This window comes from Chitinophaga polysaccharea (assembly GCF_902150045.1).
Taxonomy (GTDB): domain Bacteria; phylum Bacteroidota; class Bacteroidia; order Chitinophagales; family Chitinophagaceae; genus Chitinophaga; species Chitinophaga polysaccharea_A.
The window spans coordinates 288,358-403,700 of record NZ_CABFVU010000003.1 but is presented as its reverse complement, the minus strand read 5'-3'; the positions used below and the strand labels follow the sequence as shown (position 1 = coordinate 403,700).

Here is a 115,343-nt window from a genome sequence, read left to right as displayed (position 1 = left end):
TAAGATTATATACTACACAGGAAAGAGCGGGCGACAGCTATGCCGGTGGCACACTGGCTTCCGGTATCAATGAGGCCTGGAAAAGCAGCCAGCAATGGTATACAGAATACTTCGGTACTTATGGACTGGCCGCAGGCAATCTCTTTAAAACAACTTTTACCAATAACCTCGGACAAGGCGTTCCTGCTGCATTTGCAGCTGCCCAGGCGGCCGTTCAATCCCAGCAGGCAAACTTTATCAGCGCTGCCCGTGCTAACGCAGACAAGGGCCGCCTCATCCCCGGCACGCCTGAATTTGATGCCGCGGCAGACAAAGTGAAGAATAAACCCATACCCGGCGATGCTTCCGGCGTAGGCGCTAAATTCACTGATAAAACCAACCTGTACCAGGCGGAGTTCATGTATAACTTTCATAACCTGATCCATTTTGCAGAGATCCTGGCGGGCGGTAACTATCGCCGTTATGCGCTCAATTCCGAAAAAACACTGTTTGCAGTAGATGATAACGGCAAGGAGTTCCGCATCAATGAATACGGCGGTTATGTGCAGATCATGAAGAAGATCATAGAGGACCACGTGAAACTGACCGGCTCCCTGCGTTACGATAAGAATATGAACTTCAAAGGTCAGTTCAGCCCGCGCTTATCTGCCGTGTATACTTTCCTTGGTACGCATAATATCCGCGCTTCCTATCAAACCGGTTTCCGTATCCCGCATAACCAGGATCAGTATATCGATCTTGTAACTCCACAGGCGCACCTGATCGGAGGTTTGCCTTTCCTGCGTGAACGTTATGGTTTGGATAAAGGACCGGTATTCTCCCTGCAATCTGTACAGGCAGGAAACCCTACACAGTATGTTTTCCGCGAGTTCCTCCCGGAAAGGATCCAGGCATACGAAATCGGTTATAAAGCCGTGATCGCAAAGCAACTGCTGGTAGATGCCTATATCTATAAGAACGATTTCAAGAATATGAACGGTACGCAGATGCTGGTACAGCCAACTGCCGATCCTGCCAAGAACAATTTATTCTCCGTGCCGGTAAGCGCCACCGAAGTGGTGCACTCATGGGGATGGGCGCTGGGACTGGATTACAGCCTGCCGCTTAATTTCACCGCAGGTGGTAACATTTCCTATAATGAACTGACCAATGAAAAAGATCTTGGTTCATTTATGGCGACGTACAATACACCCAAAGTACGTTACAGCCTGAATTTCGGCAACCGCAACATTGCCAATTCCAATTTTGCCTTTAATATTTTATGGAAATGGCAGCAGTCATTCGTATGGCAATCTACTTTTGTAGGGCCTAATTTAAATGCTGCGGGACTGAGTGAAATTCCTGCCTTTGGCACACTGGATGCCATGGTAAGCAAGTTTTTCCCGAAAGCTAAAACCACGGTTAAACTGGGAGCAGCCAACCTGCTGAACAAAAAGTACATTCAATCATGGGGTAACCCGACTATCGGAACACAAGCCTATATTTCCATAGGTTACAATTTATAAAAGAGAAGCCCCGGGTACTAATAGTGCCCGGGGCTTTTTATGTTTGCCTGCCTGTTACTATACTACATCCCACCAGGGCTTATCTGATGAAGGATTCTGTTTGTTAAGCGGTTCCCGTTTAAAGTCGGCCACTGCTTTTTTAGCGGGACTATCGCCGGTCCATAAAGCCCGTGCTTCCGTTTTTATATCCTCGCGTTGCAACAGGGCGCCCAGTGTAGCTTTCAGCTTTATCCCCAGTTCCGGTTTCACCATATGTACAAAGTTGGCGTATCCTTCCATGCTGCTGATAATATTTTTTCCTTTGCCCCAGCTTTTGTTAGCCAAACCGGTTTTTGACACCTGGTGCAGCAATGCACGGAATTTACGAAGGGTGGTACGGTCCAGGCTCAGCTTTTCATTTACCACGATGCCGGTTACTTCGTGTTTATCGCCCTTGCGCATTACTTTCAACTTGTCGGGATGGATAGTAAATCCTTCTTCCTTTACAAACATTTTCACTGCGCGCAGTAACTGCCCTGCTTTATCAGCAGCAGGTCCTTTTGCAGAAAAGGTCATATCATCAGCATATCTCGTATAGGCGTAGCCGTATTTTGCCGCCAGGCCTGCAAAACGCCTGTCCAGTTTATAACAGATCAGGTTGGTGATAGCCGGGCTGGTCGGGGCTCCCTGCGGGAGATGTCTTGCTGTTTTAGCCACATAGTATTTGCGGCCATCGAGCAATACCTCATCTACTTCGGGTTCTGTACATATCAGCGCCAGTATGGTAGCTACCTGTTCAGCGTATCCGAGTTTACAGAATAATCCTTTTACACGTTTATAGGCGATAGATGGGAAGAAGTCGCGCAGATCAATGTTGATCACGATATCCTGTCCGGTATGCGGCGCGGCGTTGGTAACAATGGATCTACCGGGCACGAAACCATGTGCAGCTTTGTCATTTTTTATTTTATAAAGAATGTTTTCCAGGATCCAGTGCTGCGCAGCTTTCAGCTGTGGCATGGGAGCAGAAATGGTACGTGTGCCACCGGATTTTTTCGGGACCTGGAAACGTTGGTAATGGGTATGATGCCCTACTTTCCGGTTAAAGGACAAATACCTCAGTTTACCGATGGTGATACCCATGGCGTTTGCGAGTGCAGCGGCGTCGGCCCATACAGGTAATCCGAATTTCTGCAGTTGCGCCACATCCGGCACTTTTTTATTTAAGCCTGCAGACACTTCTTCACCGAGGTATACAATTTCCTGTTCACTTGTGACGGCCCACGCAGCGGCTTTTTCCTTCCTGGCGGTTTCACGGCGTTGTTTTGTTTCTTCTCTTTTCAGTTTGGCTTTAGCCATGCGGGCTTTGCGCATGTCTTCCAGCATTGCCCGCTTATTGCGGTAGCGTTGCCGTTCGCTGAGCAGTTCATTCAACTGCCGGCGCACCTCGCTCTCTTTTTGGATAAGGGTGGCTGCCGGTGAAGGCTTTGCAACGTTTTCGGCCCAGAAACCCAGGCGCGTCATTTCCTGTAATATATATTCCTCTTTTGAGGATGCACGTATCTTATCGTACAGTTGCTGACGGGTTAAGAACATGATAAATAGGTTTGTATTTATACTGTTTCATGACTCAGACAATGAAAATGATCCTTTGCCTTCAAATAAATATACCGGGAAGAAGATGGAAAATGGCCGGGAGTATGGCCTTGCTAAAACGGGGAAACAAAATTCTGTAAAGAGGAAAGGGCCTTCGTGCAAACCATTGACTAAATCAATCAACTCCAGGGAGGGGCCTACTGTACGCATATTTCAGCCCCCGGGGCTTCTACTGGAAATATGCGTACAGTAGGCCCCTCCCAAAGTAAAGATTGCATTTAGTGAAGCATGTATAGTCAGAATACCTGAATGACGAAACATCATTCATCCCTTTTCGGGCGCAAGTGCAATCAATTCCTCTTTACAAAGATCTTTGTTATTAACGAGTCAGCAAGGTAGAAAATAATTCCCGGATATAAAACATCTCCCTGTATTATTTTACCGCTTTATTTTCCGAATGCGCTATTCGCAGTGCCAGCATGTGTTCGCAAGGCCCTTTGTATAATTTATTCGTGCTGTAAAAGTTACAGTCGCAGTGCGCATTACTCAATCTTTCATCCGCATCAATGGTAATAACGGGATGGTATATACGTTGTGCGCCTTTTACATTTCCTTTCAGCTGTAATCCTGTGCCCGGGATATCTGTAGCGGTGAATTCCACTTTTCCTGCCTGCACCAGTTTAGTGGCTTCTCCTTCCTGCGGGTTGGCAAAACGCAGCTGGTCCAGGGGCAGTGGCTCACGGCTTAGTTCCCGGAGACGGTAAAATCCAGTATGCAGGTCGTAGATCACTTTGCCCGCCTGGGTATAAATGCCCAGTGCGCCAAGTACAGTAGCCCTATCGAGCCCGGTGGCGGCTGCAATCGTTTCCGGTTTGGCCATCCACCTGGTTTTCAGGTCTTCAAAAACGGTGAGCTTTGCCTGGTCGCTTACCTCTGCACGTGGCGCCATCAGGTCGAACTGCCCGGCTCGCGACCAGTCGTTGGTTGTCCATCCACTGAGCCCCAACGTAAACTGCATATCGCCAAGATCAGCCACATAAAAAGATGGCAGCCCGTTGCCGGTAAGATGCAGGGTGAATTTTTTCGCAATAGGTATCAGCCGTTCCAGGATCAGCAACCGTCTTCTCCCCCATATCCTGATCTCCCTGCGTTGGGGACCGGTGTATAACGATCTCGCACATACGATTTCCTGGTTCCAGGGTTCAAATATGGCGCGTACCGGCTTACCGGGTTCCAGTATAAAACGAATGGAGCGCGGCCCGCGTTTTTCCTTAAAGCGACGCAGCCAGGAGCAGAAATTATATACATCCATCGGATGCAGCTCAAAGGTGGCTGCCGGCAGCGTCATTGCGGAGCTTACCTGCAGAAATCCTCTTACCCAGCTATCTGGCAGGTCTATCTTTACCTCGTGGTATAATTCCTCCTGCGAGGTTTGCACCTGGAATCCTCCCGGGTCAATTTTAAAATCTGTTTCCTTGTAATCACGGATCTTCTGGAATTCGTTATAGAGGGAGGCAGAATAATCAATATTGGTAGTGCCACATTCAAACTCATTCACTTCCCTGAACACATTATAGCTGGCGCTCAGTTTTCCGTAGGTAGATTCATCCTGGCTGAAACATTCGAAGAACAGTTCATCAGGATGCACGCTGATCACGGGATCCAGCACAAACCAGGCATCGCGGTCTTTCTGGTATAAATAATCAAAATAACTCTTCCTGGCTTTATAAAATGGCGCCATTACCCTAGCCTGTTCCTGGTAAATACTGCTAAGCTCTTCTCTCAGGGCGTCTATCCGCTGATCGGAAGCCTTTACATCGTAGCCGTTCATGAATTCGGCCAGCCATACCGTTTCCTGCTGAGCGGCCCATTCCTTGTAGGCGGTTTTGTCTTTCGGTTTAAAGCGGAGGTCAGATACCACTACGTCATGGAGGGCGGAAATGGCTTCGCGGAAAGCTATTTTCTTTTGCAGCTTCCCCACAAAGAACGTGGGATCACGACGGGTATCCGGTGCAAAGGAAATGCCTGCTGAAGTGGCATTGCTGTACACGTTGGAGTTCCCGCTGTATCTGTAGTTGAATAACATAATGGATTACTTTTTAAGATACTCTGATCGTTGTTGGCACTATTTCAATGGGCAGCTCCACGGCATACCGTTCCTGTATACTACGCATAATGCTGATGCAGCGGGCTTTGTCGCTTATGGCTACCGTAGCGGATATATGCGCAATAATATGACCGATGTAAGCAGCTGCCTCTGCTGATTTCATGGCCTCTTTTTCCAGGAACGCAAAGATCCTTTCTTTCGCGGCGCGGGCTTTGTTCACCCTGCTCAGCACCACGCGGAAATAATGCTCCAGCTGTTGCAGGAATGCCAGGTTACCGGCCGCATATTGCTGCAGGTAATTGGTGGCAAATAACTGCATACTTTCACTTGGATGCTGGCTCAGTTTTAACAGGTAGGTTTGCCCGTCCTCCTCATGGAAGAAGCGTAACAGCAGTTCACGGCCAAAAGCCTGTATATCCGGGCGTACGCTATCGGCAACTGCCACCAGGGTTTCGGGCGACCAATCCTTATCCGTGAACTGTGTCCGGAAAAATTCCATGGCCTCCTGGCGGGTGTCGTCCCATTTCGCATCGAGCAGCCCGATGGCCGCATCCCTTTCAAAACGGATACATGCCGCGTTATCATAATAAAAGTGCCAGCTCCACTCCCTTACTTTCAGCAACTCATGGTTACCGGCGGCGATCACCTGTTTCAGTGATAAGGCCGGGGCGGGGATATACCTGTCCAGCACCAGCAGGCCAAACTGCTGCGCCGATCTGTAATTGGCGTACAATAACCGCAGTGCGGTGGCAGTATCTATATCCTGCAGGTAATCCACCAGCTCATTACTGAGCGTGGCTTCAATATCTGCGTGCATACCCTCGGCGGTTTCCCTGCGCATAAGCAGGGGCACCAGTTCATTCACCAGGTAAACAGCCAGGCGTTTATCCTGTTGTACCAGGCGGCTGATGAGCGGGCGCACTGCATTTCGTACATCCGTATACGTACTTAATAATATATGGAGTACCAGCTCCGGTCTTTTCAGCAGTTCATCGGTACCCATTGCCTCCAGCACTTCCACCCCGGCAGTTCTTACCGGCTGGAAGCCGTTGCTGATCAGGCTTTTCACCATTGAATCAGATACTTCGCTGAAGTTGAACTGCCCTTGTTTGAGGAGCAGCAGCCTGGCGGCAAAAGCCTGGCAGGCGGCCACAGGGCTTTGCAGTAATGCTTCTATGTCCGGTATACCCGTTTCCGTTAGTACCGGGCCGCAGCTCCCTTCCAGGATATTGCAGCCATCGTTGAGGTTTTCATTCCCTTCAGGGGTAGATGTTTTCAGCGCCAGCAGCGCCGCCACCGCTTTAACGCAGAGCGTTCTCATTTTATCCGGAGATAAATATCCCGGAGTGAGTTGCTTACGAACGAAGTTCCGTACTTCCCTGTAAGGTGAAAACATCAGCTGCAGGAGAAAGTCCATGTCTGCAAAGCAAACCGCCTCATTGTCGCTGACCCATTGCAGGCCCTGTATACGGGCCAGTTCCAGGGGGCTCATTACCAGCACATACAGTAAGCGCAATGATGGGTTAGCGGGATCGTATCTTTCTTTAGCCAGTTCCAGGCCGAACATCGACGGGATGGAAAAGGCATTGGCGAGGAGACCGGCGATCACGCTTTCATCCATTTTATCTTTCAGGGCGTTGTAATCAGGGTGTGCTTTCAGTTGCTCCATGGCAAAGATGTGCACTGCTTCCATGCGTGCCGATACCAGCAGCTGGATAAAAGCCTGGGGCAGTTGCTGCCAGAGGTGCAGGAACGGCACATCTCCCGCCGGCTTTGCCTGCGGCTCAGCCGCCTTGTATTCAGGCGGTACTGCGGATGCCGGCTGGTTCTTTTCTCCGCCCAGCCAACCAAAGAGTTTCTTCAGCAGGCCGCCTTTGTCTTTCATCGTATCGGGGTTACCGGCAGGTTTCGTTTGTGCCTGTCCGTTAGGTGCGCCCTGGTCCCTGAAAACCCACTCCTTATGATCTGCTGTCAACTTCATGTTGGTCGCGTTCCCGCGGAGGATGTAGTTGAGATACACCAGTTTGGAGTTAGCCGGGAAGTGGCGGTAGTAGGTCACATAGCGGCCATTCACCCAGGTATATTGTTGGGTTTGATACTCTTTGGCAGCATCCCTGCCTTCATCATATTGCAGCAATAATGCGGTGGCGAGGCGAACATAGTGGTCATCGTTCTGTTCACCAAAGCGGCGCAGGTTACGGAATACGCGGTAATGAAGATAGTTGCGGGTCTTATCTGAATAGGCCACTTTACTGGTGGGCCTTTTCAGTTCTTTATCTGCCTGCAATGATTCATTCAGCTCAGGTATAAAGATGCCTGGCACAAAGCGTTTATCATTATAATCCGTCCTGGTACCGGGATTCTTAAACATAGCGGCTTCCCTTTCAAAGCGTGCCGCCAGTATGGCTACCACGCCCTGATCGCCACGCAGTTCCGCCTGTTTCAAGATATGACGGATATGCTGGAACCAGGAAGGTCTGAAAGGCAGGTGCATGAGCAGGTTGCCGATAGCCACTCTCACTGCCGGATGCTCAAAGGCAACGATGTAGAGGTCTTCCAGCAACGGGTAGCTTTGCTCCTGCCGGGTGATCACCTGTTGCTGCAATAGCGCCAGTAACTCCTCTGTACTTCCTTTGGCAATGGTTTGCTGGAAAACTTCGGGCAGGCGTTGCAGGTAGGAACGTACATGCGCTGTACGTTCTTCCGGCGGCAGTACCAGCAGCAGGCCGTTGGCCGCCAGCATCCTGATATTCAGGGGCCGGGAACTGTTGTCGGCATAAGAGCGTAGTACGGGGATGGCAGCGGGGTCGCCGGATCTGCCAAGCGCCCAGAGGGCGGCATAGCGTTGTAATCCATCGCCTTTCTCCACCAGTTTGACCAGGTAGGGAACGGCTGCGGTTATTTTTTCTTCACCGGCTCTCCATATTACGCGGGAGGTGCTCCAGGAGGTTTTAAAGCTGTTCTTTCCTTCCACTGCATCCTGTAAACGTTTGAGAATGGCGCGGTGCTTTAGATTTTCCACGAGGGTAGTATCTACCGGTGTAAATGATAAATCCTGGACAGCTTCCTGTTCTCCAAGGTAACCTTTGCTTCGTTTTTCCTTTTCGAGGGCATCGAATATAGTGGTAGCGGCGGACAATGTAACGGGGCTAACTGTTTTGGTGCCGTCTTTCAGGGTACCAAATCTTTTACCATAGCGGAAGTTAACAATGTACTGTTCCGGGCCAACTTCACAAAGATCAATTTCGTAGGTCTTATCCGAGTTTCCTTCCCGGAAGAAGAGTTTTACGTTCCTGACAATTCGCATGAGCTAACATTAAAAAATAGGTGGCTAAGCTAATAAAAGAATTTTGAATTAACGCGGCGGGGTTACATAATTAATATATGCATGTACGTTAGGGATTATATAGCAACGGGCCGGATGGCCGGCCCGTCATTTTGTTGTAACCTTCATGGAACTTATCCAGAAGTATCATTAAACGTTGAAACGGAAGTGCATTACATCTCCGTCGGCAACGATATACTCTTTACCTTCAATACGCAAGCGTCCATTATCGCGTGCAGCGGATTCTGATCCGTATTTCACGTAGTCATCATAAGCAATTACTTCCGCTTTGATGAAGCCTTTCTCAAAATCAGTGTGGATAACGCTGGCAGCCTGCGGGGCTTTCCATCCTTTGTGGATGGTCCAGGCGCGTACTTCCTGTACACCGGCGGTGAAATAGGTGATCAGGTCCAGCAGGTTATAGGCAGAGCGGATCAGGCGGTTCAGGCCTGGTTCTGCCAAACCATATTCTCCCAGGAACAGTTCTTTATCGGCCGGGTCTTCCATTTCGGAGATCTGGGCTTCAATGGTATTGTTCATTACAATTACCTGTGCGTTTTCCGCTTTCACGGATTCCTGCAGGGCCTGGGAAAATTTGTTGCCGGTATGAAGGGAAGCTTCATCCACGTTGGCAACATATAATACCGGTTTTTCAGTGAGCAGGAACAGGTCGGCAATAGCTACCTTTTCTTCTTTGCTGAGGCCCAGTTCACGGATGTTACGGCCTTTCTCCAGGTGTTCCTGGCATCTTTTCAGTATTTCGAATTCTGCTTTTGCTTTCTGATCGCCACCGGTTTTAGCCATTTTCTCGGTGCGTGCTATTTTGCGTTCCACGCTGTCCAGGTCTTTCAGCTGTAATTCGGTGTCAATGATTTCCTTATCGCTTACCGGGTTGATCTCCCCTTCTTCGCGGAGGATGTTTTCATCTTCAAAGCAGCGGATCACATGCACGATCGCGTCTACCTCGCGGATATTGGCCAGGAACTTGTTTCCCAGGCCTTCCCCTTTGCTGGCGCCTTTTACCAGGCCGGCAATATCTACAAACTCGATGGTAGTAGGCACTACGCGATCGGGCTTTACCAGCTCTGCCAGTTTATGCATACGTTCGTCCGGCACATCTACCTGGCCAACGTTTGGTTCTATAGTACAGAAGCGGTAGTTACTGGCCTGCGCCTTAGCGCTGTTGCTCACCGCATTAAATAAAGTCGATTTTCCTACATTCGGCAATCCTACAATTCCAACTTGCAAAGCCATTTTTTAAAATTTGCGCAAAGATAGGTTTATTTTAGTTTATTTGTTGATGAATAAACCAATAATCTAATGGCATTAAACTACGTATGGCTGGGATTTTTTCTTATTGCATTTGTTGTAGCACTTTTCAAGTCAGTAGTTTTACATGATGCGTCTATTTTCGGGGAGATTATGAACGGCATGTTCGCCAGCGCCAAAACCGGTGCGGAGATCTCGCTGGGACTGGCCGGCATCATGACTTTATGGCTGGGTATCATGCGGATCGGCGAGGTAGCGGGGATGATCAACCGGTTTTCAAGACTGGTAAACCCCTTCTTTTCCAAGTTGTTCCCCGAAGTGCCCAAGGGGCATCCGGCGATGGGGTCTATGATGATGAACTTCTCTGCCACCATGCTGGGGCTCGATAATGCCGCCACCCCTATGGGCCTGAAGGCGATGAAGGAGCTGCAGGAGATCAACCCGAAGCCGGAAGAGGCCAGCAACCCGCAGATCATGTTCCTGGTACTGAATACCGCCGGTGTGGTGCTCATCCCCACTTCCGTGATAGCCATCAGGCTGGCGGCCGGTGCAGCCAACCCGGCCGACATCTTCATCCCCACCCTGATATCCACCTTCATGGCCTTTATAATGGGAATGTTTGTGGTTTCCATCTACCAGAAGATCAATCTTTTTAAATTACCCGTACTGGTATTCCTCGCACTGTTTGCCGGTATCATGGCTGCTTTATGGTTTTGGGTACATAGTTTACCTCCTGCGGAGATAGGCCCTAAAACGGCTTCCCTCGGCGGCGCGATCATTTTCAGCATTGTCATTATTTTCCTGGTAGCCGGGATGGTAAAAAAGATCAATGTATATGACGCCTTTATCGAGGGCGCCAAAGAGGGATTCCAGGTATCTGTGAGGATCATTCCTTACCTGGTGGGCATGCTGGTAGCTATCAGCGTATTCCGGACCACCGGTTGCCTGGATTATATCACCAACGGGATCGGCTTACTGTTTGCCGCCATGGGGCTTAATACGGATTTTGTGCCTGCCCTCCCGGTGGCCTTTATGAAACCGCTGAGCGGTGGCGGCGCCCGCGCCCTGATGGTAGACATCCTGAAAACGCATGGACCGGATTCGTTTGTAGGTAAACTGGCCAGTATTATACAGGGCACCACTGAAACCACCTTTTATGTACTGGCGGTGTACTTCGGCTCTGTAAACATCAAGCTTACACGATATGCCCTGGCCGCCGGCCTGATCGCCGACTTCTTCGGAATGCTCTGCGCCATATTACTGGCGTATCTCTTCTTCCATTAATTATTCCTGTAAATAAGAAAAGGGAAGGTTAGCGCCTTCCCTTTTTTTTATGCCGGTATGTTAATCGATGCATTCACCCGCTTCACAAAATCATCTGCACCGGTAGGGCTGATCAACCACTTCCTGTTGAGCGATTCTATCAGCACCAGATTTTCCCGGTTGGTGCACCAGCGCTGATACTTTCCTATTTCGCTGGAACGGTAGGTGCCCAGGTATCCGAATATACCTCCCAATGCCAGTAAGCGGGAGCTTGTACCCAGGTCTTCTTCCGTAATGCTTCTCAGTCTTACCACATCTTCCAGCTGAATAGTAATACTATGCAGGGGCCGCTTGATAAGTATAGTCGTAGCCGTTAGGATATAATACCGGGGGCTCAGGTACCAGGCTACCAGGATGGCTGGCACCAGGATAAACAACAGCATGGTGGTAACCATTGCATCGTGTGAAACATCCGTGATCTGCCTGAATAAAAATATAAGTGTGACAATGATGACCAGGTTCGTTACTATCTTCGAGTTATCATCCAACGGGGCGGCGTATCGCATATATGGCTCTCCTTTAATTCGGCAGGTAAGATAAAACAAAATGATTATTTACATGCTATCATACTTCCCGGTTTTTTCTTCAATAGTTACATCTCCGTCCTTTCTTATCTGCATTTTTATATACACCAGTAACTGGGAGGCGCCGGCTTTAAAACATACTTCCTGGGTTTTGCGCACCACTTCCATCAGCTCTTCATAGGTTCCTTCCATCACCGTTTCAAAAGGGCATACCCTGTATTTTACCCCGGAATCCCTGATCACTGCAATTGCTTCGTCTACTACCGGGTAAACCTGTTCTGAAGGCACCGAAGGAATGATCTGGAGGGCTAAATTAATCTTGTTACTCATTTTTTACAGCTTTATATTTTTATGGTTATTAAGTTGTTACATTATTTTATTTAGCAGGAAGATTGAAGCAAAACAGTCCCTTTTCGGGTACAATTCTGGTTCCCTTGCCGCAAAAGAGGTGAAATGCCTTATAGTATCAGTTTAATTATACCTTCTAAATATCTAAATATCAATAAATAATACTAATTCTATTTACTTATTTTTCCTTGCAGTGAATGATACTTCGATTCGTTATATATAACAAATAAAAAACATCCATTTACCGGCAAATTCTGACTGCGGGAGTGGTAAAACTACAAAAGGCAATACATAAATGAACATGTATTGCCTTTATAAATATAAAAAGGTTGGTTATTTTTTTGTGGCGAGATAGTTGAACTGATCTATCCGGTCGAAGGTAAAATCAGCCAGTGAGCTCAGCTTATCGTTTACAGTATTGTCACCTTCATAGCGCTCAAAAATAATACGCAGATGAGGTGTTTGACTGATAAAATTCCGGGCGCCTTCCAGTACTTCTGTTTCCATTCCTTCCACATCCAGTTTTACGATGATCTTGCTGTTCAGGTCAAATCCAAGTTCAGGGACCAGGTCATCGAGCCTTTCAATAGGTATATTGCCTTCTTTATTATTTTCCCGGTCGATATAACTGGAACCGGTAACGGTGCTCATAATATTGAAATTCACCTTTTCCTGTTTGCTGCCCAGGCCACAGGCAAAAAGTTTTACTTTATCCCCCACTTTGTTGAGGGTGATGTTCTCCTGTACAGCTTTGTGGTTCACCGGTTCAAACGCCACACAGGGAACGCCTTTCCCGGCCAGCCAAACATCGTACTCACCAATACAGGCGCCAATGTCTATAAAGCCGTCTATGTTATGGCTTTCTACCTGTTGCTTCAGGAAGTCGCGCACCTTTTTTTCATAGGCGTAATTAATAAACTGGAAATCCGTAGTGCCTTTGCGGATCCGGAAATGCCCCATCGCCGACTTTGCATTCCACTCCTCCAGTGAGGGCTTATTTAATAATACCAGTTTAAGGGATGCCTGGAGGGATTTCCAGTCGTTATAGCGGATATATTCACTGAAGTAGGCGAAATATTGCCGGTACTTGGATAAATTCTTCCAGGACGGATAATAGGCTTGATCTTTCATAAATCAGGGAATTTGTAGTGAAATTTAGAACTAAAAAAGGATAACAGCAAGCATCTGCCCGCCATTATCCTATTATTTTCCTTTATTATATTATGTTTATCTATAATTAAAAAACACCGCTCATCTATATCTATTTCTTCTTCTTGTATTTTACCTCGTACAGGTCATTCCGGATATCTTTTTTAGTTTGCACGCTTCCAAAGGCATGTAATTCCTTCAACAATACAAGATCCACATCAGCAATAACCACCATTTCTGTATTAGGGGTTGATTCTGCTTTGATGCCGGTTACGGGGAAAGCAAAATCGGAGGGAGTAAATACGCAGGACTGCGCATACTGCAGGTCCATATTGTTTACCTTGGGCAGGTTCCCGATACAGCCGGCGATGGCCACATAACACTCATTTTCAACAGCCCTTGCCTGCGCGCAGAACCTGACACGGTTATAGGCATGCTGGGTATCGGTCATGAAAGGAACAAACAGGATCTGCATACCTTCTTCCGCCAGGATACGTGAAGGCTCAGGGAATTCCACATCATAGCAGATCTGGATACCGATTTTACCACAGTCGGTGTCAAACACTTTGATATCGCTTCCTCCTTTGATTCCCCAGGCGGCAACTTCACCTGGCGTGGGGTGAATCTTGATATACTGTTCGTAAGTGCCGTCGCGGCGACAGAGATAGGAAATATTATACAGCCCCTCATCTATTACAATGGGCATGCTTCCTGAGATGATATTTACATTATAGGCTACCGCATGCTGCTGGAATATTTCCCTCAGCTGGTTAGTGTACTGGGCTACTCCCCGGATGGCCCCGGCGGGGTCCATCTGGTTAAACTCTCCCATCAGCGGGGAGTTAAACAGTTCAGGGAATACCACGAAGTCGGATCCGTAATCACTAACTGCGTCAATGAAATATTCCACCTGTTGCAGAAAGCCATCCAGGCCGCCATAGTCGCGCATCTGCCATTGTACCAGGCCAATACGCACCGTGGACTTATTATACCGGATAGTGTCGAGGTCCTTTTCATAATAGATATTGAACCACTGTAAGAGGGTGGCAAAACCTTTAGAGGCTTCATCATTAGGTAAATAGTTCCTGAGGATCTTCTTTACGGTAAAGTCGTTTGAAAACTGGAACGTTAGTGTGGGATCGTAAATTTCCCGGTCCTGCACCTTTTCAATATACTCCCTGGGCGACATCCTGTCCGAATACTTTTCAAAATTAGGGATCCGTCCGCCGGCTACAATACCCTGAAGGTTCAACTGCTCGCAAAGGTTTTTACGGGCGTCATATAAGCGGCGGGCCAGTCGCTTTCCGCGATAGTCTGGATGCACAAATACCTCTATGCCATACAGCGTATCCCCCTTGGGGTTATGTGTATTAAAAGTATAGTAACCGGTGATCTGTTCATAGGTGTGGTTATCACCGAATTTCTCATAGTCTACTATGATTGCCAGCGCACATCCTACAACTTTATCATTCACCGTAACCGCTATCTGCCCTTCCGGGAAAAGCTTGATCAGCCGTTGTATGGTAGGCTCCCGCCAGTAACTGCCCGCCATATCGGCATAGGCCGATACCATAGATTCCTTGAGATCAAGGTAATCTTCCACGGTTAAATTCCTTATTTCTACTGTTTCTGACATAGCCTGTTTTTCTGTTTTAAAAGACAATTGTTATCGTAATACTTCAATAATATCGAATTTTTTATTTACTTTGCAGTTAAAGTTAAGAACTTCATATTTAACCATCCCCAACGGCAAACCTGCACATTTAGTTTATAAACCGTATACATCAATTACACCTTTGCTATCGTGCCGTTAATTCAAAACAGAGATATAGTTATAATCGGGCTGCAACAATGGTATACTTCTATTGGAAGTAACTGTAAAAATATTGCGATGGAATTTGCCCGGCACAACAGGGTATTATATATTAACTCACCGCTGGACAGGAATACCGTTATCAACGGGAAAGACGATCCACATGTACAATACCAGCTCGATGCCATCAGCAAGAAAGTGCCGGCTATTGTTCCGATAAGTAATAACCTTTGGAACTACTACCCTTCCGCAGTGCTGGAATCTATCAACTGGCTGCCTTTCACACCGCTGTTTTCCTGGTTTAACAAGCGCAATAACAGAAAGTTTGCGGACAGTATCAGGGAGGCTATCCGGGAAATGAATTTCAAAGACATCATTTTGTTTAATGATAATGACATCTTCCGGGGATTCTATCTCAAGGAGATGTTACAACCATCCAGTTATGTGTACTACAGCAGGGATTACCTGCTTGGCGTTCCTTATTGGAAGAAGCACGGGCTGCGGCTGGAACCGCAGCATATTGCAAAGGCCGATGCCGCAGTGGCCAATTCATTATACCTTAAGGAAATGCTGCAGCAATACAATCCCGCGAGCTATTACGTTGGACAGGGATGTGATCTGCGGTTGTTCAATGCTGCTGCTGAGCATCCGGTGCCCGAAGACGTACCAACAGGCAAAGGCCCGGTAATAGGCTATGTGGGAGCGCTGAAATCGCTGCGGCTGGATATTAATGTGTTAATAAAGATAGCCAGTGAACGGCCCGACTGGAAACTGGTACTTGTTGGCCCGGAAGACGACGACTTTAAGGCTTCCCGGCTTCACCAGCTGCCAAACGTTTATTTTACAGGGCATAAGGATCTGTCGCAGCTCCCTGCTTATGTACAGGCTTTTGATGTATGCCTCAACCCTCAGGTACTGAACGAAGTAACGGCCGGGAACTATCCCCTGAAAATAGATGAGTACCTGGCCATGGGCAAACCGGTAGTGGCCACTGCTACCAAAACCATGGAGCTGTTCAGGCAACATGTATACCAGGCTGCAACGGCGGGCGACTATGTTCCGCTGATTGAAAGAGCCTTATCAGAAAATGCAGATCCTTCACTTGCAAGTGAACGTATCCGCTTTGCCGGCACACATACCTGGGAAAATTCTGTGGCAGCTATTTACCAGGCCATCTTAAACACCAGCGGTAACTGATTATGAGCATCAAAGAAAAACTGAAACAACACCCTGGTCTGAAGAAACTGGCTTTATACCTCCTGATGCCCAGGCACCAGGCTCGCCCCCGGTTATGGGTGCGGTTGTTCGTAAATCCTTTTTTCCATAAAAAAGGGAAGGGCGCACTTATCCGGAGACGGACCCGGATGGATGTACTTCCCTTTAATACCTTTACCCTGGGAAACTACTCCACCATAGAAGATTTTGCTACTGTAAATAATGGTATGGGCGCTGTGATCATCGGCAACCATGTAAGGATAGGAATAGGTAATGTGCTGATTGGCCCCGTACGTATAGGCGATCATGTTATACTGGCGCAGAACATTGTGCTGTCGGGGTTGAATCATGGCTATAAAGATCCTGATATGCCTATTTCGCTGCAGCCGTGTACTACAGGTGAAATTGTTGTAGAAGCGGATTGCTGGATAGGCGCCAACAGCGTTATCACCGCAGGCGTTACTATCGGGCGGCATTCCGTGGTGGCCGGCGGCAGTGTGGTAACCAAAGATGTACCTCCTTATACAATAGTGGCGGGCAATCCTGCCCGCCCTATCCGTCAATATCAACCATCCAGTGGTACCTGGGAAAAGATCTAGTTGCTTATTTTTATAAAACGTCCTTTCTTATTATAGCTGTTGTCCTGCGACTTCACCTCCACTATAAAATGTCCGTTTGATAAATTACTGATGTTTACATCCGACTGGAAGGAATCCGGCGTGGTAAACATTAATTGTTGCTGCATCCGGCCGTTCATGTCAAAAATCCTGACCTGCAAAGGCTGTTCGCTCTTGCGGACAATCTTCAGGCGTATGATGTTTGTTGCAGGATTGGGAGATATGGCCAGCGAATCATCTGCATGAGAAATAATATCGTTGCCCAGTACCGTTAAGTTAAAGGTGGTGGTAGCTGTAGCATTCTTATCATCTGTAACGGTAAGCCTGAACTGGTACTGCCCTGCCTGTAAGCCATTGATTAGGGTTTGTACCTGGTCGGGGCTCTTTAAATTAGCGCTGGTGGGGCCGGTTACCTGCATCCATTCATACTTCACAATAGTACCATCGGGGTCATAAGAGGAACTACCATCTGCAATGAATGAATTCATTGGCTGCTGAATGCTCCTGTCGCCCTGTGTTTGTGCCACCGGCGCTTTGTTCTCCACCGGCAATACCGTGATGTTTACCGTAGCGTTACTTGTCGCCCCGTTATTATCCGTTACCGTAAGACGGAAAGTATATGTTCCTTCCTGCAGGTTGCTTATGTTTGTTTTAGCGGTACCTGCGCTGGCAATATTGCCTCCGGCAGGACCGGCAGTTTTTTCCCATAGCCAGGTTACAATTTGCCCGTCGGCATCCGCGGAGGCGCTGCCATCCAGGGCGGCACTGTTCACCGGCAACTGTATGCTGATGTTGTTGCCGGCATCAGCTACCGGCGATTGATTGGGCGCTGCCGCCAGCACCAATACGGTTACTGTAGCCGTGGCCGTGGCGTTATTATTATCTGTTACGGTTAGCTGATAGGTATACGTACCTGCAGCAAGGTTGTTCACGGCTGTTTGTGCGGCACTGGCTGTTGCAAGGTCGCCACCGGCAGGACCAGCAGTTTTCTGCCATAACCAGCTAACAATTTGTCCATCGGCATCTGCAGAAGCGCTGCCATTAAGCGTAGCTGTGTTTACCGGCAGTTGTATCTGGATGTTCTTCCCTGCATTGGCCACCGGTGGTTTATTGGCGGCAGTCAGCACCGTCACTTTTACAGTAGCGGTATCCTTTGCGCCTGCGTTATCTGTAATGATGAGGCGGAAGGTATACGTGCCGGCCACCAGGTTGCTTACATTTGTTTTAGCGGCGTTTGCGGCGGAAAGATCTCCCCCGGCCGGGCCAGCGGTTTTTGTCCATGCCCATGAAGTAATTTGTCCATCGGCATCAGTAGAAGCGCTGCCGTCCAGCGAGGTAGTATTTACCGGTAACTGCACCTGGATATCACTTCCGGCACTGGCTACCGGTGGTTTATTAGCGGCAGGTTTAACGGTAACGGCTATACTGTCGGCATCCGTGAGCCCGTTCTTATCAGTTACCGTTAATGCATATACGTAGTTTCCCTGGGTAAGACCGGTTACACTTGTTTTCACCATATTGGCGCTCACAATAGTTCCCGCTGCAGGACCTGAGATCTTTTTCCAGGCATAGCTTTGAATGGCACTGCCGGAGGAAGCGGTGGACAAAGCGCCATCAAGCGTTGCATAGTCAACCGGTAAGGTGATGGTTATATCACTGCCTGCATTTGAAACGGGCGGGGAAGTGGTGCCGCCGGACTTAAATTCAAACGCGCCTACATCATATTTACTTTGCTGGGGCCTTGCGGTATTGTCGAAATCAGTTTTTAATGAGAAGTCGGTCATGTCCCTGCCCGTGTTTATCGCGGTGGACGTGGATAGCAACCGGAAATTTCCGGCGGCGCCGTCCACGAAATTAGCGGAGGCTACATCGGTGTAACAGAGGTTGTTTCCTGAAGTAAGCTTTATCGGCTGATCTCCTTTTATATACAATCCCTTTGAGGGGTAATCGAAGGCCGTTCCGGTTTCTACCAGGAGGTTATTATATACCTGGTGACCGATAGGTGTTTGATACGCAAATATTTTGATACCGTTCTTACCAGCATCTGTATTAACGATGGTGTTATTGTAGATGATAGCAGCGGGAGGTGGAAAAAGATCTGCGGTAGTATTTTCTGGTATTTTATCTGCCACGTTGATCCCTTCATAAAAAATATCAGAGATCACGTTATTGTATATCTCGCTTACACCTGAGCCGAAAACGGTTACTCCCGGCATGTAGCCCGTGGTGATGGTATTATTGTATACTTTCAGGCTGGAGCCGGAGCCGATGAGGATACCGTAGCCATGTGCAGAATTTTTTGAAGTGGCATAATTTACCAGGCGGTTATTAAACACGCGGTTGTCGCCGTTCTTAGCCATTGATATCTGTATACCGTCGCTCCCGATATTTTCCAGGTCATTATCATACACCCAAAGGTTTTCGATCCAGTGCGATCTCATATCCACACAGGTTCCTTCTGTCCAGTAGTAGTGCGTGTTACCGATGTAAAAGCCTTCACCGGTGGAGTTACGGCATTTAATATGATGCAGTTTCACATTCTTCATCACGAAGGCGCCTTCCAGGTATTGCGGCTGGGCGCAGGTTTGCAGGGTTTTAGCCTGTAACAGGATATTGCCGTCGTGGATGTAAATATTATGTACGTCAAAGTCTGAAGCGCCTACACCTAAGGTAAGCCCGAATATTTTAAGACCGGAAATGTTGGTACCGTTCAGGTCAAAACCAAATTCATAATTCTTATCCCCGCTCCCGCTGATTTCCACAAACCGGCAGGTGGGCGCATTAAACACCGCGGCAGTGCCCTGGTTCTTTACACCCAGCTTTACCTGTCCACCACAGTTAATAATAACAATAGGTTTATCGGCCGTACCGGTAAGATTTCCCAGGTGCAGGTATTCATATTCCCCTGCGGGTATGCATAAGGTATCGCCCGGGCTTACATTAAATGTTTTCATAGCGTCCGGGTAATATATTTCTGCGCGGCCGTTGGCGCTGTTACTCATGGGCACCACGATGCGCTTCCCGCCGGTGACCGGTGGTGTAACAGGTGGCACTGTAACTGCGCCATCTTTGGTGTATTGCAACATCCACTCATACATGTTCCTGCCATCTTCTCTCGTATTGGGATCGTAGGCTTTGGTCCATGCATCATGCGAAGTGGAATTGTAAATAGTAAGCTTTGCCAGCGGGTTGGGAGCCGGTATGGTGGCGTTGATATACTTTACCCAGTTCTTTGAATAGTCTGAAGGTACGGTACCATCTCCATCATTGTGGAATGCCCATACAGGCGTGTTATTAGACGCCACTACGGCTGCATAGGCAGTGGTGGGCGGATACATCCCGCAAACAACAGCGGCACCCGCAAAAGCTTTTGCCTTTGTTTTATCTTCACAAAGTGCGCCCCATGTTAATCCGCCTCCCATACTTAAACCGGTGATGTAAATGCGGTCGGGATCAATATCATATTTTGTCAGAAGATAGTTCTTAAACAGGGTTACATCGCCGGAACCCGGCCAGGTATTGAACTGGGGGGATATTACTATAAACGAATAGGTTTGATTATTTACTGTAAAGGTGTTGGGAAATCTACCATCAGCAATCACCCGGGGCAACCCGTTTCTAAGAACAGCTGATAAAGGCGAACCATAGCTGGCCAGTTCACCGTTGCCATGAAAGAAAATGATCAAGGGATATTTCTTACCGCTTCCCTGGCTATAACCTGCGGGAAGATATTCATAGAAACCTTTTATGTTAGACATCGTAGGATCGCTAAACGATCGCGCTGTCTGCACCTGGCTGAAAACAGGGACTGATCCAAAACAGGATATTATCAATATAGCGCCTAGCCTATAAATATTGCGGCAAAAAAAATGCCTCAGCAATAGCAGATGGTTTATCATATAAATATATGGCTTGTGCAGTAGTTTTAAAAGTCTATCCTCATACACGATACTTAAAAGTTCCCGGGAAAAGGGTTTTAATTATTGCAAAGAAAGCTTTTTTTTAATTCACATAATGAAAAAAAATAACATATATCATTACAATAAATAAAGTATAAATATTTTATATCTATATTTATTTGTCTATTTTCTATATAACATGTTTGAGAATCTGATTATTATCAATAAAAAAATTACCTTTGCTCTTCCGGATATTTTGATATTCCTCTTTTTTAACCTCATCCTGTAAAAAGCCATTATCATTCATAGTACTTGATGTAATTAATGGTTCATGGCATTTAAACTTTTGGCTATTGTTCGTAACAGGCATTTTCATTCTCTTCTTGGAAATGTTATAATGGCTTTTTTCAATGTACTTTCCTTTGCGTTGCTGGTAAGGATGCTTTCCCTGAGCGCTTTTGGAGAATGGGTATTATTCCTGGCCACCTACAATATCCTTGACCAGATACGCACTGCCATGCTGCAATCGGGCATTATAAAATTCAGCGCTGGCACCGATATTACCACCAGCAGGCAGGTAACAGGAGCCGCCTGGTACATTTCCCTGCTGCTTACCTTATCCTTTATTTTATTTTCCTTCCTGGTATATGCCATTGGCTATCGTTACTTCAGTCCTACCTGGCATTTCTTCCTGGGCTGGCTGGGCATTATGACTTTACTTTCGCTGCCCTTTAACTTTGCCACATGGGTGTTACAGGCAGCGCACCGATTCGATAAAATTGTACAGATCAGAATGCTGCAGAACGGGTCATTCCTGGTGTTGCTGGGTATCTTGTTTTTTATGAGACAGGTAACGCTTCATAATGTGTTGTATACTTATTCATTATCCCTGCTGATCACCAGTATTTATTGCATGATATTCCGCTGGACTGCCTTAACCACCATGGCTGCACGGACAAAAGCACAGGCCATCGAATTATTTCATTACGGGAAACTGATTGTTGGCAGCATGTTTTCTTCCGCCCTGCTGAATTATTCCGATAACCTGGTACTGAGAACAATGCTGAGCCCTACCGCGGTAGCGGTATACAGTATTCCCCAGAAATTTATGGAAGTGATCGAAATTATATTGCGCAGCTTTGTAGCCACTTCACAGCCCACTATTTCCGCAGCCGCCAACAGGGGCGACTGGAAAGAAGTGTCCCGGGCTTTTTGCAGGTACACTGGCACCGTTACTATTCTTATTCTTCCGTTTGTTGTAGGGCTGCTTTTATTCACAAAGCCGCTGATCCTTTTACTGGCAGCCAAAGCCTATCTGCCGGCCACCGATATTGTGAGGATATTCCTCTTTTCGGCCATCCTTTATCCTATCGACCGGTTTATTGGCGTTACATTGGATATGATCAACAAGCCGCTGATCAATTTCTATAAAAATCTTATTAAGCTGATACTGAATATTGTGCTGGATATTGCGCTGGTATTACTCTTTGCAGATATACGCTCAGTGGCCATTGCCTCCAGCCTGAACCTTTTGTTTGCAGTGGTATTCGGATATTTTTTCCTTCGCCGTTACCTTCCTGATGTAAACCTGAGAAGCATTGTTTATTACGGCTGGCTTGAATGTAAAATGTTGTTATCAAAGATTAAACTGTTCCGTTTACAGTATAAATAATTTTCAGTTTATGAAACTAGCTTTTATTATACTGAGTCATAAAAACCCGGCGCAACTGTGCCGGTTGCTGAACAGGCTGCAGCATCCACTCATTGATTGCTATGTACATCTTGATGCCAAATCTGATATCAACGAATGGCAGGCGGCGATGAATTTACCACAGGTATATTTTATAGAGAAACGTGTAAACGTAACCTGGGCGGGATACGGCACCATACAGGCCGCACTGAACGGCATTGAGTTCATTGAGAATTCCGGTAACCAGTACGGTTTTATCCATCTTATCAGTGCGCAGGATTACCCGCTTACAACGATGAATGTGTTTCATGATTTTTTCAATGCCCGCGCGGGGCAACAGTTCCTGGACCTGCTCCCTGCCCGCACGCTGCAACAGATGATGCCCAAAATCACCTCCTATCATTTTGAAGATCTCCGGCTGCCGGGGAAATACCGGATCACTGCATGGATCAAAAAACTGCTTCCGAAAAGAAAACATCCACTGAATATGGAAGTCCATGGAGGATCGCTCTGGTGGAGCCTTACGCAGGAATGCGCAGCATGGTGTTTCCATTTTATAAAAGATCACCCGGAGCTGGAGCGCTTTTACAAATATACCTGGGGAGGAGATGAATTTATTTTCCAGACGGTGATCATGAACGGGCCGTTTAAAAGCACGGTGCAAAATAACTACCAGCGTTATATCGACTGGTCCGAAGGGCATGCGCATCCCAAAACATTTACCATGAGCGATCTGCCTGGTATACTGCAATCAGGTAAACTACTGGCCCGCAAATTCGATATGAGTAAAACGCCTGAACTGCTGGACCGCATAGATGCAGCAGCGGACAAGGGATAAAAAGATAAGGCTGATCATTGCTGACCAGCCCTTCTCTTTTTTGTACCAACATTCAAAAATCAACCGGCGCTTTTTCTCCATAAGGTGTTAAAGCCACCGGTAAAATTGTAAGGCAATATTTCTGCTACCTGGCAATCGAGCGTTTGCAGGAATTTAAGCCGCTTTGTAAGCAGGGAAAAAGGAAACACATCTTCCACGAAATTAGTTTTCGCAAATCTCACGATCTTAAAATCACTCGCCTCCGCCAGTTTCTGGAGGTCTTTCCGGGTGAAGAACTGCACATGATCCAGGTTATCGGCCTGTGATTGAGCCGTAGTGCCTTTAAATCCAAGTGCGCTTTTCACCTTATTGATGCTTTTCCATAAAGCAGGGTTGTTGCGCGCTTTAAGCATGGGTCTTGTTACACACAATTCCCTGGGGCCATTCCCATTGGGAACAGTTACTACCAGCAAGCCATTATCCTTCAGCGATGCATGGATGGTGTTCAGCAGCAACTGCGGCTGATCAAGATGTTCCAGTACCTCGCTGCATATCACTGCATCATACGTTTCCCCCTGGGCAGTAAGCGCTTCCGCGCTGATGGCTGCAAATTTCACATTGGGATAAGTATTGCGCTGCTGTGCTACTGCAATTGTTTTTTCACTGACATCTATCCCCAGCACTTCATAGCCAAACTGCCCGAGATGCCGGCTGATAACGCCATTACCACATCCTACATCCAACACACGGCCTCCGTCGGGAATGTTGCTTTTCAAACTATCCGTTATAAAATTCAGTCGTTTTATATCGGTAATCCGGTCATATTCGTAGGTGATCACGGTTTTTGTCATATTGCAATTGATAAAATGTTATTATTTACAAAGCTGTTGATATACAGCTGCAATTTTTTCTGTCATGCCTACCACGTTAAAATTAGCTGCGATGGCTGCTTTCGCATTACTCTGCAACCTGGCTCTCAGTGCGCCATCACGCGCTACCCTCACCATGGCCGCAGCCAATGCCGCAGGGTTGCCGGACGGCACCAATATCCCGTTCTCTCCATCCTGCACTGCTTCTTTTGTACCATCTACATCACTGGCAATAACGGTTTTCCCCATAGCCATCGCTTCAAGTACGCCAATCGGAAAGCCTTCCCACAGGGAGGGTAGACAATAGATGTCGGCCGCATGCAACACTGCCGGTATATCCTGGCGGAAGCCGGCAAAGGTTACCTGTTTTCCGATACCTGCGGTTGTTGCTGCGCTTACCACATCATTCATCAGCTCTCCATCCCCTATCATCAGCAAATGTAGCTGTGGCGCCTGTTGCAGTGCCGCGGCAAAACCCCTGATCATCCCCACCGGGTTTTTCTGGTAAGTCATGCGTGCAATAAAACAAACCAGCAGTTTACTTTCGGGTATACCATATTCCGCACGCAGATCAGGGTATTGTGCATCAGAATTAAACTTCTGCAGGTTGATCCCATTCCTTACCACGATACCGGAAAATCCTTTTAAGGCTTTGATACCGGTTTGCCGGTTGGACTCAGACACGCAAATGTTCACCTGTGTTTTACGCGTGATAAACTTCTCCGCGGCAATACGTAAACGTTTGGCCAGCGGGTGCAATCCATCGTGAAAAGACCAGCCATGAATGGTGTACACCACCGGTAATCCCAGTTTGCGCGCAGCCCACAACACATTTGTATTGGCGCGGGTACCATGCACATGCACAATATCTATCCGCTGATCTTCCATAAATTTCTTCACCTTCTTCCATACGCTGATATCAAACGCTTTCTCGCTCCCGATAACAAATGCGGGAATATTCATTTTCTGCAAAGCCGTCATCATAGGGCCTTCTGTAAAGGAAAGCACAATGGGATCAAATACTGTTTTATCCAGCGATGCCACCAGGTCAAGCACATGACTTTCTCCCCCGCCGATCTTACCCTGGCGGATGGTTTCAAGTACCCGTGTTTTGCCATTCATCTTTCCCATACTATAATTTTTCTATCCAGCGACTGTACCATAACTGGAAAACCAGCATATTCCATAATTTCTGATGGCTCACTTTACCGCCTGATAAATAATTATTCAGTAACCCTTCTACATGCGGCACATTGAAAAGCCCTGATTTTGCCAGGCGCTCACCGGAGAGATAATATTGCATCTGCTCTTTCAGCTCATCCCTGAACCATTCCTGCAACGGGGCGATGAAAGGCCTTTTGGGACGTTCCATCAATGACTTTGGAATATATTTATGTACAATTGTTTTCAGGATGTATTTATTGATACCGTCTTTTATTTTAAGTCCTGCGGGCACCTTTGCCAGGAATTCCACCAAACGGTGATCCAGCATGGGCTCCCGGCCTTCAATACTAACCGACATGGTGGCCCGGTCTACCTTTACCAGGTTATTATCAACCAGGAAAGTTTTATAATCCACTGCCAGTAAGCGGTTCAGCGGATCGTTCATATTGTCCAGTTCCCCGTTCATGTCGAAGTTGGTTTTATAACCATCTGCCGGCACGGCGGTATAATAATTCACTTCATTTTCCGTAAGATACTGGCTGATATATTTCAGCGCATGCTGTGGCTTACCGCTGGCCCATATCAGTTTCATCTTCTCATAGCGGGAAGCGAAATTATATTGCTTGTTGAAGTAAGGGATCACTTCTGGCGACACCACCGACATGGCAGCGCTGAGCGTGCGTTGCAGGGGTTTGGGAAAACTGCCGGTATAGCGGAGCGACTGGTTAAATTTATTATATCCTGCAAACACTTCATCTCCCCCGTCGGCGGAAAGCACCACCTTTACTTCCTTACTGGCAAACCTGCTCACTAATGTGGTAGGCACAGTAGAGTTATCAGCAAATGGCTCATCGTATATTTCCGGCAGGTGCTCCAATACCTCTTTTGCTTCAGAGGGACCTACTATCCATTCATAATGTTCAGTACCCAGGTGCATGGCAATTTTCTTCGCCTCTTTCGACTCATCCCACTGTGGCTCTTTATACCCAATGGTAAAGGTTTTGATGCGGCTGGAAGTGTCAGACTGCAGCAAAGCCGCTACGCTGGCACTGTCGTACCCACCGCTCAGGAATACACCCACCGGTACATCGGATACCATGCGGTAACTGTATGCACTGTGCATGAGTTGCTCCGTTTGCTTGATCACATCAAACTCAGACAGGCCGGTAAGCGGCTGCCGGTAAGCATCCAGTACATTCCAATACTGCACTTCCTTTACCGAGGCATCGTTAAGCGACAGCTTCAGCAGGTGGCCGGGTTTCAGCTTATGCGTGTTCCTGTAAATAGTGTAAGGGGCGGGAATATAGCTGTACTGGAGGAAGAGAGACAGGCTTTTTTCATCGATCTCTTTCCGGAATTCCGGGTGCTCACAGATGCCTTTCAGTTCGGATGCAAAAAGCAGGGTGCGGTTATGCCAGTAGTAATATAATGGTTTAACACCGGCACGATCCCTGAAGAGCGTCACTTCTTCTGCAGTGCGGTCATAAATCACGAAGGCAAACATGCCGATGCATTTATCGAGGATCTTTTCCTTCCATTGTGCATAGCCTTTCAGCAGTACTTCCGTATCGGCGCCGGAATGAAAGTGGTGGCCCAGCTTTTCCAGCTCTGTACGGATCTCCTTGAAATTATATATCTCTCCATTGAAAATAATGGAATATTGCTCAAAGTGCATGGGCTGATGACCCGACCTGGAGAGATCCAGGATGGATAAACGGCGCTGGCCCAATCCCACGGAAGCCCGGGGATGTTCGTATACCTCATAGCCGGCGTCATTTGGCCCGCGATGCGCCATTACATCTGTCATGCTGCGCAGAATGTCTGCGTCTGATTTTTGGGTAAAATCAATAAACCCTGCTATGCCACACATAAATTATCCGGTTTTGGGTGTTTAAGATTCCAGAAAATTCCCTTCCAGAATGCATTCATATGAACTGATTCCCTTTTTAGTAAAAACTGAACCGTGTTCTTGGGAATAGTGAGAAAAATAAAATACAGTATGAAGAACATCCTGGCGGGAAGCTTTACGTTCCGGCGCATGAATAATATCCTGTTACGTGTAATGTAATAAGTTTTCAGGGGGCTGTTCTTACCGGTGGTCATGGACTCTTTATGATAGATCAGCGCCTTATACTGGTAGTATATTTTATAGCCCTGGCGTTTGAACTGCTCGCACCAGTCGAATTCCTCATAATAAAGGAAATATACTTCCGGCATCAGTCCCACTTTGGCGAGGGCGCTGACAGATACCATCATAGCGCCGCCGTGTGCATAATGCGTTTCCGATATAGCGTCGTACTGGCCATTATCCTGTTCACGGCAACCGATCATGCTGTTTCTCCCGGTAAGCCTGTCCACTGCCTTATACCCTGCGTATTCTATAGTTCCTTTCTGAAAAAAGTAATGAAACTTAGGGCTAACCACACCGGCATCGGGATGTTTGGCAAATACTTCCAGCAGGCCTTCTATCAATCCTTCTGTAAACTCAGTATCATTATTCACCAGGAAAAGATATTCGCCGCGGGCGGCTTTAATACCGAGGTTATTTCCTCCGGCAAAGCCCAGGTTATCTTTACTTTCAATAACGATGGCTGAAGGATATTCGTTCTTTATGGCCGCAACAGGGCTTTCTGCAGATGCGTTATCTACCACAATCACTTCCAGATTGGGATAGCTGATCCTGTTAAGGGAGGCCATGAGCTCCACGGTTACCTTTGCATTGTTATAATTAACAGTGATAATTGATACCAGCGGATAATATGTATTACTTTCTGGCTGCATCTAATAAAGGATTATCGATACCTGTTTGTGTATGAGTAGTGTGTATAAAAGTTTTATCTGCTCCCTTCAGGCGGAACAACAATAATATCATGATGCCAACAGCGCGCGGTAAAGTAACCACAGCGGTGAAAAGATATTTTGAAAAGAACTTCCCGGGTATAGGCAGTAAGAGGCTAAGTGTATTCAGTATAAACAAAGCCACCCACCAGTAATAAGACACCGGCATAAAACGCTGCAGCAGGAAACCAAGCGCTGTACAAACCGTTAATGCTGCCAGCAGCAGCATACGCGGCAGCAATGCGTTCTGGCATACTGCAAGGTTAAAATAATTCACATCGCCTTTGAATAAAGCAGCCCATCCCCTGCCCCAGAACGTGCGCAGATATACCAGCTGGCTGGACATCCAGCGTTTGCGCTGGTTCTCAAACACGGCCGCATGCGTAATCTTTTCATCATACACATAGGCATCTTCCAGGTATAAAATACTATGTCCTTTTGATATGACCAGTAATTGCAATACTTTATCAAACCCGCCGGTAGCCTGTATTTCACGGAGAACCTGTTTGATAAGCGGGTAATGAAAGGCCATACCTGAGCCAATTACGGAAGACGATAAGCCCAACGCATTGGCGCCTTTACGGTACAGATGATTGGCAATGATCTCATTGGCTGCGTCGAGAATGGCAAAAGGCGTATTCAGGTTCTTGGCTACTCTTTGTCCCTGGATGGCATGATGCCCCTGCTGGTAGGCATGATTGATCTTTAAAAGAAAATCTGCCTCCAACATGTTATCCGCATCGCAGATCAGTGCCAGGTCGTAATTATCTCCCAGTTTTTCAAAAGCCGTATTCAGCGATTTAGCCTTGGTACTTTTATCGAATTTAACCGGTATCACATTCACACCGGTAGCAGCCAGCTCTTCCATGGTGCGTGATTGCAGGGAATCCGCAATCACCACTACTTCAAACTGGTGCAAAGGATAATGCAGGCGGTTATAACTGTTAACAGTGGATAAAATAATACTGTCTTCCTTATAAGCCGGGATGAGAATGGCAATCCTCGCATAAGTAGCCGTTTCCTCATATGCAATTTTCTTCTTACGGCTCAAACGGCCGGCGATGGCTAACAAAAGATTGTACAGTACACAACCGGCCAGGTAAACAAACAGTATTACTGTTATAATTGTTATCATTATACATTGTCTTTTTGTACAAGCGCGAACGGCGTGCTTGCCATCAGCCACATATCATACCTCAGCGAGCGTTTATGGGCGTAATTAATATCCAGGTCGATCCTTTCTTTGACCGACATATCTTTTTTACCTCTTTTACTTACCTGCCATAAGCCCGTAATACCGGCCGGAGCGAGGAACCTTTCCACCCATTCGTCGGTAGTAAGCGTAGTTGCTTCATATAATGGCAGCGGACGGTTCCCTACCAGCGACATATCCCCTTTCAGTACATTGAGCAACTGCGGGATCTCATCCAGGCTGGTATTGCGCAGGAAGCTTCCGAGTTTGGTTACCCTTGGATCGTTGGATACTTTTATAAAAACAGGACCGTTTGTTTGTCCGTCGTATTGGTTCAGGTGTTTGATTTTGTCCAGTTGCCTGTCGGCGTCCGGTACCATGGTCCGGAACTTGTAGAACTTAAAAACCCGGTAATTCCTGCCCGCGCGTTTGGCGGCATAAAATATGGGACCTTTGGATTCGAGCCTGATGAGAGCGGCAATCACCAGCATTACAGGGCTCAGCAAAAGTAACCCGCCACCTGCCAATACTACATCAAGAGAGCGCTTCAGGAAATTGCTGTAAAACCTGCGGGTGTATAACCGTGTACGGAGACTGCTGCTTTTATATACCGGGAAAGTGCGCATACGTTTTACTTTACTCACTATCGCAATTTTATTCCCCAGCACATGCCACGCCTCCTGTGTGATGATATCATCAATAAAGGTATACTTGCTTACCAGCGATTTCATTTCATCAAACCCCTTATCTGTATACACAAAAAACGGGATAGAGCAGAGGAACTGGTGTGTTTTAAAATAGGTGCTCCATTCCGAAAGGGCCGATTCATAGGCGCTGTCGAAGCGGTAAATAATAGCTGCAGGCACTTTCTTAAAAATGTGCTGCAACTGGTTGATCACTTTCTGCGCATCTGTCACATCCTCCGTCACTATGCATCTGAATTGATTGTTTTCAGTCTGCATCCCCTTATGCGGTGTTCCTACAAAAAGCAGGATGCTTTCTGCATCCGGAACCTCGTAAAGCAATGTGCTTTTACCGGTATCGGTTCCTCTGATGCTTTCTACCTGCAGTGAATTTTGGGTAAAGGTATCCATCGGTTAAAAATTAGTAGTGTATTCGTAGGTGACAATTACATTATACCGCAGCAGCACTCAATTGTTTTTCCAGTATAAAATTTACTTTATCCAACAATTGCATCGGGTCGAAAGGCTTTTGGAGCACTTCTCTCACATTGTTATATTTTGCTGAAAGATCATTTACTTTATCAGCATAGAATCCGGAAAGCACCACCACCGGTGTATCCTGGTAGAGGTAGCTGCCCGACAGGTAATCCAGTAGTTCCCATCCATCAATATTCGGCATCTGCAGGTCTGTAATGATCAGGTCTGCTTTGTTCCCTTTCAGCAGCCAGGTAATTGCTACCAGCCCGTCCTGTGCGGAAACCACAGCATATTCTTTTCCTAAAAGTGCCTCCAGCAAATAACGCATCGGCATACTATCGTCTATTATCAAAATTGTCTTTTTCATTTATACCTTCTTTACAAACAATTACTAAAAACCGTTAATGTGGGCCATGCAAAAAAAAATGCAAGTTCCCGAAGGCTTTTGATGGGATGTGGTCAATTATTAGTCAGGTAAGTTACCTTCTGCGGTTTTAGCAAGGGGATATGAGAGAGACATATGGTTTTTACATTTCCATGTTCCTGCCGGAGTTGTAATCCGATGAACATGGAAGCAAAAGTATTATTTTCAGGATATCATAAATACTTTTTTTGGTAAACGACTTAATTTGGAGGGTAAGTGTTGGAATTTTTACTGTAAACGGTGATGAACATCTCAAAAAAAGGTATAAACAAACATCCAATACAAAAATTCAATTGTGTATGATCCAAATTATGATACTTTTGCATTGAAAATATATGTACCCCCATAAAAGTATCGTCCGCTATGTCAATTTTGTCTGTGATCTTCTGGCTAAGTGTTTTTATTGTATGCTACAGTTATATAGGATATGGTGTGCTCCTTTATCTTGCTATCCGGGTAAAGCGGCTACTGCAGGGCAATCCGGCTGATAAGCCTGCAGCATTTGTGCCGGATGTCACCTTTCTTGTGGCTGCTTATAATGAAGAAGATTTTATTGGGGAAAAGATAAAAAACAGCCTGGCCATGGATTACCCTGCGGGGAAAATACAGTTCATTTTTGTGACAGACGGATCTACCGACAACACCAATGAAATTATCTCGCAGCATCCGCAGGTGAAATTATTATATGATCCGCAGCGCAAAGGAAAAATGGCCGCTGTAAACCGCGCGATGGGATTTGTAACCACTCCTTTTGTAGTGTTGTCCGATGCCAATACACTGCTGAACCCGGCGGCCGTATCATTGCTCATGCAGCGCTTTGCAGACGACAAGGTGGGCGCAGTGGCCGGTGAAAAAAAGGTGATGTCTACCACCGGGGGTGCAGAAGCGCAGGGCGAAGGCATGTACTGGAAATATGAATCCCTGCTAAAGAAATGGGATGCGGAACTTTACAGCGTAATGGGCGCTGCCGGCGAGCTGATAGCTATCCGTACCAGCCTGTACGAGCATCAGCAGGAAGATACCATACTGGACGACTTCATGATCTCTTTCCGGATAAATATGAAAGGCTATACCGTGATGTATGAGCCCGCAGCTTATGCCATGGAAACCTCATCGGCTTCCCTGCAAGAAGAATATAAACGTAAAGTGCGGATCAGTGCAGGCGGTTTCCAGTCGATGGGCAGGCTGCTGCCTTTACTGAACCCTTTCAGGTATCCCAGGATCACCTGGCAATACATTTCCCACCGGGTGCTGCGCTGGACGCTGGCGCCCCTGTCTCTTTTACTGGCCCTGGTTTCCAACATTCTTCTTATCCTGTTGGGAGCTGGTACCATAATATATATGATCACCGGCCTGTTGCAGCTGCTCTTTTATGCCGCTGCGCTTACAGGTTATCTCCTGGCCAGGAAACACATTAAAGCCAAATATTTCTACATCCCTTTCTATTTTGTATTTATGAACGTGGCAGTTTACATCGGCTGCATACGCTTTTTCAGGAAGCGGCAATCCGCCGTTTGGGAAAGGGCGCAGCGCAGCATTGCAGTTCAATAGCAGCTCACCGGTATATTTCACCTGATAAAAATTTGCGTTTACCAGCAAAAAAACGCCGTTTGCAAAAAAAATCTTAATATATACAACCAGTTATTTAATTTAGCGGTGAAATGTAAAAACCAATTGTCGTAATGGGCTGAGAATACAAATATGCCATCAATAAAATGATGATTTACCTACAGCCGTTTTTTTCCAAAGACCTCATCCTTCGATAAAGCCACGCCAGCTTCGGATCTATATCCTGAGCGTATTTAATTTTACCATCTCCTCTGAATTACAGGTATTTCCGGCTTCCCGGATCAGTGCTTGTTCATACTTTTTTCCCGCAGCAGCGACCGAATAACTGTGGGATAACATACATAATATATGTCCATGAATCGAACTTTACACCGCATGCTCCTTTTGATGCTTTTAGCATTATGCTGCCTACCGGCAGTAAAAGCTCAAACAGCATTAAACCCCAGTGATCCCGTGATCACTTACAACTCTGCCAATCCTCCTGCAGACCCTCCGTACGACAAGATCACCAAATGGGTGAGAACAGTCAGGATGAGTTATAATACTGATTCTTATAAATCCTACATTTATAAGAATATGGCGTTTCGCCTGAAATTCCCTAGAACCTATGCCCCTGGTGTAAACGACGGGAAAAAGTATCCCATTTACCTGTTCTTCCATGGCGTAGGTGAAAAAGGAACTATCTACGATAACGAATTCCAGTTATTATGGGGTGGACAAACATGGGCCAGTCGCGTTGATAACGGGACTTTCGACGGCTACCTCATTTATCCCCAGAGCCAGGGCGGCTATTGGGGCCCCAACGATTATGATAACCTGAAAGAGGTGATCGATTCTATTGTTACCAGTGCAAAAGGAGATCCCGACCGTTTGATCGTAAATGGCTTGTCCGGTGGCGGATGGGGCACATGGGAATTTACCATGCGCTACCCGCAATTAACCGCAGCTTCATTGCCTATGAGCGCCATGGCAATTGATTACGGCAATCATATTGACACCTACAAGTTCACGCAGATGTGGCTTTTCCAGGGCGGCCTGGATGGCAACCCCGCACCTTATACCACTAACCAGGTGGTGGCCCTCATTAACGCCGCCGGCGGTAACTTTAAACTCACTACTTATCCCAACGATGATCACAATACATGGACAGACGCATGGAATGAGCCCGACTTTACGCCTTTCATGCTAAGGGCCAACAGGCTTAATCCTTATCCATTATTCGGCTCTGCAACTTTTTGTCCCGGTCAGACGCTTACCATTGGTATAGCCCCGGGATTTCAGCAGTATGAATGGCAGAAAGATGGTGTTACTATATCTACCGGTACGTCTAACTCCATCGTGGTAACCACGCCAGGCAGTTACCGTGTAAGAGGACAGCTGCCAAACGGATGGACCGGATGGTCGCCCACACCACTCGTGATCAGCTACAAGCCTGCTTCTCCCAAACAAACTATTACTACATCCCCTGTACTCGCCAGTAATGTGCTCCCTGCTCCGGACGGCGCTACCAGCGTTACCATGCAGGTGCCTTCCGGTCTGATCAGTTATGAGTGGATACGCGCAGGCAGCTCTACTATGCTCAGTACTACCAATACCTTAACCACTTCTACCCCGGGCGCTTATGTAGTGCGGGTAACTACACAGGGAAATTGCATCGGCACTTACTCCGATACTTTCCGGGTTGTAAACAGCACCGGCGTGAATAACCCGGATCCTATCAGCAGCCTGGCAGTGAACAGTTTCACCAAAACACAGATCGTGTTATCGTGGACAGAAAACGCCAACCCAGCTTACAACGAGAAATACTTTGAAATATACCGCGCCACCCTGGCTGGAGGCCCATACACACTTGTAGGACGGAACAATGCCAATGTGGTTACGTTTACAGATAATAATCTTATTCCAAATACAAACTACTTCTATAAAGTACGGCCTGTAAACGATAATGCTGCCGGACCTCTTTCTGCAGAAGTAAAAGGCACCACCTCATCTGACAGCTCCGCTCCTTCTGCTCCACCGTCGCTTATCCTCGGTAGCTACACTAACAACCAGGTAATACTGAACTGGTCGGCCGCTACAGATGATGCAGGTATTGCCGGCTACGACATTTACGCCAACAACGTGTTGAAAATGTCTGTAGGCAATGTGCTTACCGCCACTGTAACAGGTCTTACGGATGGTACCCTGTACAATTTCTATGTGAAGGCGAAAGATGTGTCGGGAAAATCGTCTACCCCAAGCAACCAGGTGACGATAAGAACCAAAAAGGCAAATCTTTCCTATAAATACTATACAGGCAGTTACAGTAACCTGCCCAACTTTACCAGTCTCACGCCAGCCCAAACAGGCAAGGCTTATGTGCCGGACCTTTCCGTTGCACCTGCAGGCGTTACCACTAACTTCGCAGTGATGTGGACTGGTTATATCCGTATCCCGGTTACCGGTTCCTACAAGTTTGAAACGTATTCAGACGATGGCAGCAAGCTGTACTTCAATAAAGCATACAGCAGCAGCGCCACAGCTACCGTAAACAACGATGGTTCGCATGCCGCTACTTATGCATCAGGCACTGTAAGCGTAAACGCGGGCGTATATCCTATTACGGTTACTTACTTCCAGGGAGGCGGCGGCTCCGCCATGGGCGTATACTGGACCAGCACCGCTGCCGGTATTACCACCCGCACACTGATCCCTGCCGAAGCCTTTATTGATACATCTGTTGTTAATGGAACAGCGCCAACAGCGCCAGGCAACCTGGCTGTGGCTGTAAACAATTACAGTAAACTGAACCTTACCTGGACAGATAAAAGTAATAATGAAACCGGCTTCGAAATTTACAGGAGCACCAGCAGCGGCGGAACGTACGCCATTGTTGCTACCACTGCAGCCAACGCAGTAAGTTATACAGATACTGCGCTGAACGCCTCCACTGCCTATTATTACAAAATAAGAGCTATCGGTGTCTATGGCGAATCCGCTTATACTACAGTGGCAAATGCTACTACAGCGGCTAAACCATTGCCACCGGCAGTGCCAACCAACCTGGCTACACAGGCGCTTTCCACACAGGTAGTGAAATTAACCTGGACAGATAACAGCACCATTGAAACAGGTTATGAAATACAACGCTCCCTCACAGACAGCCTGCATTTCAGCGTGCTGAAGAGTGTGGGACCAGTGGTATCCGGACAGGGAACCTTCTCTGATTCCTCTCTCGTTGCCAACACAGTAGTGTACTATAAAGTAAGGGCATACGGAGAAGGCGGTTACTCTGCCTTCACAAAAGCAGTGATCGCAAAATCACTGAACAATCTGCCGGTGATAGCCGATATCAGCAGCCGCACCATCCGCTATGGTACTACCCAAAGCATAGCGTTAACGGCTACCGACCCGGATAATGATGCCATTACTTTCAGTCTTTACAATGCCCCCGCATTTATCACCCTGCAGCAAAATGCCGGCGTTACCTCACTGAACCTGGCGCCAACTGTTGCGCAGCAGGGCACTTATAATGGTGTTGGGGTAATTGCCACAGATGCCAATGGCGGTAAGGATACGGCAATATTTAACCTCATAGTGAACGATAACTATCCTCCGGTGATAGATTCTGTTGCAGGATGGAGTGTAGATGAAGGAACGCAGAAAACCGTAAAGGTATCCCTGCATGATCAGAACCCGGCGAATACCTTCACCTGGACAGCGCTTCAGATTCCTTCTTTTGCTTCAATAACCAGTAATAATGATACCTGTGTAATCAACCTGCAACCAGGATATGGCGCTTCCGGCACCTATACCGTTAAGTTACAGGCAACAGATAACCAGGGTGGTATTGATGTACGGAGCTTTGTATTGACCGTGGTGGATAAACCAACACCGAACTACAAGCTGCTCCTTAACTTCACATTGAATGCCCCTGCGCCTGCACCATGGAATAATATCACCGGTGCTACCCCGAACCTGAAAGATGATAACGGACAAACAACCAGTGTTGGCCTGTCGTTCGACGAAACATGGTGGGCAGGCGGAACAGAAGGCGCTACCACCGGCAACAACAGTGGTATATACCCTGATGTGGTAATGAGCCAGTACCTTTACTTTGGCTCGCTGCCCGGATTCTTTACAGGAGCTCCGTCTATGCATGGGCATATCACCGGGCTGGAAACCAACAGAACTTATTCTATCAAGTTCTTCTCCAGCAGTAAATGGTGGGCGCCACAGCCGGATAACGGCAGCACGCAATACACTATTAATGGTGTAAGCAAAACCCTGAACGTTCAGAATAACACTACCAATGCAGCGGTATTTGAAAACCTGACTGCAGACGCTAACGGCGAAATTAAATTTACGCTCAGCATACCGGCCGGTGGCCAGGTGGGTTACCTGAATGCGATGGAAATAAATGCAGGCGGTGCAGGCGATACTACTGTTGTAGTAAATCAGCCACCGGTAATTGCGGCTATTCCGAATAAAACATTAACAGCCGGAGATACCCTGCATGTACAACTTTCAGCAACAGATCCTGAAAATGATGCGATCACTTATACCGGTTATAACCTTCCTGCTTTTGTTTCTGTGGTACAGTCGCCAGGTACGCCTTACCTCCTGGTGTCCCCTGCTACCAACAATACAGGCCAGTTCAACAATATCGGTGTAATTGGCACAGATACGCATGGTAACAGCGATACGGCGGTATTTAATCTCACAGTAAATGCACCCGCAGGTGGGGATACAAGCGGTTATAAACTGCTTATCAGTATCAAACAGAATTCTACCGCACCAGCGCCATGGAATAACGTAACCGGAAGAGTGACCAACAACCTGAAAAATGACCAGGGACAAACAACTGCGTCCAGCCTGGTATTTGATGAAACCTGGTGGGCTACCAATGGCGAAGGCGCCATTACCGGCAACAACAGCGGCGTGTATCCTGATGCTGTGATCAACGATTTCCTTTACTTCGGTTCACTGCCTGGCTTCTTCTCCGGAGCGCCGAGCATGACCGGTCATATAACAGGACTGGAAGCCGGTAAGAAATTTACCGTTAAGTTCTTCTCCAGCAGTAAATGGTGGGCGCCGCAGCCAGACAATGGCAGCACCCAGTTCACCATCAATGGAGTAAGCCAGACCCTTTATGTACAAAACAATTCACAAAGCGTAGTGAGCTTCGCTAACCTCAGCCCTAATGCAAACGGCGAGATCGTATTTACGCTGAGTGTTCCTGCAGGCGGACAGGTGGGTTACCTCAATGCCATCGAGGTAGTGGCGGGTACTTCCACAGCACCAACAGTCAATCACGCACCGGTAATAGCAGATATTGCCAATCAGAGCCTGGAGGCAGGTTATAGCCTGAATATCCCTGTGGCGGCAACAGACCAGGACAACAACCCGATTACGTACAGTACCGTCAACCTGCCTTCATTTGTTACCCTGGTACAATCAGGCGGCAACGTATCACTTTCCGTGGCGCCAACCATCAGCGATGCAGGCACTTACAATAATGTAAAAGTTATTGCAAAAGATACCTACGGCGCTGCAGACACCACTACGTTCAATATTACAGTAACACCTCCGCCAAACACCAGCGGCAGCTACAAACTGTTCCTGAACTTCAAGCTCAACAATACCGCGCCGGCACCATGGAATAATATCACAGGAGCAACATCTAACCTGAAAAACGACCAGGGCCAAACCACTACCGTTGGATTAAACTTCGATGAAACATGGTGGGCTGCAGGCGTAGAAGGCGCTACTACCGGTAATAACAGCGGTATTTACCCGGATGTGGTACTGGCAGAATACCTTTACTTTGGCTCATTGCCAGGCTTCTTTACCGGCGCACCGGTAATGCACGGCCACCTTACAGGATTGAGCCCCAATACCACTTACACCATTAAGTTCCTGTCGAACAGTAAATGGTGGGCGCCACAACCGGATAACGGCAGCACTCAATTCACCATCAACGGTGTAAGCAAAACCCTGAGCGCACAGAACAATACCAGCAACACAGCAGACTTTACCAATCTTACTGCTGATGCCAACGGTGAAATTGCCTTTACGCTCAGTATTCCTCCGGGCGGACAGGTAGGTTATCTTAATGCGATGGAAATAGTGGCTACCAGCAATATCCAGAACCTCAACAACAATACCCAGGTGATGGGAATAGGTAACAATATAGTAACCACCAATGCCCTGAAAGGCAGCATGCAGGTGAACGTTTATCCTAATCCTTACGTTGATAACCTGGCGATAGATATGACACTGCAGAAAACAGCACCTGTAATGCTCATTGAAATCGTGGACCTGAGCGGCAAACGCCTCTACAGCGAAACAAGGAAAGAGGTGCCACAGGGTAAAAACCTGATCAGGATCAATACCCAGCGCTCGGTTACATTGCCTGGCGTATATTTCCTGAAAATCACTTCTTCTACCGGTGAAACAAAGAGCGTTAAGCTTGTCAGACAGAATTGAGTTGTAACTGAATGATTATTATAAAATAAGACCGTTCCGGAATATTTCCCGGAACGGTTTTTTTATAAAATATTCGCTTTACCCGGAAAACTTCAGCGGTTACCAACTAAATTTTATGTTTCGCTTAAAAATAAAGTGTCTTTTAATATAATCTTTTACCTTTGAGCCATAACCGGATATACCAGGATAGCTTTGCTCCCCGGATATCTCTCCATTAACCTCATCCTCGCTAAAAACCTGATATATTGTAGGGCATCTTGCCAAACATTATCTCATTTTTACCATCTCCTCTGATATACCAATTACCACGCCGGGACAAGGCAGATATACTGCAATGTATGTATATCCCACTCTGCGTATCAATTAAAGTTTAAAGGAAAATTTCTATATGGACATCGTGTATTTTATAAAGGCATTGCTTAAAAAGAAATGGTGGATACTCTTCAGTACCATTGCCGCTGTTGCAGCAGCATTTGCCTTTACCATCGGCAAACCCAAGCTGTATGCCTCCACCGCCCAGATGGCAACGGGGTTCACTACCAATGAACAGATCAAACTGCGCGACGAAAACGTAAACCTTTTTGAAGCAGACGTTAAATTTGATAACGTTATTGAAACCATGAATTCCCCGCTGGTGATAGGGCTCCTCGCCTGCGATCTGATAGTGCACGATCTTACCAGCAACAAACCATTCCGGCATCTTTCAGAAAAAGATCTGAAAGATCCCCACTATACCAGTGCCGATAAGGAAGAAGTGGTGCGCGTTTGCCGCCAGAAGATTGACTCCCTGCAGATACTCTCCTCTTCTGTACCAAGTGAAAGAAAAATACTGGAGTTCATGAAAGTGTACCGGTACGACTTTGAGTCTATCCGCAAGATGTTGTATGCAACACGTCTTTCCCGTACAGACTATATTAATATTATCTGCTACTCTGATAACCCCGAGCTGTCTGCCTACACAGTTAATACCCTCTATAAAGAATTTATCCGCTTTTACCGCAGCTCACGTTCAGAACGTTCTGTTGAAAACGTGGAAACATTTGAAGCGCTGGTAAACCAGAAGAAAGCAGAACTGGATCAGAAAGTAGAAGCACTCAGGGGTTATAAAACACAACAAGGCGTATTAAACGTAGAAACTGCCAGCGGCAACGAATGGGACCTGATCAAACAGTTTGAAAAATCTGTATCTGATGAAAGGGCCAATTACAACAACCTGCAGGCATCTCTCAATAATATAAATGCTCAACTGGCACAGGCTTCCAGCGGCAAGCCTGCATATTCCAATTCCAATGGAGAAATTGTTGCGCTGAGAAAACAGATCAATGATCTGAACGATCAGTATGTGAATTCAGGATCCTCTGATAATGCCCTGGCAGAAAAAATAAAGACCCAGCGCGCCAGGCTGCAGAAAGTACTGCTGGATGCTTCCAGCACCACCGGCAAAGTAAGTACCCGTGAAGAGCTGATCCAAAGCAGGGATGCACTGGAAGCGCAGTTAAGCGCATCAAAGCTCAATATCAGCACCCTGGAAGGAAAGATCCGTAACCTCCGCTCTTCCGTTGGTTCTTATGCCAATAAAGAAGCTACTGTTACCTCACTGCAACAGGAAGTAGAACTGGCACAGGATGAGTATAACAAGCTGAAAGAAAAACTGGGCTCTGCACTGGATAACCGGAATGTACCACAGGATAACTTCCGCCAGACTTTGAAAGGACAGCCGGCTTTTACTCCTGAATCATCCAAGCGGCTGGTGATTATGGGAATGGCAGGCATGGCGGTATTTATGATCTCCTGTATAGGGATCCTCTTCAGGGAATTTATGGACAACTCGCTGAAGTCGCCTTCCGTATTTAACCGCACCTCTAACCTGAAGCTGATTGCCACTATCAATCATACCAATCTTCAGCGCTATAAACTGCTGGAAATATTACAGCGTAAAACAGATGAAGCGCAGTGGTTAAAAAGACAAAATGTTTTCCGTGAACTGTTGCGCAAACTCAGGTATGAGCTGGAAAGCAGCGGTAAGAAGATCTTTCTCTTTACCAGTACAGAACCTCAACAGGGTAAAACCACGCTGCTGCAGGCTGTTGCGTACAGTCTTAGCTTAAGCAATAAAAAAGTGCTGGTGATTGACACCAACTTCTGCAATAATGATGTGAGCGTGCAAATGGAGGCAAAACCAACGCTGGAATATTTCTCCGTGCCACCTTCTGAGTTCACTATTGAAAAAGTAAAAGCAATTACCACTACTTACGAAACTCCGGGTATTGAAATCATTGGTTGTAAAGGTGGCGACTATACGCCGTCGGAGATCCTGCCTCCCAACCACCTGCTTAATTACCTGCCCGAACTGAAAAAGCATTATGATTATATACTGATGGAAGGCGCGCCGCTGAATGATTTCACCGACAGCCGCGAGCTTGCCGCTTACGCAGAAGGTGTGGTAGCGATCTTCTCATCCCATCTGAAAATGAAACAGATCGACAGGGAGTCTTCCGAATTCCTTGAGTCGCTCGGTGATAAGTTCCTGGGAGTTGTTTTGAATAATGTAAAAGAAGATTTTATTGAGCTTTGATTTTTAAACATGTATCAACTGATCTTTAAAGACATATTTAGTTTGCGCCCCGAAAAAAGCGAATCGCGTTATGCCTGGATCGACTATGCCAAGGGAATAGCCATTATACTGGTGGTTTACCGGCATCTGGCGTACGGCCTGGTTGCACGCGGCGTGACTTTGCCCAAAGGAGTGCTGGATACAAACGATATGCTTTACAGTTTCAGGATGCCTTTGTTTTTCCTGCTGTCGGGTTTGTTTTTCGGGAGAAGTGTTGCTAAACGGGGCTCGTTGAATTTTGGGATATCGAAGGTGAACACATTACTGTATCCCTATTTACTTTGGGCAGTAATACAGATCAGCCTGCAGATCTTATTTTCGGAATACTCCAATGCAGAGCGGTCGCGCAGGGATTTTATGAATATTATCCTGCAGCCCAGAACACTAGATCAGCTATGGTACCTGTTTGCATTATTTAATGTTACCATGCTGTATCTGTTCACCTCAACGCTGATCAAAGGAAAGAAGGGCTGGCAATTATTGGTGGGGCTGGCATTACTCGGAGTGGCTCCCTGCGTACAAAGCAGCAGCGCGCTTTATGATATCGCCTTGCATTATATCTACTTTGCTATCGGGGATATTGTTGCCGTATATTTTTTCCAGGGTGAAATACAGGATATGTTATCGAACCCGGTGAGCCTGCTTCTGATCACGCCTGTATTTTGTTTACTGCAATGGTATTACCTGTATCACCAGCAAATGAACCTGTATATATTAATGCTCATTGCACTTAACGGATGTTTGTTCGTGATCATGCTGGCATCCTGGCTGGCAAAGCTGCGAAGGCTGCAGTTCCTGAATGTAATTGGTCATTATTCCCTGTATATCTACCTGCTGCATGTTACCATATTTGCAGGGTTGCGGGCAGTGCTCCTGGGTATAGGGATCACCAACGGCATAACACTGCTGTTGATCTGCATACCATCGGCGATCCTGTTTTCCATCATCGCCTACCGCATACTGGTTAAGGTCGGATGCAGTTTCCTGTTCAGGGGTAAGTTCAGTATTGGCCGTTTAAATAAAAACATAATGACACACAGTTTTATATGAAAATGCAACCAAAAAAGAAGCCGATAGACCAACATCTTCACCAGGTGCTGATTCTCATCTTTATAGCGCTTACAATTATCGCTATGGCTGTTAAAATAGTATTCTTATAAATTGGCTTAAGTGGAAATCGCTAAAAAAAATATTTTCAACATATTTATTATCATCGGTTGGATAGTACTGATCCCGGCTATTGCCTATATCAGTGCCCAGGAGATAAAATACGTTGCATTGCTCATAGGGTTGGTGATTGGAAGCACCGTAGCAGCTGTTTCCCTGCTGAATTACCGTGCCGGCTATTTTATTTCCTGTACCGTTGCACTGACCGTACGCTTACTGGAACGGATGTCTGGTACCGAAATACCCGTGGGAGTGCTCATAGACGCCATCCTGCTGATTACGCTGCTGGGTAGCCTGTTGAAGGCCGGTGACGACAGTATTAAAAAAGTGGACTTCCTCCGGGACCCGGTGCTGATCACCTTTTACATTTATGGGGGTTATGTACTGCTGCAGTTCTTTAACCCGGCATTTGTGTACGACAGGCATGGCTGGACCACCTTTGCCAGGGTATTTGTGCGGAATATGATCTTTATGTACCTGGTCATGAAAATGATCCGTAACATGAACGACCTGAAACTGTTCCTGAAGTTCTGGATCATCATACTTACCATCGCGGCATTTTATGCATGTATACAGCAGTGGTTTGGATTAATGCCCTTTGAGAAGGCGTATATCGCGAAGTATCCTGAGAAATTCAAAACGGTTATTATTCTCACAGGCATACGCATTTTTTCATTCGTATCTGATCCTGCTGTATTTGGCGTGATCATGGCCTGTGGCTGTATTATCAATATTGTGTTACTCACCAGCTCGGGCAGGATGATCACGATGCCTAAGAAAATATTCCTGCTGATATCACTGGCGCTCCAGTTCATGGCATTGGGTTTTTCGGGTACCCGCACGGCTTATATCATGGTGCCGATGGGGCTTATCATGATGCTGTTCGTAAACCTGCGTAACAGGAATACGGTGATAGGTGCAGTGGTATTCGTGTTTGCTTTCCTTGTACTGATGTTTGGCCCGTTTCACGGCAACTCTACTGTGATCAGGATGAGAACGGCCTTCTCCGGTTCGGAAGACGCTTCCCTTAACGTAAGGGATGTGAACCGGCACCGTATACAGCCTTATATCTACAGTCATCCCATTGGCGGCGGGTTTCTCAGCTGTGAGCCAGGTTCGGGCAGTGAACTGGACGGGTTCCCTCCCGACAGCGGTTATCTGCGTACCGCACTTGAACAGGGATGGGTTGGCTTATTACTCATCATAGTAAATATTTACCTGGTAATGCAATACATGGTGAGCAATTATTTCGCCAGCAGAACAGAAATGGAAAAACAGTTTACACTGGTGATCCTTTGCGTAATGTTTGCACTGGTGGTAAGTATTTACGCACAGGAGTCGTCAGGCCTCATTGAATCAGCCCTGCTTTACTATGCACTTAACGGCATCTCTATAAAACTAAAATATTTATTATCATCTCCAAATATCACAACATGAAACGAGTACTATTCTTTTTATTAGTAGCATTAACAGGTACAATGGCAAAGGCACAAAGAGCCGACACCAGCATTGTGCTGCGCCTGCCGGCCGACCAGCCAACAGTGGCCAGGTTAAAAACAAGACTGGTGGAGCTTGCCATGGAAAATCCACAGATCAAAGCACTGGACATAAAAAAACAGATCACCAAATACGATGAAAACAGGGCCAAAGCCGGCTGGCTGGATATGATTGTTGCCTCTGGTAACCTGAACGAATTCACGATCAAAGGAGGCGGCACCACCACCAACAATACTTTATATCCAAGGTATAACTTTGGTATCAATGTACCGCTTGGTCACCTGGTTAGCATTCCTAATGAAGTGAAAATTGCAAAAGCCAACGGGAAAGTTTTCGAACAACAGAAAGAAAGCGAAAAACTGGCGTTGAAATCTGCTGTACTTCGCGCTTACGAAGACTATGCCACCAACAAACAATTGTATGAGCTGCAGCTCCCTTTACTGGAAGACGCCTACAACCATTACAAACAAACCGAACAGAAATTCTCCAAAGGAGACCAGAACACCGCTGTAGAAGGTTTGAATGAAGCATACCGCATCTACAACGCGGAAATGGTGCGCAAGGTGAACCTGGAAAGAGATGTAAAGCAGTCGAAGTTAGTACTGGAAGCCATTATCGGGACTACTATGGAAGAAGTATTGCTGCATTTATAATAACGGGTTAGTGAACATGGTATCCGGCAATACGGATCACTGAAAATAAAATCAAGAATGAGAGTATTTCTTATTATCGCACTTACGCTGCAGACGTTATTAGTATCTGCACAGGATTTAAAACCATTCAAACAGATTGAGGTGCAGATCACACCCTGGCATCATATACCGGCCTTGTTAAAGCTGCCGGACAATCCGAAAAGTGGGAAAAGATATCCGCTGCTTATTTGCCTTCACGGCAGAAGCATTGCCGGTACTGATGTTACTAAAATCTTCAGGCAGGGTGTGGCCAGGCAGATGCATGAAGGAAAGAATATTGATGCCGTGAATAAACTGGACGGTAAAAAATATGAGTTCATTGTAATGGCGCCACTGGCTACCAGCTGGTCGCTCGGTCCTGAGCACCTGGACGCCGTTATTACAGATGTATTGAAAAGATATCCGATCGACTCTTCCCGCATTTATATCACCGGATATAGCGCCGGCGGATGGTCTGTAGCCATGGCTGTAACTGATAAAAGAACGGCAAAGCGGGTGGCTGCCGCAGTGAATATGTCGCCCGCCACTATTGATGCCGAGAATCTGAAAAGCTTCCAGGTAACTGCTAAGAACAATATTCACGTGTGGTATTTTGGAGGAAGTGAGGAGCCGGTTTTCCTGGGCAACTGTAAACTTTACGCCGACAGTACAAACAAGTACAAACCGGGACTTACAAAGCTGAGCATCGGGGATCATAAACACTGCTGCTGGGAACAGTATTACAACCCGTCCTACCGGGAAGACGGGATGAATATTTACGAGTGGCTATTGCAGTTCAAAAGATAAACAGGCATGGCGGGGCGCAGGAAATGGATCTTAATACTAACGGGAGGTACAACGTTGCTGCTGACGGGGATTTTCTTCCTCATTAAACAGCAACAGGAAACCGCTTCCCTTAATGATATCACCCGCAGGGCGGCGCCGGGCTCCTTTATACGGCTGCAACAGGGAACCGTTCATTACAGCTTGTCCGGCCCCGATACAGCGAGGCTACTGGTGTTGATACATGGAGGCGGCTGCACCGGTATGGAAGTGTGGAAAAACAATATTCCTTATCTCCTCTCCAAAGGGTACAGGGTATTGTCTTATGATCTTTATGGCCGGGGATATTCCGACAAACCCGAAACAGTATATGATCTCCGGCTGTACCGGGAGCAACTGGTGGCGCTGCTCGACACATTACAGCTCCGGCAGCCGTTTGATATGATTGCGATGTCGATGGGAGCGCCTATCGGGTTGGACTATGCAGCGGGGCATCCTGATCGCGTGAAGCAGATCATACTGCTGGGGCCAGCGGCCAGCGGCGATCTTCACCCAAGTAAACTGCTGAAGTTCCCGGTGATAAGAGACCTCCTGATGAGTGGCTATTGGTATCCCCGCTCAGTGGAAAAACAAAGAAAAGAGTTTGTGAACCAGCCATTGTTCAACAGCTATGCAACGAGATTGAAATATTTTATGAATTTCAGGGGGTATAAGCGCATTACCTATTCCTCCTGGACGAATATGCTGAATCAAAGCCAGCTTTATCTGCTGGAAAAAATTCCGCCCCGGAAAATATTCCTTATTTACGGGAAACAGGACCCCTTTTTCCCAAAAGAGAAATTAAGTTCTTATACCGCTTTATACCCAACTTTAGAAGTACATGAAGTAGACAGCGCCGGGCACATGCCTCACTATGAGCAGCCACAGGAAGTAAATGAACTGATGTGGAAGTATCTTGAAGGGAAAAACTAATGCCCGGTAAAAAGAAAACAGCCGCTCCGGTTAACCGGGCGGCTGTTTCATTATCTGGTGACAATATATCAGTTGGTTCTGTAACCGGTGGTCAGCAGGGCTGAACCGGATTTAGGCTGGTAGAAATTATTGGTGTCCACACCTGCATCCGCCACAGTTGCGAATTTGGAATTGGCTTCCACACCGGTTCCTTCTATAACAGAAGCTCCGTTTTCCGTATAGATATAAGCATTAAGAGCAATAGTGCCGCCGCTTACCCTTGGTTGAATAAAGGCATTGTCTTTCACGATCTGCGCTGCGGTCATACCAAAATAACCGTTAATACGGAGGGATACACCTCCTGTTCTGGCAATAGTATTATTGGTGATCTGCACCACTGCCTTATCGGTTCCTCTCAGGCTCACCCCATCTCCCTGGTTATCTCTTAACAGGTTGTTATGAATGATGTGGGTAGCGCCATTTTCGCCGGATCCGTAGAACTGGATCAGCTCACCCCAGCCATCGTGTACATAGTTATCGTGCACGTTGGTGTTGGTAGTACGGCCTCCGATGAGGATACCTCCGTTATGGCCTGAGTTATGCTGACCGCCCCAGCTGGTAACGGTGTTGCCATAGATCTCCAGTTTGTCGATAGCAGCTGTCTGGATACCGTCTGCGCCTCCATTTGCCACACTGTTGTTATAGATCTTTACATTGCGCCATTTAATAGGCTGTACATACTGCTGGCCGCTTACAAACCCTGAAGGATTGCCGTAGTAAGGCGCATTGGCTGTCAGGTTCCAGTAAAGGGCAGTATGACCAATATAAAATGCTTCATTGTTGGTACCGCTGATGGCCACATCATGGATCAGCAGGTTGTCCATATAAGAGTTAGGATACTGGGTGGTCAGATCACCTTTTATTGGATCTGTTTTAGCCCAGATACCTGTTCCGCCGTTATGTATGGTAACATTGGCGATCTCGAAATTATCGGTGTGCTGGCTGAGGGTAAAGTCGAAATATGCTTCCCTTCCTGCCTGGGTGCTTCCTTCAATTACAAATTCGGATTTGGATTTTTCACCGCCTGCTTTTACATAGTGACAGTTTACAAAACTGATAGCAGTTGCCCAGGAGCCACCGCTCCAGGATGGATTGCCAATTTTAACTACGGTACCACTGGCATTTTTAACTATGATAGGACTGCCGGAGGCGCCTTTCAGATTATTAAAAACGACAGCAGAAAATGTTCCTTTCAGATTCAGGATCTCCCCTGCTTTATAAATGCTGCCGTCTACCACCAGCCTGCCGTCCTTATCAGGAACAAGCGTATACTGCTTCGCGCCAACAGGGGGCTTTGCTGCAGTTTCAGTTGGATTATTTTCTGGTACTAGCTGGCTTATTTGATCCTTATTGCAACTTTCTGTTGTGATAACTAAAGCCAATGCAACGGATACGAATGTGAACATAGACAATCGTGCGGTAATGTTGTGCCTCATGGTTTTTCAGATATTATATGGTTTCAATAAAAAGCTCACAATTACGCTAAGTAACTGCAATTGATTCAAGTGATATGGATTCGGTCATTCAAGAAATAATGCACTGTTTACAATTGTCTCCGGAAACAATTTTAACGGTCCATTTTTAATTTATGGCTGCGAATATCCAGAAATTCCGGACATAAAACAGCATCTAAACGGACGTCTTCCGCGAAATATTATATGGCCCAAAAGGGGCTATATAAGTTATAACGGATTTTGTGGAGGCAATAAATGTTACGATGCCCTTCCTGAGAAATAGACCGAACCTGTAATGCACTTACCAGTCCTGAAACGCAGGCCAATCAATAATATTACTATTAAATATACTATAATATTAACAGTAATATGTAACTTTTTTTTGAAATCTTTAGAAAAAAATGAAAAACTTTTCCACATTCATAAAACGTGGTAAAATGAAGCACAAATGAATAAAAAGGTACAAGGCTCTAAACAAAAAAGCCGTCTCAAAAGTTGAAACGGCCAGTTTGTAATTATATATACTTCCGGGACGATTATAAACCGAAAGCGGCTTTTACTTTGTCTACGTAGTCCAGCTTCTCCCAGGTGAACAGCTCTACTTCCACGCTCTTCTCGTGCTTCTTGCCTTTGTTGAACACTTTGGTAACCACCTTGGGTTCGCGGCCCATGTGGCCATAAGCGGCAGTTTCGCTATAGATAGGATTGCGCAGTTTCAGTCTTTGTTCGATAGCATAAGGGCGCAGGTCAAAGATTTCTTCGATCTTCTTAGCGATTTCACCATCATTCAGCTTCACTTTGGAAGTGCCATTGGTATTCACATAAATACCGCAAGGCTTGGCCACACCGATGGCATAAGACACCTGTACCAGTACTTCATCGCACACGCCGGCAGCTACCAGGTTTTTGGCGATATGACGGGTGGCATAAGCAGCGGAACGGTCTACCTTGGAAGGATCTTTACCGGAGAAAGCGCCACCACCGTGAGCACCCTTACCACCATAAGTATCAACGATGATCTTGCGGCCGGTTAAGCCGGTATCGCCATGAGGTCCACCGATCACAAATTTACCGGTTGGGTTGATGTGGTGATTGATATCGAAGCCCTCGAACAGTTTTTGCAGTTCCGGTTTCAGCTGGGCTTTTACACGGGGGATCAGGATATTGATCATATCTTCCTTGATCTTTGCCAGCATTTTCTCATCAGTATCGAAATCATCGTGCTGTGTGGAAATCACGATAGAATCGATTCTTACCGGTTTATTATCATCAGAATATTCGATAGTTACCTGTGATTTAGCATCGGGGCGCAGGTACTTGATTTCTTTATTTTCGCGGCGGAGCACTGCCAGTTCCAGCAACAGTTTATGTGCCAGGTCCAGTGCCAGCGGCATATAGTTTTCTGTTTCACGGGTAGCATAACCAAACATCATACCCTGGTCGCCTGCACCCTGCTCTTCAGGGGATTTACGGTCTACACCCTGGTTGATATCGGGAGACTGCTCATGTATGGCAGAAAGAATTCCGCAGGAATTCGCTTCAAACATATACTCACTCTTGGTATAACCGATCTTACGGATTACTTCCCTTGCAATATCCTGCACATCGAGGTATGCCTCTGATTTCACCTCACCTGCCAAAACAACCTGGCCGGTAGTTACAAGCGTTTCACAAGCTACTTTGGATTTTGCATCATATGCCAGAAAGTTGTCGATCAAAGCGTCAGAAATCTGATCAGCTACTTTATCAGGATGTCCTTCTGAAACGGATTCAGATGTAAATAAATAAGGCATAAAAAACTGGGATTAGTAGTTTTATGGTTTAGTGTAAATAATTCTGAGCTTGATATTATACTGTGACAGGTTGCTGCCGCCAACTTTCACACGGTTCAGATCCATGTACAGGGGTGAGTATCCTTCAAGCCTGAAACCTTTGTTGGTATCCAGTTTCCTGATAAACCGCTGTACGGTGTTGGCAAGGTTAAAGGTATATTGAACTACCTGTACGCCTCCAAAGTTGGTAATTACCTGTCGGGTGCCGCCAAAATAGGCTGCGCCTCCTCCTGTATAATAATCTGCGGGGATCTTGGTGGTATCACCGTTTGTATACTGGCGTAAAGATAAGCTTCCTGGTTCAATAAATATATTATTCATATCACTTGGACCGGAAGTTATTTGTGTAATGACCAGTTCTGCTTTATTGATCAGCACATTGGGGAAGTTCTCAAGCCCTGGAATGGTCAGGTTTGTGAACAGGCCGGGAGCTGCATTCAGGAAGAGGATACTGTCGCCATTCGGGTTGTTGGTATTGATAAACCTGGAAGCCTGCGATCCGTTGTAATTGCGGGTGAAGTAATTCGCATGGGCGCTGGCATATTGATCGAACGCCATGGTGGCACGGAGCGAATCATCCGTAGTATTTTTATAGAACACCGTGAGTTTGGTGTTGGTATTATTGAGATTCAGGTAGATCATGTTCCTGTTGGTACCCAGATTGGTATCAGGAACAATAGCAAAACCTTTCAGGTAAGCACGGAAAGCAGAATCCGTGGCGAAGGCGCCATCTGATTTCTGGGCGAGCAGGCTGTTACCAAAGGCATTGCTCAGTTTAATACGCAGCTGGGCGGTTTCCTTGGTGCCGTAAATGCTTACGGAGTCGCGGAGCGACAACGGCGTAACAGTAGCGGTACCCAGCAGCTCTCCCGGGTTATAAGCCAGGGGCCTGTTATACGGGTAGCTGGAATCAATCTTAAAATTGGGTTCAGTCATCCGGTAAACCCGGAAGGTTTGAGGCGCCGCAGAATCGCCGGTGTAACCGGTATAGCTCAGCGACAACACCACGGAATCCAGGGTTTGCCCGGTACCTTCAAAAGTAAAGGCGCTTTTGGGCAGCGACACCTGCGTATATACGAAAGCGTGGGTCCTGCCAAAAACCGGATCGGTGGTAACTGATCCCAGTATCTTGTTATAAGCGTTTTGTCCGTTTAAAATGGAGGAATCATACCGGAGTATGTTGTTGGCGATAATACCGTTGAGCGTTGTGTCCTGTGCATTCACAAAATCGCCGGGAGGAATTAAACCACTTCCCAGGATAGTGGATTTGTTACAACCGGTGGCTCCGTACAACAGAGTAATATAGGTGGCTAAGAAGCTAAGGTTCCTGAAATTGATCTTCACGCGTTATGTTGTTAGTGAGTATTGGTTTTACTGCCCGAACATGCTTTTTTACGCTTTAAATACGCTTCAACTACGCACTAAAGGCGGACCTGATGGTAATTATTTACCCAGCAATTGCTGATATAATTGCAGGTAATCTCCCAGATCATCATTATCTTTTTTAAACGGCAGGATGATCTTTCCTTTTTCCGCTTTCACTTCATCCACTACTTTCTTTTCCAGTTTATCACCGGCCAGTACAACGGCGTCCGCATATTTTGCCGCCCCCCTGTTCAGAGCTGTATTGGTGCCGTCCTTGAACAGTTCCATATCTTTTTCCTTGATCTGATTACTGATCGTGGCCTTCTTAACAAAGGTAGTGCCTAACTTTTCCTTGAATGTATTGGGAGTCAGCGAATAAATGATCTTTGAATTGGCAAACACCGGCTCTTTTTTATAAGCCGTTTTCAGATACATAGGTATCAGAGATGTCATCCAGCCACTGCAATGAATGATATCCGGAGGCCATCCGAATTTCTTTACCGTTTCCAGGGCTCCTTTACAAAAGAAGACAGCTCTCGCTGCATTGTCATCAAAAAACTCATCGTTCTCATCAGCAAATACAGTTTTCCGCTTAAAATAATCTTCATTATCCAGGAAGTAAACCTGCAGGCGGGCGTTTGGAAGTGATGCTACCTTGATAATCAACGGATAATCATCCCCGTCAATCACAATGTTGATCCCCGACAATCTTACGACCTCGTGCAAACGATGTCTTCTCTCATTAATAATTCCAAATCTGGGCATGATCACTCTCACTTCCAGGCCAGCCTCATTGGACTTAATTGCCATTTTATTGACCATTGCCGCGTAATCACTCAATTCCAGGTACGGCGACATCTCTTGGGCAATAAAAAGAATTCTTTTCTTTGTGGACATTTAACGCTGATTATTAATGCAGTAATTTTTAATTTGGCTTGCAAAATTACGGATTTTTTACGGAATATTGGTCAATCTGTCAGTTTTAACATCCTTTTAAGCAATGATTTATGTATCTATTTAAGCGCAGCATGGACCTGAAGAAGCACCTGGACCTGGTAAGAAAAAGCAACAAAAGCATTGGTTTTGTGCCCACTATGGGAGCCCTCCATGCCGGTCACCTGTCACTTATTCAGGCGGCCAGGCAGGAAAATGAAGTGGTCGTTTGCAGCATCTTTGTCAATCCAACTCAGTTTAATGATCCAAAAGATTTTGAAAAATATCCTATCACCATTGAAGAGGATATAAAGAAATTAAATAACGTATCAACAGATATACTTTTTTTGCCATCAGTGGAAGAAATGTATCCCGAAGGCCTTAAAAGTGATCTGCATTACGACTTCGGCAACCTGGAAACCATCCTTGAAGGTAAATTCCGCCCTGGGCATTTTCAGGGCGTGGGTCGCATTGTTCACAAGTTACTGGATATTGTGCAACCAGACCAGCTTTTTATGGGACAAAAAGATCTGCAGCAATGCCTGATCGTACGCCGGCTCCTGGAAATTACCCATTCCCCGGTGAAACTGGTAGTATGCCCTACTGAAAGGGAAAAAGACGGGCTGGCCATGAGCAGCCGTAATACACGCCTCTCTCCCGCCGCCCGGAAAAAAGCAACAGGCATTTACCAGGCGCTCATTCATATCAGGGATAATTTCGGAAAGGGCCTTCACTTCCTGGAAGGCGCCCATGAAGCTTTTGATGCCCTCAAAAAGCAGGGCTTTGAACCCGAATATGTAGATATACTCCGGCTGGAAAATGATAGCCTCGTTCCCCTGGATCAGCCACCGGGAAATGCCACGGTAGTGGTAGCCATTGCTGCCTGGCTGGACGGGGTTCGCCTGATCGATAATATGGTACTGCAGGGAAGTCTGTAACCGCACCCCGCAGGGGATGCGGCAAACACTGCATTACTGCTGCATCCCCTGTTCGATCTTCCATATTTTTTCCCTAGCTTTGCAAACGCTCTATAGCGATAAGCCAGTATAATTATGCAAATCGAAATTTTAAAGTGTAAGATTCACCGCGCGGTTGTTACGGAAGCCAATCTGCAATATGTTGGAAGTATTACGATTGATGAAGACCTTATGGACGCCGCTGGTTTAATCGAGTATGAAAAAGTGCAGGTGTTGAACGTTAATAACGGAGAACGCCTGGAAACATATGTGATCAAAGGAAAACGCGGTTCCGGCGTGATCTGTATGAATGGCCCCGCCGCCCGTCTTGTTGCCCCAGGTGATATAGTGATCATCATCTCCTATGCCACTATGGATTTTGAAGAAGCAAAAAAATACACGCCTATTGCCATTTTCCCAAAAGAAGGGAATAAACTGTAGACCCATACTGTACCTGTTTTATTAACGCCCTAAACAACTTTGGATCATGCCCAAAACGCTTAAGAACGTCATTAAGTTTATTTGCTTTTTCGGCATCGGGGTGCTGTTGATCTGGCTTTTTACCAAAGATATTACTACAGAACAGTGGGACCAGATCAATACCGCATTCCGCAGAGCCAACTACTGGCTGCTGATCCCCACCATGACCATCGGTATTGCCAGTCACTGGTTCAGGGCTGTAAGATGGAAACTGCTCATGAAACCACTGGGCCACCAGCCCTCCACATTGAATACCTTTTTTGCCGTAATGGTGGGCTACCTCGCCAACCTCGCCGTACCCCGCCTCGGGGAAGTGACCCGGTGCGGGATACTGGCCCAATATGAAAAAGTACCGGCCGATAAACTGGTAGGCACCATGATCGCTGAGCGCGCGGTAGACATGGTATGCCTGCTGCTGCTTATGGCCCTTACCGTACTAACTCAGCTGGACGTTCTGGGTTCTTATGTGAACGAATCGATTTTTATACCATTGTCGCATAAAGTGGCCCGGGCCAACGGCATACAGCTGCTCATAGGCATTATTATACTTGCAGGCGTTATACTGCTGCTGCTCTGGCTCCTGAAAAAATTTGCAAGGTCCAAAGTGGCCATCACCATAAAAAACCTCGCAAGAGGCATTATGGAAGGCATTCTTTCCATTGGTAAAATGGAAAAGAAAGGCTGGTTCCTGTTACATACCGTATTGATCTGGTCATGCTACCTTTCGCAGGTATACATCGGTTTCTTTTGCCTGAAAGAAACCAGTCACCTGGGCATCAGCGCCGCTCTTGCCGTACTGATGATCGGTAGTGTAGGCATGATCGTTACCCCCGGCGGTATAGGCGCCTATCAACCCCTTGTACAGAAATCACTGGAATTATATGGCATTCCCCTGGCCATCGGCTTTGCCTTTGGCTGGATCATCTGGGTAGCGCAAACCGTACTGGTGATACTCCTTGGCTTTATCAGCCTGGTGGGACTGCCGCTTTACAACAAGAAATCGCCTTCGGCGATTACGCGGATTTTTCTTTAACTTTAATTTAATACTTCAATTAAAGCGAAAGCTGTATCATCGTAGTTCAGACGATGTCATTTTTGAACGTAAATAAGTTCGTATGCGTTTGCCGAATGGTGAGAAACTTGATACTATAACAATGCCTGAAGTAACAATACAGAAGAATACAACCACGAAAAAAGGCCTTACAGAAAAGAAAAAAATGATTGCCAGGGATATCAGCTGGCTCTCTTTTAATGCAAGGGTATTACAGGAAGCGGCAGATAAAACCGTTCCATTACATGAACGTATCCGCTTCCTCGGCATCTTTTCCAATAACCTCGATGAGTTTTTCAGGGTAAGGGTAGCCACTCTTAAACGAATGATGTCTTTCGGCAAAGCCGGTAAAATGCATCTCGAAGAAAACCCTGACAAAATACTGGATGAGATACAGGCCCGTGTAATTGAACAACAACGCGAGTTTGACCTGGTATGGAAAGATATCGCCGAAGAACTGGAAGCCCAGCACATCTTCATGCGGACGGAAAAACAACTTAACCGCGAGCAACAGAAATTTGTACTCAACTACTTCAACGAACAGGTACGCACCAACATCATTCCCCTGATGATTGAAAGCATACAACAGTTCCCTATCCTGCGCGATAAATCTATTTACCTGGCCATTGTACTGGCGCGGCAGGATAATTCCGTACGACAAAAATTTGCGCTCATTGAAATACCCACCACGGTGCTCCCCCGTTTTATTATCCTGCCCTCCAAACCCGGAGAACATGATATTATACTGCTGGAAGACCTGGTGCGTTTTTGTCTTCCCAATATTTTTTCCTATTTCGGTTACGATAAATTCACCGCGCACATTATCAAAGTAACCCGCGATGCGGAACTGGATATTGATAACGATATCTCCGACAGCCTTATCCACCAGATTGAAAAAGGACTGAAAGACCGGCGCAAAGGCAAGCCTGTGCGGTTTGTATATGATAAGGACATAGATCCCCTGCTGCTGGAATATCTTATGCGCAGACAGGGCCTCTCCGGAAAAGATAACCTCATCCCCGGAGCCCGTATCCATAACTTCAAAGATTTTATGGATTTCCCGGAATCCATCTTCCCTCCTCATTTACATCGTAAAACATTTACCCATCCGCTGTTTGTAAATGCGCCTAGCGTAATGCACGTAATACAACAGCAGGACGTAATGCTGCACTTCCCCTATCACTCGTTCGATACCATCATCGACCTGCTCAGGGAAGCCGCCATAGATCCTAATGTATCTTCCATAAAAATAACTGCGTACAGGCTTGCCCGTAATTCCAAGATTGTAAACGCATTGGTAAACGCCGTTCGCAACGGGAAACACGTGACCGTAGTGCTGGAACTGCGCGCACGCTTTGACGAAGCAGCCAACCTCGACTGGAAATCACGCCTGGAAGAAGAAGGCGTTAAAGTGCTGCTGGGTATCCCTAATATGAAGATTCATGCCAAATTATGCGTGATCAAAAAACGGATCGGCACCAAAACACTGCAATGCGGTTTTGTAAGCACCGGTAACCTGAACGAAAAAACAGCAAGGGTATACGGCGATCACTGCCTGCTCACCACTAACCGCGCCATCATCGCAGATATGAACCGCATCTTTTCCTACCTGGAAAGCCCGCGTCATGACATCAAGATCCTGGAAGGCTGCAAAACGCTGCCGGTAAGTCCGTACAATATGCGCGATACTTTCCTGCGACTGATAGACCGTGAGATCAAGAACGCAAAACACAAGAAGAAAGCCGCCATTACCATCAAAATGAACTCGCTCTCCGACGCCGCTCTCATCGCCAAATTGTATGAAGCCGCCAAGGCCGGCGTGGATGTGAAAATGGTGATCCGTGGTATCTGCTGCGCCTATACGGAAAATAAAAAATGGAAAAAGAACATCACCGCGGTAAGCATCGTGGATGAATACCTGGAACACGCCCGCGTATTTATTTTTCATCACGGCGGACAGGAAAAAGTATTCATTGCTTCCTGCGACTGGATGATCCGTAACCTCGACCACCGCGTGGAAGCCGCTGCCCCCATAACGGACCCGGCTATACGACAGGAACTGATCGATATCATGAACATCCAGCTGAGCGGTAATGTAAAAGCCCGGGTGCTGGATAACGAACAGAAAAATGAATACCGGAAAGATGGAGATAAAAAGATCCGTACACAGATAGAGATCTACAAATACCTGCACGAAAAACAATACCACTAACGCTGAAAAGTTATACTTTTGCCCTTTGATCTAACGACTGACAGATGAAATTAGCTGCGATTGATATTGGCTCCAATGCTGCCAGACTGCTCATCTCTGAAGCATCGCCGAATAGCGCGGGCGTAATGGACTTCACCAAGCTAAACCTTGTGAGAGTACCGCTACGACTGGGCTTTGACGTGTTTAACAACCAGGTTATTTCAGACAAAAAGGCCACGCACCTGATTGATACCATCCGGGCCTATAAGCTGCTCCTGGATGTGTACGAGGTGAAATATCTCAAAGCATGCGCCACCTCCGCCATGCGCGACGCCAGCAACGGCGAGGATATACTCCAGCAGGTAAAAGCCAAAACGGGTATCGATATCAGGATTATTACCGGCCAGGAAGAAGCTGCATTCATTTATGAGAACCACGTGGCTGAAAACATGGATAAAACAAAGTCGTACCTCTATATCGACGTAGGCGGCGGCAGTACAGAGATCACCCTTTTCAGCGCCGGTAAACAGATCTTTAAGGAATCTTTCAATATAGGCACTATCCGCCTGTTGCAGCAACAGGTAACTGAAGCCCAATGGCAGCAGCTGAAAGATTTCCTGAAACAGCAGCTCAAAGGCATAGGCGCTGTAACAGCCATCGGCTCCGGCGGCAACATCAATAAAATATTCTCCCTCTCCAAAAGAAAAGAAGGCAAGCCCCTTTCACTGGATACACTGAAAGATTACTACAAGGAATTCAGCGCATTCACCGTGGAAGAACGTATTCACCTGTATAATCTGCGGGAAGACAGGGCCGATGTTATCGTTCCCGCGCTGCAGATCTATGTGAATATTATGCGCTGGGCAGATACGCCGGAAATATATGTACCAAAGATAGGGCTGGCAGATGGTCTTATTCATGCCCTTTACGAGGAGATCGCCGTCAGCTCCTGATCCCTGGCCGTATATAAAAAACATTTCCTTTTATCTTTTTATATTACCACCTTTGCGGTTATTGCTAACAGCTAAATGCTAAATGCTCACTGCTTATGTCTGTGAATAAAGAAATAAAGCGTGTCACTACGCATATACTGCAGAAGATGAAAGTAGACGGGGAAAAGATCTCCATGCTTACTGCGTATGATTATTCCATGGCCCGCATTTTTGATGATGCCGGCATTGATATCCTGCTGGTAGGAGATTCTGCATCCAATGTAATGGCCGGTCATGAAACCACGCTCCCTATTACACTGGACCAGATGATCTATCATGCCGCTTCAGTGGTCAGGGCTATTAAGCGCTGCTTCGCAGTGGTAGACCTCCCCTTCGGTTCTTACCAGGGTAACTCCAAGGAAGCATTGGGATCTGCCATCCGCATTATGAAGGAAACCGGCGCCCACGGGATTAAGATTGAAGGCGGCGAAGAAATCATTGAATCCGTGAAACGTATTATTTCCGCAGGGGTTCCTGTAATGGGGCACCTGGGGCTCACCCCACAATCCATCTATAAATTCGGCACTTACGCTGTACGCGCCACCGAAGAAGCGGAAGCCAATAAGCTGATCGATGATGCAAAACTGCTGCAGGAAGCAGGATGCTTTGCCATTGTGCTGGAAAAAATCCCCGCCGCACTGGCCAAAGTGGTTGCCGAAACAGTGGAAATTCCTATCATAGGCATCGGAGCCGGCAGGTATGTAGATGGCCAGGTACTGGTGATGCATGATATGCTCGGTATTAATAAGGAGTTCAAACCACGTTTCCTCCGTCGTTACCTCGACCTTTATACTGAGATCTTTGGCGCCACCCAGGCTTATATCAATGATGTAAAGTCCAAGGATTTCCCGAATGAAAATGAACAGTACTGATCAAAAACATAAGCATGACGGATTTGTAAAGAGCTATTTATCTCTCTGCAAATTCGTCATTTGCATTTAATATAAATTCCCTATATTCGCTTCGCACTTTATAAGTTGATGAACTACCTGTTAAACATACAGCTTTCTCTACTCTCCTATCTGCGGAGCACCTGCTCCCATGTGCCATAGGTAGCACTTCCTTTTTTATCTTCCCGTAAAAGCCGCACAGCGGCCTGTAAACTATTGTATCCGCAATACTGGTATTCATCGTGATGGATGATTTGCATTGGTCTGTTTCAACCAATCTGCAAATACATTTGATCATGTATAACAGTGATGTATATACGTAGTTAAGGGAAGCGCCATTTGTTTTCATTTATCCGGGAGATATAAAATTCTCCCCCTTCACTATAATTCCAAACAGATTATGAAACGTGTAATGATTATCGGCGCCGGCAAGATCGGTGAAACTGCAGCCTTTTTACTGCAACAATCCGGCGACTATGAAGTAACGCTGGCCGACAGCAACAATGCCCTGCTGCAAAAATGTACAGACGCTGGTATACGCAAAACGATACTGGATGTAAACAACGCCAGCTCTCTTCAGCAGGCATTACAGGAACAGGACATGGTGCTCAGCGCCTGCCCCTTTTTCCTGAATGTAAAAATTGCGACTGCAGCCGCCAAAACCAACACCCACTATTTTGATCTGACAGAAGATGTAGCTACCACCAATGCTATCCGCGAAATAGCTTCGGAAGCAAATGTAAGCTTCATGCCGCAATGCGGACTGGCGCCGGGCTTCATCAGCATTGCCGCTCATGATATTGCCAAACAGTTTGATTCGCTGGACGCCGTTCGCCTCCGTGTAGGCGCCCTGCCCCAGTTTCCAACCAACAGCCTTATGTACAATCTTACCTGGAGCACTGATGGGCTGATCAACGAATACTGCAACCCCTGCGATGCCATTCATGAAGGCGAACGCAAAGAAGTAATGCCCATGGAAGGCTATGAGCGCTTTGCACTTGACGGCGTGGAATATGAAGCATTTAACACCTCCGGCGGACTTGGCGCACTGGCGGAGATACTGGACCGAAAAGTATATAACCTCGATTATAAAACCGTTCGTTATCCGGGTCATTGCCAGTTGATGAAGATCCTTCTCAATGAGCTGAAACTCAATAAAAAGAGAGAAATACTGAAGGAGATAATGGAAGATAGCATACCTTTCACCCCGCAAGACGTAGTATTGGTTTTTGTATCCGTTTCCGGGATGGTGAACGGCCGTTCTGTACAACGGTCCTATTCCCGGAAGATCTATAACCAGGCCGTTGGAGGCAGGGACTTTACCGCCATCCAGCTCACCACCGCCGGCGCTGCCTGTGCAGTAATAGACCTGCATGCCAAAGGACTGCTGCCAGCCAATGGCTTTGTACGCCAGGAAGACGTGGTATTCAATGACCTGATCAACAACCGCTTTGCGGTATATTATAACTAGCCCTAAAAGCTGTATGTCATGTTAAAAGATGTTTTAAACGGGCTGATGGAACGCTATCAGCAAAGGGTCCCGGATGTGGGAGCCGTTATTGCCGCCATGATAAAGGAAGGTATTATTGCCCGGGCAGATGATATTGAAAATGATCACATCGCCTTTCGTACCATGGGCGTACCGCAGCTCGGGGTGCAATCGCTCGAGAAAATATTCCTCCATTACGGCTATACGAAAATGGATCCCTATCACTTCCCTGCCAAAAAACTGGATGCCTGGTGGTATGCGCCTCCCGAGCCGCAATATCCCCGCATCTTCATCAGCGAGCTCCGTGTAGCCGACCTGAGCGACGCTGCACAGGCCATCATCCGCCGGTATACGGATGAAGTAACAAGCGATCCTGTGAATGCACTAAACCTGAACGATAGCAGGGCTGTGGATACTTTCCTTCATAGCGCCCTGTGGCAAACCCCTACCCTGGCGGATTACAAAGTACTGGCCGCAGAAAGTGAATATGCCGCATGGGTGATCTATAACCGTTATTATCTCAATCATTTCACCGTAAGCGTACATAACCTTCCGCCAGGATATAATACGGTGGCTGATTTCAACCGCTTCCTGGAGCAACATGGATTTCGCCTCAATGATGCAGGTGGCAAAATAAAAACCAGCCCCGACGGCAACCTGCTGCAAAGCGCCACCGTAGCGGGAATGATCACTGCTACCTTTGCCGGCGGGGAAGAATATCCTATTGCCGGTTCGTATGTGGAGTTTGCAGAAAGAAAAGTACTGCCTGCATTTGCACATCTGCCGGCAGGCGAAATACGCCGGGAACACAGGCGGGAAGGGTTTGAAGCAGGCAACGCAGATAAGATCTTCGAAAGCACCTACACTGCCCAAACAAAAAAAAGTTCCTAATTTTAGCTCCTTAATACACCAACAATGGAAGATATCTTAAAAGCATTTGGCATCACCGCGGCACAAAGTGGCATCAGCACGGGAACGCACTGGTTGCCCGCTCACGGGGAAGAGATCACCTCGGTTTCACCGGTAAATAATAAAAAGATTATTACTGTTAAAAGCGCCAACCGGGAAGATTATGACCAGGTGGTTGCCATCGCCCAGGAAGCGTTCATAGAATGGCGCACCTGGCCTGCTCCCAAAAGAGGTGAAATAGTACGGCAGATCGGGGCTGCGCTCCGTGAACATAAAACACATCTGGGCAAGCTCGTATCCTATGAAATGGGAAAAAGCCTGCAGGAAGGATATGGAGAGGTACAGGAAATGATTGACATCTGCGACTTTGCCGTGGGGCTGTCGAGGCAGCTGCACGGATTAACCATGCACTCGGAGCGCCCGGGGCACCGGATGTATGAGCAATGGCATCCGCTGGGCATCACCGGTATTATTTCCGCGTTTAATTTCCCTGTAGCGGTTTGGAGCTGGAACTCCATGCTGGCATGGGTTTGCGGGAACGTATGCATCTGGAAGCCTTCTGAAAAAACGCCTGTTACAGCGCTGGCCTGCCAGCATATAGTAGCTAATGTATTTGCCGCCAACAATGTACCGGAAGGCGTTTGCTGCCTGGTAACCGGTAGCAGGGACGCAGGTGAATGGATGGCGCACGACAAGCGTATCCCCCTGGTTTCCGCCACTGGCTCCACCCGGATGGGTAAAGCCGTGGGCGCGGCGGTTGGAGAGCGTTTGGGACGCTCCCTGCTTGAACTGGGAGGCAATAACGCCATTATCATCTCCCAGGATGCCGATCTTGATATGTCGCTTATTGGCGCTGTATTTGGCGCTGTGGGCACAGCCGGACAGCGCTGTACTTCCACCCGCAGGCTGATCATCCATGAAAGTGTATACGATGCATTTACAGCCCGACTGGTGAAAGCATATGCGCAATTGCGTATCGGCAACCCGCTGGATGAGCATAACCACGTGGGGCCACTGATCGATAAAGCCGCTGTGGATGCTTATCTCAGCGCTATTGAGCAGGTAAAGCAACAGGGCGGTTCCTTCCTGGTGGAAGGAGGCGTGCTGTCCGGACCTGGTTATGAATCGGGTTGCTATGTGAAACCCTGTATTGCGGCAGTGGAAAACACGTACCCTATTGTACAGCACGAAACCTTTGCGCCTATCCTGTATGTTATGAAATACACCACACTGGCCGAAGCCATTGCCATGCAGAATGATGTGCCACAGGGATTATCCTCCGCCATCATGACGCTGAACCTCCGGGAAGCAGAACAGTTCCTTTCCAATGCAGGATCCGACTGCGGCATTGCCAATGTAAATATCGGCACTTCCGGCGCCGAAATAGGCGGTGCCTTTGGCGGTGAGAAGGAAACCGGCGGTGGCCGTGAAAGCGGCTCCGATGCGTGGAAAGCTTACATGCGCAGGCAAACCAATACCATCAACTATTCCAATAGCCTCCCGCTGGCCCAGGGTATCAGATTTGATCTCTAGCACAAATCAACCAGCTATCTCTTTCATAACAAAAGAGATAGCTGGTAATAATATATTTCTACAGTAAATTTTTTGCGGATCATCCAGCTCCGAGGCACTTGCCCCGGAGCTTTTAATTTTCATGACGGAGATGCTACCCGATCAGATTTTTAAAAGCGGTTGATAAAATAACTAGGTTGAATATCCAGGTAACCTTTGTTACCTTTCTCTACATACACCGATGGCAACATGGTTTTTAAAAATAGTAGCGAGGTTAGAGAACCCCGCTTTTCGTTAAACGGAAACCATGCTTATGAGAAAAGTCAATAATGGCGGGAAGCCATCAGTAACTTTTCCGGATATAAATATTAGACTTTTTTTTGAATATTCATATTCAACTTTTGTGCTACTGCCGTACCGCCACCACTGTGTTTTACCACTAAAACCTGTCCACATCCTTTATCATACAGTGTTTTCATGGTTTTTCCCTTCACACCTGCATGCTGCAACATTGCAGTAATATTTTCGGGAACACTGCAAATAACAATCGTTTTGCCCTTATTTTTCTTTATCATGTCTTTAATAACAGCCGTAGTCTGGTCGGGATCACCATTTAACCGGAAATAGCCAAGCTCCTGCTGACGGGCTTTTGAGAGCGGGGTCACCGTTTGCACGGAGCGGTTCAGGTAGGTGGTATAGATAGCGGAGATATCCATCCCCTCCAGTGAAGACGCCAGCTGGGAGGCCTGTTCCTGCCCTGCAGCACTAAGGCCCGGATCTGCGGATGGAGATGATTCCACCTCCGCGGCATTCACAAAAATGAGAGTGGTTACTTCCGGTTCCGTAGCAGACACGGGAGTACCGGTAGCCAGCAAAGTGGCCATGAGAACAGCTTTTAACATGATGGGTAGTTTTAAGTAAATGAAATACGATACCTGTAAAAAATCCCGAACGCAGATCTGGTAGATGAGGAGTATGAGGAATAAGAACAGGTTAAAGCTAGGATGCTTAACAACAATTGCAAAAGGGATTGTGACAGGTGGTTACCGGCTATGGCCAGCAAGCAAATCAGGATAAGATCGCCTATGAACCGGCTGACCTGCGGCAGGCCCGGGAATGATCAGATATCCCCTCCAATCTCCCAATCAACCAACAAATAGCGCGTTTATCATTAATATTTAATGTTATAGCGCTTTTTCTATACCTTTAATCTTATCATCATGATATTTTTAGTTGTTTTTTATAGGGAAAATTATTGAACATGAAATTGTTAAGCCGAGAGGTTGCAGTCCTGGCAGGGTGTGTTGCATTGATGACTGCATTTACAACAAATACTGAAGCACAAAGTAAACCCCAGATACCCAAAAACTGGCAGTTGCTGAGTTACGACACCGACAGTGTTTATGGTACGTCTACAGAAAAAGCCTACAAGGAGTTATTAAAAGGGAAAAAAAGCACCCCCGTTATTGTGGCGGTGATCGACTCGGGGATTGATACAACCCACGAGGACCTGAAAAGCATTTTGTGGACCAATACCCGCGAAATCCCCGGTAATGGTAAGGATGACGACCATAACGGGTATGTGGACGATATTCATGGCTGGAACTTCCTGGGTGGGAAAGATGGCAGCAGCCTGAAAGAAGACTCTGAAGAAGCCGCCCGTGAATACTACCGGTATAAAAACCTTTATGGCAACCCGGACTCCGCACTGGCCAAAGACTCAAAGGAATATGCCATCTGGCAGCAGCTGCAGGCAAAAATTGAGAAGCCCAATTCCCAGTTTAAGATGCAGTACAAAAGCATGTCGAAGCTCCAGGAAAACGTGAATAAATGTGAAACCATCCTGAAGAACTATCTCGGTAAGGATGATTTCAATGTGGCGCAGCTGGACAGCATCCAGACTACCAACCAGGATGTATTGCTGGCACGCAACTTTATGAGCCGTTTGCTGAAAAGCGCCGGTGATGAGCCTGCCACTTTCGGCGAGTTCAAAATGGAATTCGATGAATACATGAATGAGCTGAAGCGTAAGGCAGAAAGCACTGAAGTAGCGCCAAACGCCAACAGGCAAAGGATTGTAGGCGACAACCTCGATGATATCAACGATAATAAATACGGCAATAATGATGTAATGGGCACCTTTGGGTTCCATGGCACTCACGTTTCCGGTATTATTGCCGCCGCCAGGAACAATGGCGTTGGTATGGACGGCGTGGCCGACAACGTGCGTATTATGGCAGTAAAAGCCGTTCCCGATGGAGACGAAAGGGATAAAGATGTGGCATTGGCCATCCGCTATGCAGTAGATAACGGCGCCCAGATCATTAATATGAGCTTTGGTAAACCGTTTTCCCCGCATAAAGACTGGGTAGATGCCGCCTTTAAGTATGCCGAAGAAAAAGGCGTTTTACTGGTACATGCAGCCGGTAACGATGGTAGCAACAACGATTCGGTTGCCAATTATCCTAATCCCAATTACCTGGACGGCACAGTGGCCACCAATGTGATCACAGTAGGTGCCAGCAATACGGGTCTTGGTAACGATAAGGTAGCTCCTTTCTCCAACTATGGTAAGAAATCCGTGGATCTTTTTGCACCGGGCGTACAAATTTATTCAACCATTCCCGGTGGCAACAAATACGGCAGCGCCAGCGGAACCAGTATGGCCAGCCCCGTGGTAGCGGGTGTAGCAGCACTGGTACTCTCCTACTATCCCGAGCTCAGCGCCAGGCAGTTGAAATATGTACTGGAAAAAAGCGCCACTCCATTAACCGGCAGTGCGGCCCAGGTTAATAAGCCAGGTACTACCGATGAAAAGGTAAACTTTGCAGACCTTTCGATTACAGGTGGAATGGTGAACGCTTACGAGGCGTTAAAGCTGGCGGCCACCATTAAAGGCGAAAATGTGAAAGGCAAAAAACAGCACAAGGCGAAAATAAAGGCCATCAAAAAGAACTGATCTTCTTCAGCATAAAAAGAGAGCGGGAAATTCATCTTTCAGAAGATAAATTTCCCGCTCTCTTTTTATACATTTCTATTTTACAAGACGTACACTCAGCGGATACTTGTAAGACTGGCCGTTACTGGCTTTTACAGCCGCAATAATGCTAAAAATAACGTTCAGCAACCATAATACACCGAGCAGGTTTGTCCAGCCCCAGGTATTGTAAAATTCGCCCCTGGCATGGCGCCAGAAACTGGTGAGCGACCAAAAACCTGTAGCAATATTGTTGATCAGGTTTACAATTACCGCGGCAATACTCAACGTGATCTGGAAATTGATAGCTTCCTTTCCCTGGCTGTCTACAAAAGTGGACTCATTTTTTTTGATAAGCCAAAAGATCAGTACACCGATAATGTTGCCAACAGTAGGTAATATCAGCATGCCAATAATTCCCCCCAGGTGAACAACAGCTCCCCAGGTTCGTTCATCTTTCTGATTCATAAAATAGAGATTAAATACAATACGGGAAGTTAACAGGTTATTTTAGCATATCAAAAAGAGAGAAGAAAAAAAACTACAAACCTGTAAGCCGGATTCTGTTCCTGCCCCGCAAGCCGGGACAGGCTGCTATCATTTATCTGCGGCAGCGTTCGCACGTCGCCTGTATCTGCCTACCCTCGGTCATCGGGCGAGCAGCCCTCAAGCGACCGTATACATGGCATTTCAGCACGCAAGGTTTACCCGCACAAACAGTTACCTGCCTGCACCGTGGGCTCTTACCCCACATTTTCACCCTTATCTGCCTGAGCAGACGGTTATTTTCTGTGGCACTTTCTGTACCCGGTTTGCACCGGGCCCCACCCGTTAGGTGGTGCGTTGCTCTGCGCTGTCCGGACTTTCCTTCCCGTTGCACAAGTCAGCGGAACGATAGCACGGTTTGTAGTTGAAGCGCGAAGGTAATGAAAATATTACCTAAACGTTATCTCAGTGGCGCCATAGCCGTATTTGGCGTGGTATTGATTCACAAAGGTGGCTACTTCCGGCGTTTGTTTGAGGATCTGGTGAATCTCATCTTTGAGCTTCCCTTTGCCCACGCCATGAATCACGATGAGGTTATGCTGGTGATGGCTGATAGCCAGTTCCAGGTAACGCTGGAAAGCGTTCAGCTGTATTGCCAGGATAGCGATATTGCTCAGCCCTTTCCAGTTCTTTTCCAGCGCCTCAATATGAAGATCCACTTCGTGTTTGGGCTCCAGGGAAGTTTCCGGCTGCAACTGTATCTTGCTTAACAGGCTGGCAAAGTTACCTGATCCTGCCGTGGTAACAGGGGCCTTCTTTTTTGCCTGCTCTGCAGGCGCAGGCGGCTCGGGTACCTTCTCCGGAAATTTATCGAACAACGGGTAAGTAATGGTGGCTTCTGCTTTGGTGCGCAGTTCCTCCAGCTGTATAAACATTTGTTTGGGCTTGATCTTCCACGTCTTCTTTACAGAAGCAGCCAGCTTTGGTTGCGGTTCCTTCAGGAAAAAAGTGAATTCAAACCGCGGGTTATCATTGAGCGATTCAAAGAGGAGATCGGCCAGGTAGAAATGATTATATGGATGTATCTCATTCTTGATCTCAAGATCCAGCTGGTTATTCAGCCATATCTGGAAATAGAAACGCATGGCGTGCGGCGTATCATTGAACAGGTTGAACTTCATCAGCTTCACCGTTTCGTCGTATCCGTCCATCTGGTATACGGGTAAAACAGAGAGGAACATGCCTTTATCTGTTTTAAACACTTCATATTTCCTCCGGTCTACTTTGATCTCATCGCCGGGGATCAGTTTAGGTTTTTCTTTGACCAGTTTCTGCTGGGTAAAACGATGAAAATAGGGAAAGTCGATCTGATCCAGGTACACGGGAAAAGACGTTCCTTTCACCTCTATCATCACCATGTTATCATTCACAATGTCAACAACTGTTCCTTCTTCTTTTGAACTCAACAACAGGATGTTGTCGCCTTTTTGGTATTTCATAATTGCATTCTTCAACTGCAAAAATAGAATATTGAGGGGATATGCCCACTTCTATCTAACCAAATCCTTTAAAATCCAAAAGAAAACTCAATGAAATCATTATAATCAGCCTGATCCTGAGCCGGATAATCCGCAGGGGACATAACTCCCTATTGCCATTAAAATGGTAACACTCACCTGTACGGCTATATGAAAAACAGCTAATCCGCGTATTTTCTTGACCGGGCCTTTTCGGGGTGCCGGCGCATGTATTCATCCACTGAAATGCGGCCGCTGCCTTCGATCAGGAAGAATATCAACAGGAACAATACCAGTAAGGAGATACCCATTACCGGGTATACGGTAAACAGCCCTGTTGGGGAATGAACAAAAAATACAGCACCCAGCAATACGGGGATATTCACCAGTGCAGAGAACCTTGTAAGCAGGCCCATAGCGATGAACAACCCTCCTACCGTGTGTGCAAATACAACATAATGTCCCAGGAATATGGACAGGGTGGCCAAAGCCGGGTTCTGGTTAATCATGGAAATCAGTGAATCGCGGTCCTGTACAAACCGTACACCCACGTACATGAGAAATAACCCCAGCAGAATGCGGACCACACTCAGCCAATTCGGGTGATGCGTATCACCCCAGTGTTCAACCCGTTGTAGCATGTTCATAAAATATAAATTTTAGGATCAAAGAGCTACACTGAAGTTACGAAGATTTATGCTTTTGTGGCCAGCTTGCTGTTGGTATAGCTGTAAAGGAAATAAATGGTTAAGCCTACCGCAAGCCATACAGAGAAAACGATCCAGTTTTTGAGGGCGATCTCCGTCATCAGGTAAAAACAGCTCAGCATGCCCAGAACCGGTATCAGTGATAGTTTGCGGGTAAGTGAGAAAAAGGAAAGCGCGATGCTTACCACCACAAATATGTAGAAAGGAATGTTATGTTTCCATACCTCCCAGCCGCCTGCAAGGGAGAGTTTGGTTGCAATTTCTTTATGAAAAATGAAAACGAGCGCCACTACAATACCGGGAACAATAAACTGCCCGTTGATATAGGGCAGCTGAAACCGTTTTACCACGGCTTTCTCCTCTCTTGGCAGGATAAGCACCCCTCCGCAAACCAGGATAAAGGCAAAGAGGGTACCGATGCTGGTCAGGTCCGTAACGATGGTGAGGTTCAGGAACAGCGCCGGGATACCTACCAGGATACCGGTGATAATAGTTGCGAAAGAAGGCGTTTTAAAACGGGGGTGTATTTTACTGAAACGCTTTGGCAACAGGCCATCGCGGCTCATACTCATCCAGATGCGCGGCTGACCTATCTGGAATACCAGCAATACGCTGGTAGTGGCCACTACGGCGCTGATGGAAATGAGATAGCTGATCCAGGGCAGGTTTACCTCGTTAAAAACGTAAGCCAGGGGGTCATTTACCTTTAAATTGTAATACGGCACCATACCCGTGAGCACAAATGAAATAAGGATATACAGTACTGTACAGATAATCAGGGAATAGATCATGCCTTTGGGCAGATCCCGCTGCGGGTTGGCGCATTCTTCCGCGGTGGTGCTCACCGCATCAAAGCCAATATAAGCGAAAAATACGGCAGATACCCCTTTCAGCACACCAGAGAAGCCATTAGGCATAAAAGGGTGCCAATTGGCCTTATTTACATAAAAAAAGCCCACTACGATCACAAACAGGATCACCAGGATCTTCAGGGCCACCATAAAATTGGCGCTCTTTTTACTTTCCTGTATGCCTATATAGGCCAGGTAGGTGACCAGGAGCACAATGAGGAATGCGGGGAGGTTTACAATAAAGGGGATACCGGCAATATGCGGCGCCGCGGCGATGATCTCCGGGGTGGCGCTGTCGTAGTTGCTGGCGAGCCAATCGGGTAAGCTCAGGCCTATCCCGCTCAGCAGGTTATTGAAATACCCGCTCCAGGAGATGGCTACGGCAATATTGCCTATGGCGTATTCCAGGATCAGGGCCCAGCCTATTACCCAGGCGGCCAGTTCTCCGAAAGTAACGTAAGAATAAGTATAGGCGCTGCCCGAAACCGGTACACGGGAGGCAAATTCAGCATAACAAAGTGCGGAGAACCCGCAGGTGACTGCTGTAATAACGAAGAGCAGGGATACGCCCGGTCCACCGTGGAAAGAAGCCTCCCCGATGGTGGAAAAGATACCGGCCCCTATTACTGCCGCAATTCCCATAGCGGTAAGGTCTTTCACCTTCAATACCTTATGCATCCCCCCTGTTTCATGGCCATCCGACAAACCGTCCTTGGCATCTTTGATAATGGCAGTAAGTGATTTCTTCCGAAACAGCGAATTTGATGACATTGGCTAAGGAATTACGTTTAGATTTGTTGTCTTTAAATTTAATGAATATGATTGTCTTACTGCTTAAAAATAATAAAGCTGATTGCGCTGATTAATCTTTCAGAAAATAATCAATGCAATCAGCCATATCACTTCATCCTGAATAAGACAAGCGCGAATATAATGCGAATTTGAATACGAACCTTATTGCTGACGGTTTAAGAGGAAGTTAGCCACCTCTTTCAGCGCCGCCTTACGGCTGGATAATACTGCCACGTTATCCAGGCTTTGGAAGGCCAGTTGCTGGAAACGTTCCTTTTCCCTTTCTGCCCATTCATCCACTTTGCAGCTGCGGAACAGTGCCAGTACACGCTCCACTTTATCTGCCGGCGATGTATTCAGCAGCATTTTCAACTCTTCACGCTGTTCGGGAGTACACAATTCCAGTGCTTTCAGGAGCAGGAATGTTTTCTTATTTACGAGGATATCTCCCCCCTGTTGTTTACCAAATTTTTCGGGGTCGCCGAAAGCATCGAGGTAGTCGTCCTGGATCTGGAAGGCAATACCAATGTTTTTCCCAAAGGAATAAATATGCTGCTGGTTACCTTCACCGGCGCCGCCGATAATAGCGCCCAGCTGCAAACTGGCGGCCAGCAATACAGATGTTTTCAGACCAATCATATGTACATAATTCCCGTACTGCACCTTTTCCGGTTCCATGCCTTCAAAGTCCATATCGAGCTGCTGCCCTTCACATACCTCAATGGCGGCCTTATTAAATACGGAGATGATCTTTTGTTTATAATGCGCGTCTATTTTGTTAAGACGTTCGTATACATAGATAAGCATCACATCGCCGGCCAGGATGGCTGCGGGCTCGCCGTACACAGTGTGAACAGTGGGCTTGCCCCGGCGGATCGGTGCTTTGTCCATGATATCATCATGCAGCAACGTGAAGTTATGAAAAAGCTCCACCGCACTGCCTACTTCGAATGCATCCGTCCGCAGGTCGTCAAATAATTCGTTTCCCATCAGGCATAATACAGGGCGGATCCTTTTTCCGCTTATTCCCAGGATATGGGAAGCTGCATTATATAATTTACTTGGTTGTTCCGGGAATTGTTGTTTTTCAAAATGCTGACTAAACTGCGCTGTTAATTCTTTGAATGAATGCATTGCTGTTGGCTAGTGTTTTATTATTTACTTTTTCTTTGACTTGTTTTTAGCGGCGGCTTTCTTTGCCACTGGTTTTGCAGCGGCTTTCTTAGCAGGTACTGCTTTTTTGGCTACTGGTTTTGCAGCGGCTTTCTTCGCTGGTACTGCTTTCTTAGCTACTGGTTTTGCAGCGGCTTTCTTTGCCGGTACTGCTTTCTTGGCCACTGGTTTTGCAGCGGCTTTCTTTGCCGGTACTGCTTTTTTAGTTACTGGTTTTGCAGCAGCTTTCTTTGCCGGTAGTGTTTTCTTAGCTTCCGGTTTTGCAGCAGCTTTCTTTGCCGGTACTGCTTTTTTAGTTACTGGTTTTGCAGCGGCTTTCTTCGCCGGTACTGTTTTCTTAGTTACTGGTTTTGCAGCAGCTTTTTTAGCAACTGTTTTTTCCGCAGCCGGTGCAGGAGCCGGGGCTTCAGGCACTTTTTCCGCCGGTGCTTTCTTTGGTTTCTTTTTCTGTACCGGTGCAGGCTCTGCTACAGCTGCAGGTTCAGCTGCGGGTACCGGTGCTGCTGATACAACTGGCTCTGCGGCCGGGTTTACAGGCGCGTCCGGTGTTACCGGCACTACATGCGTTTCCACTATTACCTGGTCTACCACCGGCAATGGCTTAGGCTCTCCGAGAGACACTTCCGGCGCTTTATGAGGAGCTTTTGCCTCCTGTTCCCAGGGCTTGTAAGGACGTTGTTTGTCTTTTTTCTTTTTGCGGTCGCCTCCACGATCATCACGGCGATGATCACCTTTGCGGTCGTCACGACGCTCATCACGGCGTTTGGGCTGGAATACAGCAGCGGGTGTTCCGGTGCCTGTCAGCTCGTCTTCCAGGTCGTAATCCAGCTGGCGTTTTGCCAGGCTGGCGGCCACTACACGGATACTCACCTTTTCGCCTATACGGAACTTACGGCCCGTACGCTGGCCTACCAGGGAATATTCGCCTTCGTTATACTGGAACTCTTCCCTTTTATTCAGATTATGAATGCTGATAAGCCCTTCGCATTTGGTCTCCATGGTTTCCACCCAGAAACCAAAATGTGCCACTCCACTGATCACTCCTTCAAAGGTATGACCAATGAACTGCTGCATATATTCTACCTGTTTGTACTTATTACCGGCGCGTTCTGCTTCCATGGCCTTACGTTCCATTTCAGAGCTATGTTTGCACTTCTGCTCCATTTGCTTGTCGGGACGCACACTGTTGGCCAGGCATTCAGCCAGCACTCGGTGTACCAGTACATCGGGATAGCGGCGGATGGGAGATGTAAAATGACAGTAGTCTTCAAAACCGAGACCATAGTGCCCTACATTATTCACGGTGTAAATGGCTTTGGCCATGGTGCGGATACCCAGCGTTTCGAGTACCGGCTGTTCCGGTTTCCCTTTTACCTCCGCCAGCATTTTGTTAAAAGAGCTGGCAATGCTTTCCGGTGTGCTCAGATCAAACTTATACCCGAATTTACCGGCGAACAGTGCAAACACTTTCAATTTTTCCGGGTCGGGCGTATCATGCACACGGTAAGGGAATGGGATGGGCTGTTTATTAATACGCAATTTGCCAACGTATGCTGCCACGGTTTTATTGGCCAGCAGCATAAACTCTTCAATCAGCTGGTGTGCTTCTTTACTTTCCTTAACAACAATGCCGATGGGTTTGCCGGTATCGTCCAGTTTGAAGCGCACTTCCTGGGAGGAAAAGTTAATTGCGCCATGCGCAAAACGCTGGTTGCGCAGGTTCTGGGCAATACGGTTCAGCAACAGCACTTCATTCTTGTAAGGGCCGTCGGACCTGCGTTCGATGATCTCCTGTACTTCTTCGTAAGTAAACCGGTGATCAGAGTGGATCACGGTGCGGCCTATCCAATGTTGTTTCACCTCTCCCTTTTCGTTCATCTGGAACATGGCGGAGAAGGTGAGCTTATCTTCATGCGGGCGCAGGGAACAAAGCTCATTGGAGATCTTTTCCGGCAGCATGGGCAATACGCGGTCCGGCAGGTATACAGAAGTAGCGCGTTTATCTGCTTCTTTATCAAGTTCGGTGCCGGGCAGTACATAATGACTTACATCCGCAATATGCACTCCCAGTTCATATAACCCGTTTTTCAGTAAACGGATGGAAATGGCATCATCAAAATCCTTGGCATCCACCGGATCGATGGTCATGGTGAGGATTTTGCGGATGTCTTTCCGTTTAGCCACTTCTTCTTCAGCAATCACTTCACGGATGTTGCCCAGTTCGTCCAGTACTTCTTTGGGGAAATTCAGCGGGAACCCTGCTTCAATAAGGATCTCCTTCATGGCCAGGTCGTTGGTATCGCTGGCGTCAAGGATCTCTACGATTTCGCCTACGGGTTTGCGGGATTTCTCTCCCCAGGCAACAATCTTCACCAGTGCCTTATCACCGCTTTTCGCCTCCCCGAGGGAGTTGGCGGGAATATAGATATCCGGCATAAACAATCCTTTTTCAGGAATAAGGAAAGCAAAGCTTTTGCTGACCTGGAGGGTGCCGGTAAATTCAGTTTTATTTCGTTTAAGGATATCCGTTATAATCCCTTCCATGCGGCCTTCATTACGACCGGTTTTCAATACATCTACTAAAACTTCATCCCTGTCGAGGGCGGTATGCAGGTTCTTCTGCTTTACCATGATATCTTTTGTAAGGCCGTCCACAATTACAAAAGCCATTCCGGACTTTGTTACTTCCACTACGCCTTTAAAGGTTTTCTTTTGGCTATGGCTTTGCTGGGGGTTATTTGGGTTACCGCCTTTCTTATTTTTCTTTTTTCTACTCATGTTAGTCGTAAGTTATTATTGACCAGGCGCTGGCAGGTGCCGGCCTATGTAGTCAAAAATAAAGTTATTAAATAATTCTGCTTCTCCGAAGAGGAATGCAACCTCCACCGGAATAACAGCTATCTGCAGATTTTGTTCTGCCAGCATACCTTTGAGCAGATGTAGCCTTACTGCATCCTTTTCTGTAGTAATGACAATCTTTTCAGTGCCGGGCAGATCACTGCATTCTTTTTTTATTTTCAGTATGTCCTTCTCCGAATAATAATAATGATCGGGAAAAGACAAAAGATATACCTGTTTGTAGCGCCGTTTCAATTCTTCGAGCAAAGGTTCGGGCCTTGCTATACCACATGCCAGCAGCGCGGTTGCCGATCCGGGAATTGCTACCGGCTCGCGGGTGATCATATCTGACAGGGCGCCGTATTGCAAGGTAGTGAAAAAGAGCCGCTGATGAGGCAACGGGTTAATTTCTTTTTCCAGTGCCTGCTTCTCTTCCAGGCTCATGGCAGGCGGGCACTTTGATACGATGATACAATCGGCCCGGTGATATCCCTGTCTTCCTTCCCTTAAACGCCCGAAGGGCACCACATGATCCCGGGTAAACAACCGGCTGTAATCGGTGATCATGATATTAAGACCGGGTTTTATGGAACGGTGCTGGAAAGCGTCGTCCAGCAGCACTACCTGTGTGTCCGGTTCATCACCCAGCAGCTGTGGAATGGCCAGCATCCGTTCCTCTCCCACACATACTTTGATATCCGGGAATTTATCATGAAACTGCATAGGCTCATCCCCTATATCGGCTGCAGTACTGTTCTCATCGGCCAGGATGTAGCCGCTGGTACGGCGGTTGTACCCCCTGCTCAGCGTAGCTACTTTCAGATGATCTTTCAACAGGCGGATCATATACTCCACATGCGGGGTTTTCCCTGTACCGCCTACCGACAGGTTACCGGCGGCGATCACAGGCAGATCAAATTCCACTGCAGTAAGCAGTCCCTTGTCATAAAATTTGTTCCGTATCCACATTACCAGGCCATACAGCAGGGAGAAGGGATATAAAAGAATACTCAGGTATTTAAGCACTGTAGTTTATTTAAATTGATAAATATGATCCGGGGTCACTACCGTATGTAACGGCACATCCCAGGGATCAACGTCCTCTATCTGCGGTACGGGCTCAAACAGCGACAAGCCGATGGTACGTACATCAGGCCGGCATTGTTTCAGGAAACGGTCGTACATCCCTTTACCATATCCCACCCGTTGTCCCTGCCGGTCGAAGGCCAGCAAAGGTACAAATACAAGATCTATAATTTCCGGAGGCACTACATCCCCATGAACCGGCTCGGGAATGCCGAATTTGTTTTTAACCAGTACCGTATTGGTTTTCCAGAGATAGTGCACCATATCCCCGGTCTTCATGTCCGAACGGGAAATCACCCATTCCATATCCGGCCACTGGCTTCGCCCCCATTTTACCAGGGGCCAGGTATCTGCTTCTTTTTTTTCTGAGATAGGAAGAAAGATATGCGCATTCCTGGCAGCGCTGAAATCGAGCCGGCGTACATTCGCCAGTAACCGTTCATTCAGGGAAAGGGCGGTGGGGTCGTCCAGGTTGAGCCGCAGCTCCAGGAAATGTTTTCGTATATCCTTTTTAGTGGTCATGCCATTAAAGTATGCAGCGGGGTAGACAACAACTGTGCCTGTTGTTGAACAAATGCCTTATCTACCGTATCTGTCAGCGGGATGCGGCCTATTTTCGGATACCCGCTCCATTTTACCACATCATCTTCATTGGTATGATAATCTCCTCCAAACACCCATCCAATAACGGGCACGCCTGTATGTTGCAGCATCCGTGCGGTAAGCATGCAGTGATTGATGCTGCCGAGGTAATTCTGCGCTACAATCACTACCCTGGCTTTCAGGACCGCTATAAGATCCAGTGTAAACACTTCTTCATTCACCGGTACCATCAGGCCCCCGGCCCCTTCCATCACAAATGCACGGCCTGCAGGCTGGTACTGATCCGCCAGCTGCAGTATACGCGCCTCATCAATAGTGCAGTTTTCCAATCGCGCTGCCAGGTGCGGGGAAGCCGGAGCTACCAGCCTCCAGGCCTCCGGGTGACAAACTGACACTTTATTTGACAATAAGGAGGATACCGTGTCTGTATCCGTGCCCTCCAGCAGCCCTGTCTGCACCGGTTTCCAGTAGTCGGCGGTCAATGCTTCCGTAATGCAGGCTGCGGTAATGGTTTTACCTACACCTGTACCTGTTCCAGTTATAAAAATCCTTTGGTTCATCGGCGCAAAGATACGCGGATTACGCGGAGTTTGTCCGACGCGGAGGTTGTCTGACTCAGGATTATGATGATTATAATGATTACCTGGATTTGAGCTTTTGGATTTTAAAGGATTCGGGGAGATATGAGCGGATAAAGTTGAATCGTCTTCGGCGATGGCGGAATTAGCTCTTATCTCATCTATGCTGATTTGAATCGAAGCAGCGTAAAAAATCAGAAAAATCAAAAATGATCAAATCCAGGTAATCATTATAATCATCATAATCCTGAGTCAGACAAAATCCGCTCATTTCCGTATTTTCGTAGCTATACAAACCTCATTTTTTTTATGAAATACTGTGATAATATACTCGAAACGATAGGAAATACCCCAATGGTAAAGCTGCACCGTGTAACTGCCTCCCTGCCCTGCACGGTATTGGCAAAGGTGGAGTTCTTTAACCCCGGCAACTCTATTAAGGACCGCATGGCCGTGAAAATGGTGGATGTAGCAGAAGAGAAAGGATTGCTCAAACCCGGTGGCACCCTTATTGAAGGCACTTCCGGCAATACGGGCATGGGCCTGGCCCTGGCAGCTATTATCAGGGGATATAAGTGTATTTTCACCACCACAGATAAACAATCTAAAGAAAAAGTGGATATCCTGAAAGCCGTAGGTGCAGAAGTGATTGTTTGCCCTACCAATGTGGAGCCCGAAGATCCCCGCTCTTACTATTCCGTGTCCAAAAGACTGGCTACAGAAGTGCCCAATTCATTTTATGTGAACCAATATGATAACCTCGCTAACCGTGATGCACATTACGAGCAAACCGGTCCTGAAATATGGGAGCAAACTGACGGAAAGATCACCCACCTGGTGGTGGCTACCGGTACCGGCGGCACCGTTACCGGCACAGGAAAATACCTGAAGGAAAAGAACCCCGACATTAAAGTATGGGCTATTGACAGTTATGGTTCCTTACTGAAGAAATATTTTGAAACCGGTCAGCTGGATATGAGCGAAGTATATCCTTATATAACCGAAGGTATAGGGGAAGATTTTGTGCCGGAGAATTACGATATGAAGGTGATCGATAAATTTGAAAAAGTTACCGATAAAGACGCTGCTGTGATGGCGCGCCGCATCACCAAAGAAGAAGGCATCTTCGTGGGATATTCCGCTGGATCGGCCATAGCAGGGCTGCTGCAGCTAAAGGAATCACTAAAGCCTACAGACGTGGTAGTGGTTATTTTCCATGATCATGGCAGCCGTTATGTAGGAAAAATTTACAACGACCAATGGATGATGGAGCGCGGGTTCCTGGATGTAAAAACAGTAAAGGATGTAGTGAATGGACGCCGTAACCAGCCACTGGTAACCATCAGCGCAGATGAAAAAGTAAGTGAGGCTATCGCCAGGATGAAAAAATATGACATCGAGCATATCCCTGTAGAACAAGGCGGAGAGCTGATCGGCTCCATCTCTGAAAACGGGTTGTTCAACCGCCTGATCGATGATGTCAACCTGAAAGATGCCCTGGTACAACAGGTGATGCAGCCGTCGTTCCCACTGGTAAGCCAGGATACGCCCATTGAAAAACTATCCGTGTATATCAACCGGGAAAACGGTGCGGTGCTTACAAAAGACGACAGCGGCAATCATCACATTGTTACGAAGTACGATATTATACAGGCACTTGGCAGATAAAAGCATATGTTATTTATTGATCAGCTGCACAGACAGATAACACTCGACAATCCGCCCAGGCGGATTGTTTCATTGGTGCCCTCCCAAACAGAATTGCTGTATTCCCTCGGACTTGAAAAAGAAGTGGTGGGCATTACCAAATTCTGCGTACATCCGTTAACATGGTTCCGGGAAAAGACGAGGATAGGCGGTACCAAAAATATTCACTCCGGTATTATTCGGCAGCTTTCACCCGACCTTATCATTGCCAACAAGGAAGAAAACCTGGCGGCCGATGTGGAGCTGCTGATGCAGGAATACCCGGTATGGGTAAGTAATATCCAGACCCTGGAAGATGCATACAGTATGATTACCAGCGTAGGTGCGATAACAGATCGTGTGGATGCCGCCGCCAGTATCGTTTCCCGGATCAAAGCGGGCTTTTCTTCATTACAGCCTTTTACAACTGCCGTTCCCACTGCCTACTTTATCTGGCGCGATCCATGGATGGTGGCGGGCGGAGACACCTTCATCCACCATATGCTGCAGCTGTGCGGCTTCCGGAATGTATTCGGGGAGCAGCCCCGTTATCCCGTCATTACTGCCACCCAACTGGCAAACAGCGGTTGCCGCAGGATATTGCTTTCTTCGGAGCCCTATCCTTTTAAGGAAAAACATATCGCGGAACTGCAGGCAATATTACCGGATGCACATGTTCAGCTGGTAGATGGTGAAATGTTTTCCTGGTATGGCAGCCGTTTGCTGGAGGCCCCCGCCTATTTTCAAACGCTGATCAAAAAGCAACACAAAAATTAAAATCAGCAAAATCATCATAATCCTGAATCAGACAAAATTCGCGGCAAAATTCGCATGCTGAGGCAACGTTCTTCTTTCCAACTGCGTAAACAGGATAACGATCCACTCAATTAAAACGCACTTTATGGAAAGAAGAGACTTTGTTTCCAACATCGGACTTACACTGGCACTTGTTTGTACCGCCGGTTTAGCTGCCTGCAGCAAGGGAGGCAACGATAATCCTGATCCTGCTCCTCCCGGCGGCGGTGGCGGCAATGCCAAACTATCATTAAACCTCGGCAGTGATCTCACCAATGTGGGCGACTTTAAGATTTCCAACGGGGTGATCATTATCCGCGTTGCTGCCGGCAACACAGCATCGGCTTTCACGGCGCTTTCCAGCACCTGCACTCACCAGGGTTGCACGGTGGCTACCTACAACAACAGCTCCAAATTGATAGAATGTAATGCGCCCTGCGGCCATGGCAGCCGGTATACCACTACCGGCGCGGTGAACACAGGCCCGGCCACTGCAGCGCTGACGGCTTATACTATTAAGGTAGATGGAAATGTGCTCACAGTGAGCTAATGTTTCTCAAGAAAATCGAGCACCCATTCCGCAAAGGGCACGCTGCGTACTACTGAATTATGATCTCCGGCTACGGTGCCGTGCATTCCTGCCGGCATCATGGCTGCGAGTGAGCCGCCGGTATCATTATCTTCGTCTTTATCCCCCCCGATAACCAATACCGGCTGATGCACGCCGGCCAGCTCCTGAGGTGTAGTAGTGGGCTGGCCCAACTGCATCATAGCAAGGGCGCGCTGATCCAGCCCCGACTGTTGTACATATTTCACCATCGCGGCCAGCTCCGGTACCTCTTTCCCGGAAAGCGCCTCGTAAAACTGCTGCCGGCGCGGCCAGGCGGGGTTTGTAAAAGCAGTGCCCATCCCTCCCATCACCGCGCTACGTACCCTGGCATCCAGCACCAGTAGGCGCGATACGATGATACTGCCTCTCGAATAGCCCACTGCCTGGTAATTATTAATATTAAGCCAGGTCATCAATCCCATAATGTCCTTTGTTTCCGCATCATTGAGATACGCGAGGCTGTCGTGCGGATGATCCGATGCCCCGTTTCCCCTCAGGTCAAGGGTTATTACCTTATACCCGTGTACGAGCAATGAATCATACAAGGCCGTTTTTTTCCAGGAATCCCCGTTCACAATGAAGCCATGTACCAATAATACAGGAGCTCCCGTACCGGTAACGGTATAATGGATCCGGGTACCATCAAAGGAAGTGAAGTACTGCAGGGAATCGGTTGCATTATCCGCAGATGCACTGCCGGATGGCATTTGCAGACATATCACCGCGAGGAAAAACAGGAATAATTTCATATAAAACGGGATTGATACCGGTTAAAATACATTTTTCTGTTGGTAGAATTAATACATAAGCACTTACTTTTCGCTATAAATCTTCTATTTAACTCCTTATATTTGCTTTCCTAAAAAATTAAAACACATATCAGAGTATGGGAAAATACAGAGCTGGCGTACTATTCGGCGAAGAGCTGGATGCGCTGTATAACGATGCCAAAGACAACGGATTTGCTATGCCTGCCGTAAATGTTGTGGGAACTAACTCCGTGAATGCGGTACTGGAAACAGCTGCTAAAGTGAATTCACCGGTTATCATCCAGTTTTCTAACGGTGGTGCACAATTTTTTGCCGGTAAAGGTATGCCGAACGACAAGCTGCAGGCTAATATTGCAGGTGGTATTTCCGGCGCCAAACATGTACATGAAGTGGCTAAATATTACGGTGTTCCCGTAGTACTGCATACAGACCATGCTGCCAAGAAATGGCTGCCATGGATAGATGGTCTGCTGGATGCAGGCGAACAACATTTCAAACAAACCGGTCAGCCGCTTTACAGTTCCCATATGCTGGACCTGTCTGAAGAGCCGATTGCAGAGAACATCGAAATTTCTCATAAATATTTTGAGAGAATGAATAAACTGGGTATGTCCATCGAAATTGAGCTGGGCGTAACAGGTGGTGAAGAAGATGGTGTGGACAATTCCGGCGTAGACAACTCCAAGCTGTACACTCAGCCTGAAGAAGTAGCCTATGCGTATGAAATTTTATCAAAGGTAGGCCCGCGTTTCACCGTGGCAGCTGCTTTCGGTAACGTTCATGGCGTATACTCCCCTGGTAACGTAGAGCTCCGTCCGGTGATCCTGCACAACAGCCAGGAATTCATCCAGGAGAAATTTAAAACTGCCGCTAAACCGGTATTCTACGTATTCCACGGTGGTAGCGGTTCTCCAAAGCACCAGATCACTGAAGCGCTGGGTTATGGCGTTATCAAAATGAACATTGATACAGATATGCAGTGGGCATTCTGGGAAGGTATCCACGATTTCTACGAAGCAAAGAAGGATTACCTCCAGGCTCAGCTGGGTAACCCCGAAGGACCGGACAAACCAAATAAAAAATACTACGATCCGCGTGTATGGCTGCGCAAAGGTGAAGAAACCTTTGTTAAACGCCTGGAAGAAGCGTTCAGGGATCTGAACTGTATTAACAGGAACGCATAATCAGTCAAACGCCTGACATATAAAGCAAAAAGCTGTTGTAAAGGGGATAAAGCGTCATATATTATATGTATATGTTATTATCTCCACTACAATGGCTTTTTGCTTTTTGATTTAAACTTTATACTTTTCCCTATATGTTTTTGCCTTTATGCGATAATTCGTATCTTGCACCACTATTTTCTAATCTAATAGTAAAATATGTCAAGCTGGTTTAAGCGAATTAAACAAGGCATCTCTACCACCACCAGTGAAAAGAAAGAAGCACCGGATGGTTTGTGGCACAAGTGTCCTAACTGTAAAAAAACCACCACCGTAAAGGATCTGAAGGAGCATTACTATGTTTGCGATAAGTGTAATTATCACAACCGTATTAACTCTGCCGAGTACTTTGAGATCATCTTTGATAACAACCAGTTCGAGGAACTGTTCCCCAATATATACCCGACCGACTTCCTGGGCTTTAAAGATCTGAAACCTTATGCCGACAGGCTGAAAGATGCGCAGAAGAAATCAGGCCTGAAAGATGCGATGACCGTTGGTACGGGTAAAGTGCTGGGAAATGATCTCGTAGTGGCATGCATGGATTTTAACTTTATTGGTGGTTCCATGGGTTCTGTTGTTGGTGAAAAGATTGCCCGCTCCATCGATTACTGTATTGTACATAAGATGCCGCTGATGATCATCTCCAAATCAGGTGGCGCCCGTATGATGGAAAGCGCCTTCTCCCTGATGCAGATGGCTAAAACATCCGCCAAACTCACACAGTTGGCTGATGCAAGGCTCCCCTACATCTCCCTGATGACCGATCCTACCACCGGCGGCGTAACAGCCTCTTATGCAATGCTGGGCGACCTTAACATTGCTGAGCCAGGCGCCCTTATCGGTTTTGCCGGTCCGAGGATCATCAAAGAAACCATCAAGAAAGACTTACCTGCTGGTTTCCAGAGCGCCGAATTCCTGCTGGAGCACGGTTTCCTGGATTTCATCATGGATAGAAAAGAACTGAAGACGAAGTTGGCAAGTTTGCTTACCATCTTTAAAAATTAAGAAGACAGCTTTTAGGCTCCGACGGTTGGCACCTGCATGGATATTCCTGCAACTGCCAACCGTTGAAGGCTAAAAACCAACCCCTCATATCAAAGCACAAATGGCAGAATTAAAGAACAGATCGGCATATTTTGAGTACGCAATAGAAGATAAGTTCATTGCAGGAATGGTGTTGCTTGGCACTGAGATCAAGTCCATCCGTGCAGGTAAGGTGAGCTTTAACGATTCCTTCTGCTATTTTTCAAAGGGAGAATTATACGTGAGAAGCCTGCATATTGCGGAATATTCGCACGGTACTTCCTCCAACCATGATCCCCTGCGCGAGCGTAAGCTGCTGCTCACCAAACGGGAACTGAGAAAAATGGAAAACAAGATCAAAGAACGCGGCTATACTATTGTACCACTTCGTATATTCATTACTGATAAAAGCCTGGCAAAAATGGAGATTGGTATTGGTAAAGGTAAAAAGCTTCATGATAAGCGCGACTCTATCAAAGCAAGGGAAGCCGACAGGGAGCTCAGACGACAATATAAATAAACAAAGCGCCGGCAGGCAAAAGCATATCCTTTTAAAAACAGTTCCCCATTGAAAAAGCTAATATTCAGACAATTACTGAGCCTTATCACCATCCTTCTCTACATTTTTATTCTTTCCTGTAAATCAGGTGAAAAATTATTCAACAAAGGCAGGTACGGTGAAGCCGTTACTGCCTTTGTGAAAAAGCTGCAACGCAACCCCCAGGACGCCACCGCTACGCGGCTGCTGCCGGATGCCTACAAACAGGCGCAACTGGTGCGGGAAGACCGGGTTAGTGCATATCTACGCTCCAACAACGAGCTCAAGTGGGAAAGTATACGGAATGAGTACAGGGCCATGCAAAGCCTTTATAACGCTATTCACAGCTCCCCTGCGGCCCTTAAACTGGTACAGCCGAAGGATTACAGGGATGCCATTACAGGCGCCCAGGAAAACGCCGCTGAAATGCGGTACGACCGCGGCATGTCTTTACTGAGCCAGGGCGATAAAGCCAGTGCACGGCAGGCTTACGAGGAATTCGGCGCCGCGCTTAAGCTCATCCCTAATTACCGCGACGCCAAACAACGCCGGGACGAAGCCTACCGGATGGGAGTAATCAACGTGGTAGTAAGCGAAATTGAAGTACGCTCACCCTATTACCAGTTCAGCGCCGACCAGTTCCGTGATTACCTGGTACGCAACCTGCAGCAACGAAATATCAACCAGTTTGTACAGTTCTATGATGAGCGGGTGGCCCGCAATGAAAACCTCCGCCCCGATGAATATATTGAACTGCGCTTCTTTGATTTTATAGTGGGCCAAACCTATGTAGACCGCATCGAGCGCGATGTTTCAAAAGAAATTGTGGTGGGCACCACCAAAGATTCTACCGGAAATGAATCCAATGTCTATAAAACAGTAAAAGCAACCCTGTATATCACTAAAAAAACGGTGGTGTCGAAAGGACTGCTGGACTATCGCATCACCAATACTTCCAATGGGCAACTGCTGCGTACCGACCGCATACCCGGCAGTTATACCTGGCTGAACCAGTATGGTACATTCAAGGGAGATGAAAGAGCTTTAAGTGATGAAGATAAACAGCTGATGGGCGGACGGGATATGCCTCCACCACCGCCTACCGATCTGTTCATGGAATTTACGCGGCCTATTTATGATGTGCTGGCAAGGGATCTGCAAAGTTTTTATAACAGGATATAACATAAAAAAGTCTCCGGAATCCGGAGACTTTTTTATGTTATATCTTCTGCTGCAGCAATGGTATCAGCTGATGCGCAGGTACCACCCCGCTCTGTCTCCATATCAGCTTACCTTCGCGGAAAAGCAATAAGGTAGGCACGCTGCTGATCTGCCACTGAGCGGCCAGCTGCTGGTTTTTATCTATGTCTATCTTGATAATCCGGATCTTTTCACCCATTTTATCCTTTACCTCTTTCAATATGGGAGGCACCATCTGGCAGGGACCGCACCAGGTGGCAAAACAATCAATCAGTACGGGTGTGGGAGAAGCGATTATCGCCTGCAGGTTTTCCATAGCACATGTTTTAATTCCATCCACAAATTACGGACTTTTTGAAAAGCGAAAAACATAACATATATTACACATATAATCCGTCTTATCTGTTATCTATGAACTTGCTATCCACCATCATTTATTTCGCGTGGTTCCTCTCAGAGATCTTACTGCACCGCATTCTCCGGGGCACTGGCGCGGACGACAGGAAAAAGCAGGACCAGGGCAGCCTGGCTTTCATCTGGATCGTGATCATTGTATTCATTAATGTTTCCGTGATAGTAGCGGCAAAAACAAGTTACTATATTCTCCCCGGGCCAGACATGAATCGTATAGGCCTCAGCGTTATACTGCTGGGAATGGTACTTCGATTTGTAGCTATTGCACAGCTGGGCCGGTTGTTTACCGTAAACGTGACCATCCGTAAAGACCACCACATTAAAAAAGATGGGTTGTACAGCGTATTGCGGCATCCCTCCTACGCCGGATCCCTGTTGTCTTTCCTGGGATTCGGGCTGTCGCTGAACAGCTGGCTTGGATTGGCTATTGTGTTCATTCCTGTATTTGCAGCGTTTGTTTACCGGATGAATGTAGAAGAAAAAGTATTGCGCTCCCAGTTTGGTGAAGAATATACTACCTATATGAAACGCACCAGCCGTATTATCCCGTGGATCTACTAACGTCATTAAAATAAAAAATCCCCTCGAAAATTCGAGGGGATTTTTATTTTAATGATGCCGGTACAAATACTTCCCGCATACTTCCCGCATGCTTCCAGGATGCTTAGGAGTCGTCTATGTGTCGTACTCTTCATACAGTTCTCATACACTCCTCATACGGACGTCATACACTCATAACGCACTTCCAATGCTTAGTGCATGCTCTTACCCTGATTTACGGCTATGGAATCCGGCAATAAGCGGCAAAACCGGCTGATTGGTTTTGCCGCTTATTACCCGGATGGTAATTTAGCAGTACAATTTATTTCAATCCGTGTAACAGTATCTGCAAAGGGGCGCCTGAGCACCCTCAGTGGCTGATATCCAGATCATGATAACGTTGCATTGCCACCGCTTATGAAAGGAATTTAACTGATACCGGATAATACTGATCAGTTATTGATATTCGGATTACTTTGCAGCTCTGAGATAGGGATGGCAAACAGGTAGTACTTGCTGTAAGGCACAAACGGCGTACCATCTGGCTGCTTCAGCGTAAGATGCCCCTGGGCAGGCACTTCCACGAAGGTGCCATCACCTCTTGGTACGCTGATGATACTATCCTGCCCGTTATAGGAAAGGAACGGTTTCCTTACTACGGTACCGCCTGTACGAATAATATCAGACAGTGAAAATCCTTCTCCCCATAACTCTTTTCTTCTTTCCACAAGGATAGTATCCACCAGGCTGCCACCACCTTTATACAGTGTTGCATTCCGTGCAGCGCGGAGCACATTAAGCGCTTCTGCACCTTTGCCCGCATTACGGCTTTGTGCATATGCTTCTGCTTCTATCAGGTACATTTCTGCAGAGCGCATCAGTACCAGGTCGCCTACCAGCGCGCCTGCATCACGGAAACGGAATTTCTTGTAACGCAGGTAGCCTTCCTGGTCAGGCAGGGTATCCCAGTCGAACAAACGAAAGCGTACGTCTGCGCTGTCGAAGAAATTCTTGAAGTAAGGATCTGCCATGAAGCTCTGGTAATAAGAAGCAGGGCTGGAAACATCCAGGAAATGGAAGTTATAGCTGGCGTTGCTCTGGTTAGGCGTTTGTGCATGTCCCCAGATCCATTCACCATTGTTAATGTCGCTGAAGCCTTTATTATAATCATCTCCTGACATCAGGGGATAGCCATTGCGGGCAGCTATTGCCGCGGTAATAGCGTTGGCCCACTGGCGGTTATAGAGGTATGCACGCGCCAGTAAGCCGTTCGCTACATTAATGTTTATCTTCCATTTCTGGGTAGCGCTGCGCTCATAATTTTTCAGCAGCGGCAGTGCTTTCTGCAGATCGTCTATCACCAGTTTATATACATCGCCGATGGTTGATTTGGGCTTTCCAGCTGTAGTAGGCCCGGATGGCTCTGTATAGATGGGAATAGCCTTTTCAGTACCGGTCCTGTTGAACTGGTAGAAGGAAGCCAGCGTAAGGTAGCAATTGGCGCGCAGGGCATATGCCTGACCTTTCAGGCGTTGTTTTTTATCTTCATCGCCGGTAGCATTGTCTACTTTTGCGATCACGTTATTGCAGTTGTCGATCACTTTGTAAAGGATGGTCCAGAAAGCAGTTACCCGGTTCTTGGTATTATCTGTCATTTCGGTATATCCGTATGAATCACGCAAGCCGTAAGATTGGGTAACAGCCACATCACTGCCCATGGCATCGCTGGTGAGGTGAATGGATTTGTAACCCGGTACTGCATACGTGAAGAATTCTTCAAACATATATGCCCAGGTACCATTGATCACCGTTTCCACGTTGTCGGCGGTATTAAACACTTGGTCGTCCGGTACAGCATTGGTTGGCTTGGTGTCCAGGAAATCCTTGTTGCAGGCGCCCAACACCAAAGCAGCGATTATTATATGGAATATGTTCTTTTTCATGGTTGTAATTTTTAGAAGCTCAGATTAATACCTGCAGAAATGGATTTAATGGCCGGGTAACGATAATAGGTAGTACCTCCTACTGATTGTTCCGGATCAAGGCCCTGGTGGTTATAGATCGTGAACAGGTTTTCTCCCTGTACATAAATGAGCACGTTGTTAAGATGCGCTTTATCCATCAGCGATTTAGGGAGGTTATAGCTGATGTTCAGTGTTTTCAACCTTGCATAGCTTGCATCATACAGGAAACGGTCGGATACCGAAGTCCAGTTGGTTTGCACGGTAGTCAGTTTAGGTACATCCGTTACTTTGTTTTCCGGTGTCCAGCGGTTCAGCATTTCTGTACTGAAAGGACGGCCGGCGGAAGTACCTGTACCCAGCAGGAACAGGTAATCCTGGTCCAGCACTTTACCACCAAGACTGTATACCATCATGAAAGACAGTGAAAAGTCCTTATAGGTGAAGGTATTGGTGAAACCACCATAAACATCCGGCAGTGATGAGCCATTATAATACTGCGTAGCGGCAGAATAGTTGCCCGTAGTGCCTTTGGTGCCGTCTGCATTATCAATATACCACATTGGCAAACCGGTTTCCTGGTTTACACCCGCCCATTTCCTCAGGTAAAAATCATAGATAGATTTACCTACCATGAGTTTCTTTGTACCACTGATAATTTCTTTCTGCGGTAATTCTGTGATCTTATTTTTATAGTGGGTAGCGTTCAGGTCAATGCTCCAGCTGAAGTCTTTCGTTTTCACCGGCACAGCATGTATGGTACCTTCCACACCGGTATTCTTCAGTGCACCGATATTTTCATCCACAGCGGAATAACCTACAGAAGGCGCCATTGGCCTGGAGTACAGCAGATCCTGCGATTTGCGCTGGAAGAACTCTACGGTACCGCCTAAACGATTTTCAAACATACTGAAGTCAACGCCAATGTTTAAGTTCAGGTTGGTTTCCCATTGCAGGTTAGGGTTGTAAACCTGGCGGCGGTAGGTACCACCTTCACCGAGATTGCTGTTCACGTTCAGCAACGGGTAATAGTTATAGAAAGCGTCATCACCGAGGTTATCGTTACCCTGTCCGCCGTAGCTGGCACGGAGTGTGAGCAGGTTAAGCCAGGAATTGTTCTTCAGAAAATCTTCTTCCGTTAATTTCCAGGAACCGCCAACAGACCAGAAGGTGCCCCAGCGGTGATTCGGTGCGAAACGTGAAGATCCGTCGCGGCGAAGGGAAGCTGATAAAAAGTATTTCCCTACATAATCATATTCTGCCCTGCCGAGGAAGCTGGAGAGAGTGTACGTATCAGTGTATCCCTGCAGATCCTTGATGAGAGAAGCGTCCGACAGTTCTTCAAGACCTGGCAGCGAGAAGCCGGATTTCTGACCATCCAGGAAAGTGGTGGTATACTTATAGGCTTCCTGGCCTGCCAGCAGGTTCAGGTGATGCTTTTCATTGAACGTTTCTTCATAAGTGAAGATGTTGTTGAAGGTCCAGCTGAACACGCGGGTATTAAGCCTTTCAATTGTTCCGCCTACTTCTGCATCAAAGCCCAGTGTGGGGTTGGTGTAGTCGTATTGTTGTCTGGCGGTATAATCAGCATTATAGCTTGATTTGAATTTAAGTCCGCGCCAGATAGTAGCTTCTCCATACAGGCGGGCGGATAAGTCGTCACGGGTAAGCCGGTGCTTATCTATCGCGGAAGTAGCTACCAGGTTGGTGTTGGTGTTTGCTGCACTTGGGCGGTAGCTGCCATAGTCGAAGATCTTATTGCCATTGGCATCCAGGATATAAGCGCCGGTGGTGCGGTCGCGCTGATAGATAGGATAGAAATTTGACATCAGGCGGCCATAGTTCACGTAGTTATCGGAGCGACTATCTTCCGATGGCGGGGCATCCTGTTCGGAGTGCGTACCATTGAGGTTCAGTCCTACCTTTAACCACTTCTTGGCATCAATATCAATATTGCTGCGGAGGTTATAGCGTTTAAAACCGGAAGCAAGATAGATGCCCTGATCGTTCAGGTATCCACCGGAAACATAATACCTTGTTTTTTCGGTGGCGCCGCTGAGGGCCACATCAGCTTCCGTGCGCTTCCCGGTACGTTGCATGGCATCGTCCCAGTTGTCGTCCCACAGGGCCTTTGCGCCTGCAACCAGTTTACCGTCGGTGCCTACCGGCTGGGGGAATGCAGTACCGTAAGGGTTAATGCCCACCCTTCTCACCAGATTGCTGCTGGCCTGTGCGGCAGCAGTAGCGGGCGATAAGCCACTGGTAAGCCCGCCATTACGAATGGCCTCCCAGTACATTTCAAAATACTGATCGGTGCTTACACGGTCGTAATTGTCAACCGCCCTTTTGGAATAACCCTGACTAACGCGAACGTCTATATTACTTCCCTGTTTCTTTCCCTTCTTGGTAGTGATGATCACTACACCGTTGGCGCCGCGGGAACCGTACAGGGCGCTGGAAGCTGCGTCTTTCAGTACGCTGATGGATTCAATATCATAGGGATTAATGGCATTAAGGCTACCTCCGTAAGGCACACCATCTACCACGTATAAGGGATCAGCGGATGCGTTGATGGAACCAATGCCGCGGATGCGGATGGTAGCGTCTGAACCCGGCTGGCCGCTGGTGGAAGTGCTTTGCACACCTGCCGCAAGCCCCTGTAAGGCTTTGGTAACGCTGGATACCTGCCTGTTCACCAGTTCCTCGCTTTTGATCTGCGATACAGAACCGGTATAGGAGCTCTTTTTAGCAGTACCATAAGCTACCACTACAATTTCATCAATATCCTTCCCGGAAGAACGGATTGAAATATTAAGAGGCGATGTGCTGATGGGCACTTCCTGTTGTTCCATCCCAATGAAACGGATCACCAGTGTAGTAGCGGAAGGATCAGTTACCTGCAGGCTGAAATTGCCATCCCCGTCACTTACCACGCCGGTGGTAGTTCCTTTGATCACCACCGAAGCACCCGGTAAAGGAGAATTATCCTTTGCGGAATAAACACGGCCGGTTACCGTACGTGTTTGAGCAAATACTGCCATGGGTCCGATGAGCAGCAGAAAGAGGAGTAGTCGTTGTAACATAGTAAAATGTTGAGAGTTTTGCTGTGATTTGGTTTTTCATGGCAATACCCGTCCTTGTCTGTTACTGAACAGGCATTGCAGCATTGTATCCCATTATTGTTTGGACGCCGGTACAGACGGAGTTCCGGAAACAGTTAATGATTGTTGTAACCTGCTTTGGTTAAGCAGACAAATGTTTAGTTCTTACTGAAAGCAACAACAATAGTTGCATATAAAATATGGTTGGGTCGTCTTGTCCATAAGCAATTCTTTAATTAGTTCCGACCTGGTATCCTATAAAATCTATAGACTAATGGGACGCAAAGCTATATGCTTTCATATTTAAAAACAAAAGAATTGTTAAAAATATTGAGGAAAAGATTTTTTATGAAGATAGATTTTCAATAAAGACGCGGGTTTCATTGTTAAAAAATGTGATGAACGGAAATCAACTGCCTTTTTGCATCAGTAATACGATGATAATACCGGAGGCAGTGAGCGTTATGCTGGCCACCGTATAGATAGCCCCAGCGCCGGCACTTTACTATAATTATGCACGCCGGTTGGTTTGGAAAGAAGCAGGTTATTATTTATGCAAGCCCGTTTTCAAAACCTTCGTCTATCAGCCAGTTGCCGCTATCGGCAGCCTGTGTGGCCAGTTCATCACAACGGATATTGAAAGGATTGCTGGCATGGCCTTTCACCCATTGCATCTTCACTGTATGCTTCTTATATAAGGGAATGAAGCGCAGCCAGAGATCTTTATTCTTCTTCTCTTTAAAATTAATTTTCACCCATCCCCATAACCATCCTTTCTCTATGCTGTCCACCACATATTTGCTGTCTGTAAAAATGGTCACTGTTAATCCATCTTTTTTCAGCGCTTCCAGCGCTACAATCACCGCCAGGAGCTCCATCCTGTTGTTGGTGGTTTTACGGTATCCCTGCGATAATTCCTTTCTTACATTCCCCCATATGAGCACAACGCCATATCCGCCCGGGCCGGGATTGCCGCGGGATGCACCATCTGTATATACTACCAGTTCAGCCATGTTCAATTTTAAAGCAGCGCGAAGATAAGGAAAAGTGTGGAGGGGATCGAACACTTTCCCCTCCCTTCCTTATACCTGGAAAACACCTACATTAAAGGGTTGCTCCAGGGGGGCGTTATTGGCTGCTTTAATTCCTTCTGCGATCCTTAACCTGGTATCTGCAGGATCAATGATATCATCTACCCACAACCGGGAGGCAGCATAGTAGGGAGTAGTCTGCGCATTGTATTTGTCTGTGATTTCTTTCAGCAGGCGGGCTTCTTCCTCCGGTGTGATCACCTGTCCTTTTGCTTTCAGGGAAGCCACCTGGATCTGTAATAATGTTTTGGCGGCCTGCTCTCCTCCCATTACCGCAATCTTTGCAGATGGCCAGGCGTAAATGAAGCGTGGATCATACGCTTTACCGCACATGGCATAGTTACCTGCTCCATAAGAGTTCCCGATGATAACAGTAATTTTCGGCACCACGGAATTAGCCACGGCATTCACCAGCTTGGCGCCATCTTTAATAATGCCGGAGTGCTCACTCCTGCTGCCTACCATGAATCCTGTTACATCCTGGAGGAATACCAGCGGGATCTTTTTCTGGTTGCAGTTCATAATAAAGCGGGCAGCCTTATCGGCGCTGTCGTTATAAATAACGCCACCCATCTGCATTTCACCTTTACGGCTTTTTACAATTTTCCGTTGATTGGCAACGATGCCTACCGCCCATCCATCGATGCGCGCATAGCCGCAAATAATACTTTTGCCGTAGTCCTGTTTGTATTGATCAAATGTGTTGGCATCTGTAATGCGTTCTATTATTTCCAGCATGTCGTATGGCCGGGAGCTGTCGGCCGGCAATATGCTGCGCAGCTCATCGGTTGATTTGGCCGGCGGTTGGGGCGCCACCCGGTCGAAACCGGCGTTCCCGCCCTCACCTATTTTGCTTACGATGCGCTTTACCTGGTCGAGGCATTCCTCATCGGATTTGAATTTATAGTCCGCAATACCGGAGATCTCGGTATGTGTAACAGCGCCTCCTAACGTTTCCGCATCTACGTCTTCCCCGATGGCGGCTTTCACCAGATAGGGGCCGGCAAGGAAAATGGAGCCGTTGCCTTCCACCATCAGCACCTCGTCACTCATAATGGGCAGGTAGGCTCCGCCGGCCACGCAGCTGCCCATAACGGCGGCGATTTGTGTAATGCCCATGGCGCTCATGCGGGCATTGTTGCGGAAAACGCGGCCGAAGTGTTCCTTGTCCGGGAAAATTTCGTCCTGCATTGGCAGGAACACGCCGGCACTGTCTACCAGGTAGATTACCGGCAACCTGTTTTCCATGGCGATCTCCTGGAGACGCAGGTTCTTTTTACCGGTCATAGGAAACCAGGCCCCTGCTTTAACGGTCATATCGTTGGCTACGATCATACACTGGCGGCCGCTTACATAGCCGATACCTCCTACGGTCCCTGCTGCCGGGCATCCGCCATATTCTTCGTACATATCGTATGCAGCAAATGCACCGATCTCGGTAAAGGGAGTGTCTTTATCGATGAGGTACTGAATACGTTCCCTGGCAGTGAGCTTGCCTCTTTGTCTCACTTTTTCCAGGCTTTTCTTTCCGCCGCCCTGTTCTATTACGCCCAGGCGTTGTTTCATGGTGCTGATTGCCATCCGCATGGCATCTTCATTTTTGTTGGTTTCCAGTTGCTGCTGATCCATAACGATGGTTTTGGTTTTTATATTCTTTAAAAATAAGGGAAAGAATTCAGTAAATTACGAATAACGGGAAGGCTGCCGGCGTCTGGCGCCGGATATCTTTAAAAATAAAAATCCTATGGTATGTCTTTATTACTGGAGCATTTAGCCGCATCACTTGAAAAGCTTTACAATGGCGATCCCTGGATCGATGTTACGTTCCAGGTACATCTCTCTCGTATCGATGCCCGGCAGGCAGTGAAATCTTTCGGGGGATCCAACAATATCTGGCAGATCGTAAACCACGTTATTTTCTGGCACCAGCGGGTGCAGCGGTACATGCACAATGAAGCCCCGGAGCAGGACGGCGACCTGCCTGATTTTTATATGCCGGAAAATCACGGGGAGGAGAACTGGCAAGCCACCATACACAGGTTGGCCCATTCATTTGAGCTGATGGCCGCCACTATCAGGAAGTTCCCGGAGAAGGAGCTGTTTGATCTCTTCCCGGGAACAGAGCACCAGGCAATTTACTATATCCAGGGACTGGCGGAACATGATGCCTATCACCTCGGGCAGATAGTGCTGTTACATAAATATGCCTGAGAGGGGTAAATGCGACTCTTAAGACAGGTCCATATCGTAACGCTGCTCATAGAGCTGCTGTCCCCATAGCTGCAGGTGCTTCTCACCGGTTTTGCGGAAACCGGCTTTTTTATAAAGGGCGATCGCCGTTTCCTGCATGCTGGTAGTCATCAGGTAAACCTTCTGATAATTTTTTTCCCTGCAGAAGTCGATCGCTTCCTGCAACAGTTTTTTCCCAAGTCCTTTGCCCCGGTAATCGGGATGGATAAGGAACCAGCGTAACTGGGCCAGGTGCCGGGAAGACCCGAGAATGGCTACAGAGCCAACAATCTGGTCATTTACGGTTGCCAGGAACATCCTGTCTTTTGCCGGGTTATAGGTAGGAAGAAATTCGTAAAATGTTTTGCACACATAGGCATCAAACTCCAGGTTATAACCCGATTCCTTTGCATACAGCTGCCCATGCAGGTAAATAAGATAGCCAACATCACCAGGGAGGAGGTTGTAACGGATACGTATATCCGTAGTTTGTTCACCTGCTTGCGCGGTTAATACCTGTTCAATGGTTTTCATGGCGCCGGCCACCTGCCGTTGCTGTTCGCCGGAGAGATGACCGGTAAGCTGCCGGATTTCACGGGTGGATTTTTCCTCAAGACCGGACAGTAATCTTTTACCGGAGGCACTGAGATAAAGGAAAAACGTACGCCCGTCGGCGGTAGACTGCTGCCTGTTAAGCCACCCTCCTTTCTCAAACTTCTTCAGCATGCGGCTAAGGTATCCCCCGTCTATTTTCAGGATGGCAATTAATTGCCCGGCAGTACACTTTCCCAGTTGTCCTATCTCATACAACACCCTTACTTCCGATAAGGAAAGATTGCTCTCCAGAATATGCTGGTTCAGCAGGCCTATCATGCCGGTATAGAAACGATTAAAGCGACGGATATCGCTGACAACCGCTGATTCTACGTTCATAGTCACTTGTTTTCCAGACAAAAATAAATAATTACTTGACAAAAGCAAGTTTATTATTTGCCTGAGTCAAATATTTCTCAGAGCGGGTTTATCACCCAACCCTGCTATATTTGCGTTTTTGCTCTTTTGTGCCTTAGCAGGAAAGTAGTATCTTGATTAAATTTGATTATGTCTCCAGGATTATTATTCTCATTCGTTATTGCGTATTTCGTTATCCTGCTGGTGGTAGCCTGGTATACGGGCCGTAATTCTAACAACGACTCGTTCTTCATCGGGAACCGCAACAGTAACTGGATGCTGGTTGCCTTTGGCATGATAGGCACCTCACTGAGCGGGGTTACTTTTGTAAGCGTCCCCGGCGCCGTTGGCCGTGATGCCTTTTCCTACATGCAGATCACCCTGGGATACTTTATAGGCTATATTACCATCGCCTATGTGCTGATACCGCTTTATTACCGGCTGCAATTAACATCTATCTACAATTACCTCGACAGCCGCTTTGGGAGAAGCTCCTATAAAACCGGCGCCTCCTTTTTTATTCTTTCCCGTACACTGGGAGCAACGGCCAGGCTATACCTGGTAGTAAGAATATTGCAGGATGCCATCCTCTCCAGCTTTGGCGTACCCTTCTGGCTTACCACCATTATCATCCTCTTTATGATATTGCTGTACACCTATGAAGGCGGCGTAAAAACAATTGTGTATACCGATACCCTGCAAACTACCTGTATGCTGGCAGGGTTGGTAATTTGCGTAGGCTATATCCTGCATACCATGCACCTGAGCCTGGGCGAAAGCTTTACCGCAATGAGCGAAAGGGGGCTGACAAAAATATTCAATACCGATCCGAACGATAAGCTCTTTTTCGGGAAGCAGATCCTGGCAGGCGCGTTCATCACTATCACCATGACCGGCCTCGACCAGGAGATGATGCAGAAAAACATCTCTGTAAAAACGCTTAAAGACTCCAAAAAGAACATGGTATCGCTGGCGTTTATTATGGTGATCGTTATTGGCCTGTTCCTTTTCCTGGGTGGGCTGCTTCATTTATACGGCGCACAACAGCAGGTAACGGCCACAGGCGACAGGCTATTCCCCGAACTGGCACTGCATCATATGCCGCCGGTGATCTCTGTAATATTTATCATTGCTCTTATTTCCGCCTTGTTTCCCAGCGCCGATGGCGCTATGACTGCCCTCACCTCTTCCCTCTGCATCGATATCCTGGATATGCAGAAGCGGACCGACTGGACAGAAGCCGAGAAGAAAAAGTACCGCCAGCGCATTCACCTGCTCATGGCATTTATTTTCCTGCTTTTTGTGATGGTGTTTGAATGGGTGAATAACCAAAGCATGATAGGCGTTATCCTGAAAGTAGCTACCTATACGTACGGGCCGCTGCTGGGGCTTTTTGCCTTCGGGATCCTAACCAAACGTAAAGTACAGGATGCCCTGGTGCCTGCTGTATGTGTGGCAGCGCCACTGCTTTGCCTGGTGGTGGATATTTACCAGACCAGCATTTTTGGTAAATTCCAGATAGGGCTTGAATTGCTGATCATTAACGGGTTGTTTACCTTTATCGGATTACTGCTGGTTTCCCGTAAAGATTAAATCGTAATTTTTCCGGATGCAGCGATACCACCGCATCCGGAAAACCTTATACCTCCCTTGTTTTATTCAGATGGTGCAGTTCCAGCACCGTTGTTTTCCCGTTATCACTTTCCCGGTACATCGGCACAAATTTCCTGTCATAAATAATTTCCTGGTAGGTATACGAAGTGCGCTGCAATACAGTATTGGCGTATACATCATTGAACCCTCTCACCGTTACATAGATCTCCGCATCCGCCACTTCCATATCCTGCGCAGTAAACCCGAGGAAAGGACTGTTTTCGTCGATGGGATGCACCACTGTCCAGTTCATTGACAATGTTTCCACTTTACTCCGCTCCAGTGCCAGGTTATAGAATTTATACACTGCCTGTCCATTCTCCTGTACCTGCAGGCCCGTGGTAACCAGCACTTCTACATTGGTGAGGGTATGATTTTCTTTGTAAGAAGCAAAGCGGAACATCAGCGCCGTTTTATCCTGGTAAGGAGCAATCAATGCATGATCGCTGAACAACAGGTGCGCACGGGGCTTTGAAAAGCGTCCATAGATAAGACCCGTAGCCACCGCAAAAGAGAGAAAGCCTGTCATAGCCTCAATGGCGGCCACCAGGTTTACTCCGTCGCCCACCGGGTTCACGCGGCCATATCCCACGGTGGTAAAGGTTTCTGTGCTAAAGAAGTAAACTTCTTTAAACTGCTCCCAGGTGGTTTTACCGATGATCCCCTGGAATCCGTTGATGCCTATCCACCAGTAAATGCCGGTATAAAGCAGGTTAATGGAGAAATAAAAAAGAAGGATCACCAGGGCGAATTGCCAGGCTGGTACATTCAGCATGGCATGATAAATATTAAAACGTTGCATAAACGAACGTCCCTCCCGGCGGATGTTAAAGCTGCCGTCGCGGTTAATGAACCGGCCGCCATAACCATTTGCATTAGTGCCAAAACCGGTGTCGTCGTTTTGCCTGGAAAAAGGGTTAATTCTTTTCAGAAGCGCCATAAATGGATATTTGAGGCGCAAAGCTAAGAAGAAAAACTAGGATAAATATATACCTCCGGAGGAGGTTAACAGTAAATTATCTCCCAAAAAAAGGCTGACCAGCATTCCTGCCAGTCAGCCGGTTACCTTATAAAAAATCAAACTACCTGCAATCTCCGTCCGGCGTACAAACCTGCCCGGATAAGGTATCCAGGGTTTCTGCCGGTTGTGTGCTTTTCCATTCTGCAAACGCTGCCTCGAGGGTTTGTGTGAATGCTTCTACCGGCTGGGCTCCAGACACGCCATATTTGCGGTCGAGCACAAAGAATGGTACCCCCCTGATACCCAGTTGCTGCGCTTCGTTTACATCCCTGTTCACAGCTGCTGCCATTTCGGTAGTTTCCAATACGGCTTCCACTGTTGCTTTATCCAATCCTATTTCCACGCCCAGTTCCACCAATGTAGCATGATCACTTACATCTTTGCCTTCTGTAAAATATGCATAAAACAAACGCTCCTCCGCTGCATCGCCCAGGCCCTGCTGTTTTGCCAGCTGAATAAGCCGGTGCGCATCAAAGGAATTGGCGATCACCGCTTTATCGAAATTATAAGTAAGACCTGCTTCACGCGCAGTTCCTGCCAGTTGTTCATGTATAGTTAAAGACCATTCGCGCGACTGCCCCTTCATTTCCGCTACGTAGTCGTATACATCCTTTCCGGGCTGGGATTTGAGGGAAGGATTCAGCTGGAAGCTTTTCCATTCCACCGTGATGTCCTCTTTGCCGGGAAATTTATCCAGTGCTGCTTCAAATCTCCGCTTGCCGATATAGCAAAACGGGCACATGATATCAGACCATATTTCTACTTTCATCATTTTTTATTTAAGATCCAGCTGCAAAGTTAATATATTTGCTTTCAAAAAGTAACCAGTTTCCCTAAGGTAAGTGCTTTACCGAAGGTAACCAACTGTATGCAGATGAAAACAGAAGAACTCACAATAGATTGCGGAAGACCGGAAACGGAAAGCAGCTCCCATACTGATTGCCATAAGGTGATTATGCCTGTAAGGGATGCCCTGGATGTGATCAGCGGGAAATGGAAACTGCCCATTATCATCGCTGTATCCAGGGGACATAAACGTTTCAGGGATATAGAGCGTAGTATCCCGAAAATAACATCGAAGGTACTTTCCAAGGAGCTGAAAGACCTGGAAACGCATAAACTGGTGAAGCGTACGGTTTATGACACCCAGCCCGTAACGGTAGAATATACGCTGACTCCTTATGCCGCCACGCTGGACAGTGTGATCATTGCCCTTCAGAAATGGGGCATCCAGCACCGGAAAAAGATACTTGGAAAATAAGAGTGGGGCGGAGAACTTATCTCCGCCTTATTCCTCTGATATTTTCAATACTATTTTGCCTCTTCCGCTGCCGCCATTCCGGCTATACTCCTGCGCATCAGCAGCAGCCTGCAATGAATGGAACACTTTACGCACATGAGGCCGGATCAGTCCTTTCTCCAGTAATTTATGCACCTCCTGCATAGAGGTGAGTGTTTTAGTACCCGCCCATAATGCGTTTACGCCTGCTGCGGCTACTTTTTCCGGATCAGGCATCTGCACAATGCATAATAATGTTCCTTCCGGCCTGAGCACGGCGAGCGACCGTTCCGTGGTGTCGCCTCCTACGGTGTCAAACACAATGTCTACCGGATCCATTTGTGTTTCAAAAGGCCCCTCCCGGTAGTTGATCACTTCACTGGCGCCCAATGACGTAACGAAATCAATATTCTCTGCACTGGCGGTGGCAATCACATAGGCGCCGGCGTTATAGGCCAGTTGTACGGCAAAATGCCCTACACCGCCTGCTCCTGCATGTATGAGGATGCGCTGCCCCTTTACCAGTCCGCCTACATCAAACAACGCGCCCCAGGCGGTTCTGGCGCCGGCCATAGTGGCAGCCTCTTCAAATGAAATTTCATGCGGTTTGCGGAACAGGCCTTCTCCCTGTGCAATAGCATAGGAGGTATAGGAACCATCTACGGAGCCATATACCTGATCGCCCACCTTTTTGCCAAATACGCTTTCACCAATGGCGGTAATAATGCCCGAGGCTTCTACACCAGGTATATAAGGCAACGGATGCTTCATAAAGCCTTCTCTTATTTTCCAATCGATAGGATTTACACCGCTGGCCACTACCTTGATCAACACCTGGTCTTCGGCCGGTACCGGAACGGGTACCTCCTGCAGCTGCAGCTGCTCCGGGCCTCCATAGGCATGTACACAAACAGCAGGTATGTGGAGGTTCTTCATAGCTTTTTTTGTGCTAATGTATTGAAATAAGAGTTACAAAGGATAAATCCTTAATCGGTAATTCTTTACCTTTGCCGTTCATATTTATAGCAGTATCATGACTTTTGGTGATTTAAACCTCAATACTCCCTTATTAAACGCGATAGACGAACTGGGTTATAAACAACCCACCACTATACAACAACGCGCTTTTTCCGTGATCATGTCCGGCCAGGATGTATGCGGGATTGCGCAAACCGGTACAGGTAAAACATTTGCCTACCTGTTGCCCGTGCTGCGGCAGTTTAAATTTTCAAAAGAGAAATATCCCACAGTGCTTATCATTGTGCCCACCCGTGAACTGGTAGTACAGGTGGTAGAAGCCGTTAAAAAGCTCACTACCTATATGAATGTATCCGTGCTGGGTATCTACGGAGGCGTGAACATGAACCCGCAGATGGCTGCTGTGCAGGATAAACTGGACATCCTGGTGGCCACACCAGGTCGACTGTACGACGTGATCCTCAGCGGGGCGCTGAAAGTAAAGCTGGTAAAGCGTCTTATTATTGATGAAGTGGATGAGATGCTGAACCTGGGGTTCCGGACCCAGTTGAAGAACATCATGGACCTGCTGCCGCAGAAACGGCAGAACCTGATGTTTTCCGCAACCATCACAGAAGAGGTGGAGGCGATCATTGAAACATATTTTAATAACCCGGTAAGAATAGAGGCGGCGCCTACCGGCACACCGCTGGAAAACATTGAACAGGTAGTGTACAGGGTTCCTAACTTTTATACAAAAGTGAACCTGCTGGAAATGCTGATCACCGACGATAAAAGCATGACCAAAACGCTCATCTTTGCCGCTACCAAACAACTGGCCGATGATCTGCATGAGCAGCTGGAGAAAGAATTCCCTGGCCAGGTAGGTATTATTCACTCCAATAAGGAGCAGAACCACCGCTTCAATACCGTAAGGAAATTCCAGCAGGGCGAGTACCGTTTCCTCATTGCCACAGATATCATTGCCCGCGGGCTCGATATTGCAGAAGTGACGCACGTGATCAATTTTGATACGCCGGAAGTACCGGAAAACTATATTCACCGTATCGGGAGAACCGGCAGGGCAGATAAAAAAGGTATTGCCATTTTGTTGACCAAAGATGCGGAAACAGCTTCCCTCGAGGCCATTGAGCGGCTGATGAACTATACCATTCCCCAAATGCCGCTTCCCGGGGATCTTACCATTTCAGATGTATTAACGGAAGATGAGAAACCGAAGGTCCACATGCGGAATACGCTTGTAAAAGCGCCCAAGCGGGAAGATGTAGGCCCGGCATTTCACCAGAAGCTGGCTAAAAATATGAAGACCAACAAAAAGATAAGCCATAAAGAAAAGATGATGCTGAAATATGGCAAACCCAAGAAAAGAGGCGCAAAAAAGAAATAATGCACCTGAGACAGCTTTCAGAAATAACGGAATAACAATTCATTAACAAACTTTACTTCTAATTAAAAAACCAGGCATTCCCCCTGATCGAATATATCCTGTAGTGTGCATGTTATCGTAATAAAATCAGTTGTTTTACGGGTGGTTGTTCCTCATTGCTTAAAATAGCCATGCAGTGGCTAACTGTCCGACGTATTTTCCTAACCGCGTATCAATAATAGCCATAGACAACAGCAGCCGGCGCCGGGCTTGCGATTATCAACTAAATCCCAGCATGAGTGCATCTATCAACGATATTGAATTGCTTGCACAACTGAAATCGGGCAGTGTGTCCGCTTTCCGGTATTTTTATGAAAACTACCGTGAATGGCTGTACGTAACCGCATATACTATACTGAAAAACGAAACCGAGGCCCAGGAGCTGGTCCAGGATTTTTTTGTGGACTTCTGGCAAAAGGACCTGAGCGCGCGGATTGACCTGAGCACCACTAATTCTCTCAAAAACTTTCTTTTTGTCAGCGTCCGGAACCGCTGTCTGAATAAAATTGCCAAAGATGCCACGCGAAACAAAAGATTAAAGGATATCATGCTGCCCGACAATTATACAATTCCTAAAAGCAGGTTAGAGAACGATGAGTTGAAAGAACAGCTGGAAACCGCCATTAATCAGCTTCCCGAACGCCAGTCGATAGCATTCAGGCTGGCCTACCAGGAACATAAAACCCGGAAAGAAATAGCAGCCTTCATGGACACCACTGAAGAGACTGTAAAAAAACAGGTAGCCAACGCGCTGAAAACTTTAAGGGCATCCTTAAAAAAAATCCTTTTCTAATACCCCGCCCGATTAAATAAACGGTTAATAGTGTACATGAATAGCGCAGACGAAATATACAGGCTAATGACTGAGAAACTCGCGGGAAAGATTTCCGCAGCAGATGACCAATGGCTGGAGGAACTTATCGAGGAAAACGAAGCAGTAAGGGAAAAGTGGGAGAAGCTTTCCGGCATGCAGGTGCCCCCTGCCCCTGCTCCATGGCTGGAAGTCATTGATTTTAAACAGAAAAGGCCGCTCTACCGGGTACTGCTTCCCTGGGCCGCAGCCGCCGCAGTTATTGCTATTGTTGCATTCTCCGCCTGGAAGTGGGACTTTTTTACCAGCCCCAAACCTGCGCCCGTAGCCGTTATTAATAAAGATGTACTACTGGAGGTCAGCGGCCAGCCCACCATTAACCTCACACAATCAACCGGCAGCGTCACCATTGGTGGCAAGCCTGTTCCCAATAAAAACAATACCCTTTACCTCAATGCTTCAGACGATCTGCCACAAGGGATCCAGACCCTGATCGTGCCACATGGGAAAAGCTATGAAGTAGCCCTTCCGGACGGTTCCGTTATTACGCTCAACGCAGCTACAGTCATGAATTTCCCGGCTACCTTCAAAGGCGGCACCAGGGAAATTACACTAAACGGGGAAGCTTACCTGAATATCGCCAGGCGGGCAGGAAAGCCTTTCCTGGTACACCTCCCCAACAGTACGGTGGAAGTGCTGGGTACCAGCTTTAACATCAACAGCTACGACAGCAGCCTGGTTAAGGTATCCCTCGTAGATGGCAAGGTGCGGATGAAAGCCGGCAAAAAAACGGTGACCATGAAGCCCGGACAACAGGCCATCTTTAATAAGCAGGCAGCCACCCTCGATACACAACCATTTAATGCCACCGTAGAACTGGGCTGGCAGAAAGGACTGTATTGCTTCTCTGATACGCATCTCGACGAAATATGTAATGCAATTTTCCGGTGGTATGGCGTGCGTGCTTCCCTGGATCATCCTGACCTGGCCAGCCGCACCTTTACCGGCCTGCTGGACAAAAGTACACCTATGAGCTTCTTCCTGGAAGGGATAAAAGCCACCACAGGTACTGATTATTATTTTACGGCAGACAGTACGCTGCATTTTAAGTAACAGGCAATATCAAAGCAAAGGATATTAACCATGAGTCAACCAATAACCAAATACCTCCTGATTAACCCGGGGAAAAGAGTTTGCACTACATATGAACAGGTTCCCGGCTACCTGCATTCCCAGTTAATCCCGAATGCCAAATGCTTTACGGACATTGATGAAGATGGCGTGATCATAGATCAGCATATCCAGGCCAATGAGCTCTCTATTTCCTATCATCTCATTCATCTTAAAAAAGGGGTGGCACTCACTACCATAGCTCCAGGTAAAAACTATTTACCAGTTGGAATTTCCGGCTTTGCCGCAAATTCATCCACCCTGCCTATGACCATGAAACTGGGGAAAAAAGAGCTTAATACGCTGAAAGGCGCATCAGATACAGCTACCCTGGTCACTGAAAAAGAATTCGTAGTCAGCTTTGAGGTAAACCTCCACCTTCCGCTTGCAAAATACATGGTGCCGGAGTTCCCGTTGTTCGGCGCACTGAATGTAGACGAACCCACTGCCGATAAACAGCCTGTACGGAAAACGCCCTATCATCTCAACGAGGTCAACTACCAGATCATGCACCGGATCCGTAGCTTTAAAGCCGTAGGAGAAACCGCAGATGTGTTTTTCCGGCGCAATGCCATCGACTTTTATGCTACCTATCTCCGTTTCCTGCAGGCGCCTCCGCCGCTGATGCTGATGGAACAATACAGGGAAAAACTGCGGGAGATAGCCAATTATATCATTCATCACCCGGCGGAAACAACCACTAAAGAAGCGCTATGCGATAAATTCGGAGTGGCTTCCGAATTCCTGGAAGCACCGTTTGAACAGGAATTCCTCATTACCGTAGAAGAATTGATCCTGCAGGAAAAAATGGCTTTCGTTTTTAAAATGTTAACTGAAACCAACCGTACACTAACACATATTGCCAGTGTCACCCGGTATAGTAACTGGGAGGAACTATCTGCTGTATTTGAAAAATACTATAAATGCAATATCGCAGAATTGCGGGCCGCACAATAACCCCTTACTGATGGTCACCCGGCGGCGGCTCTGTGCTGCTGCTGTGTGCCATTGGGCCCCGGCATAGTGATCCCGGTGTATTTACTTTCCTCCCTGCGGCAATTCCTTCAGCAATTCCTTTATAAAAAGATCCGCGGCTTTTTTATGATAGGTTCCTTTCTGCCAGATAATATATGCCCGGCGTTGTAATTCTTTTCCTTCAATAGGAATGGCCACCAGGTTTTTCCAGCCCAGCAAAGCCCTTTCATTCAACAGGGTAGCCCAATGCCCCTTTTCCACCAACGATAAAATGGAATGTACATCGTTCATCTCAATCCTCACCGCAGGTTGGATCTTATTCCGTTGTAATACCTCATCCAGCGAGTCACGGGCGCTGAAACCCCGGGAAGCAAAGATCAGGTCTATGTTGTTAAGGCTTTGCAGACTGATCTTCTTCAATTCCGCCAGCTTATTCTTCCTGGACACCGCCATCACAATGCGGGAACGGAACAGCTCCCGCGTTTCCAGGTCCTTGTAAAAAGCCTCCTGGTGAAAAGCCAGCACCAGGTCCAGCTCAGACGCCCGCAGCTTACCTTCCAGCTGCTCGGTGGTGCCGTATTCAACGTATATTTTAATACCGGGATATTTCACCGGAAAAGTGGTGAGCGCCGGCAGCAGGAATGAAGTAAAGGCATACGTAACGCCTATACGTAATTCGCCACTGAGCATATTCTGCAGGTCCTGGATGGCCTGTTTACCCTTCTCTACATCGAGCAGTATCTGGCGGGCATGCAACAGGAAAACCCTGCCTGCTTCGGTGAGGTGAACATGCTTGCCTATCCGGTCGAATAACAGCATACCCAGCTCATTTTCCAGCTGCTTGATCTGCTGTGATAAAGTGGATTGTGTGATGTACAATGCAGCAGCCGCCTCTGTAAAATGCGCCATTTCCGCAGCCTTTACAAAATACATCAGTTGACGAAGCTCCATGCACTAATCGGTTTTATCAATGAATATCATTAAAACAATCTATTTAACAAATATAGTTCTCTTACCGAAATTTGCACCAGTTTAATAACAGATCAATACCCTAATAATGATTTTCAGATGGATGCTTTTCGTGCTTTAAAATCCCGGAATTTCCGGTTATTCTTCTACGGACAATCAATTTCACTCATAGGTACCTGGATGCAGAAAACAGCCGTATGCTGGCTGGTATACCGCCTCACCAATTCCGCAGTGCTGCTGGGAGTAGTGAGCTTTGTAAGCCTCATTCCTTCCCTGCTCCTGTCGCCCTATGCAGGCAGCTATATCGATCGTCACAACCGTTACAGGATACTGGTGATCACGCAGGTCATTTCTATGCTGCAGGCAGGTGCGCTTGCCCTCATGATCCTGCTGCGCTACTATAACATTCCCGGTATCATTTTCCTGTCGCTGGTACAGGGCGTGATCAATGCTTTTGACGTTACCTGCCGGCAATCGCTGATGGTAGAGATGGTGGAAAAACGGGAAGATCTGCCAAACGCCATTGCGCTGAACTCAACAATGGCCAACTTCGCCCGCATTGCAGGGCCTGCGCTGGCAGGGATCATCCTGAGCACTTTCGGGGAAGACATCTGCTTTGCCAGTAATTTCCTTAGCTATATACCCGTGCTGATCTCTTTATGGATGATGAAGATAGTGCTGCCACCTGTGCTTAAATCCGACCGGAGCATATGGGTGGAACTGAGAGAGGGCTTTCATTACATTGCGGGTGATAAAGACCTGTTGTCCCTTTTGTTGATGCTTTCTGGCAGCAGCCTGCTGGTGATCCCTTTTAATACCCTGATGCCGGTATTTGCCAAAGACATTTTTAACGGCGACGCCAAAACATTCAGCTGGTTTGAAAGCGCTGCCGGGCTGGGTTCCATAGCCTCCGCTATTTATATGGCCAAACTCAAACCGGGAAAAGACCTGGTAAAATTGCTCATCACTGCCAGCCTGATTTTTTCATTGAGCGTACTGCTGCTGTCAATGTCCGGCTGGCTCCCGCTTGCACTGGTGTTCATGACGCTTTCGGGAGTAGGCATGATGGCGCAAACAGCATCTATCAACACTTACATACAAACGCATGCAGTTCCTTCCATGCGGGCAAGGGCTATCAGTTATTATATCATGGCTTTCCAGGGTATTATTCCTGTAGGTAGTTTGCTTACGGGGTTACTGGCGCACTTTATTGGCCCGAGGTTAACAGTATTTGTAGCCGGACTTGCAGGTGCAGTGGCTACAGTCATCTTCGTTAATTATCGAAAAAAACTGCGTCTTCATCACTACGAAATACAGGAGAACAGCCGCACTGGCATTGCTGCATAATTGAAAAAGCGGGGGTTACAGCCAGTCATGGTCGGAAGGTATTTCTTCCGACCATGACTGGGGTTACAGCCCCCGCTTTTTTATCAGAACTTAAACGACAAACTCCCTGTAAAACTTCTCAGCTTCTGCGGGTTTACAGTGGTATACCCGATCCAGTAATGTTTATCGGTAATATTATCCATTTTAAACGCTACCCTGAAACGTGGCTGATCGTAGAAAATACTGCCGTTCAGCACCGTGTAGGATGGCAGTATGAAGGTACCAACGGTCCGGTCATTTATGATCTTGTTATCGCTGGCATAATTACCGCCAAACCCAAACCCGAGGCCATCGGCCACACCGGCGGAGATACGGTAGCTGAGCCAGAGGTTAGCAACAGAGGGTGCACCGGCAGTACCGGGGCGCATTCCTTCCACATCTTTGGCAGCGGCTTCATACCTGGAATCATTATAAGCATAACCGGCCACAATGTTAAAGCCCTGGAAAGGATTTGCAATTACTTCCGCCTCAAACCCTTTGCTCACCTGTGTTCCATCCTGTACAGAAAAATTGGGATTGGCCAGATCCGGGCGCAGTACATCTTTTACCTTGATGTGATAGTAACTGAGCGTACTGTTAATGCGCCCGTTCAATAACTGCAGCTTCACACCTCCTTCCAGCTGGTTGGCCTGTTCCGGCTTAAACGTTTCCCCTGAAGCGGTAGTACCGGTTTGATTGGTAAAACCGTTCTGATAGTTACCAAAGATAGAGACCCGGTCTTTCAAAGGCTCGTATACGATCCCCAGTTTGGGAGAAAATGCGGTTTGATTGTAGCCGCCTTCATAGATGCCCTTTACATCACTGTAACTGCCCTTATTATCAAAATAATCCACACGGAGGGCTGCCAGTATCATCAGGTTATCCGTCAGGTTTAATACATCCGATATGTAGGCGCTATAAGTGTTGGTAAGGTTCTTAATGGGAAAAGTAAATGCCAGGCCCTGGTTGGCATACAGGGTATCCATGTTCCGGCGGTTAAAATTGGCATACGTCGGAATATCACCATGAGACGGAATAGTGTCATAGGTGCCGCCACCAAAGAACTGGTCGGCTTTATGATGGAAGTAATCCAGGCCCCCTACGAAACGGTTCCTCAGGCTGCCGATCATAAAATCTCCATTGAAATTCTGCTGTATTTCCAGTATACCATCCCTGCTGTTGTCTGTGAACTGGTCGTTGCGGGAAATATAATTGCTTCCTTTGGCGCCGGCCACACCAGTAGCAGCGGCGTCTGACAGGAGATAAAAATAAGGAGAAGGACCGTTTGAAAAACTATTGGTGGAACTGATGTTGGTGCTCATGGTCCACTGGTCAGACAATTTATACTTCATCTGCCCGAAAATATTGGTATTACGGGAAGTCTGGTATAAATCATTCTTTACATAAGCTCTTTTGTAATCTATTTTCAGCTCATCTGCACGGTTGGTGCCCAGGTCTGCAATAGGCTGCATATAAGGGAAGAAAAATACGCCCAAACCGGTATTCTGACCTGTGGAGAACTCTGCATCAAAGAGGAACGACAGGCGGTCGTTCACCCTGTATGATAAGCTGGGGGCAAAGGCAAAGTTTTTATTGAAGCCATAATCCTGCCAGCTGCCTTCGTAATTATACGCAGTATTGATTCTCAGTAAAACGTCCTTTTCTTTATCCAGCGGGGTATTTACGTCTGCGCTTACGCGGTTAAAACCGTAACTGCCCATCGCGTAGGTAACATCTCCGCCAAAATGATCGTAAGGTTTCTTTGTAACACGGTTGATCAGGCCGCCGTAGGAAGTAAGACTGTTACCAAACAAAGTGGCAGATGGCCCTTTGATCACCTCTACGTGCTCCAGGTTATAGGCATCAATTTTAGCGGTAACGTTACCTGCCAGGCCATTGCGCAGTTTACTTTGGGTAATAAACCCACGTAGATTATAATAACCGCCACCATCGCCGCCACGGCCGGTAGCATCCCACATGCGGGTAAGACCCGGTGCATTTTTCAGGGCATCATCAACCGAAAACACCACCTGCTGCTGCAACAGCTCTTTGGTGATAGTGCTGTATACCTGCGGGTTTTCCAGGTTCTTCAGCGGCATTTTTGCCACATCATAGCTGGATGTTTTAATAAGTTTATTATGGTTACCTGTTACCACCACTTCTTTGAGGGCTTTACTGGTAACAGCCAGCTGCAGCCTGAGGTTGGTGGTTTTCCCGGCATTCACCACTACCTGTTCCTCTATGGGCGTGTAGCCCATAAGGGTGATGATGAGATGATAACTGCCTGGTTTAATATGTGTAAACGTAAAGGATCCATCCGTTTCAGATATTGCTGTTTCATTGGTTTCCTGTAAAAGGATCACTACATCTGAGGCCGCTTTACCATCTGTGGTAACCACTTTTCCCCTGATGGCGCCAGCATTTTCGTCTTCCGCCATCAACCATGCGGGTGAAAAAAGGAGCGCTAATAGTAAAAATATAAAGCCGGTCTGCCTGATCATACTTTGTTTTTTTGATTTTGCAAAGTTGGAGCAGGTAGCACCGGCTTTATAGTCGTATCCGGAATTTTATTTACGCAATAAGGAAATTATCTACCGGATCACCGCACGGGTAACCCCTTCCCTGGTGATTTTTACCGGCTTAATATAACCGTCTTTATCAAAATACATCCGGTCTATACAGGTTTCACGGGAATTAGCCGCTTTTTCCGTCAGCGGGCGGCGGTGGTAAACAATATACCAGCGGTTTTCTTTGGGAATGCCAATAACAGAGTGATGACCGGCCCCGGTGGCGATGCTGGCGTCCTGCTGAAGGATCTTCCCTATCCTTTTGAAAGGACCCATCGGAGAATCGGCAATGGCGTAGGCCACACTGTAGTCGGGGCCTGTCCAGCCTCCTTCAGACCACATGAAGTAATACTTACCGTCCTTTCTGAACATAGTAGGTCCTTCCACATATTTCTCCGGCGTGATCTCTTTGAAGGTAGTCCCGTCTGAAAAAGGAATAAAGCCGGTGAAATCAGGCTTCAGCTGGGCAATATTACAATGTCCCCAGCCGCCGTAAATGAGATAATATTTACCGTCGCTGTCATGGAACACGTACTGGTCGATAGGCTGAGCCTTATTGATGATCTTGTCTACCAGCGGTTTGCCCAGGTAGTCTTTAAACGGACCGGCAGGATTGTCGGCCACCGCAACGCCGATTCCGCCAACCTCTTCATTGCTTTGTATATCATTTGCGCCAAAGAACAGGTAATACCGATGATCCTTCTCTATGATCGATGGCGCCCACACAGCGCGTTTAGCCCATTTCACAGATGCCGTATCCAGGATCTGCGGGTGTTTGGTCCAGGTTACCAGGTCGCGCGAGGAGAAAGCATCGAAGAACACCTGTTTTTCATAGGCAGCGGAATAAGTGGGATAGATCCAGTATTCCTTCCCGAATACTACTCCTTCCGGATCGGCGTACCAACCGGGGAATACGGGATTCCCGGATAACTTGTCCAGCTTTTTCTGCTGAGCCATCGAAACATGCGTACTTCCAGCGAGCAACAACAATGCTATCATTCTTTTCATGTAACCAGATTTTATGAATCGTTAAAAATAATAAAAATCATTCGCCGTTCTAAAGAGATAATAAATTTTTGCTATACTTTTCCATAATTTTATCGTTCAGAAAGGATTTTACATGAAGCGGGAAAAAAAAATAATCAGGTTGTTGCTGATCATCACAGGTATATTTTTATTGGTGATTACAGTAGCCGGTGGTATTCTGTACAGCCAGCAGGAACGGCTTACGCAGATGGCGGTGAAAGAGTTGAACAAGCAGTTTGCAGGAGAACTGGTGATTACGAAAAGCAGCATTTCCCCCTTTAGCAACTTCCCCTATATTTCCATTGCCCTTCACGATGTCCGTTTTTTTGCAGATAAAAAAATGCAGGGACTGCCACTCTACCAGGTAGAGCGCCTGTACGTGGGCTTCAGCTTACCGGATATTCTCCGGCAGCATTATAACGCCCGTATTATTGCACTGGCCAACGGAAAGGTACATGTGGCCCGTTATGCCAACGGGGATGTAGATCTTATCAAAGCCCATGAATTCAAAAGCAGCGGCCCTTCTGCCCCTGCCGATTCCAGCGAGGACCTGAGCCTGGATCTGAAAAAAATCATCCTGAAAAATATTGATGTCAGTTACCACGACGGTGTATCCGGCCTAAATGTGAACGCGCATATCGATAAAATAAAAACATCGTTCTCCATGGACTCAGCCCGTATCGCTATTGATATGGACAGCAAACTGAAAATAGATGTTACCGGTAAATCGGATACTACCCTCTTCCGTCATAAAACATTAAACTTCGCGCTGGCGGCGGTATACGACAAAGAGAAGAAAACGCTGACTTTACCGCCCGGCATCATCCGGCTGGAACAGGCCTCCCTTGAGCTGCAGGGCATAGCCAGCGAACATTATGTAGACCTGAAAGTAAAAGGCGATAAACCTGACCTGAACCTCCTGCTGGCCATGGTACCTGCTGATGTAGCGGCCATGCTGGAAAAATACCGCCACGATGGCCGCGTATATTTCGATGGTATCATCAAAGGCGCTATCGGTAAAGGCATTATGCCCCTGATGGAATTCAACTTCGGCTGCGAAAACGTATGGTTCCAGAATAAAAAGATCGACCGGAAAGTAGACCAGCTGGGCTTCAAAGGCTTTTATACCAACGGAGCTTCACATAACCTGCAAACATCCGAGCTGCATATCCTGAACTTCAATGCAAAACCCGGCAGCGGTGTGTTCAAAGGCAATTTTGTGATGAAGAACTTTACCGATCCGCAGATCCTTATGCAGCTGTATTCTGAACTGAACCTCCGTTTTGTGGGGGAATTCCTGGGCATCAAAGACCTGGAACAGATCAGCGGTGAGATAAAGCTGAATATGAATTTCCGGGAGATAGTGGATATGAGGATCCCTGAAGAAAGCCTGGCAAAACTGAAAGACGGCGTACAAAGTGAGCTCACGGTCAGAGACCTTGAATTCCGTATTCCCGGTTACCACCTGCCGGTACGCAATATGAATGTACATGCGCAGATTCAGCAGGGACGACTTCAACTGGATTCCATTGCTTTTCGTATAGGCAGCTCCGATATACTTGCCAGCGGGACCGTAAGCGATGTACCTGCACTATTCCATCAGCAAAACAAACCGGTGGCCGTAAACTTCAGCGCTTCCAGCAAGCGGCTACAGCTGGGCGAACTATTTAAGTTTGATTCTACCCATCCTGTTCTGTCAAAAGAGATCATCACAAGGTTTAACATAGGCCTGGCATTTGAAACATCCGTAAAAGAGTTGCTGCATCCCAATCCATTACCCAAAGGGACTTTCAAAGTAGAAAAGCTATATGCTAAATTTCAGCAGTACCCGCATGCCCTGCACGATTTTAATGCAGCAGTGATCATCAACGATACCAGCCTGCGGGTGCCCAACTTCAGCGGAAATATAGACAGCAGCAGCTTTGCATTCAAAGGAAAATTAAACAACTATCTCATCTGGTTCGATAAAATTAAAAAAGGGAATACAGAGGTAGCGTTTGATTTTAAATCGGACCGACTGGCAGTGAACGACCTGGTGAGTGAGCGTGGCCGTAAATTCATCCCGCAGGGATATTGGTATGAAGAAGCCAATAATGTGTGGCTGCGCAGTAAAATGAACATAAAATATGATACTGTTTTTAAAAGGATAGATGCCCGTATTGCGAATATCTCAGGTACACTGAGACAGCACCCTATCAAAGTGGAAAATGTGAAAGGAAGGATCCGTTATGGTAATAACCGGTTTATTGTAGTGGATACGCTTACCGGTAAAGTAGGGCGTACCGACTTTAACCTCAACATGCGTTACGCCACCGGCAAAAGTAAACGGCAACAGAGCCGCAGCAACTATTTCCGGTTCAAATCCGATAGGCTGGATATTGATGAACTGATGAACTATGATTTCACAGACCAGCCGGTGGCCGGTACTGCGCCTGCGAAGCATACCACTATAAAGGAAAACGACTCGCTGCATGCGGCGGGCTTCAACGTATTCAACATTCCTTTTTCAACATTTGAAACACAGGTGGATATAAAGAAGATCAAATACAAAAAGTTGTGGCTGAAAAATGTGCTGGCGAATATTCATATGCAGGAAGACCAGAAAATAAAAGTGGATACCATTGCCATGAATATAGCCGGCGGGCATATTGCCATGCGCGGCATGTTCAATGCTGCCAATCCGAAGAAACTGTACTTCCGGAGTGGGATCTATCTCAAAAACGTAGACATCTCCAAAATGCTCATCAAGTTTGATAATTTCGGTCAGGACTTTGTGCTCAACAATAACCTGAAAGGTATACTGAGCGGTCAAATCAAGAGCTATGTGCGCATGCACCCTGACCTTACGCCGGTGCTGAGTGAAACGGAATCCCGGATGGATATTGAAATCACCAACGGCACGTTGCTTGACTTTGGCCCCATGCAGGCCATGGCCGGTTATTTCAAAGATAAAAACCTCCGCATGGTAAGGTTCGATACCCTCCGCAATAAACTAACCCTGAAAAACGGTGTACTCGAAATCCCGAATATGAACATCAATTCCTCACTCGGCTACATCGAGGTATCCGGCAGCCAGTCGCTGGACATGAGCATGAACTACTACCTGCGCATTCCCATGAAAATGGTGACCCAGGTAGGCTTCCAGGCACTTTTTGGCCGCAGGCAGGAAGAAGTGAACGTAGACCAGGTAGATGAAATTGAGTACCGGGATAAAGATAAAAAGGTGCGTTTTATGAGCATCAATATCTCCGGTACTCCGGATAAATACAAGATCGCGCTGAAAAAGGCAAAGAAAACCTCCTGACAAAGCATCAGGGCATTACAGACGCCCGCTGGCGAATGATATATGCAATCCTGCTTTTTGCTTCTTCTTCGCTGGTTTTATCGGGTATCAGTTTATTGCCCGTATATTTCTTGTACAGCGGGACAGCATTGCCAGGCTGGAACTGTACCTGTTCCACAGATGCTACTATCCCGGGGATCACTGCGCCAAACCAATGATCGTCCTCCCGCTGCTTCCAGGTCACCAGCGTAAGTAATGCATCTGCCGGGTAGCCCCCGGCGCCTTTCCTTGAACTGGCCACTGCCCGCTCATTACCATACAGGGTGCTCATGGTCTGCTGACCTTTCTGAATACCGCTGGTGATCGCTTTCCATTCGTTCAGTTTCAGGAACGGCGTATCAGGCAGCGATGCAGTGGTATGTTGCGTGGGCGTGGTGAAAACAAAATCGTTGTTGCGCATAGGCTGGTGACAGTTAACGCATTCCATCGTGAACATGGCATTTTTCCCATAAGGTTTCAGGTCGGTTCCTTTCCATCGTGCCCAGCCCCAGCCCTTGGTAGTAGCGTATTTATGGCTGTCTTTGATCATAAACTCCACCTGCTTAAACTCGCCCGGGGTGATATTTCCCGTGCTATCTGCCTGCTCGTCCCAGGCTATTTTGGCGAATATCGTACCATCGGGCCATGGGTTGGTTGTATGTTCCCGGATCGCCTTCACTGCAATATCATTCCCCGTGATCACCCGCATGGTGCCGTTATCCAGTCGCTGCGTGCTACTGATGGCTTCCCAGTTCTTATAATCCGGCATATAGCCGATACCGTTAGCAACAGGCTGTATCCGGGCAACAGGGGCTGCAGGGTCCCAGGCGTCGTATTGGCGGTTGGCGGCAGCGGTTTTACTGCTGTCGGGCTTTACGGGCAACAGCTGCGTAGCCAGGTAATTTTTAAGCACCGTGATATCTTCCCCTGTTAAACGTGCAGTGGGATGAAGCGCAGTATACTGCGGGAGCGGCATTGTTTTAAACATCACCTGGTTAAGGGATTCAAACAGTTTTCCCTTCTGCTGGTCTTTTGACAAACTGTCCCAGGTAGAGAAATTAACTACCTGCCTGCCATCGGTGATATGACCGGCTACCAGCCAGATGGCAGGCGATACCTGGTCGAACCAGGCCAGGTGCGTTTCGTTGGAGTGGCAATCGTAGCAGGCCTTTCGCAATACAGCGCTCACCTCCGGCGGAACATCAGGTTCCCCTGTTACCGGCGGATTTGTGATACGGGGCCTGATGAACTGTAAAGCGATAAAACAGGCGACAGCTATCAGCAGTACTACTTTCCACTTTTTATTCCGTTTCATAATATCGTCATTTATATTTGCATCAAAATAAATAACCTGTATCACCTCCAAAGATCCATTTAGGTGAACCGGACAAATAAGGGGGTGAACCAGTATAATTTAACAATGAACCTTGCATATAGTTGCCCTTAGCCGGCATCAGCATGTTCGAATCCGGACACAGCGGCCTTAAAAACGGACATTATCATTTATACAAATAACTCATTATCAATTCATAGAGCCATGGCATTATCTTAGTCAGGATAAATTGCACTACTCATAATTGTGTAAATCCCATGATGCTAAAGAACTATATAAAAATCACATTCAGACATCTCCTGAAAAATAAAACCTATAGTTTCCTGAATATTTTCGGGCTGGCAATAGGCTTAGCCTGTGCTGGTGTTATTTTTTTATGGGTAGAAGATGAAGTTACCTATGATAATGCACATGTAAAGAAAGACCAGATTTACCGCGTATGGGAGAACTGGAATTATGATGGCGATATACGCACATTCAATTCTACACCTGCCCCCCTGGCAGAAGCCATGAAAACGGAAATACCCGGTATTGCGCAAACCTGTAGGACTTCAGAGGGAGGCACTGATATATTATTTACGCTTGGAGATAAAAAAATGTATGCCTCTGGTCTGTATGCAGATGCCAGTTTCTTTAGCATTTTCACGTTTCCGTTTATAGAAGGCAATGCAGCCAACCCTTTTCCACAATTATACTCTGTTGTTATCACAGAAAAAACGGCCAGGAAATTTTTTGGTGGTACCAGGAACGTGGTAGGCAAAACCATTACGGTAGACAATGCGCAGCCATATGTGGTATCTGGAGTGATAAAAGACATTCCCGAAAATTCCAGTATAAAATTTGAGTGGGCCGCACCTTTCGAAATCTATTTCAAACAGAATGCATACCTGAAAAACTGGGGCGCCAATTCTGTTGACACTTACGCAGAACTGGCCCCCAATGCAGATGTATCAGGCATTAATGCTAAAATGCAACACATCATTGCCAATCATAACCCCGGCGCTATTAACCAGGCTTTCCTGTTCAATATGAACGACTGGCGGTTGCA

Annotated in this window: 87 protein-coding genes and 1 other RNA gene (2 of these 88 only partly in view); 42 read left to right on the top strand and 46 right to left on the bottom strand. The window is 47.1% G+C overall.

Translation table 11 applies throughout. The annotated features are described in order from the left end of the window. Positions 1–1,505: the 3' portion of a TonB-dependent receptor gene (locus FN124_RS21950; protein WP_142686926.1), read on the top strand. 1,357 nt of this gene lie to the left of the window's left edge; 1,505 of the gene's 2,862 nt are visible here — the last part of the coding sequence; the start codon falls outside the window, past its left edge; its stop codon occupies positions 1,503–1,505. Positions 1,506–1,562: 57 nt separating this feature from the next. Here FN124_RS21950 and FN124_RS21945 read toward each other — a convergent pair whose 3' ends face one another. The 4 genes from FN124_RS21945 to ychF all read right to left on the bottom strand — a co-directional run bounded on the left by FN124_RS21945 (position 1,563) and on the right by ychF (position 9,766). Beyond that, entirely contained in the window at positions 1,563–3,080 is a 1,518-nt protein-coding gene (locus FN124_RS21945) for a reverse transcriptase family protein (RefSeq protein ID WP_142686925.1), read from the bottom strand. Positions 3,081–3,513: 433 nt separating this feature from the next. Next, positions 3,514–5,166 (bottom strand): SWIM zinc finger family protein, encoded by a 1,653-nt coding sequence (locus tag FN124_RS21940; RefSeq protein ID WP_142686924.1) that lies wholly within the window; start codon positions 5,164–5,166, stop codon positions 3,514–3,516. 13 nt (positions 5,167–5,179) lie between these two features. After that, the gene (locus tag FN124_RS21935; RefSeq protein ID WP_142686923.1) at positions 5,180–8,494 is read right to left on the bottom strand and encodes a HEAT repeat domain-containing protein; all 3,315 of its coding nucleotides are present in this window, start codon (positions 8,492–8,494) and stop codon (positions 5,180–5,182) included. A 168-nt stretch (positions 8,495–8,662) separates the two neighbouring features. Beyond that, positions 8,663–9,766 (bottom strand): redox-regulated ATPase YchF, encoded by a 1,104-nt coding sequence (gene ychF, locus FN124_RS21930; protein ID WP_142686922.1) that lies wholly within the window; start codon positions 9,764–9,766, stop codon positions 8,663–8,665. Positions 9,767–9,832: 66 nt separating this feature from the next. Between ychF and FN124_RS21925 the strand changes: the two genes are divergently transcribed. Beyond that, positions 9,833–11,065 carry a spore maturation protein gene (locus FN124_RS21925; RefSeq protein ID WP_142686921.1) on the top strand — a complete coding sequence of 411 codons (1,233 nt, stop codon included), beginning with the start codon at positions 9,833–9,835 and terminating at the stop codon, positions 11,063–11,065. Between the two features lie 47 nt (positions 11,066–11,112). On the opposite strand, the gene FN124_RS21920 is transcribed toward FN124_RS21925, so the two are convergent. The 4 genes from FN124_RS21920 to FN124_RS21905 all read right to left on the bottom strand — a co-directional run bounded on the left by FN124_RS21920 (position 11,113) and on the right by FN124_RS21905 (position 14,761). Then, on the bottom strand, positions 11,113–11,610 hold the full coding sequence (locus FN124_RS21920) for a PH domain-containing protein (protein ID WP_142686920.1): 498 nt from the start codon (positions 11,608–11,610) through the stop codon (positions 11,113–11,115). A gap of 48 nt (positions 11,611–11,658) precedes the next feature. Continuing rightward, complete coding sequence (locus FN124_RS21915) at positions 11,659–11,958, bottom strand: thiamine-binding protein (RefSeq protein ID WP_142686919.1); 300 nt, start codon at positions 11,956–11,958, stop codon at positions 11,659–11,661. Between the two features lie 351 nt (positions 11,959–12,309). Beyond that, positions 12,310–13,107: an FkbM family methyltransferase gene (locus FN124_RS21910; RefSeq protein WP_142686918.1), complete on the bottom strand. Its 798-nt coding sequence runs from the start codon at positions 13,105–13,107 to the stop codon at positions 12,310–12,312. Between the two features lie 130 nt (positions 13,108–13,237). Beyond that, positions 13,238–14,761, bottom strand: a complete 1,524-nt coding sequence (locus FN124_RS21905; protein ID WP_142686917.1) for a bifunctional GNAT family N-acetyltransferase/carbon-nitrogen hydrolase family protein — start codon at positions 14,759–14,761, stop codon at positions 13,238–13,240. A gap of 255 nt (positions 14,762–15,016) precedes the next feature. Between FN124_RS21905 and FN124_RS21900 the strand changes: the two genes are divergently transcribed. Next, positions 15,017–16,135 carry a glycosyltransferase gene (locus FN124_RS21900; protein WP_185937317.1) on the top strand — a complete coding sequence of 373 codons (1,119 nt, stop codon included), beginning with the start codon at positions 15,017–15,019 and terminating at the stop codon, positions 16,133–16,135. Positions 16,136–16,137: 2 nt separating this feature from the next. Then, positions 16,138–16,752, top strand: a complete 615-nt coding sequence (locus FN124_RS31675; RefSeq protein WP_142686915.1) for an acyltransferase — start codon at positions 16,138–16,140, stop codon at positions 16,750–16,752. Here FN124_RS31675 and FN124_RS21890 read toward each other — a convergent pair. Beyond that, on the bottom strand, positions 16,749–20,528 hold the full coding sequence (locus tag FN124_RS21890) for a PKD domain-containing protein (protein WP_185937316.1): 3,780 nt from the start codon (positions 20,526–20,528) through the stop codon (positions 16,749–16,751). The genes FN124_RS31675 and FN124_RS21890 overlap by 4 nt on opposite strands. 472 nt (positions 20,529–21,000) lie before the next feature. On the opposite strand from FN124_RS21890, the gene FN124_RS21885 reads away from it, so the two are divergent. Beyond that, positions 21,001–22,341 carry a lipopolysaccharide biosynthesis protein gene (locus FN124_RS21885; RefSeq protein WP_142686913.1) on the top strand — a complete coding sequence of 447 codons (1,341 nt, stop codon included), beginning with the start codon at positions 21,001–21,003 and terminating at the stop codon, positions 22,339–22,341. 10 nt (positions 22,342–22,351) lie between these two features. After that, a complete protein-coding gene (locus FN124_RS21880) occupies positions 22,352–23,197 on the top strand; it encodes a beta-1,6-N-acetylglucosaminyltransferase (RefSeq protein ID WP_142686912.1) in 846 nt (281 codons plus the stop codon). 59 nt (positions 23,198–23,256) lie between these two features. Here FN124_RS21880 and FN124_RS21875 read toward each other — a convergent pair whose 3' ends face one another. Genes FN124_RS21875 through FN124_RS21845 form a run of 7 tightly spaced genes read right to left on the bottom strand, consistent with a single transcriptional unit; the run spans position 23,257 to position 30,766 of the window. Beyond that, positions 23,257–24,027 carry a class I SAM-dependent methyltransferase gene (locus FN124_RS21875; RefSeq protein WP_142686911.1) on the bottom strand — a complete coding sequence of 257 codons (771 nt, stop codon included), beginning with the start codon at positions 24,025–24,027 and terminating at the stop codon, positions 23,257–23,259. 21 nt (positions 24,028–24,048) lie between these two features. Further along, a complete protein-coding gene (locus tag FN124_RS21870) occupies positions 24,049–25,176 on the bottom strand; it encodes a glycosyltransferase family 4 protein (RefSeq protein WP_260607556.1) in 1,128 nt (375 codons plus the stop codon). Between the two features lies 1 nt (position 25,177). Further along, positions 25,178–27,079: an asparagine synthase (glutamine-hydrolyzing) gene (gene asnB / locus FN124_RS21865; RefSeq protein WP_142686910.1), complete on the bottom strand. Its 1,902-nt coding sequence runs from the start codon at positions 27,077–27,079 to the stop codon at positions 25,178–25,180. After that, the gene (locus FN124_RS21860; protein ID WP_142686909.1) at positions 27,067–27,990 is read right to left on the bottom strand and encodes a glycosyltransferase family 2 protein; all 924 of its coding nucleotides are present in this window, start codon (positions 27,988–27,990) and stop codon (positions 27,067–27,069) included. Before FN124_RS21860 ends, asnB begins: the two co-directional genes overlap by 13 nt. Then, the gene (locus FN124_RS21855) at positions 27,974–29,182 is read right to left on the bottom strand and encodes a glycosyltransferase family 2 protein (RefSeq protein WP_142686908.1); all 1,209 of its coding nucleotides are present in this window, start codon (positions 29,180–29,182) and stop codon (positions 27,974–27,976) included. Before FN124_RS21855 ends, FN124_RS21860 begins: the two co-directional genes overlap by 17 nt. Further along, positions 29,182–30,333, bottom strand: coding sequence for a sugar transferase (locus tag FN124_RS21850; RefSeq protein ID WP_221887860.1), 1,152 nt, complete (start codon positions 30,331–30,333; stop codon positions 29,182–29,184). Before FN124_RS21850 ends, FN124_RS21855 begins: the two co-directional genes overlap by 1 nt. A gap of 40 nt (positions 30,334–30,373) precedes the next feature. After that, on the bottom strand, positions 30,374–30,766 hold the full coding sequence (locus FN124_RS21845) for a response regulator (RefSeq protein ID WP_142686907.1): 393 nt from the start codon (positions 30,764–30,766) through the stop codon (positions 30,374–30,376). A gap of 420 nt (positions 30,767–31,186) precedes the next feature. Here FN124_RS21845 and FN124_RS21840 point away from each other — a divergent pair, with 420 nt between their 5' ends. From FN124_RS21840 to FN124_RS21805, 8 genes are all read left to right on the top strand, one after another. After that, positions 31,187–32,374, top strand: a complete 1,188-nt coding sequence (locus FN124_RS21840) for a glycosyltransferase family 2 protein (RefSeq protein ID WP_185937315.1) — start codon at positions 31,187–31,189, stop codon at positions 32,372–32,374. A gap of 372 nt (positions 32,375–32,746) precedes the next feature. Further along, positions 32,747–38,860, top strand: coding sequence for a fibronectin type III domain-containing protein (locus tag FN124_RS21835; RefSeq protein ID WP_185937314.1), 6,114 nt, complete (start codon positions 32,747–32,749; stop codon positions 38,858–38,860). A gap of 388 nt (positions 38,861–39,248) precedes the next feature. Beyond that, a complete protein-coding gene (locus FN124_RS21830; RefSeq protein ID WP_142686905.1) occupies positions 39,249–41,435 on the top strand; it encodes an exopolysaccharide transport family protein in 2,187 nt (728 codons plus the stop codon). Between the two features lie 9 nt (positions 41,436–41,444). Further along, positions 41,445–42,524: an acyltransferase family protein gene (locus tag FN124_RS21825; RefSeq protein WP_142686904.1), complete on the top strand. Its 1,080-nt coding sequence runs from the start codon at positions 41,445–41,447 to the stop codon at positions 42,522–42,524. A 120-nt stretch (positions 42,525–42,644) separates the two neighbouring features. Then, positions 42,645–44,078 (top strand): O-antigen ligase family protein, encoded by a 1,434-nt coding sequence (locus FN124_RS21820; RefSeq protein WP_142686903.1) that lies wholly within the window; start codon positions 42,645–42,647, stop codon positions 44,076–44,078. Further along, positions 44,075–44,791: a TolC family protein gene (locus tag FN124_RS21815; protein WP_142686902.1), complete on the top strand. Its 717-nt coding sequence runs from the start codon at positions 44,075–44,077 to the stop codon at positions 44,789–44,791. The genes FN124_RS21820 and FN124_RS21815 overlap by 4 nt, the downstream gene beginning before the upstream one ends. Positions 44,792–44,848: 57 nt before the next feature. Further along, on the top strand, positions 44,849–45,616 hold the full coding sequence (locus tag FN124_RS21810) for a carboxylesterase family protein (protein ID WP_142686901.1): 768 nt from the start codon (positions 44,849–44,851) through the stop codon (positions 45,614–45,616). A gap of 6 nt (positions 45,617–45,622) precedes the next feature. Next, positions 45,623–46,564, top strand: a complete 942-nt coding sequence (locus FN124_RS21805; protein WP_142686900.1) for an alpha/beta fold hydrolase — start codon at positions 45,623–45,625, stop codon at positions 46,562–46,564. A 68-nt stretch (positions 46,565–46,632) separates the two neighbouring features. Here FN124_RS21805 and FN124_RS21800 read toward each other — a convergent pair whose 3' ends face one another. From FN124_RS21800 to FN124_RS21785, 4 genes are all read right to left on the bottom strand, one after another. Next, entirely contained in the window at positions 46,633–48,039 is a 1,407-nt protein-coding gene (locus tag FN124_RS21800; RefSeq protein ID WP_142686899.1) for a right-handed parallel beta-helix repeat-containing protein, read from the bottom strand. Positions 48,040–48,593: 554 nt separating this feature from the next. Further along, positions 48,594–49,850: a methionine adenosyltransferase gene (gene metK / locus FN124_RS21795; protein WP_142686898.1), complete on the bottom strand. Its 1,257-nt coding sequence runs from the start codon at positions 49,848–49,850 to the stop codon at positions 48,594–48,596. Positions 49,851–49,871: 21 nt separating this feature from the next. After that, positions 49,872–51,233 carry a DUF4270 family protein gene (locus FN124_RS21790; protein ID WP_142686897.1) on the bottom strand — a complete coding sequence of 454 codons (1,362 nt, stop codon included), beginning with the start codon at positions 51,231–51,233 and terminating at the stop codon, positions 49,872–49,874. A gap of 99 nt (positions 51,234–51,332) precedes the next feature. Further along, positions 51,333–52,151, bottom strand: a complete 819-nt coding sequence (locus tag FN124_RS21785; protein ID WP_142686896.1) for a glycogen/starch synthase — start codon at positions 52,149–52,151, stop codon at positions 51,333–51,335. Positions 52,152–52,261: 110 nt separating this feature from the next. Here FN124_RS21785 and panC point away from each other — a divergent pair, with 110 nt between their 5' ends. From panC to panB, 6 genes are all read left to right on the top strand, one after another. Next, on the top strand, positions 52,262–53,125 hold the full coding sequence (gene panC, locus FN124_RS21780) for a pantoate--beta-alanine ligase (protein WP_142686895.1): 864 nt from the start codon (positions 52,262–52,264) through the stop codon (positions 53,123–53,125). A 114-nt stretch (positions 53,126–53,239) separates the two neighbouring features. Further along, positions 53,240–53,584 carry an aspartate 1-decarboxylase gene (panD, locus tag FN124_RS21775; RefSeq protein WP_133811105.1) on the top strand — a complete coding sequence of 115 codons (345 nt, stop codon included), beginning with the start codon at positions 53,240–53,242 and terminating at the stop codon, positions 53,582–53,584. A 46-nt stretch (positions 53,585–53,630) separates the two neighbouring features. Further along, positions 53,631–54,656 carry a lysylphosphatidylglycerol synthase transmembrane domain-containing protein gene (locus tag FN124_RS21770; RefSeq protein WP_142686894.1) on the top strand — a complete coding sequence of 342 codons (1,026 nt, stop codon included), beginning with the start codon at positions 53,631–53,633 and terminating at the stop codon, positions 54,654–54,656. Between the two features lie 82 nt (positions 54,657–54,738). After that, complete coding sequence (gene ppk1 / locus FN124_RS21765) at positions 54,739–56,886, top strand: polyphosphate kinase 1 (RefSeq protein ID WP_142686893.1); 2,148 nt, start codon at positions 54,739–54,741, stop codon at positions 56,884–56,886. A gap of 44 nt (positions 56,887–56,930) precedes the next feature. Beyond that, positions 56,931–57,818 (top strand): Ppx/GppA phosphatase family protein, encoded by an 888-nt coding sequence (locus FN124_RS21760; RefSeq protein ID WP_142686892.1) that lies wholly within the window; start codon positions 56,931–56,933, stop codon positions 57,816–57,818. Positions 57,819–57,913: 95 nt separating this feature from the next. After that, positions 57,914–58,729 (top strand): 3-methyl-2-oxobutanoate hydroxymethyltransferase, encoded by an 816-nt coding sequence (gene panB, locus FN124_RS21755; RefSeq protein WP_142686891.1) that lies wholly within the window; start codon positions 57,914–57,916, stop codon positions 58,727–58,729. A 146-nt stretch (positions 58,730–58,875) separates the two neighbouring features. Here the strand turns inward: panB and FN124_RS31520 are convergent, their stop codons facing one another. Further along, a complete protein-coding gene (locus FN124_RS31520) occupies positions 58,876–59,007 on the bottom strand; it encodes a hypothetical protein (protein WP_260607555.1) in 132 nt (43 codons plus the stop codon). Positions 59,008–59,147: 140 nt separating this feature from the next. Here FN124_RS31520 and FN124_RS21750 point away from each other — a divergent pair, with 140 nt between their 5' ends. From FN124_RS21750 to amaB, 3 genes are read left to right on the top strand one after another with little or no spacing between them, the layout of a single operon-like run. Next, positions 59,148–60,218, top strand: coding sequence for a saccharopine dehydrogenase family protein (locus tag FN124_RS21750; protein WP_142686890.1), 1,071 nt, complete (start codon positions 59,148–59,150; stop codon positions 60,216–60,218). A gap of 18 nt (positions 60,219–60,236) precedes the next feature. Then, positions 60,237–61,127 (top strand): DUF1338 domain-containing protein, encoded by an 891-nt coding sequence (locus FN124_RS21745; RefSeq protein ID WP_142686889.1) that lies wholly within the window; start codon positions 60,237–60,239, stop codon positions 61,125–61,127. Between the two features lie 24 nt (positions 61,128–61,151). Next, positions 61,152–62,678 carry an L-piperidine-6-carboxylate dehydrogenase gene (gene amaB / locus FN124_RS21740; protein ID WP_142686888.1) on the top strand — a complete coding sequence of 509 codons (1,527 nt, stop codon included), beginning with the start codon at positions 61,152–61,154 and terminating at the stop codon, positions 62,676–62,678. Between the two features lie 347 nt (positions 62,679–63,025). Here the strand turns inward: amaB and FN124_RS21735 are convergent, their stop codons facing one another. Next, positions 63,026–63,559 (bottom strand): histidine phosphatase family protein, encoded by a 534-nt coding sequence (locus tag FN124_RS21735; RefSeq protein ID WP_142686887.1) that lies wholly within the window; start codon positions 63,557–63,559, stop codon positions 63,026–63,028. A gap of 359 nt (positions 63,560–63,918) precedes the next feature. On the opposite strand from FN124_RS21735, the gene FN124_RS21730 reads away from it, so the two are divergent. Beyond that, complete coding sequence (locus FN124_RS21730; protein ID WP_221887859.1) at positions 63,919–65,616, top strand: S8 family peptidase; 1,698 nt, start codon at positions 63,919–63,921, stop codon at positions 65,614–65,616. A gap of 75 nt (positions 65,617–65,691) precedes the next feature. Here FN124_RS21730 and FN124_RS21725 read toward each other — a convergent pair whose 3' ends face one another. The 10 genes from FN124_RS21725 to bioD all read right to left on the bottom strand — a co-directional run bounded on the left by FN124_RS21725 (position 65,692) and on the right by bioD (position 76,247). Continuing rightward, positions 65,692–66,102, bottom strand: coding sequence for a DUF4870 domain-containing protein (locus FN124_RS21725; protein ID WP_142686886.1), 411 nt, complete (start codon positions 66,100–66,102; stop codon positions 65,692–65,694). A 68-nt stretch (positions 66,103–66,170) separates the two neighbouring features. Next, an RNA gene (gene rnpB, locus FN124_RS21720) (RNase P RNA component class A) lies at positions 66,171–66,545 on the bottom strand. A gap of 24 nt (positions 66,546–66,569) precedes the next feature. Then, positions 66,570–67,619 carry a Smr/MutS family protein gene (locus FN124_RS21715; protein WP_142686885.1) on the bottom strand — a complete coding sequence of 350 codons (1,050 nt, stop codon included), beginning with the start codon at positions 67,617–67,619 and terminating at the stop codon, positions 66,570–66,572. Positions 67,620–67,819: 200 nt separating this feature from the next. Then, positions 67,820–68,284, bottom strand: a complete 465-nt coding sequence (locus tag FN124_RS21710; RefSeq protein ID WP_142686884.1) for a DoxX family protein — start codon at positions 68,282–68,284, stop codon at positions 67,820–67,822. A 47-nt stretch (positions 68,285–68,331) separates the two neighbouring features. After that, positions 68,332–69,966 carry an amino acid permease gene (locus FN124_RS21705; protein WP_142686883.1) on the bottom strand — a complete coding sequence of 545 codons (1,635 nt, stop codon included), beginning with the start codon at positions 69,964–69,966 and terminating at the stop codon, positions 68,332–68,334. 183 nt (positions 69,967–70,149) lie between these two features. Then, positions 70,150–71,121 (bottom strand): polyprenyl synthetase family protein, encoded by a 972-nt coding sequence (locus tag FN124_RS21700; RefSeq protein ID WP_142686882.1) that lies wholly within the window; start codon positions 71,119–71,121, stop codon positions 70,150–70,152. Between the two features lie 24 nt (positions 71,122–71,145). Then, positions 71,146–73,938, bottom strand: a complete 2,793-nt coding sequence (gene rnr, locus FN124_RS21690; RefSeq protein ID WP_221887858.1) for a ribonuclease R — start codon at positions 73,936–73,938, stop codon at positions 71,146–71,148. A 15-nt stretch (positions 73,939–73,953) separates the two neighbouring features. Beyond that, on the bottom strand, positions 73,954–75,024 hold the full coding sequence (gene lpxK / locus FN124_RS21685; RefSeq protein ID WP_142686881.1) for a tetraacyldisaccharide 4'-kinase: 1,071 nt from the start codon (positions 75,022–75,024) through the stop codon (positions 73,954–73,956). A gap of 6 nt (positions 75,025–75,030) precedes the next feature. Beyond that, positions 75,031–75,606 carry a 5-formyltetrahydrofolate cyclo-ligase gene (locus FN124_RS21680; RefSeq protein WP_142686880.1) on the bottom strand — a complete coding sequence of 192 codons (576 nt, stop codon included), beginning with the start codon at positions 75,604–75,606 and terminating at the stop codon, positions 75,031–75,033. Further along, positions 75,603–76,247: a dethiobiotin synthase gene (bioD, locus tag FN124_RS21675; RefSeq protein WP_142686879.1), complete on the bottom strand. Its 645-nt coding sequence runs from the start codon at positions 76,245–76,247 to the stop codon at positions 75,603–75,605. The genes FN124_RS21680 and bioD overlap by 4 nt, the downstream gene beginning before the upstream one ends. 327 nt (positions 76,248–76,574) lie before the next feature. Between bioD and FN124_RS21670 the strand changes: the two genes are divergently transcribed. From FN124_RS21670 to FN124_RS21660, 3 genes are all read left to right on the top strand, one after another. Continuing rightward, positions 76,575–77,933, top strand: coding sequence for a pyridoxal-phosphate dependent enzyme (locus tag FN124_RS21670; RefSeq protein ID WP_142686878.1), 1,359 nt, complete (start codon positions 76,575–76,577; stop codon positions 77,931–77,933). Positions 77,934–77,939: 6 nt separating this feature from the next. Continuing rightward, the gene (locus tag FN124_RS21665) at positions 77,940–78,728 is read left to right on the top strand and encodes a helical backbone metal receptor (protein WP_142686877.1); all 789 of its coding nucleotides are present in this window, start codon (positions 77,940–77,942) and stop codon (positions 78,726–78,728) included. Between the two features lie 124 nt (positions 78,729–78,852). Beyond that, positions 78,853–79,296 (top strand): QcrA and Rieske domain-containing protein, encoded by a 444-nt coding sequence (locus FN124_RS21660; protein ID WP_142686876.1) that lies wholly within the window; start codon positions 78,853–78,855, stop codon positions 79,294–79,296. Here FN124_RS21660 and FN124_RS21655 read toward each other — a convergent pair. Next, entirely contained in the window at positions 79,293–80,105 is an 813-nt protein-coding gene (locus tag FN124_RS21655) for an alpha/beta fold hydrolase (RefSeq protein ID WP_142686875.1), read from the bottom strand. The two genes, FN124_RS21660 and FN124_RS21655, sit on opposite strands and share 4 nt — an antisense overlap. A 137-nt stretch (positions 80,106–80,242) precedes the next feature. Here FN124_RS21655 and fbaA point away from each other — a divergent pair, with 137 nt between their 5' ends. The 4 genes from fbaA to FN124_RS21635 all read left to right on the top strand — a co-directional run bounded on the left by fbaA (position 80,243) and on the right by FN124_RS21635 (position 84,095). Then, positions 80,243–81,310 carry a class II fructose-bisphosphate aldolase gene (gene fbaA / locus FN124_RS21650; RefSeq protein WP_142686874.1) on the top strand — a complete coding sequence of 356 codons (1,068 nt, stop codon included), beginning with the start codon at positions 80,243–80,245 and terminating at the stop codon, positions 81,308–81,310. 198 nt (positions 81,311–81,508) lie between these two features. Further along, positions 81,509–82,357, top strand: a complete 849-nt coding sequence (accD, locus tag FN124_RS21645) for an acetyl-CoA carboxylase, carboxyltransferase subunit beta (protein WP_142686873.1) — start codon at positions 81,509–81,511, stop codon at positions 82,355–82,357. A 100-nt stretch (positions 82,358–82,457) separates the two neighbouring features. Next, positions 82,458–82,895 carry an SsrA-binding protein SmpB gene (smpB, locus tag FN124_RS21640; protein WP_142686872.1) on the top strand — a complete coding sequence of 146 codons (438 nt, stop codon included), beginning with the start codon at positions 82,458–82,460 and terminating at the stop codon, positions 82,893–82,895. Positions 82,896–82,943: 48 nt separating this feature from the next. Beyond that, on the top strand, positions 82,944–84,095 hold the full coding sequence (locus FN124_RS21635) for a tetratricopeptide repeat protein (RefSeq protein ID WP_142686871.1): 1,152 nt from the start codon (positions 82,944–82,946) through the stop codon (positions 84,093–84,095). A gap of 37 nt (positions 84,096–84,132) precedes the next feature. Here FN124_RS21635 and trxA read toward each other — a convergent pair whose 3' ends face one another. Next, the gene (gene trxA, locus FN124_RS21630) at positions 84,133–84,429 is read right to left on the bottom strand and encodes a thioredoxin (RefSeq protein ID WP_142686870.1); all 297 of its coding nucleotides are present in this window, start codon (positions 84,427–84,429) and stop codon (positions 84,133–84,135) included. Between the two features lie 95 nt (positions 84,430–84,524). Here trxA and FN124_RS21625 point away from each other — a divergent pair, with 95 nt between their 5' ends. Next, positions 84,525–85,088: a methyltransferase family protein gene (locus FN124_RS21625; protein WP_142686869.1), complete on the top strand. Its 564-nt coding sequence runs from the start codon at positions 84,525–84,527 to the stop codon at positions 85,086–85,088. A 431-nt stretch (positions 85,089–85,519) separates the two neighbouring features. On the opposite strand, the gene FN124_RS21620 is transcribed toward FN124_RS21625, so the two are convergent. The 4 genes from FN124_RS21620 to FN124_RS21605 all read right to left on the bottom strand — a co-directional run bounded on the left by FN124_RS21620 (position 85,520) and on the right by FN124_RS21605 (position 92,849). Continuing rightward, entirely contained in the window at positions 85,520–87,010 is a 1,491-nt protein-coding gene (locus tag FN124_RS21620) for a RagB/SusD family nutrient uptake outer membrane protein (protein ID WP_142686868.1), read from the bottom strand. Positions 87,011–87,021: 11 nt separating this feature from the next. Further along, the gene (locus FN124_RS21615) at positions 87,022–90,111 is read right to left on the bottom strand and encodes a SusC/RagA family TonB-linked outer membrane protein (RefSeq protein WP_142686867.1); all 3,090 of its coding nucleotides are present in this window, start codon (positions 90,109–90,111) and stop codon (positions 87,022–87,024) included. A 569-nt stretch (positions 90,112–90,680) separates the two neighbouring features. Further along, complete coding sequence (rnhA, locus tag FN124_RS21610; RefSeq protein WP_185937313.1) at positions 90,681–91,142, bottom strand: ribonuclease HI; 462 nt, start codon at positions 91,140–91,142, stop codon at positions 90,681–90,683. Positions 91,143–91,211: 69 nt separating this feature from the next. After that, positions 91,212–92,849, bottom strand: coding sequence for an acyl-CoA carboxylase subunit beta (locus FN124_RS21605; protein WP_142686865.1), 1,638 nt, complete (start codon positions 92,847–92,849; stop codon positions 91,212–91,214). A gap of 120 nt (positions 92,850–92,969) precedes the next feature. Here FN124_RS21605 and FN124_RS21600 point away from each other — a divergent pair, with 120 nt between their 5' ends. Then, complete coding sequence (locus FN124_RS21600) at positions 92,970–93,431, top strand: DinB family protein (RefSeq protein ID WP_142686864.1); 462 nt, start codon at positions 92,970–92,972, stop codon at positions 93,429–93,431. Positions 93,432–93,449: 18 nt separating this feature from the next. On the opposite strand, the gene FN124_RS21595 is transcribed toward FN124_RS21600, so the two are convergent. Continuing rightward, positions 93,450–94,382, bottom strand: a complete 933-nt coding sequence (locus FN124_RS21595) for a bifunctional helix-turn-helix transcriptional regulator/GNAT family N-acetyltransferase (protein ID WP_142686863.1) — start codon at positions 94,380–94,382, stop codon at positions 93,450–93,452. A 168-nt stretch (positions 94,383–94,550) separates the two neighbouring features. On the opposite strand from FN124_RS21595, the gene FN124_RS21590 reads away from it, so the two are divergent. After that, entirely contained in the window at positions 94,551–95,993 is a 1,443-nt protein-coding gene (locus FN124_RS21590) for a sodium:solute symporter (protein ID WP_142686862.1), read from the top strand. A 46-nt stretch (positions 95,994–96,039) separates the two neighbouring features. On the opposite strand, the gene FN124_RS21585 is transcribed toward FN124_RS21590, so the two are convergent. Together FN124_RS21585 and FN124_RS21580 are read right to left on the bottom strand one after the other, a co-directional pair. Further along, entirely contained in the window at positions 96,040–96,993 is a 954-nt protein-coding gene (locus FN124_RS21585) for an ion channel (protein WP_142686861.1), read from the bottom strand. A 142-nt stretch (positions 96,994–97,135) separates the two neighbouring features. Further along, the gene (locus FN124_RS21580) at positions 97,136–97,843 is read right to left on the bottom strand and encodes a DsbA family oxidoreductase (protein WP_142686860.1); all 708 of its coding nucleotides are present in this window, start codon (positions 97,841–97,843) and stop codon (positions 97,136–97,138) included. 105 nt (positions 97,844–97,948) lie between these two features. On the opposite strand from FN124_RS21580, the gene FN124_RS21575 reads away from it, so the two are divergent. Next, positions 97,949–98,335 (top strand): winged helix-turn-helix transcriptional regulator, encoded by a 387-nt coding sequence (locus FN124_RS21575; RefSeq protein WP_142686859.1) that lies wholly within the window; start codon positions 97,949–97,951, stop codon positions 98,333–98,335. 27 nt (positions 98,336–98,362) lie between these two features. Here the strand turns inward: FN124_RS21575 and FN124_RS21570 are convergent, their stop codons facing one another. Then, a complete protein-coding gene (locus FN124_RS21570) occupies positions 98,363–99,289 on the bottom strand; it encodes an NADP-dependent oxidoreductase (RefSeq protein ID WP_142686858.1) in 927 nt (308 codons plus the stop codon). Between the two features lie 97 nt (positions 99,290–99,386). On the opposite strand from FN124_RS21570, the gene FN124_RS21565 reads away from it, so the two are divergent. The 4 genes from FN124_RS21565 to FN124_RS21550 all read left to right on the top strand — a co-directional run bounded on the left by FN124_RS21565 (position 99,387) and on the right by FN124_RS21550 (position 103,695). After that, positions 99,387–100,718 (top strand): DEAD/DEAH box helicase, encoded by a 1,332-nt coding sequence (locus FN124_RS21565; RefSeq protein ID WP_142686857.1) that lies wholly within the window; start codon positions 99,387–99,389, stop codon positions 100,716–100,718. A gap of 274 nt (positions 100,719–100,992) precedes the next feature. Beyond that, positions 100,993–101,550: an RNA polymerase sigma factor gene (locus FN124_RS21560; RefSeq protein ID WP_142686856.1), complete on the top strand. Its 558-nt coding sequence runs from the start codon at positions 100,993–100,995 to the stop codon at positions 101,548–101,550. 66 nt (positions 101,551–101,616) lie between these two features. Next, positions 101,617–102,681: a FecR family protein gene (locus tag FN124_RS21555; RefSeq protein ID WP_185937312.1), complete on the top strand. Its 1,065-nt coding sequence runs from the start codon at positions 101,617–101,619 to the stop codon at positions 102,679–102,681. 30 nt (positions 102,682–102,711) lie between these two features. Further along, positions 102,712–103,695, top strand: coding sequence for a helix-turn-helix transcriptional regulator (locus FN124_RS21550; protein ID WP_142686854.1), 984 nt, complete (start codon positions 102,712–102,714; stop codon positions 103,693–103,695). Between the two features lie 81 nt (positions 103,696–103,776). On the opposite strand, the gene FN124_RS21545 is transcribed toward FN124_RS21550, so the two are convergent. Continuing rightward, positions 103,777–104,664, bottom strand: coding sequence for a LysR substrate-binding domain-containing protein (locus FN124_RS21545; protein WP_142686853.1), 888 nt, complete (start codon positions 104,662–104,664; stop codon positions 103,777–103,779). A gap of 117 nt (positions 104,665–104,781) precedes the next feature. Between FN124_RS21545 and FN124_RS21540 the strand changes: the two genes are divergently transcribed. Beyond that, positions 104,782–106,029 carry an MFS transporter gene (locus tag FN124_RS21540; protein WP_142686852.1) on the top strand — a complete coding sequence of 416 codons (1,248 nt, stop codon included), beginning with the start codon at positions 104,782–104,784 and terminating at the stop codon, positions 106,027–106,029. Between the two features lie 83 nt (positions 106,030–106,112). Here the strand turns inward: FN124_RS21540 and FN124_RS21535 are convergent, their stop codons facing one another. Together FN124_RS21535 and FN124_RS21530 are read right to left on the bottom strand one after the other, a co-directional pair. After that, positions 106,113–108,548, bottom strand: coding sequence for a TonB-dependent receptor (locus FN124_RS21535; RefSeq protein WP_142686851.1), 2,436 nt, complete (start codon positions 108,546–108,548; stop codon positions 106,113–106,115). 90 nt (positions 108,549–108,638) lie between these two features. Further along, positions 108,639–109,622: a glycoside hydrolase family 43 protein gene (locus FN124_RS21530; protein WP_142686850.1), complete on the bottom strand. Its 984-nt coding sequence runs from the start codon at positions 109,620–109,622 to the stop codon at positions 108,639–108,641. A gap of 112 nt (positions 109,623–109,734) precedes the next feature. Between FN124_RS21530 and FN124_RS21525 the strand changes: the two genes are divergently transcribed. After that, on the top strand, positions 109,735–112,944 hold the full coding sequence (locus FN124_RS21525) for an AsmA family protein (RefSeq protein ID WP_142686849.1): 3,210 nt from the start codon (positions 109,735–109,737) through the stop codon (positions 112,942–112,944). A gap of 7 nt (positions 112,945–112,951) precedes the next feature. Here the strand turns inward: FN124_RS21525 and FN124_RS21520 are convergent, their stop codons facing one another. After that, on the bottom strand, positions 112,952–114,277 hold the full coding sequence (locus tag FN124_RS21520) for a cytochrome P460 family protein (protein ID WP_142686848.1): 1,326 nt from the start codon (positions 114,275–114,277) through the stop codon (positions 112,952–112,954). A 278-nt stretch (positions 114,278–114,555) separates the two neighbouring features. Here FN124_RS21520 and FN124_RS21515 point away from each other — a divergent pair, with 278 nt between their 5' ends. Then, positions 114,556–115,343 carry the start of an ABC transporter permease gene (locus FN124_RS21515; RefSeq protein ID WP_142687471.1) on the top strand. Its footprint extends 1,588 nt past the window's final position, so the window shows 788 of its 2,376 coding nt (coding positions 1–788); its start codon is at positions 114,556–114,558; its stop codon lies beyond the right edge, outside the window.

Coding starts and splice junctions, on each gene's coding strand:
- FN124_RS21520 (WP_142686848.1), bottom strand. CDS start 114,277: ATGAAACGGAATAAAAAGTGGAAAGTAGTACTGCTGATAGCTGTCGCC.
- panC (WP_142686895.1), top strand. CDS start 52,262: ATGTATCTATTTAAGCGCAGCATGGACCTGAAGAAGCACCTGGACCTG.
- FN124_RS21860 (WP_142686909.1), bottom strand. CDS start 27,990: ATGCAGCCAGAAAGTAATACATATTATCCGCTGGTATCAATTATCACT.
- panB (WP_142686891.1), top strand. CDS start 57,914: ATGTCTGTGAATAAAGAAATAAAGCGTGTCACTACGCATATACTGCAG.
- FN124_RS21900 (WP_185937317.1), top strand. CDS start 15,017: ATGGAATTTGCCCGGCACAACAGGGTATTATATATTAACTCACCGCTG.
- FN124_RS21845 (WP_142686907.1), bottom strand. CDS start 30,766: ATGAAAAAGACAATTTTGATAATAGACGATAGTATGCCGATGCGTTAT.
- trxA (WP_142686870.1), bottom strand. CDS start 84,429: ATGGAAAACCTGCAGGCGATAATCGCTTCTCCCACACCCGTACTGATT.
- FN124_RS21560 (WP_142686856.1), top strand. CDS start 100,993: ATGAGTGCATCTATCAACGATATTGAATTGCTTGCACAACTGAAATCG.
- FN124_RS21585 (WP_142686861.1), bottom strand. CDS start 96,993: ATGGCGCTTCTGAAAAGAATTAACCCTTTTTCCAGGCAAAACGACGAC.
- FN124_RS21910 (WP_142686918.1), bottom strand. CDS start 13,107: ATGAAAGATCAAGCCTATTATCCGTCCTGGAAGAATTTATCCAAGTAC.
- FN124_RS21575 (WP_142686859.1), top strand. CDS start 97,949: ATGAAAACAGAAGAACTCACAATAGATTGCGGAAGACCGGAAACGGAA.
- FN124_RS21590 (WP_142686862.1), top strand. CDS start 94,551: ATGTCTCCAGGATTATTATTCTCATTCGTTATTGCGTATTTCGTTATC.
- FN124_RS21925 (WP_142686921.1), top strand. CDS start 9,833: ATGGCATTAAACTACGTATGGCTGGGATTTTTTCTTATTGCATTTGTT.
- FN124_RS21880 (WP_142686912.1), top strand. CDS start 22,352: ATGAAACTAGCTTTTATTATACTGAGTCATAAAAACCCGGCGCAACTG.
- FN124_RS21875 (WP_142686911.1), bottom strand. CDS start 24,027: ATGACAAAAACCGTGATCACCTACGAATATGACCGGATTACCGATATA.
- FN124_RS21555 (WP_185937312.1), top strand. CDS start 101,617: ATGACTGAGAAACTCGCGGGAAAGATTTCCGCAGCAGATGACCAATGG.
- FN124_RS21565 (WP_142686857.1), top strand. CDS start 99,387: ATGACTTTTGGTGATTTAAACCTCAATACTCCCTTATTAAACGCGATA.
- FN124_RS21655 (WP_142686875.1), bottom strand. CDS start 80,105: ATGAAATTATTCCTGTTTTTCCTCGCGGTGATATGTCTGCAAATGCCA.
- FN124_RS21915 (WP_142686919.1), bottom strand. CDS start 11,958: ATGAGTAACAAGATTAATTTAGCCCTCCAGATCATTCCTTCGGTGCCT.
- FN124_RS21940 (WP_142686924.1), bottom strand. CDS start 5,166: ATGTTATTCAACTACAGATACAGCGGGAACTCCAACGTGTACAGCAAT.
- FN124_RS21715 (WP_142686885.1), bottom strand. CDS start 67,619: ATGAAATACCAAAAAGGCGACAACATCCTGTTGTTGAGTTCAAAAGAA.
- ychF (WP_142686922.1), bottom strand. CDS start 9,766: ATGGCTTTGCAAGTTGGAATTGTAGGATTGCCGAATGTAGGAAAATCG.
- accD (WP_142686873.1), top strand. CDS start 81,509: ATGTCAAGCTGGTTTAAGCGAATTAAACAAGGCATCTCTACCACCACC.
- FN124_RS21850 (WP_221887860.1), bottom strand. CDS start 30,333: ATGGATACCTTTACCCAAAATTCACTGCAGGTAGAAAGCATCAGAGGA.
- FN124_RS21530 (WP_142686850.1), bottom strand. CDS start 109,622: ATGAAAAGAATGATAGCATTGTTGTTGCTCGCTGGAAGTACGCATGTT.
- ppk1 (WP_142686893.1), top strand. CDS start 54,739: ATGCGTTTGCCGAATGGTGAGAAACTTGATACTATAACAATGCCTGAA.
- FN124_RS21840 (WP_185937315.1), top strand. CDS start 31,187: ATGTCAATTTTGTCTGTGATCTTCTGGCTAAGTGTTTTTATTGTATGC.
- FN124_RS21935 (WP_142686923.1), bottom strand. CDS start 8,494: ATGCGAATTGTCAGGAACGTAAAACTCTTCTTCCGGGAAGGAAACTCG.
- asnB (WP_142686910.1), bottom strand. CDS start 27,079: ATGTGTGGCATAGCAGGGTTTATTGATTTTACCCAAAAATCAGACGCA.
- FN124_RS21570 (WP_142686858.1), bottom strand. CDS start 99,289: ATGAAGAACCTCCACATACCTGCTGTTTGTGTACATGCCTATGGAGGC.
- FN124_RS21735 (WP_142686887.1), bottom strand. CDS start 63,559: ATGTTAAAAGCTGTTCTCATGGCCACTTTGCTGGCTACCGGTACTCCC.
- FN124_RS21945 (WP_142686925.1), bottom strand. CDS start 3,080: ATGTTCTTAACCCGTCAGCAACTGTACGATAAGATACGTGCATCCTCA.
- FN124_RS21785 (WP_142686896.1), bottom strand. CDS start 52,151: ATGTCCACAAAGAAAAGAATTCTTTTTATTGCCCAAGAGATGTCGCCG.
- FN124_RS21605 (WP_142686865.1), bottom strand. CDS start 92,849: ATGGATCAGCAGCAACTGGAAACCAACAAAAATGAAGATGCCATGCGG.
- FN124_RS21660 (WP_142686876.1), top strand. CDS start 78,853: ATGGAAAGAAGAGACTTTGTTTCCAACATCGGACTTACACTGGCACTT.
- FN124_RS21545 (WP_142686853.1), bottom strand. CDS start 104,664: ATGGAGCTTCGTCAACTGATGTATTTTGTAAAGGCTGCGGAAATGGCG.
- FN124_RS21725 (WP_142686886.1), bottom strand. CDS start 66,102: ATGAATCAGAAAGATGAACGAACCTGGGGAGCTGTTGTTCACCTGGGG.
- FN124_RS21600 (WP_142686864.1), top strand. CDS start 92,970: ATGTCTTTATTACTGGAGCATTTAGCCGCATCACTTGAAAAGCTTTAC.
- panD (WP_133811105.1), top strand. CDS start 53,240: ATGCAAATCGAAATTTTAAAGTGTAAGATTCACCGCGCGGTTGTTACG.
- FN124_RS31675 (WP_142686915.1), top strand. CDS start 16,138: ATGAGCATCAAAGAAAAACTGAAACAACACCCTGGTCTGAAGAAACTG.
- FN124_RS21615 (WP_142686867.1), bottom strand. CDS start 90,111: ATGTTACAACGACTACTCCTCTTTCTGCTGCTCATCGGACCCATGGCA.
- FN124_RS21770 (WP_142686894.1), top strand. CDS start 53,631: ATGCCCAAAACGCTTAAGAACGTCATTAAGTTTATTTGCTTTTTCGGC.
- FN124_RS21625 (WP_142686869.1), top strand. CDS start 84,525: ATGAACTTGCTATCCACCATCATTTATTTCGCGTGGTTCCTCTCAGAG.
- FN124_RS21890 (WP_185937316.1), bottom strand. CDS start 20,528: ATGTCTAACATAAAAGGTTTCTATGAATATCTTCCCGCAGGTTATAGC.
- rnhA (WP_185937313.1), bottom strand. CDS start 91,142: ATGGCTGAACTGGTAGTATATACAGATGGTGCATCCCGCGGCAATCCC.
- FN124_RS21710 (WP_142686884.1), bottom strand. CDS start 68,284: ATGAACATGCTACAACGGGTTGAACACTGGGGTGATACGCATCACCCG.
- FN124_RS21835 (WP_185937314.1), top strand. CDS start 32,747: ATGAATCGAACTTTACACCGCATGCTCCTTTTGATGCTTTTAGCATTA.
- FN124_RS21800 (WP_142686899.1), bottom strand. CDS start 48,039: ATGAGGCACAACATTACCGCACGATTGTCTATGTTCACATTCGTATCC.
- FN124_RS21540 (WP_142686852.1), top strand. CDS start 104,782: ATGGATGCTTTTCGTGCTTTAAAATCCCGGAATTTCCGGTTATTCTTC.
- FN124_RS21665 (WP_142686877.1), top strand. CDS start 77,940: ATGTTATTTATTGATCAGCTGCACAGACAGATAACACTCGACAATCCG.
- FN124_RS21905 (WP_142686917.1), bottom strand. CDS start 14,761: ATGTCAGAAACAGTAGAAATAAGGAATTTAACCGTGGAAGATTACCTT.
- FN124_RS21750 (WP_142686890.1), top strand. CDS start 59,148: ATGAAACGTGTAATGATTATCGGCGCCGGCAAGATCGGTGAAACTGCA.
- FN124_RS21815 (WP_142686902.1), top strand. CDS start 44,075: ATGAAACGAGTACTATTCTTTTTATTAGTAGCATTAACAGGTACAATG.
- FN124_RS21730 (WP_221887859.1), top strand. CDS start 63,919: ATGAAATTGTTAAGCCGAGAGGTTGCAGTCCTGGCAGGGTGTGTTGCA.
- FN124_RS21830 (WP_142686905.1), top strand. CDS start 39,249: ATGGACATCGTGTATTTTATAAAGGCATTGCTTAAAAAGAAATGGTGG.
- FN124_RS21885 (WP_142686913.1), top strand. CDS start 21,001: ATGGCATTTAAACTTTTGGCTATTGTTCGTAACAGGCATTTTCATTCT.
- amaB (WP_142686888.1), top strand. CDS start 61,152: ATGGAAGATATCTTAAAAGCATTTGGCATCACCGCGGCACAAAGTGGC.
- FN124_RS21745 (WP_142686889.1), top strand. CDS start 60,237: ATGTTAAAAGATGTTTTAAACGGGCTGATGGAACGCTATCAGCAAAGG.
- FN124_RS21620 (WP_142686868.1), bottom strand. CDS start 87,010: ATGAAAAAGAACATATTCCATATAATAATCGCTGCTTTGGTGTTGGGC.
- metK (WP_142686898.1), bottom strand. CDS start 49,850: ATGCCTTATTTATTTACATCTGAATCCGTTTCAGAAGGACATCCTGAT.
- FN124_RS21535 (WP_142686851.1), bottom strand. CDS start 108,548: ATGATCAGGCAGACCGGCTTTATATTTTTACTATTAGCGCTCCTTTTT.
- FN124_RS21670 (WP_142686878.1), top strand. CDS start 76,575: ATGAAATACTGTGATAATATACTCGAAACGATAGGAAATACCCCAATG.
- FN124_RS31520 (WP_260607555.1), bottom strand. CDS start 59,007: ATGCAAATCATCCATCACGATGAATACCAGTATTGCGGATACAATAGT.
- FN124_RS21550 (WP_142686854.1), top strand. CDS start 102,712: ATGAGTCAACCAATAACCAAATACCTCCTGATTAACCCGGGGAAAAGA.
- smpB (WP_142686872.1), top strand. CDS start 82,458: ATGGCAGAATTAAAGAACAGATCGGCATATTTTGAGTACGCAATAGAA.
- FN124_RS21595 (WP_142686863.1), bottom strand. CDS start 94,382: ATGAACGTAGAATCAGCGGTTGTCAGCGATATCCGTCGCTTTAATCGT.
- FN124_RS21825 (WP_142686904.1), top strand. CDS start 41,445: ATGTATCAACTGATCTTTAAAGACATATTTAGTTTGCGCCCCGAAAAA.
- FN124_RS21700 (WP_142686882.1), bottom strand. CDS start 71,121: ATGCATTCATTCAAAGAATTAACAGCGCAGTTTAGTCAGCATTTTGAA.
- fbaA (WP_142686874.1), top strand. CDS start 80,243: ATGGGAAAATACAGAGCTGGCGTACTATTCGGCGAAGAGCTGGATGCG.
- FN124_RS21760 (WP_142686892.1), top strand. CDS start 56,931: ATGAAATTAGCTGCGATTGATATTGGCTCCAATGCTGCCAGACTGCTC.
- FN124_RS21525 (WP_142686849.1), top strand. CDS start 109,735: ATGAAGCGGGAAAAAAAAATAATCAGGTTGTTGCTGATCATCACAGGT.
- FN124_RS21870 (WP_260607556.1), bottom strand. CDS start 25,176: ATGGGAAAGATGAATGGCAAAACACGGGTACTTGAAACCATCCGCCAG.
- FN124_RS21810 (WP_142686901.1), top strand. CDS start 44,849: ATGAGAGTATTTCTTATTATCGCACTTACGCTGCAGACGTTATTAGTA.
- FN124_RS21805 (WP_142686900.1), top strand. CDS start 45,623: ATGGCGGGGCGCAGGAAATGGATCTTAATACTAACGGGAGGTACAACG.
- FN124_RS21580 (WP_142686860.1), bottom strand. CDS start 97,843: ATGAAAGTAGAAATATGGTCTGATATCATGTGCCCGTTTTGCTATATC.
- rnr (WP_221887858.1), bottom strand. CDS start 73,938: ATGAGTAGAAAAAAGAAAAATAAGAAAGGCGGTAACCCAAATAACCCC.
- FN124_RS21680 (WP_142686880.1), bottom strand. CDS start 75,606: ATGACCACTAAAAAGGATATACGAAAACATTTCCTGGAGCTGCGGCTC.
- FN124_RS21855 (WP_142686908.1), bottom strand. CDS start 29,182: ATGATAACAATTATAACAGTAATACTGTTTGTTTACCTGGCCGGTTGT.
- FN124_RS21705 (WP_142686883.1), bottom strand. CDS start 69,966: ATGTCATCAAATTCGCTGTTTCGGAAGAAATCACTTACTGCCATTATC.
- bioD (WP_142686879.1), bottom strand. CDS start 76,247: ATGAACCAAAGGATTTTTATAACTGGAACAGGTACAGGTGTAGGTAAA.
- FN124_RS21920 (WP_142686920.1), bottom strand. CDS start 11,610: ATGCGATACGCCGCCCCGTTGGATGATAACTCGAAGATAGTAACGAAC.